At 63.2% G+C, this 112,650-nt stretch carries 110 protein-coding genes and 5 tRNA genes (2 of these 115 cut by a window edge); 60 read left to right on the forward strand and 55 right to left on the reverse strand.

The genetic code is table 11. From position 1 onward, the window contains the following. Positions 1–333 carry the start of a flagellar biosynthetic protein FliO gene (locus HTY61_RS03970; RefSeq protein WP_175275581.1) on the reverse strand. It extends 585 nt beyond the left edge of the window, so 333 of the gene's 918 nt are visible here — the first part of the coding sequence; its start codon is at positions 331–333; the stop codon falls past the left edge of the window. Positions 334–513: 180 nt separating this feature from the next. On the opposite strand from HTY61_RS03970, the gene cckA reads away from it, so the two are divergent. Next, a complete protein-coding gene (gene cckA / locus HTY61_RS03975; RefSeq protein WP_175275582.1) occupies positions 514–3,066 on the forward strand; it encodes a cell cycle histidine kinase CckA in 2,553 nt (850 codons plus the stop codon). A gap of 34 nt (positions 3,067–3,100) precedes the next feature. Here the strand turns inward: cckA and HTY61_RS03980 are convergent, their stop codons facing one another. From HTY61_RS03980 to HTY61_RS04000, 5 genes are all read right to left on the reverse strand, one after another. Beyond that, the gene (locus tag HTY61_RS03980; RefSeq protein WP_175275583.1) at positions 3,101–3,292 is read right to left on the reverse strand and encodes a hypothetical protein; all 192 of its coding nucleotides are present in this window, start codon (positions 3,290–3,292) and stop codon (positions 3,101–3,103) included. A gap of 103 nt (positions 3,293–3,395) precedes the next feature. Further along, positions 3,396–3,581 carry a hypothetical protein gene (locus HTY61_RS03985; RefSeq protein WP_175275584.1) on the reverse strand — a complete coding sequence of 62 codons (186 nt, stop codon included), beginning with the start codon at positions 3,579–3,581 and terminating at the stop codon, positions 3,396–3,398. A gap of 272 nt (positions 3,582–3,853) precedes the next feature. After that, on the reverse strand, positions 3,854–3,991 hold the full coding sequence (locus tag HTY61_RS03990) for a hypothetical protein (protein ID WP_175275585.1): 138 nt from the start codon (positions 3,989–3,991) through the stop codon (positions 3,854–3,856). 292 nt (positions 3,992–4,283) lie between these two features. Further along, positions 4,284–4,448 (reverse strand): DUF3563 family protein, encoded by a 165-nt coding sequence (locus tag HTY61_RS03995; RefSeq protein ID WP_175275586.1) that lies wholly within the window; start codon positions 4,446–4,448, stop codon positions 4,284–4,286. Between the two features lie 120 nt (positions 4,449–4,568). Next, the gene (locus HTY61_RS04000) at positions 4,569–5,324 is read right to left on the reverse strand and encodes a metallophosphoesterase (RefSeq protein ID WP_175275587.1); all 756 of its coding nucleotides are present in this window, start codon (positions 5,322–5,324) and stop codon (positions 4,569–4,571) included. Between the two features lie 113 nt (positions 5,325–5,437). Between HTY61_RS04000 and HTY61_RS04005 the strand changes: the two genes are divergently transcribed. Further along, entirely contained in the window at positions 5,438–6,235 is a 798-nt protein-coding gene (locus tag HTY61_RS04005) for a GNAT family N-acetyltransferase (protein ID WP_175275588.1), read from the forward strand. Between the two features lie 34 nt (positions 6,236–6,269). Here the strand turns inward: HTY61_RS04005 and HTY61_RS04010 are convergent, their stop codons facing one another. Further along, positions 6,270–7,223, reverse strand: coding sequence for a hypothetical protein (locus HTY61_RS04010; RefSeq protein ID WP_175275589.1), 954 nt, complete (start codon positions 7,221–7,223; stop codon positions 6,270–6,272). A 102-nt stretch (positions 7,224–7,325) separates the two neighbouring features. Next, a complete protein-coding gene (locus tag HTY61_RS04015; RefSeq protein WP_175275590.1) occupies positions 7,326–7,694 on the reverse strand; it encodes a VOC family protein in 369 nt (122 codons plus the stop codon). A gap of 122 nt (positions 7,695–7,816) precedes the next feature. On the opposite strand from HTY61_RS04015, the gene HTY61_RS04020 reads away from it, so the two are divergent. After that, positions 7,817–8,710 (forward strand): DMT family transporter, encoded by an 894-nt coding sequence (locus HTY61_RS04020; protein WP_246272918.1) that lies wholly within the window; start codon positions 7,817–7,819, stop codon positions 8,708–8,710. Positions 8,711–8,796: 86 nt separating this feature from the next. Continuing rightward, the gene (locus HTY61_RS04025; RefSeq protein WP_175275591.1) at positions 8,797–9,399 is read left to right on the forward strand and encodes a nitroreductase family protein; all 603 of its coding nucleotides are present in this window, start codon (positions 8,797–8,799) and stop codon (positions 9,397–9,399) included. Positions 9,400–9,422: 23 nt separating this feature from the next. Here HTY61_RS04025 and HTY61_RS04030 read toward each other — a convergent pair whose 3' ends face one another. Together HTY61_RS04030 and HTY61_RS04035 are read right to left on the reverse strand one after the other, a co-directional pair. Further along, positions 9,423–10,352, reverse strand: a complete 930-nt coding sequence (locus HTY61_RS04030; RefSeq protein ID WP_175275592.1) for a hypothetical protein — start codon at positions 10,350–10,352, stop codon at positions 9,423–9,425. 249 nt (positions 10,353–10,601) lie between these two features. Continuing rightward, positions 10,602–14,486, reverse strand: a complete 3,885-nt coding sequence (locus HTY61_RS04035) for a vitamin B12-dependent ribonucleotide reductase (RefSeq protein ID WP_428978275.1) — start codon at positions 14,484–14,486, stop codon at positions 10,602–10,604. A 701-nt stretch (positions 14,487–15,187) separates the two neighbouring features. Here HTY61_RS04035 and HTY61_RS04040 point away from each other — a divergent pair. Beyond that, positions 15,188–15,766, forward strand: coding sequence for a hypothetical protein (locus tag HTY61_RS04040; protein ID WP_175275594.1), 579 nt, complete (start codon positions 15,188–15,190; stop codon positions 15,764–15,766). 30 nt (positions 15,767–15,796) lie between these two features. On the opposite strand, the gene gpt is transcribed toward HTY61_RS04040, so the two are convergent. Together gpt and HTY61_RS04050 are read right to left on the reverse strand one after the other, a co-directional pair. Then, positions 15,797–16,294 (reverse strand): xanthine phosphoribosyltransferase, encoded by a 498-nt coding sequence (gene gpt / locus HTY61_RS04045; RefSeq protein ID WP_175275595.1) that lies wholly within the window; start codon positions 16,292–16,294, stop codon positions 15,797–15,799. A 119-nt stretch (positions 16,295–16,413) separates the two neighbouring features. Continuing rightward, a complete protein-coding gene (locus tag HTY61_RS04050; RefSeq protein WP_175275596.1) occupies positions 16,414–17,175 on the reverse strand; it encodes a competence/damage-inducible protein A in 762 nt (253 codons plus the stop codon). Between the two features lie 129 nt (positions 17,176–17,304). Here HTY61_RS04050 and HTY61_RS04055 point away from each other — a divergent pair. After that, positions 17,305–17,390, forward strand: a tRNA-Leu gene (locus tag HTY61_RS04055). 38 nt (positions 17,391–17,428) lie between these two features. On the opposite strand, the gene HTY61_RS04060 is transcribed toward HTY61_RS04055, so the two are convergent. Beyond that, positions 17,429–18,484, reverse strand: a complete 1,056-nt coding sequence (locus tag HTY61_RS04060) for a GntR family transcriptional regulator (RefSeq protein ID WP_175275597.1) — start codon at positions 18,482–18,484, stop codon at positions 17,429–17,431. Between the two features lie 7 nt (positions 18,485–18,491). Beyond that, the gene (locus HTY61_RS04065) at positions 18,492–19,307 is read right to left on the reverse strand and encodes an SDR family NAD(P)-dependent oxidoreductase (protein WP_175275598.1); all 816 of its coding nucleotides are present in this window, start codon (positions 19,305–19,307) and stop codon (positions 18,492–18,494) included. 86 nt (positions 19,308–19,393) lie between these two features. Here HTY61_RS04065 and HTY61_RS04070 point away from each other — a divergent pair, with 86 nt between their 5' ends. The 5 genes from HTY61_RS04070 to HTY61_RS04090 all read left to right on the forward strand — a co-directional run bounded on the left by HTY61_RS04070 (position 19,394) and on the right by HTY61_RS04090 (position 24,191). Next, entirely contained in the window at positions 19,394–20,137 is a 744-nt protein-coding gene (locus HTY61_RS04070; RefSeq protein ID WP_175275599.1) for an SDR family oxidoreductase, read from the forward strand. Position 20,138: 1 nt separating this feature from the next. Continuing rightward, positions 20,139–21,218 carry an Ldh family oxidoreductase gene (locus HTY61_RS04075; protein ID WP_175275600.1) on the forward strand — a complete coding sequence of 360 codons (1,080 nt, stop codon included), beginning with the start codon at positions 20,139–20,141 and terminating at the stop codon, positions 21,216–21,218. A 153-nt stretch (positions 21,219–21,371) separates the two neighbouring features. Beyond that, positions 21,372–22,355 (forward strand): C4-dicarboxylate TRAP transporter substrate-binding protein, encoded by a 984-nt coding sequence (locus HTY61_RS04080; protein ID WP_197945364.1) that lies wholly within the window; start codon positions 21,372–21,374, stop codon positions 22,353–22,355. 13 nt (positions 22,356–22,368) lie between these two features. After that, a complete protein-coding gene (locus HTY61_RS04085; RefSeq protein WP_175275601.1) occupies positions 22,369–22,914 on the forward strand; it encodes a TRAP transporter small permease in 546 nt (181 codons plus the stop codon). After that, on the forward strand, positions 22,911–24,191 hold the full coding sequence (locus HTY61_RS04090) for a TRAP transporter large permease (RefSeq protein WP_175275602.1): 1,281 nt from the start codon (positions 22,911–22,913) through the stop codon (positions 24,189–24,191). Before HTY61_RS04085 ends, HTY61_RS04090 begins: the two co-directional genes overlap by 4 nt. A gap of 16 nt (positions 24,192–24,207) precedes the next feature. Here HTY61_RS04090 and glpD read toward each other — a convergent pair whose 3' ends face one another. Beyond that, on the reverse strand, positions 24,208–25,797 hold the full coding sequence (gene glpD / locus HTY61_RS04095; RefSeq protein ID WP_246272919.1) for a glycerol-3-phosphate dehydrogenase: 1,590 nt from the start codon (positions 25,795–25,797) through the stop codon (positions 24,208–24,210). 143 nt (positions 25,798–25,940) lie between these two features. Here glpD and HTY61_RS04100 point away from each other — a divergent pair, with 143 nt between their 5' ends. The 4 genes from HTY61_RS04100 (at position 25,941) to HTY61_RS04115 (ending at position 29,945) form a co-directional block, all read left to right on the forward strand. Then, a complete protein-coding gene (locus HTY61_RS04100) occupies positions 25,941–26,711 on the forward strand; it encodes a DeoR/GlpR family DNA-binding transcription regulator (RefSeq protein WP_175275604.1) in 771 nt (256 codons plus the stop codon). Between the two features lie 98 nt (positions 26,712–26,809). Beyond that, a complete protein-coding gene (locus HTY61_RS04105) occupies positions 26,810–27,559 on the forward strand; it encodes a sulfite exporter TauE/SafE family protein (protein WP_175275605.1) in 750 nt (249 codons plus the stop codon). Positions 27,560–27,629: 70 nt separating this feature from the next. Further along, a complete protein-coding gene (ade, locus tag HTY61_RS04110; RefSeq protein ID WP_175275606.1) occupies positions 27,630–29,444 on the forward strand; it encodes an adenine deaminase in 1,815 nt (604 codons plus the stop codon). A gap of 27 nt (positions 29,445–29,471) precedes the next feature. After that, on the forward strand, positions 29,472–29,945 hold the full coding sequence (locus HTY61_RS04115) for a hypothetical protein (protein WP_175275607.1): 474 nt from the start codon (positions 29,472–29,474) through the stop codon (positions 29,943–29,945). A 192-nt stretch (positions 29,946–30,137) separates the two neighbouring features. Here HTY61_RS04115 and HTY61_RS04120 read toward each other — a convergent pair whose 3' ends face one another. Then, positions 30,138–30,578, reverse strand: coding sequence for a group III truncated hemoglobin (locus HTY61_RS04120; protein ID WP_175275608.1), 441 nt, complete (start codon positions 30,576–30,578; stop codon positions 30,138–30,140). A 203-nt stretch (positions 30,579–30,781) separates the two neighbouring features. Here HTY61_RS04120 and HTY61_RS04125 point away from each other — a divergent pair, with 203 nt between their 5' ends. Next, the gene (locus HTY61_RS04125) at positions 30,782–31,933 is read left to right on the forward strand and encodes a cytochrome-c peroxidase (protein ID WP_175275609.1); all 1,152 of its coding nucleotides are present in this window, start codon (positions 30,782–30,784) and stop codon (positions 31,931–31,933) included. A gap of 30 nt (positions 31,934–31,963) precedes the next feature. On the opposite strand, the gene HTY61_RS04130 is transcribed toward HTY61_RS04125, so the two are convergent. Next, positions 31,964–32,344 (reverse strand): winged helix-turn-helix transcriptional regulator, encoded by a 381-nt coding sequence (locus HTY61_RS04130; protein ID WP_343045213.1) that lies wholly within the window; start codon positions 32,342–32,344, stop codon positions 31,964–31,966. 261 nt (positions 32,345–32,605) lie between these two features. Here HTY61_RS04130 and HTY61_RS04135 point away from each other — a divergent pair, with 261 nt between their 5' ends. Beyond that, a complete protein-coding gene (locus tag HTY61_RS04135; protein ID WP_175275610.1) occupies positions 32,606–33,190 on the forward strand; it encodes an NADPH-dependent FMN reductase in 585 nt (194 codons plus the stop codon). Between the two features lie 73 nt (positions 33,191–33,263). Here HTY61_RS04135 and HTY61_RS04140 read toward each other — a convergent pair whose 3' ends face one another. After that, positions 33,264–33,665, reverse strand: coding sequence for a hypothetical protein (locus HTY61_RS04140; RefSeq protein WP_246272920.1), 402 nt, complete (start codon positions 33,663–33,665; stop codon positions 33,264–33,266). A 701-nt stretch (positions 33,666–34,366) separates the two neighbouring features. Beyond that, positions 34,367–35,821, reverse strand: a complete 1,455-nt coding sequence (locus HTY61_RS04145) for a TrkH family potassium uptake protein (RefSeq protein WP_175275611.1) — start codon at positions 35,819–35,821, stop codon at positions 34,367–34,369. Positions 35,822–35,954: 133 nt separating this feature from the next. Between HTY61_RS04145 and ilvA the strand changes: the two genes are divergently transcribed. Further along, positions 35,955–37,208, forward strand: coding sequence for a threonine ammonia-lyase IlvA (gene ilvA / locus HTY61_RS04150; RefSeq protein WP_175275612.1), 1,254 nt, complete (start codon positions 35,955–35,957; stop codon positions 37,206–37,208). A gap of 18 nt (positions 37,209–37,226) precedes the next feature. On the opposite strand, the gene HTY61_RS04155 is transcribed toward ilvA, so the two are convergent. From HTY61_RS04155 to HTY61_RS04165, 3 genes are all read right to left on the reverse strand, one after another. After that, positions 37,227–38,348 carry an AI-2E family transporter gene (locus HTY61_RS04155; protein ID WP_175275613.1) on the reverse strand — a complete coding sequence of 374 codons (1,122 nt, stop codon included), beginning with the start codon at positions 38,346–38,348 and terminating at the stop codon, positions 37,227–37,229. Between the two features lie 87 nt (positions 38,349–38,435). Continuing rightward, entirely contained in the window at positions 38,436–39,437 is a 1,002-nt protein-coding gene (locus HTY61_RS04160; RefSeq protein WP_175275614.1) for an alpha/beta hydrolase, read from the reverse strand. A 194-nt stretch (positions 39,438–39,631) separates the two neighbouring features. Next, complete coding sequence (locus HTY61_RS04165; protein ID WP_175275615.1) at positions 39,632–41,623, reverse strand: bifunctional 2',3'-cyclic-nucleotide 2'-phosphodiesterase/3'-nucleotidase; 1,992 nt, start codon at positions 41,621–41,623, stop codon at positions 39,632–39,634. Between the two features lie 143 nt (positions 41,624–41,766). On the opposite strand from HTY61_RS04165, the gene HTY61_RS04170 reads away from it, so the two are divergent. Beyond that, the gene (locus HTY61_RS04170; RefSeq protein WP_175275616.1) at positions 41,767–42,072 is read left to right on the forward strand and encodes an HlyU family transcriptional regulator; all 306 of its coding nucleotides are present in this window, start codon (positions 41,767–41,769) and stop codon (positions 42,070–42,072) included. An 81-nt stretch (positions 42,073–42,153) separates the two neighbouring features. Beyond that, a complete protein-coding gene (locus HTY61_RS04175; protein ID WP_175275617.1) occupies positions 42,154–43,437 on the forward strand; it encodes a 3-phosphoshikimate 1-carboxyvinyltransferase in 1,284 nt (427 codons plus the stop codon). Here the strand turns inward: HTY61_RS04175 and HTY61_RS04180 are convergent, their stop codons facing one another. From HTY61_RS04180 to HTY61_RS04190, 3 genes are all read right to left on the reverse strand, one after another. After that, positions 43,438–43,770 (reverse strand): c-type cytochrome, encoded by a 333-nt coding sequence (locus HTY61_RS04180; RefSeq protein WP_175275618.1) that lies wholly within the window; start codon positions 43,768–43,770, stop codon positions 43,438–43,440. A gap of 69 nt (positions 43,771–43,839) precedes the next feature. Then, positions 43,840–45,096, reverse strand: coding sequence for a PQQ-dependent sugar dehydrogenase (locus HTY61_RS04185; RefSeq protein WP_175275619.1), 1,257 nt, complete (start codon positions 45,094–45,096; stop codon positions 43,840–43,842). A 128-nt stretch (positions 45,097–45,224) separates the two neighbouring features. Beyond that, positions 45,225–45,698 (reverse strand): Lrp/AsnC family transcriptional regulator, encoded by a 474-nt coding sequence (locus tag HTY61_RS04190; protein ID WP_175275620.1) that lies wholly within the window; start codon positions 45,696–45,698, stop codon positions 45,225–45,227. Between the two features lie 146 nt (positions 45,699–45,844). On the opposite strand from HTY61_RS04190, the gene ald reads away from it, so the two are divergent. After that, complete coding sequence (gene ald / locus HTY61_RS04195) at positions 45,845–46,963, forward strand: alanine dehydrogenase (RefSeq protein ID WP_175275621.1); 1,119 nt, start codon at positions 45,845–45,847, stop codon at positions 46,961–46,963. A gap of 46 nt (positions 46,964–47,009) precedes the next feature. Here the strand turns inward: ald and HTY61_RS04200 are convergent, their stop codons facing one another. The 9 genes from HTY61_RS04200 to HTY61_RS04240 all read right to left on the reverse strand — a co-directional run bounded on the left by HTY61_RS04200 (position 47,010) and on the right by HTY61_RS04240 (position 55,152). Further along, positions 47,010–47,534 (reverse strand): OmpA family protein, encoded by a 525-nt coding sequence (locus HTY61_RS04200; protein ID WP_246272921.1) that lies wholly within the window; start codon positions 47,532–47,534, stop codon positions 47,010–47,012. Positions 47,535–47,670: 136 nt separating this feature from the next. Further along, entirely contained in the window at positions 47,671–48,258 is a 588-nt protein-coding gene (locus HTY61_RS04205) for a GNAT family N-acetyltransferase (RefSeq protein ID WP_175275623.1), read from the reverse strand. 4 nt (positions 48,259–48,262) lie between these two features. Continuing rightward, complete coding sequence (gene sseA / locus HTY61_RS04210; protein WP_175275624.1) at positions 48,263–49,123, reverse strand: 3-mercaptopyruvate sulfurtransferase; 861 nt, start codon at positions 49,121–49,123, stop codon at positions 48,263–48,265. Positions 49,124–49,212: 89 nt separating this feature from the next. Beyond that, positions 49,213–49,689: a GFA family protein gene (locus HTY61_RS04215; RefSeq protein WP_175275625.1), complete on the reverse strand. Its 477-nt coding sequence runs from the start codon at positions 49,687–49,689 to the stop codon at positions 49,213–49,215. 127 nt (positions 49,690–49,816) lie between these two features. After that, positions 49,817–50,167, reverse strand: a complete 351-nt coding sequence (locus HTY61_RS04220) for a hypothetical protein (protein WP_175275626.1) — start codon at positions 50,165–50,167, stop codon at positions 49,817–49,819. A 163-nt stretch (positions 50,168–50,330) separates the two neighbouring features. After that, complete coding sequence (locus HTY61_RS04225; RefSeq protein WP_175275627.1) at positions 50,331–51,074, reverse strand: alanyl-tRNA editing protein; 744 nt, start codon at positions 51,072–51,074, stop codon at positions 50,331–50,333. Continuing rightward, positions 51,074–52,108: a cysteine synthase A gene (locus tag HTY61_RS04230; RefSeq protein ID WP_175275628.1), complete on the reverse strand. Its 1,035-nt coding sequence runs from the start codon at positions 52,106–52,108 to the stop codon at positions 51,074–51,076. Before HTY61_RS04230 ends, HTY61_RS04225 begins: the two co-directional genes overlap by 1 nt. 177 nt (positions 52,109–52,285) lie before the next feature. Further along, complete coding sequence (locus HTY61_RS04235; protein WP_175275629.1) at positions 52,286–53,515, reverse strand: SAM-dependent methyltransferase; 1,230 nt, start codon at positions 53,513–53,515, stop codon at positions 52,286–52,288. Positions 53,516–53,673: 158 nt separating this feature from the next. Beyond that, a complete protein-coding gene (locus HTY61_RS04240; protein ID WP_175275630.1) occupies positions 53,674–55,152 on the reverse strand; it encodes a cryptochrome/photolyase family protein in 1,479 nt (492 codons plus the stop codon). A 233-nt stretch (positions 55,153–55,385) separates the two neighbouring features. Between HTY61_RS04240 and HTY61_RS04245 the strand changes: the two genes are divergently transcribed. Together HTY61_RS04245 and HTY61_RS04250 are read left to right on the forward strand one after the other, a co-directional pair. Beyond that, complete coding sequence (locus HTY61_RS04245; protein WP_175275631.1) at positions 55,386–55,670, forward strand: hypothetical protein; 285 nt, start codon at positions 55,386–55,388, stop codon at positions 55,668–55,670. A gap of 462 nt (positions 55,671–56,132) precedes the next feature. Continuing rightward, positions 56,133–56,690 carry a GGDEF domain-containing protein gene (locus HTY61_RS04250; RefSeq protein ID WP_175275632.1) on the forward strand — a complete coding sequence of 186 codons (558 nt, stop codon included), beginning with the start codon at positions 56,133–56,135 and terminating at the stop codon, positions 56,688–56,690. A 53-nt stretch (positions 56,691–56,743) separates the two neighbouring features. Here HTY61_RS04250 and HTY61_RS04255 read toward each other — a convergent pair. Further along, a tRNA-Asn gene (locus HTY61_RS04255) sits at positions 56,744–56,818 on the reverse strand. Positions 56,819–56,991: 173 nt separating this feature from the next. Here HTY61_RS04255 and HTY61_RS04260 point away from each other — a divergent pair. The 6 genes from HTY61_RS04260 to HTY61_RS04285 all read left to right on the forward strand — a co-directional run bounded on the left by HTY61_RS04260 (position 56,992) and on the right by HTY61_RS04285 (position 63,576). Beyond that, the gene (locus tag HTY61_RS04260; protein ID WP_175275633.1) at positions 56,992–57,273 is read left to right on the forward strand and encodes a hypothetical protein; all 282 of its coding nucleotides are present in this window, start codon (positions 56,992–56,994) and stop codon (positions 57,271–57,273) included. Between the two features lie 68 nt (positions 57,274–57,341). Beyond that, positions 57,342–57,415: transfer RNA gene (locus HTY61_RS04265), tRNA-Cys, on the forward strand. Between the two features lie 59 nt (positions 57,416–57,474). After that, a complete protein-coding gene (locus tag HTY61_RS04270) occupies positions 57,475–58,146 on the forward strand; it encodes a protein-L-isoaspartate O-methyltransferase family protein (protein ID WP_175275634.1) in 672 nt (223 codons plus the stop codon). A gap of 130 nt (positions 58,147–58,276) precedes the next feature. After that, on the forward strand, positions 58,277–59,638 hold the full coding sequence (locus HTY61_RS04275) for a TolC family outer membrane protein (protein ID WP_175275635.1): 1,362 nt from the start codon (positions 58,277–58,279) through the stop codon (positions 59,636–59,638). A 133-nt stretch (positions 59,639–59,771) separates the two neighbouring features. After that, positions 59,772–60,659 (forward strand): PopZ family protein, encoded by an 888-nt coding sequence (locus HTY61_RS04280; protein WP_246272922.1) that lies wholly within the window; start codon positions 59,772–59,774, stop codon positions 60,657–60,659. A gap of 103 nt (positions 60,660–60,762) precedes the next feature. Continuing rightward, entirely contained in the window at positions 60,763–63,576 is a 2,814-nt protein-coding gene (locus HTY61_RS04285) for a valine--tRNA ligase (RefSeq protein WP_175275636.1), read from the forward strand. Positions 63,577–63,593: 17 nt separating this feature from the next. On the opposite strand, the gene HTY61_RS04290 is transcribed toward HTY61_RS04285, so the two are convergent. Beyond that, a complete protein-coding gene (locus tag HTY61_RS04290) occupies positions 63,594–63,908 on the reverse strand; it encodes a hypothetical protein (protein ID WP_175275637.1) in 315 nt (104 codons plus the stop codon). Here HTY61_RS04290 and HTY61_RS04295 point away from each other — a divergent pair. After that, positions 63,901–65,043, forward strand: a complete 1,143-nt coding sequence (locus HTY61_RS04295; protein WP_175275638.1) for an outer membrane protein transport protein — start codon at positions 63,901–63,903, stop codon at positions 65,041–65,043. The genes HTY61_RS04290 and HTY61_RS04295 overlap by 8 nt on opposite strands. A 286-nt stretch (positions 65,044–65,329) precedes the next feature. Next, positions 65,330–66,133: a tetratricopeptide repeat protein gene (locus HTY61_RS04300; protein WP_175275639.1), complete on the forward strand. Its 804-nt coding sequence runs from the start codon at positions 65,330–65,332 to the stop codon at positions 66,131–66,133. Here the strand turns inward: HTY61_RS04300 and HTY61_RS04305 are convergent. Further along, positions 66,130–66,402 (reverse strand): hypothetical protein, encoded by a 273-nt coding sequence (locus tag HTY61_RS04305; RefSeq protein WP_175275640.1) that lies wholly within the window; start codon positions 66,400–66,402, stop codon positions 66,130–66,132. The genes HTY61_RS04300 and HTY61_RS04305 overlap by 4 nt on opposite strands. A gap of 56 nt (positions 66,403–66,458) precedes the next feature. Beyond that, positions 66,459–67,241, reverse strand: a complete 783-nt coding sequence (gene xth / locus HTY61_RS04310; RefSeq protein WP_175275641.1) for an exodeoxyribonuclease III — start codon at positions 67,239–67,241, stop codon at positions 66,459–66,461. 111 nt (positions 67,242–67,352) lie between these two features. Here xth and HTY61_RS04315 point away from each other — a divergent pair, with 111 nt between their 5' ends. Further along, positions 67,353–68,711, forward strand: coding sequence for a uracil-xanthine permease family protein (locus tag HTY61_RS04315; protein ID WP_175275642.1), 1,359 nt, complete (start codon positions 67,353–67,355; stop codon positions 68,709–68,711). 34 nt (positions 68,712–68,745) lie between these two features. On the opposite strand, the gene erpA is transcribed toward HTY61_RS04315, so the two are convergent. Continuing rightward, positions 68,746–69,078 (reverse strand): iron-sulfur cluster insertion protein ErpA, encoded by a 333-nt coding sequence (gene erpA, locus HTY61_RS04320; protein WP_175275643.1) that lies wholly within the window; start codon positions 69,076–69,078, stop codon positions 68,746–68,748. Positions 69,079–69,220: 142 nt separating this feature from the next. Between erpA and HTY61_RS04325 the strand changes: the two genes are divergently transcribed. From HTY61_RS04325 to HTY61_RS04390, 14 genes are all read left to right on the forward strand, one after another. After that, on the forward strand, positions 69,221–70,450 hold the full coding sequence (locus HTY61_RS04325) for a deoxyguanosinetriphosphate triphosphohydrolase (protein WP_175275644.1): 1,230 nt from the start codon (positions 69,221–69,223) through the stop codon (positions 70,448–70,450). A gap of 54 nt (positions 70,451–70,504) precedes the next feature. Further along, a complete protein-coding gene (gene argS / locus HTY61_RS04330; protein WP_175275645.1) occupies positions 70,505–72,253 on the forward strand; it encodes an arginine--tRNA ligase in 1,749 nt (582 codons plus the stop codon). An 85-nt stretch (positions 72,254–72,338) separates the two neighbouring features. Next, entirely contained in the window at positions 72,339–74,855 is a 2,517-nt protein-coding gene (locus HTY61_RS04335; RefSeq protein WP_175275646.1) for an SPOR domain-containing protein, read from the forward strand. 74 nt (positions 74,856–74,929) lie between these two features. Further along, a complete protein-coding gene (gene nagZ / locus HTY61_RS04340; protein WP_175275647.1) occupies positions 74,930–75,964 on the forward strand; it encodes a beta-N-acetylhexosaminidase in 1,035 nt (344 codons plus the stop codon). Between the two features lie 116 nt (positions 75,965–76,080). After that, positions 76,081–76,869, forward strand: coding sequence for a segregation and condensation protein A (locus tag HTY61_RS04345; protein ID WP_175278410.1), 789 nt, complete (start codon positions 76,081–76,083; stop codon positions 76,867–76,869). A gap of 116 nt (positions 76,870–76,985) precedes the next feature. Continuing rightward, positions 76,986–77,639, forward strand: coding sequence for an SMC-Scp complex subunit ScpB (gene scpB, locus HTY61_RS04350; RefSeq protein WP_197945399.1), 654 nt, complete (start codon positions 76,986–76,988; stop codon positions 77,637–77,639). 50 nt (positions 77,640–77,689) lie between these two features. Next, the gene (locus tag HTY61_RS04355; protein WP_175275648.1) at positions 77,690–78,790 is read left to right on the forward strand and encodes an ABC transporter ATP-binding protein; all 1,101 of its coding nucleotides are present in this window, start codon (positions 77,690–77,692) and stop codon (positions 78,788–78,790) included. A 38-nt stretch (positions 78,791–78,828) separates the two neighbouring features. Then, complete coding sequence (locus HTY61_RS04360; protein ID WP_175275649.1) at positions 78,829–79,059, forward strand: twin-arginine translocase TatA/TatE family subunit; 231 nt, start codon at positions 78,829–78,831, stop codon at positions 79,057–79,059. A 67-nt stretch (positions 79,060–79,126) separates the two neighbouring features. Then, positions 79,127–79,870, forward strand: coding sequence for a Sec-independent protein translocase protein TatB (tatB, locus tag HTY61_RS04365; protein ID WP_246272923.1), 744 nt, complete (start codon positions 79,127–79,129; stop codon positions 79,868–79,870). Between the two features lie 23 nt (positions 79,871–79,893). Further along, the gene (gene tatC, locus HTY61_RS04370; protein WP_175278413.1) at positions 79,894–80,712 is read left to right on the forward strand and encodes a twin-arginine translocase subunit TatC; all 819 of its coding nucleotides are present in this window, start codon (positions 79,894–79,896) and stop codon (positions 80,710–80,712) included. An 89-nt stretch (positions 80,713–80,801) separates the two neighbouring features. Next, positions 80,802–82,079, forward strand: a complete 1,278-nt coding sequence (gene serS, locus HTY61_RS04375) for a serine--tRNA ligase (RefSeq protein ID WP_175275650.1) — start codon at positions 80,802–80,804, stop codon at positions 82,077–82,079. Positions 82,080–82,103: 24 nt separating this feature from the next. Beyond that, positions 82,104–82,862 carry a 5'/3'-nucleotidase SurE gene (gene surE / locus HTY61_RS04380; protein ID WP_175275651.1) on the forward strand — a complete coding sequence of 253 codons (759 nt, stop codon included), beginning with the start codon at positions 82,104–82,106 and terminating at the stop codon, positions 82,860–82,862. Beyond that, complete coding sequence (locus HTY61_RS04385) at positions 82,859–83,536, forward strand: protein-L-isoaspartate(D-aspartate) O-methyltransferase (RefSeq protein ID WP_175275652.1); 678 nt, start codon at positions 82,859–82,861, stop codon at positions 83,534–83,536. Before surE ends, HTY61_RS04385 begins: the two co-directional genes overlap by 4 nt. A gap of 113 nt (positions 83,537–83,649) precedes the next feature. Then, the gene (locus tag HTY61_RS04390; protein WP_175275653.1) at positions 83,650–85,149 is read left to right on the forward strand and encodes a LysM peptidoglycan-binding domain-containing M23 family metallopeptidase; all 1,500 of its coding nucleotides are present in this window, start codon (positions 83,650–83,652) and stop codon (positions 85,147–85,149) included. On the opposite strand, the gene HTY61_RS04395 is transcribed toward HTY61_RS04390, so the two are convergent. Continuing rightward, positions 85,143–86,021 (reverse strand): ATP-binding protein, encoded by an 879-nt coding sequence (locus tag HTY61_RS04395; protein ID WP_175275654.1) that lies wholly within the window; start codon positions 86,019–86,021, stop codon positions 85,143–85,145. The genes HTY61_RS04390 and HTY61_RS04395 overlap by 7 nt on opposite strands. 136 nt (positions 86,022–86,157) lie before the next feature. Here HTY61_RS04395 and yajC point away from each other — a divergent pair, with 136 nt between their 5' ends. From yajC to HTY61_RS04425, 6 genes are all read left to right on the forward strand, one after another. Then, entirely contained in the window at positions 86,158–86,508 is a 351-nt protein-coding gene (gene yajC / locus HTY61_RS04400) for a preprotein translocase subunit YajC (RefSeq protein ID WP_175275655.1), read from the forward strand. Between the two features lie 125 nt (positions 86,509–86,633). Continuing rightward, on the forward strand, positions 86,634–89,201 hold the full coding sequence (gene secDF, locus HTY61_RS04405) for a protein translocase subunit SecDF (protein ID WP_175275656.1): 2,568 nt from the start codon (positions 86,634–86,636) through the stop codon (positions 89,199–89,201). Positions 89,202–89,212: 11 nt separating this feature from the next. Beyond that, positions 89,213–89,620: an Mth938-like domain-containing protein gene (locus tag HTY61_RS04410; RefSeq protein WP_175275657.1), complete on the forward strand. Its 408-nt coding sequence runs from the start codon at positions 89,213–89,215 to the stop codon at positions 89,618–89,620. Positions 89,621–89,626: 6 nt separating this feature from the next. Further along, the gene (locus tag HTY61_RS04415) at positions 89,627–90,487 is read left to right on the forward strand and encodes a phytoene/squalene synthase family protein (RefSeq protein ID WP_175278414.1); all 861 of its coding nucleotides are present in this window, start codon (positions 89,627–89,629) and stop codon (positions 90,485–90,487) included. A 148-nt stretch (positions 90,488–90,635) separates the two neighbouring features. Continuing rightward, a complete protein-coding gene (locus HTY61_RS04420) occupies positions 90,636–91,070 on the forward strand; it encodes a hypothetical protein (RefSeq protein WP_175275658.1) in 435 nt (144 codons plus the stop codon). Further along, positions 91,070–92,062 carry a sterol desaturase family protein gene (locus HTY61_RS04425; protein WP_175275659.1) on the forward strand — a complete coding sequence of 331 codons (993 nt, stop codon included), beginning with the start codon at positions 91,070–91,072 and terminating at the stop codon, positions 92,060–92,062. The genes HTY61_RS04420 and HTY61_RS04425 overlap by 1 nt, the downstream gene beginning before the upstream one ends. A gap of 3 nt (positions 92,063–92,065) precedes the next feature. On the opposite strand, the gene HTY61_RS04430 is transcribed toward HTY61_RS04425, so the two are convergent. From HTY61_RS04430 to HTY61_RS04455, 6 genes are all read right to left on the reverse strand, one after another. Continuing rightward, positions 92,066–92,770 carry an HAD family hydrolase gene (locus HTY61_RS04430; RefSeq protein ID WP_175275660.1) on the reverse strand — a complete coding sequence of 235 codons (705 nt, stop codon included), beginning with the start codon at positions 92,768–92,770 and terminating at the stop codon, positions 92,066–92,068. Positions 92,771–92,788: 18 nt separating this feature from the next. After that, positions 92,789–94,312: an inorganic phosphate transporter gene (locus HTY61_RS04435; protein WP_175275661.1), complete on the reverse strand. Its 1,524-nt coding sequence runs from the start codon at positions 94,310–94,312 to the stop codon at positions 92,789–92,791. A 113-nt stretch (positions 94,313–94,425) separates the two neighbouring features. Then, a complete protein-coding gene (locus HTY61_RS04440; protein ID WP_246272924.1) occupies positions 94,426–94,923 on the reverse strand; it encodes an NUDIX hydrolase in 498 nt (165 codons plus the stop codon). Positions 94,924–95,046: 123 nt separating this feature from the next. Continuing rightward, the gene (trmFO, locus tag HTY61_RS04445) at positions 95,047–96,468 is read right to left on the reverse strand and encodes a methylenetetrahydrofolate--tRNA-(uracil(54)-C(5))-methyltransferase (FADH(2)-oxidizing) TrmFO (protein WP_175278416.1); all 1,422 of its coding nucleotides are present in this window, start codon (positions 96,466–96,468) and stop codon (positions 95,047–95,049) included. A 180-nt stretch (positions 96,469–96,648) separates the two neighbouring features. Beyond that, entirely contained in the window at positions 96,649–96,795 is a 147-nt protein-coding gene (locus HTY61_RS04450) for a DUF1127 domain-containing protein (RefSeq protein WP_175275662.1), read from the reverse strand. Positions 96,796–97,112: 317 nt separating this feature from the next. Then, a complete protein-coding gene (locus HTY61_RS04455; protein ID WP_175275663.1) occupies positions 97,113–97,259 on the reverse strand; it encodes a DUF1127 domain-containing protein in 147 nt (48 codons plus the stop codon). A 475-nt stretch (positions 97,260–97,734) separates the two neighbouring features. Here HTY61_RS04455 and HTY61_RS04460 point away from each other — a divergent pair. Together HTY61_RS04460 and tig are read left to right on the forward strand one after the other, a co-directional pair. Further along, positions 97,735–97,819 (forward strand) — tRNA-Leu (locus HTY61_RS04460). A 75-nt stretch (positions 97,820–97,894) separates the two neighbouring features. Next, positions 97,895–99,373, forward strand: coding sequence for a trigger factor (gene tig / locus HTY61_RS04465; protein ID WP_175275664.1), 1,479 nt, complete (start codon positions 97,895–97,897; stop codon positions 99,371–99,373). Between the two features lie 57 nt (positions 99,374–99,430). Here the strand turns inward: tig and HTY61_RS04470 are convergent, their stop codons facing one another. Next, positions 99,431–100,558: an NAD(P)/FAD-dependent oxidoreductase gene (locus tag HTY61_RS04470; protein ID WP_175275665.1), complete on the reverse strand. Its 1,128-nt coding sequence runs from the start codon at positions 100,556–100,558 to the stop codon at positions 99,431–99,433. 8 nt (positions 100,559–100,566) lie between these two features. Between HTY61_RS04470 and mnmC2 the strand changes: the two genes are divergently transcribed. Beyond that, a complete protein-coding gene (mnmC2, locus tag HTY61_RS04475) occupies positions 100,567–101,265 on the forward strand; it encodes a tRNA (5-methylaminomethyl-2-thiouridine)(34)-methyltransferase MnmC2 (RefSeq protein WP_175275666.1) in 699 nt (232 codons plus the stop codon). Here mnmC2 and HTY61_RS04480 read toward each other — a convergent pair. Next, positions 101,262–102,113, reverse strand: a complete 852-nt coding sequence (locus HTY61_RS04480) for a class I SAM-dependent DNA methyltransferase (protein WP_175275667.1) — start codon at positions 102,111–102,113, stop codon at positions 101,262–101,264. The genes mnmC2 and HTY61_RS04480 overlap by 4 nt on opposite strands. Before the next feature lie 121 nt (positions 102,114–102,234). Between HTY61_RS04480 and HTY61_RS04485 the strand changes: the two genes are divergently transcribed. Next, entirely contained in the window at positions 102,235–103,236 is a 1,002-nt protein-coding gene (locus tag HTY61_RS04485; RefSeq protein WP_175275668.1) for a hypothetical protein, read from the forward strand. Between the two features lie 5 nt (positions 103,237–103,241). Here HTY61_RS04485 and HTY61_RS04490 read toward each other — a convergent pair whose 3' ends face one another. The 4 genes from HTY61_RS04490 to HTY61_RS04505 are packed head-to-tail and all read right to left on the reverse strand — an operon-like array spanning position 103,242 to position 106,151. Further along, entirely contained in the window at positions 103,242–103,628 is a 387-nt protein-coding gene (locus HTY61_RS04490) for a helix-turn-helix domain-containing protein (protein WP_175275669.1), read from the reverse strand. A 17-nt stretch (positions 103,629–103,645) separates the two neighbouring features. Further along, positions 103,646–104,482, reverse strand: a complete 837-nt coding sequence (gene fghA, locus HTY61_RS04495) for an S-formylglutathione hydrolase (RefSeq protein WP_175278417.1) — start codon at positions 104,480–104,482, stop codon at positions 103,646–103,648. A 24-nt stretch (positions 104,483–104,506) separates the two neighbouring features. Continuing rightward, positions 104,507–104,974, reverse strand: a complete 468-nt coding sequence (locus tag HTY61_RS04500) for a YaiI/YqxD family protein (protein WP_175275670.1) — start codon at positions 104,972–104,974, stop codon at positions 104,507–104,509. A 52-nt stretch (positions 104,975–105,026) separates the two neighbouring features. After that, complete coding sequence (locus HTY61_RS04505; RefSeq protein ID WP_175275671.1) at positions 105,027–106,151, reverse strand: S-(hydroxymethyl)glutathione dehydrogenase/class III alcohol dehydrogenase; 1,125 nt, start codon at positions 106,149–106,151, stop codon at positions 105,027–105,029. Positions 106,152–106,267: 116 nt separating this feature from the next. On the opposite strand from HTY61_RS04505, the gene HTY61_RS04510 reads away from it, so the two are divergent. Then, positions 106,268–107,200 (forward strand): DMT family transporter, encoded by a 933-nt coding sequence (locus tag HTY61_RS04510; RefSeq protein WP_175275672.1) that lies wholly within the window; start codon positions 106,268–106,270, stop codon positions 107,198–107,200. A 96-nt stretch (positions 107,201–107,296) separates the two neighbouring features. Then, on the forward strand, positions 107,297–108,541 hold the full coding sequence (locus HTY61_RS04515; protein WP_175275673.1) for a site-2 protease family protein: 1,245 nt from the start codon (positions 107,297–107,299) through the stop codon (positions 108,539–108,541). Here HTY61_RS04515 and lipB read toward each other — a convergent pair. Continuing rightward, positions 108,538–109,323 carry a lipoyl(octanoyl) transferase LipB gene (gene lipB, locus HTY61_RS04520; protein WP_246272925.1) on the reverse strand — a complete coding sequence of 262 codons (786 nt, stop codon included), beginning with the start codon at positions 109,321–109,323 and terminating at the stop codon, positions 108,538–108,540. The two genes, HTY61_RS04515 and lipB, sit on opposite strands and share 4 nt — an antisense overlap. 154 nt (positions 109,324–109,477) lie before the next feature. On the opposite strand from lipB, the gene HTY61_RS04525 reads away from it, so the two are divergent. After that, positions 109,478–109,562: transfer RNA gene (locus HTY61_RS04525), tRNA-Leu, on the forward strand. 48 nt (positions 109,563–109,610) lie between these two features. Here the strand turns inward: HTY61_RS04525 and HTY61_RS04530 are convergent. Both HTY61_RS04530 and otsB read right to left on the reverse strand, forming a co-directional pair. Next, a complete protein-coding gene (locus HTY61_RS04530) occupies positions 109,611–111,032 on the reverse strand; it encodes an alpha,alpha-trehalose-phosphate synthase (UDP-forming) (RefSeq protein WP_175275674.1) in 1,422 nt (473 codons plus the stop codon). Continuing rightward, on the reverse strand, positions 111,029–111,829 hold the full coding sequence (gene otsB / locus HTY61_RS04535; RefSeq protein ID WP_175275675.1) for a trehalose-phosphatase: 801 nt from the start codon (positions 111,827–111,829) through the stop codon (positions 111,029–111,031). The genes HTY61_RS04530 and otsB overlap by 4 nt, the downstream gene beginning before the upstream one ends. Positions 111,830–112,041: 212 nt before the next feature. On the opposite strand from otsB, the gene thrS reads away from it, so the two are divergent. Continuing rightward, positions 112,042–112,650: the start of a threonine--tRNA ligase gene (gene thrS / locus HTY61_RS04540; RefSeq protein WP_175275676.1), read on the forward strand. Its footprint extends 1,383 nt past the window's final position; only the first 609 of its 1,992 coding nucleotides appear in the window; its start codon is at positions 112,042–112,044; the stop codon falls past the right edge of the window.

The raw sequence follows: 112,650 nt of genomic DNA on the forward strand, positions 1-112,650 counted from the left end.
GGGCTGTCCGCCTTCATTTTCCCTGGAGGCAGCTTCCGGTCCGGAAATGCCGCTCTCGATGACAAGATCGTTGTGGCCGCCGATCATCACGAGGTGCTCGACGTCGTCGCGGCGTACGAGGACGATCCGACGGTGGCTGTCGATCGCGGCCGCGTCGACGACGGCAAGGCGCGGCTGACGTCCGCGGCCTCCATGCACGAACACGCCGCCCGACACCCGCCGGGTCCAGAACCAGAGAACCCATACGAGCAACAGGACGCCTATCGCTCCCGCGCCGTATGCGACGTACAGCGCGTTTCGATCGCCAAGTGTATCGGTCAACCAGGCAAACATTCAGTCTACTCCGTGATGCGGCCTCCGGCCGTGCAATTCATGTCGAAGGTGTTAGCAACGACGGTTCGGAATGACAAATTTTCCGGGCAGGGCTTTCGTCAGGCGGTGCTTTATGATTCAAACCAGTCAATCGCCGCGCCGCGGCATTGAAGATTCGGGGCGATAGCCGGGAAAACCGCGATGGCAGACGAATACAGGGCGCTTGGTCACAGCAGAAACCCTCCGAGCGCAGCTGTTCGTTTGCTGATACTCGGAGTTGCATCGCTGGGCGCCGCGGCGTTCCTGTTTTTCTACCGGGAAAACATCAACGAGACCTTCCTGCTGGTGATGCTCGGCCTGCTTGCGATGGTCGGCGTCTTCTACCTGTTCGCCTCGGCGATCGGTTTCGTGGAATTCGCCCAGGCCGGTCGCGCGGAAGATATCGGTCGCAGCTTCGTCGACCAGATGTCGGACGGGATCTGCATCCTCGACGAGAAGGGGGCGATCGTCTATTCGAACCGCACCTATGGCGACATGACGGGAATTTCCGGCGCGGAAGACCTCCAGACGCCGGAAGCCATCCTGTCGCGTCATGACGATGCCGCCAACGCCGTTTACCGTCTCGCGAACAACGTCATTCGGGGGATGGAGGCCGACGAGGAGTTCCGCCTGCCGACGGGACTGCGGCCGGACGACGACGGGCCGCACTGGTACCGCGTCTCGACGCGGATGATGAAGATGCCGGGCAAGGGCGAGCCGCTGCGGGTCTGGCGCCTTGCAGACATCACCGCGGAACGCGACGAGCAGGAACAGACCTTCCTCGAGTTGCAGAAGGCGATCGACTATCTCGACCAGGCGCCGGCCGGCTTCTTTTCCGCCGACGGCAACGGCCGCATCCAGTATGTCAATGCGACGCTTGCCGGCTGGCTGGGGATCGACCTGACAGCGTTCGTGCCCGGCTCGCTCAACATCTCCGATATCGTGACGGGTGACGGACTGGCGATCATCAACGCGGTCCGGGCGGATGCCGGAACCTCCCGCACCGCGACGATCGACGTAGAACTCGCCAAGGCGGACGGCGTCGGCCTGCCGGTCCAGATGATCCATCGGGTGCATGCAGACAAGGACGGGCTGGCGCATTCGACCCGCACCATCGTTCTCAACCGCTCGGAAACCGGCGAGACCGCCAGTGACCTTCGTCGCTCGGAGGTCCGGTTCACGCGCTTCTTCAATTCCACTCCCATGGCGATCGCCGCATTGGACCAGGACGGCCGCATACTTCGCACGAATGCGCCGTTCATCACCCTGTTCGGCGCAGTCGTCGATGCCGACGCGCTGGAGGGCCACATACGCTTCGAGGCCCTTTTCGAGGGCGACGCGAAGGAGCGTTTCAACAAGGCGTTCGCGGCCGCACGGGCGAACCAGGCCAAGATCGAGCCGTTCGACACGGTGCTCAAGCCCGGTCCGGACGAGCGCCACCTGCGGGTCTTCGTCAATGCCATCACCGGCCAGGGCGGCCCGGACAGCGCCGCCGAGGAAGCCGCTATCGTCTACGCGATGGACACGACCGAGCAGAAGGCGCTGGAAGCCCAGATGGCGCAGAGCCAGAAGATGCAGGCCGTCGGCCAGCTTGCCGGCGGTATCGCGCACGATTTCAATAATGTGCTGACTGCTATCATCATGGCCTCCGACCTGCTGCTCGCCAATCATCGGCCGTCGGATCCGTCATTTGCCGACATCATGAACATCAAGCAGAACGCCAACAGGGCAGCCTCGCTGGTGCGGCAGCTTCTCGCGTTCTCACGCAGGCAGACCCTGCGACCCGAAGTGCTGACCCTGACCGACGTGCTCGCGGATCTGCGGATGCTGCTGTCGCGCCTCGTCGGCAACTCGATCAACCTTCAGATCGAGCACGGGCGCGACCTGTGGCCGGTCAAGGCCGATCTCGGCCAGTTCGAGCAGGTGATCGTCAACCTGGCGGTCAATGCGCGCGACGCCATGCCCGAGGGCGGGGATCTGACAATCCGGACCAGCAACGTCTCCGAGGAGGAATGCAGCCGCTTCCGCTACCGTGGCTTCGAGGCCGGCGAATACGTGATGATCGAGGTCGAGGATACCGGGACGGGTATCGAGCCCGACGTGCTGGAAAAGATATTCGAGCCGTTCTTCACCACCAAGGAAGTAGGCAAGGGGACCGGACTCGGCCTGTCGATGGTCTACGGCATCGTCAAGCAGACGGGCGGCTTCATCTACGCGGATTCCGAAATCGGAAAGGGCACGATCTTCCGCATCTTCCTGCCGCGCCATATTGCAGCCGAGACCGATGCGCCGGTGGCGCGGCCGGAAGAGGCCGGGCCGGAGAAGAAGCGCGACCTGTCCGGAACGGCCACGGTGCTGCTGGTCGAGGACGAGGACGCAGTTCGGATGGGCGGCGTGCGCGCACTTACCTCGCGCGGCTACACGGTGCACGAGGCCTCGAGCGGCGTCGAGGCGCTCGAGATCATCGCGGAACTCGACGGCAAGGTGGATATCGTCGTTTCGGACGTGGTGATGCCGGAAATGGACGGGCCGACGCTGCTCGCGGAAATGCGCAACTCCTATCCGGACATCAAGTTCATCTTCGTTTCCGGCTATGCCGAGGATGCATTTGCGAAGAACCTGCCCGAAGGCGCCAAGTTCGGCTTCCTGCCGAAACCGTTCTCGCTCAAGCAGCTGGCGACCACGGTGAAGGAAATGCTGGAGGACGGCAACTGACCGGATGCCCCGCGGGCGCCGGTCAGTCCGGGGATCAGGCGGCGCGGTCGAAGGCGGTCTGACGCATCATCTTTCCCGCACCTCCGGCGGCAACGAAGCCGCGCAGCTCGTTCGCATGGCGCTCCATCTCGTCCGCCCGGGAAATGCGACCGGCGCTGCGCAGCAGTTCGGCCTGCTGGCTGATTGTCCGAGCTATGCTTTCCAGCTTGTCCGGTTCGACCATCATGTCGTCCATCCACCCCACTTCATCGAGTCGGATTTCAGCGTAGGGGGCCGGGGGTTGCGCGAAGCTTGTCGCGCCCAGCGGGAAGAACCGCCAGCCCGCCGATTCAGCGGTGGCGGGATTTCACCGGTATCGGTTGCAGGCGGGCGGCGGCATGGCCGGCATGGTCGAGCTCGATCGCGCGGCGCGCCATCGCCCGTGCCTCGGCCAGCAGGCCCTGTGCCTTGAGCAGCCTGGCCTGCTTGATCATCATGCGGGCAAGATCGAGCAGCAGGTTGGACCGGGTGGACATGACGGGTTCTCCTTTGCCTTGGTCCGGTACCGGGGCATCCGGCGGCGGGATTGCCGCGAATGCGTGATTGGCCCGGTGTTCCCCAAGGCTCCACATTTTCGTTTCTTCGCGCAAGCAACGCTTTTTCACGACTGCGTGACGCGGGGTTGCACCGCTTTCGTCCGGACCGGGATCGGCGGAACGGAAATCTCCGTTTCGTGCCCGGCGGGTGCAAACGCGAAAGGGGCGCCCGTTGCAGGGCGCCCCTTCCAATTGCCGATCTGCTGTTCGCGTCAGGCGCGGCGCAGCAGGCGTGCCACCTTGCCGCGTCCGGCCGGGGCCTTGGCGGTAGCCTTACCCGTCGGTGCATCGCGACGGGCAGCGACGTTCAGCATGCCGGTCCAGGTCGCGAGAAAGTTATGCGTCTTCATGGTCTCGTCCCGTCTCTTCACTGTTGTTCGGATTGCGCCCGGTACTGCCAAATGCAGGGGCGCACCAGCGCTATCGACGCATTGCTGACATGCGCTGAAAGCATGGGGTCGCAAAGGGAATGGTTCCCGGCGTTGCCGGCAAATCGGCGCACCCGTCAGGCACGGGCGGGCGGCATGGACGCCGGGTTGGCGACGTGGCGCGACAAGCCGGTCACGGGTGCCGGCGAGGAAATGACGAAGGCGCGCCATGGTTGCCCGGCGGCGCGCCTTGGAAACCCGAAGCGGGTGCGTATCAGAAGTTGCGGAACTTGCCGCGATCGATTTCCTGCATGCGACGCTCGAGATCGTAGATCGAGGTAGCCTTGTTCAGGTAGTCGTTCTCGATCTTCTCACGCGCCGGGCCACTGATTGCACTGGCGATCCGTCCGATGGTTCTTGCGAAGCGATTGCGGGCCATCTCGACCTCCTTTCCGTGTGTCCGCAATATAATATTGCGCTGCACAAAAATGCAGGGCCGAAGATGCAACCCAGCCATGCACCAGACGAATGGCGCGCCGGTCGTTTCGGCCGCGGCCCTTCAGTCGAGGCGGAGCGGGTCTATTTCCGAAACCTCCACGGCTGCCCCCCGGTCGTCGGTGGCGAGGAAGCGGGGCGGCGCATTGCCGTCGATGTCGAGAGCCGCGCAGGTGAGATGGCCGGAATGGAATGCGCCGGTATCGATGGCGATCCGGTTCGGGTGGATTTCCGGCAGCAGCGTCTCGGTGGGCGTGTGGCCGTGGACGACGATCTTCTCCAGCGGTTCCCGGTGTTCGAGGAACTCATCGCGGATCCAGCGCGTCGTTCCGGGGTCCTGCGCCGAAAGCGGCAGGGCGGGGTCGATACCGCCGTGGACGAGGCAGTAGCGGCCGGCGGCGACCATCCATTCGGCCTGCATCAGCGCCTCGACATGGCCCGGAAAATCGCGCAGGAAGCGGGCGGCGATGGTATCGATTCGGTCCTGCGCATCGAAGCCGTAGGATGCCAGCGTCGTCAGCCCGCCATTGGCGAACCAGTGCCGCGCGATTCTTGCGCGGTCTGCCGGATCGCCAAGAAAACGGAGCATGAACTCCTCGTGGTTTCCGAGGACCAGTGCCGAGCCTGGCCGAGCGCGGACAGTCTCCAGCACGAGGTCGAGTGCCTGCCGGCTTTCCGGGCCGCGGTCGATCACGTCGCCGAGAAAGACGATGCGCATGGCCGTGCCGCGCGCGGCGGCATCGGCGTCGATGGCTGCCAGGAGCGGTTCCAGAAGGTCGCGCCGGCCGTGGATGTCGCCGATGGCATAGAGGAGGGACATTCGTGTTCCTTTCCAGCTTTCGGAACCGGTCGGCATCGGAGCGGGGCAGGGGCCGAGGACGGGGATACCCCACAGGGCGGGAATGTACTAGTTTACGCTAGGGAAGAGAATTGATGAACACGATGCAGACACCAACCGGAACCGAACAGCAGGTCGCGCTCAGGCGCAGGCTCGACAGCAGTGCTGGCTGGCTGATCACCACGCCCGGTGCCTGCGACGGCGGCCAGTATTTCGCGGCCGACGATCCGGACCTGCTCGGCTGGGACACGGTCCTGCGGCGGCTGCACGAGGACGGCATCTTCGGCTTCCGGCTGGTCGATGTCGAAAGGCAGGCCGCGATCGAGGACCAGCTCGCCGGGAACGGCTGCCGGATCGAGTGGATGGACGTGTTCAGGGCGGGCGCCAACACCATTCGGGAGGCGCTGCGCGGGCTGGACCTGTCCCTGCCGGACGGCTACCGGCTGATCGACGCCGAGACGCTGACCTACCCGGACACGATCCGCGAGGTCCAGGCCTTCATGGCCGCCAACGGGCTGGCGCCGGTCTCCACGGCGTTGCTTTCGGGCAGGCGCGGCCCCTGTGTCCCGGTCGCGGTCACTGGGCCGGACGGGGCGATCGTGGCGACGTCGTTCTGCCATTTTCCGCACAATGTCCACAGCCCGCATGACGACACCGCATGGTGCGGACTGTCCGCCGTCGATCCCCATCACAGGGGGCGGGGGCTGGGTCTCGCCGCCAACGCGATGGCCATGCGCGGCATGATCGAGGAGAAGGGCGCGCGCGCGATCTACCAGCTCGCCGCCCATGGCGACGAGGCAGCGCGCAACATGGCCGAGCGCTGCGGCCTGGCGCTCGACCTGTCGCTGCTTGCAGGCGTGGCGATGCCGGCGCGGAACGCGCCCGGAAACTAGGCGGGACCGGTTCCGTGCGGCGCGGCTTGCATCGCTAGGGGTCTCCGTTCTCCGCCCAGAAGGCGATGCGGTGGCATTCCTTCAGTATCTCGTCGATGTCGTAGCGGTTTCGCCTGCGCCAGCCGGGCGGCAGGCCCGGACGCATAGGCGAGAAGCGCTTCGCGCGGCACAGGCCGTGGTGCTGCCGCACCCGCCAGCGGGCGAGGCGGCGGGCCTCGCGGTCGAGATCGTCCAGCGCGCGCTTCACCGACAGCAGGCGGCGCAGGAGCCGGCCCGCGGGAACGGGATCGTCCGGCATCGGCAGTTCCGGCTCCGGCACGGGCGGATGGCGCATGTAGACCGGCAGCGGGTTGTCGCCCAGCAGGCGGATGCGCGGGCGGGTGCGGGCGTGGCGGCGGCGCGGCCGGAAGCAGTCGAAGCGCTTCAGCGGATCGATCAGCGGAAAGGCCGGGATGGCCTGCCGGGCCGGGCATTCCTGCCGCTCCGGCTCGGGCAGGTAGCGGATATTGGCGAGGCCCAGGTTGACCGGCACGCGGACGCTGCCCGTGCGTGACGGTTTCGGCCGCTCCGGCGGACGCGGCGGTTGCGGGCGGATGGTGACGGTGACGGGGCCGGCAATTCCGGTTTCCCGCTCGTCTCTCGCGGGGGAGACCGGAGAGACAGGCGCGCGCGGCGTGCCGGGCGACGAGGAAACGGATTGCGGGGCCTTCACCGCCCGTGCCGGCGCATGGCGGACCTGTACCTCGATGTCCCGCGCGGCGACGACGACGAGGCGGCGCACGGCGGCCTCGGCGGAGCGCAGGACGCGGCGGACGCGGTTGCAGAGATGGCGCGGCAGGGTGGCATCGGGGCCGGGAATGGCGGGTTGCGTTCGGGAGCCGGTGCTCCGCGTGTCGAAGGCGAGGCCGACCAGCGCGAAAAGCTCGCGCAGGACGCGAAGGATGTTGCCTCGGTTCCTCCGGATTGCCAGTGCCCAGTCGAACTGCATCTTTCTCTCCCTGCCGCACCATGCGGCGGGACAAGGATAAGGGAGGCCGGAGGCGGTTGGATAAGTCAGGCAGGCTTTCGCCGGCCGGGGCGGGAGAGGCGGTCAGCCGCCGGCGGGCAGGTGGCAGACATTGACCCAGTTGCCGCTGATGTCGCGGAAATCGAAATGGCGCAGCGGGCCGGATGCCCGGATCTCCGTCGCCTCGACGCCCTCCGCAAGCAGGGCATCGCGCAGGGCTTCGGGATCGTCGGTGGAAAAGTTGAAGGCGTAGTGGGCGTCGCGGTCGATCCGCTCCGCCGGGTAGAGGGTTAGGGCGGTCTCCCCGCGGCCCTCGCCGTCGAAGCGCAGGCCGACATAGCCGGCGGACTCGAAGATCCGGCTCATGGAAAACATGCGGCAATACCAGTCCGCGGCCTGCGCGGTGTCGCGCGCGGGAACGAACACGGTGTCGATGCGGTTGACCAGCGTCATGGCCAAGGGGTGCCAAAGCCGGGCGGTTCCGTCAAGCGCCCGAGGGGTTGTGCGACGAAGCCGGTTTCGGTCTTATCCGGGGCCGAGACACGAGTCGGCAGCCGGCCGCAGGAGGAACCCCGATGACAGCCATGGAGACTGCTCCGCGGGAAGCGGAGCCAAGGCCGCTTGCGGGCATCGCGCTGATGTGCGCGGGCGTGGCCAGCCTGTGCATCAGCGACGCCATCGCCAAGGAGCTGACCGCCGGCTACGCGGTGATGCAGGTGCTGTTCATGCGCAACTTGCTGGCGCTGCCGGTCGCAGTGGCGATCGCCTGGAAGCTGGGCGGGCGGGCGGCCCTGCGCTCGCATAAGCCGATGGCGCACATGGTGCGTGGCTTCATCTGGATCGGGGCGGCGCTGCTGTTCCTGACCGGGCTGCGTTACCTCGAACTGGCCGAGGCGACGGCGCTGGCCTTCGCCGCGCCCGTCTTCATCACCGCGCTGTCGGCGCTGGTGCTGAAGGAGACGGTCGGCTGGCGGCGCTGGACGGCGGTGCTCGTCGGCTTCGCCGGCGTGCTGATCGTCGTGCGGCCGGGCAGCGCGGCCTTCCAGGCGGCGTCGCTTTTCCCGGTGGCGACCGCCTTCGTCTATGCCGTGCTGATGATCTCCGCGCGCTGGGTGGACAAGCGCGACAGCATGTGGACGCTGATGCTCTACCTCGTGATCTCGGGCACGCTGATCAGCGCGCTGGCCATGCCGTTTGCCTGGCGGCCGATCGCGGCGGAGCACTGGTGGCTGTTCCTCGGCATCGCGCTGTTCGGCACCATGGGCGTGACGATGATCACCCAGGCCTTCCGCATGGCGCCGGCCTCCGTGGTCGCGCCGCTGGACTACACGGCGCTGGTCTGGTCGACGCTGCTGGGCTGGATGTTCTGGGGCGAGATGCCCGATTTCCTGACCTATGCGGGCGCAGCCGTCATCATCGCCAGCGGCATCTACATCGTCTGGCGCGAGGGCAAGCTGCGCGGGCAGTGACAACGGCCGCGCCTATGCCGGGGCGGCTTGCGCCGGCCGCGCGGCGATAGCATGCTCGGGGTGCAACCGGGGAACGCACGCCAAGCATGGAGGGCTTTCTGCCGATGAACGACATGGTGGACCGCATCTGCGCCCGGCGCTCCGTCTCGCCGAAACGGCTCGGACCGCCGGGGCCTTCCGCCGAGGATCTGCGCGAGATCGCGCGGGCCGCCGCCGCCGCACCCGACCACGGGCGGCTGGGGCCGACGCGGCTCGTCCACGTGCCGGACGAAAGGCGCGAGGCGCTGGCCGAGGCCTTCGCCGCCGCCGCGCTGGAGGAGGATCCGCAATGCGACGCGGCGCGGCTGGAGGACGCCCGGCAGCGCGCGCGCAACGCGCCCTGCCTTCTCGCCGTGATCGCGACCATAACGGACGACAACCCGAGGGTGCCGCCGCACGAGCAGTGGATTTCCGTCGGCGCATCGCTGCAGAACGTGCTGCTGGCCGCCGAGGCGCTCGGCTACCGGGCCATGGCGGTCAGCGGCCGCCGGGTGGAAAGCCGGGCGCTGCGCGCCGCCTTCGGGCTGGGCGAGGGCGAGCATCTCGCCACCTTCGTGGCCGTCGGCAGCCACGACGGCGAGCCGAAGGCAACGCCGCGCCGGGCGCCGGAAACGGTGCTCGAGGAATGGAAGGGGGAGATGATGCCCTAAGTTTCACCGCTACGATGTGGCTGCTACTTTTCAAGTGACTTCAAAAGATCGTCCGTATCTTTCATCCATAAAGCAGCCTTAGAGAGAATGAGCCGACGAGCTAGGTTTTGAACATTGAACAACTCGTATGGCCCGAGGAATTTAGCTTCTGCACTAAGCCCATGAGCTGTCATGAAGTTCCTGATGTAACTACAGTAATGGAGCGCTTCGGGAATTGTGAGACTCTTATCGCGAACGATTTTGCCATCGTTATATGCGGCAGGCTCTCCAAGGGAGGGCTTCATTTCGTCCTCGATTTTAGACTTTTCGCCGCGCACTGCCCAAGAAATACGTTCCTCGGGTTCTATTCCCGCGACTCTGAGTCTTTTTATTATGTCTTCTAGTACCTCTGGATTCCAATTCCCGCTCTTGTTGTTAGTAAAACGCGGGTGTTCCCTGCTTGATCTAATCTCTAACTTGAGTTCTTCTATTGCAGAGAATGCAAGATTGATCGCTGCAGATGTGTTGACGTGATCAGAATACAAAGCTGAGTGTTTCTCAAAGACTTGTCCAAATCGTGGCTCAATAGACCAAGCAGTGACGCTTTCCATCTCAAGGCTCTTCGATAGTTTGTGTATTGCATATACAAGTGATTTGTCCGGCCACGCACCTACGGCGAGCGCCACAGCGAGTGGGAACTCCATGCTGCTTACGAACAGTTCGAAGATTCCAGAAGATTTAAAAATGTCTCCCAGTTTGCCTTTCGGATCGAGAGGGTCGTCGGGAAGCTCAAACGCAGTCCGTAGTCCGATTCTTTCAGTAGGATCTGCCACTATGAGGTTGTGAGCTGCGCAAATGAGCTCAACCTTGTTTTGCGCGTCGTCCTCTTCTCCGCAAACGACAAGGAGTTGGCCGGGTATCTGGTCGCTTTTTCTGATTCCAATACCAGACGACCTGACGGGGCGCGTGAGCACTATTTGTCCTCGCCCATCGCGGTTAAACCAAAACCGTTCGGATGGATCAGAAAGGAACTTAATCCTCCATCCAGCTTTCGCGCATATCGATTCAATCGAGCCGGCGTGGCTTGGATTGAATACAAGGTAACTGCAGTACGATTTCATACATAAGCGAGTGGCAAAATCCGTATACACCCATTTGTATCCTCGGAAGCCAGAATGGCTCCCGAGGCTCGGCATTGGATTCTATGAACTCGTTGAGTCGTATCAGCTACACCCGCTCGTCGAGCCGCAGGTGTCGCACTTCAGGCAGGTGCCGTTCCGCACCATGGTGAAGTTGGAGCATTCCGGGCACATGTCGCCGGTATAGCCCTGCATCATCGCCTTCATGCGGCGGTCGGCCTCAAGTGCCTTGAGGTCGGCCGCGGCCTCGCGCTCGGCGGCGGAGGACAGCCCCGTCGCCTGCGCCCTGGCCTTGGCCGCGTCGGCGGCGGCATCGGCCTCCGTCTCCGCCTGGAAATCGGCCTGGCGATCCGCGTAGTCGCGCTTGAAGGCCGACGCCTCCTCGATGATCTCGCCCGCCGGCTTCGCCGCCAGCGACGAGGCGCCCGACGCGCCGGCGACGGCCGTCACGGTGTTGGCATTCGACGCCTTGGGCGCGGCGGCGCGGGCAGGGGCGTTCGACGCGGAACCCGCCGGCTCGCCGCGGCCGGCCGCGTTGCCGGCAACGACCGAGAGCTTGTGGCCGCGCGTCCAGCCCGTGGAGACCGGGTCCGTCTTGCCGTCGGCGATGCCGCGGCCGAGCGGGGTGGAGGAGAACTCCGACTGGTCCACGTGGGCGAGGTCGTAGCGGCCGAGATAGGAGACCGCCAGCTCGCGGAAGACGTAGTCGAGGATCGAGGTCGCGCTCTTGATCGCGTCGTTGCCCTGGACCATGCCCGCCGGCTCGAACTTGGTGAAGACGAAGGCCTCCACATATTCCTCCAGCGGCACGCCGTATTGCAGGCCGAGCGACACCGAGATGGCGAAGTTGTTGATCAGCGCGCGCAGGGTCGAGCCTTCCTTGTTCATGTCGAGGAAGATCTCGCCGAGGCGGCCGTCGTCATACTCGCCGGTGCGCAGGAAGATGGTGTGGCCGCCGACCTTGGCCTTCTGGGTGTAGCCCTTGCGCCGCGTCGGCAGCTTCTCCTGCTCGCGAACCACCTTCTCGATGACGCGCTCGACGATGCGCTCGGTCACCTCGACGGCGCGCTGGGCAGCCGGCGCCTCGACGATCGCCTCGACGGCATCGTCCTCGTCGTCCGAATCCTCGATCAGCGAGGAATTGAGCGGCTGCGAGAGCTTGGAGCCGTCGCGGTAGAGGGCGTTGGCCTTGAGACCCAGCTTCCAGGACAGCATGTAGGCGTTCTTGCAGTCCTCCACCGTCGCGTCGTTGGGCATGTTGATCGTCTTGGAGATCGCGCCCGAGATGAAGGGCTGGGCCGCGGCCATCATGCGGATGTGGCTTTCCACCGAGAGATAGCGCTTGCCGATCTTGCCGCAGGGATTGGCGCAGTCGAAGACGGCGTAGTGCTCCTCCTTCAGGTGCGGCGCGCCTTCCAGCGTCATCGCACCGCAGATGTGGATGTTGGCCGCCTCGATCTCCTCCTTCGAGAAGCCCAGGTGGGTGAGCAGGTCGAAGGCCGGGTCGGAGAGCTTCTCCTCCGGCACCATCAGCGCCGCCATCTGCTCGTCGCCGATGGTCCAGCGGTTGAAGACGAACTTGATGTCGAAGGCCGACTTCAGCGACTTGTTGATCTTGTCGATCGTCTCCTCGGAGAAGCCCTTGGCGCGCAGGCTGCCCGGGTTGATGCCCGGCGCCTGGTCGAGCGTGCCGTGGCCGACCGCATAGGCCTCGATCTCGGCGATCTCGGCCTCCGAGTAGCCAAGCGTGCGCAGGGCCTCCGGAACGGCGCGGTTGATGATCTTGAAATAGCCGCCGCCGGCCAGCTTCTTGAACTTCACCAGGGCGAAGTCCGGCTCGATGCCGGTGGTGTCGCAGTCCATGACCAGGCCGATCGTGCCGGTCGGCGCGATGACGGTGGCCTGGGCGTTGCGGTAGCCGTTCTTCTCGCCCAGCTCGAGCGCCCTGTCCCATGCCGCGCGGGCATGGACGACCAGGTCCTGGTCGGGGCAGTCGGCGGCATTCAGCGGAACCGGGTTGACCGACAGGCCCTCGTAGCCCTGCAGCTCGCCATGGGCCGCGCGGCGATGGTTGCGGATGACGCGCAGCATGTTCTTCGCGTTCGGCTTGTAGCCGGGGAAGGGGCCGAGCTCGCCGGCCATCTCGGCCGAGGTGGCATAGGCCACGCCGGTCATGATGGCGGTCAGCGCGCCGCAGATGGCGCGGCCCTCGTCGGAGTCATAGGGAATGCCCGAGGTCATCAGCAGGCCGCCGATATTGGCGTAGCCGAGGCCCAGCGTACGGTACTTGTAGGACAGCTCCGCGATGCGCTTCGACGGGAACTGCGCCATCATGACGGAGATCTCGAGGACGACCGTCCACAGGCGAACCGTGTGCTCGTAGGCGGGGATGTCGAACTTGCCGGTCTCCACGTCGCGATAGGCGAGCAGGTTCATCGAGGCCAGGTTGCAGGCCGTGTCGTCGAGGAACATGTATTCCGAGCACGGGTTCGACGCGCGGATCGGGCCTTCCGCCGGGCAGGTGTGCCAGTCGTTCATGGTGGTGTTGTAGTGGATGCCCGGATCCGCCGACGCCCAGGCGGCGTAGCCGACGCGATCCCAGAGCTCCTTCGCCTTCACCGTCCTGGCGACCTTGCCGTCGATGCGGTTGACCAGGTTCCAGTCGCCGTCGGCCTCGACGGCGCGCAGGAACTCGTCCTTGACCGAGATGGAGTTGTTGGAGTTCTGGCCGGAAACCGTCAGGTAGGCCTCCGAATCCCAGTCGGTGTCGTAGGTCGGGAACTCGATCTCGGTGTAGCCCTGCCTCGCGAACTGGATCACCCGCTGGATGTAGTTCTCGGGCACCATCGACTTCTTGGCGGCCCTGATCTCGCGCTTGAGCGCCGGATTCTTGGCCGGGTCGAAGCAGTCGCCATCCTGGCCCTCGCAGTTGACGCAGGCCTTCATGATGGCGGTCAGGTGCTTCCTGACGATCTTGGAGCCGGTGACGAGGGCGGCGACCTTCTGCTCCTCCTTCACCTTCCAGTCGATGTAGTCCTCGATGTCCGGGTGGTCGATGTCGACCACGACCATCTTGGCGGCGCGGCGCGTGGTGCCGCCCGACTTGATGGCGCCGGCGGCGCGGTCGCCGATCTTCAGGAAGCTCATCAGGCCCGACGACTTGCCGCCGCCCGACAGCTTCTCGCCCTCGCCGCGAAGCTGGGAGAAGTTGGAGCCGGTGCCGGAGCCGTACTTGAACAGGCGCGCCTCGCGCACCCACAGGTCCATGATGCCGCCGTCATTGACGAGGTCGTCGCCGACCGACTGGATGAAGCAGGCGTGCGGCTGCGGATGCTCGTAGGCGGAATCCGACTTCTTCAGCTTGCCGGTGAAGGGATCGACGTAGAAATGGCCCTGGCCGGGGCCGTCGATGCCGTAGGCCCAGTGCAGGCCGGTGTTGAACCATTGCGGCGAATTCGGCGCGACGCGCTGCGTGGCGAGCATGTAGCAGAGCTCGTCGAAGAAGGCGCGGGCGTCCTCCTCGCCGTCGAAATAGCCGCCCTTCCAGCCCCAGTAGGTCCAGGTGCCGGCAAGACGGTCGAAGACCTGGCGGGCGTCGGTCTCGGAGCCGTAGCGCTCGTCCTCCGGCAGCTTCGCCAGCGCCTTCTCGTCGGGCACGGAGCGCCACAGCCAGGACGGGACGTCGTTTTCCTCGACCTTCTTCAGGCGCGCGGGCACGCCCGCCTTGCGGAAATATTTCTGCGCGAGGATGTCGGCCGCCACCTGGCTGAACTGCGACGGCACGTCGATGTCCTCGAGGCGAAAGACGATGGAACCGTTCGGGTTCCTGATTTCACTCGTCGCCTTGCGGAACGGGATGTCCGCATAGGGTGACTGACCTTCCTTGGTGAACCGGCGTTCAATCCGCATCGTCTCAGGACCTCTGTCTTTCAATATATAGTGTGCCGGCGCCCGCGCCAAAGCCGACATCTCGGCACACGTTTTTCCAATCGGCCCACCCGGGGGCGGTCCGTCCCACTCGGTTGATGCGAAATTCCGCCAGGCAAGACGAAAATCCGCGCCAAACACGTACTTAAAATGATTGCCACCCGGTTTTTCGGCGAACCGAATCCGTCTGGAGGGCTCACCTTATTTTGTGTCAGAATAGGACGCAAATACTAAATGTAGTATTAACGGCCTATTTACACACCCTTTGAACCGGCTGACCGAAACCCCTCACGCGCACACAATCCCACCCCTTCGCAGCGGACAGAACTGCCGGCCGCGAAGCCGAAAAAACAACAGAAATCGAAAAGCGCCGGCAGAAAGGATACATTCCGGCACCGTGACCCGTGTCACGTCGGGTTCATAAAAAGCGACTCGGCCCGACCGGTCAAGGGCTGGGATTCGATAAATGCACGAACGCAAGATGTTGTGTACGGACATGTGAAAGGCGGGGATAACACCACAATGCACCTTTGCCCTGAAAACGGGCTTGCGAGGTGCCGAAAAATGAGGCAAGGCGCCGCCCGGGAATGTTCGGCCGGGACAGAATTTCCTGTGGCCGGACGCGGCGCAGGCCGGCTGGCAGGCGGGACGGGCACCGGAGCGTGGCCGCATTCCCGGCGCATGGGGGCCGGGCTTTCCTTTTGGTCCGGAATCAGGGCAGGCTCGCCGCGGGAGAGTTCAAAATGCGATCATCCGTTCTCGGGCCGGCCCTCGCCGCCCTTCTGCTGGCCGCCAGTCCGGCTGCCGCCGGCGGGGAGCACGTTCCGGCCGTGACGGACTATGCCGATGCCGTCATCAGGCCGTGGATCGACGATCCGGCGATCGTGGCGGCCGTGAAGGCTCAGAACGAGGCGACCGGCCGGCTGACGCAGGAGGAAATCGAGGCGCTCGACATGCAGTGGCGCCTGGGCGTGGCCGGCGGCGACCGGTCGATGATCGACGAGGCGCTGTCCAGCGAACTGTCCGTCCTCCTGCGCCAAAGGCAGGCCGAGGCCCGCGGCGTCATCACGGAGATTTTCGTCACAGACGCAAAGGGACTCAATGTCGGCCAGAGCGTGGTGACATCGGATTACTGGCAGGGCGACGAGGCCAAGTGGCAGATGACCTACGGCACGGGCGACGCCGACGCGGTCTTCGTCGACAATGCGCGGAAGGACGAGTCGACCGGGATGCTCCAGGCACAGGTTTCCATGACGATCGCCGACGAGAAGGGCGAGCCGATCGGCGCGATCACCGTCGGCATCGATCTCGATGCGCTTTAGGGCCGCCGCAGAGCTGCGGGGGCAGGGGCGTCAGCCCTTGTGGCCCTCGGCGATCGGCTCCTGGTAGGTGAAGCCGAGATCCCACGGGAAATAGATCCAGGTATCCTGGCTGACCTCGGTGACGAAGGTGTCGACCAGCGGCCGGCCCTTGGGCTTGGCGTAGACGGTGGCGAAATGGGCCTTGGGCAGCATGGCGCGCACGAGGCCGGCCGTCTTGCCGGTATCTGTCAGGTCGTCGACGATCAGTATGCCCTCGCCGTCATCGGCGAGCAGCGCGGAATCGACTTCCTTGAGAACCTGAATGTCTCCCTGCGTCGTGTAGTCGTGGTAGCTGGCGACGCAGACCGTCTCGACGACACGGATGCCAAGCTCGCGGGAAATGATGGCGGCCGGCACGAGGCCGCCGCGGGTGATGCAGACAATCGCCTTCCAGCCATTGCCGACGCCGGCGATGCGCCATGCCAGCGCGCGGGCGTCGCGGTGGAACTGGTCCCAGGAAACGGGGAAGGCTTTTTCGGGTAGGGACATTGCGGAATTCCGGCTTCTCGCGTGGAAAGGAAAGGACGCACATAGCCGGAATGGCCCGGTCCAGCAAGGCAGGCCGGGCTTTCCGCCGGCCAGGAAGCTGTGGGTATCGCCGCGGCGTGTCAGGCGGCCAGAGAGGAAACCATGGCCGCGACCGCCGCCTCGGCCTCGCCGAGACGCCGTTCCTCGGCGCCGCGCAGCACGATCTCCGTCCAGAACCTTCCCGCATCGTATTTCGGGTAGGAACCGATGGCGATGTCGGGAAACGCGTCCTGGATCTTCGCCAGCGGCTCGCCGATCACGCCCTCGCCGAAGGGGCAGTCGACCGAGCGCGAAAGCAGCACGCGGCCGGTGCGCAGCGTCGGCACGACGTTGTCGAGCATGGCCTGGAACACCGCCGGCACGCCGGCCATGACATGGACATTGCCGATGAGGAAGCCCGGCGCCCTGGAGATCGGGTTGTCGATATGCGCCGCGCCCTCCGGCATCCGTGCCATGCGCTTGCGCGCCTCGGTGAACTCGAGGCCGCGGTCGGCGTAGTAGTCGCCGAGCAGCTTCAGTGCCTGTGGATCGTGGTCGCAGGGCAGGCCGAAGGCCTTGGCAATGGCGTCGGCGGTAATGTCGTCATGGGTGGGACCGATGCCGCCCGAGGTGAAGACATAGGTATATCGCGCGCGCAGGGCGTTGACGGCCTCGATGATCGCCGCCTCGTCGTCGCCGACAATGCGCACCTCGCGCAGGTCGATGCCGATGGCAGTCAGCACGGCGGCAAGATGGCCGGCATTCTTCTCGCGGATGCGGCCCGAGAGAATCTCGTCGCCAATGACCAGGGCGCCGGCGGTCACCACCTCGCTTTCGGTCGGGTCGGAATTCTTTTCCGGCATGCGTCCACGCTCCGTTACGTCGCCTATTCATATTCCGCCGGGCGGGGGATGTGAAGCGGTCCGGCGCCGCGCGTGCAGCGCGCGGGCGCTTGATCGCGCGCGGCCGTTCGGCTAGCGGTGGGCCGGGCAGCCCCCTTGGCGGAACTGGTAGACGCAAGGGACTTAAAATCCCTCGACCTTCGGTCGTGCCGGTTCGAGTCCGGCAGGGGGCACCAGTCGCCGGCGTCCGGCGTCCGGCAGGCCCCGGAGTGTCTCACGAAATCGGCTGCAAATAGGACAGGTGATCGGGCTCGAAGCCGGTTGCGACCGCCTCGACACGGGAAACGGCGCGGTCGAGAGACATGCGCAGGTGATTCTCCAGCGCATCCGCCGCGCCCGCGACATCCCCGGCCACCAGCCGGTCTAGAATGTCCGCGTGTTCGGGCAGGAACGGTTCGGGCAGGAACATGCGTTTCGTCCAGCGGTACAGGAACTTGTGCGCGATCAGCAGCGATTGGGGCAGGGTGATTGCCTGCATGAGCGCGCGGTTGCTGCAATGGCGCAGCAGGCGGATGTGGAGGTCCTCCTCCAGCATGTCGAGCACGGCCCCGTCCACGGCCGCGGGATCGTCCATCGCCTCGGTGAGGCGTCGCCGCATCTGTGCAAGCAGGGCCGGAGGGATGCGCGACGCGGCCTTGGTCAGGGCGAGCGGCTCCAGGGTCCATCGCAGTTCGTAGAGTTCCGCGACGTAGCCCGGCGTCAATTCCGGGGCGAACCAGTGCGACCGCTCGTCCTTCTGCACCACGCCGCGCTGCTGCAACCGGCCAAGCACATCGCGCGACACCGTGCGGCTGACGCCGTAGTGGCGGGCCAGATCGGCCTCCCTGATCCGCCAGCTGCCGAAGGGAATGCGGGCGACGATCTCGCTCTCGATCTCGCCATAGATCTGTTCCCAGCTCGGGGCGCTGGTGAGCGTCGTTTCGTCCAGCCGGGCGAGGTCGGCCGCGGCGACGGCGGCTTTTTCCACGGCATCGGCGCGCACCCTGTATCCGCGGCCGGCGAGCTTGGCGACGAGACCGTGTTTTTCCAGCAGCGCGAGCGCGTGGCGCGCCGGCGCACGGCTGATTCCGAACTGCGACGCGATCTGCGATTCCTGCAGGCGCGCCCCGGCGGCGATCTCTCCGCCCTGGATGCGGGCGGCGAGGATGCCGAAGGCCTTGCGATAGAGCGGAACGGCCCGCCCCGGTGCGCCGGACTGCGCGGCCTCGCTCGATTTCCGCGATGCCGCCGGATTTTCCACCGCTTTCCTGCCCTGTCCGGTCAGTTCCATCTCACCTTCATATGCCGGATGCCAAGTATCCGCCGTCCACATTCACAACCGAACCGGTCACGAAGCCCGAAGCGGGGGATGCGAGGAAAATAGCCGCGCCGACCAGTTCGTGCAATTCGCCCATTCTTTCCATCGCGGCACGCCGGCGGGCCTCCTCCTTGCGCTGCGGCGACATCCGCTCGCGGTTCAGGTCGGTCAGGAAGAAGCCCGGGGCGATCGCATTGACGCGCACATTCCTGGAACCCCACTCGGCGGCCAGGCTCTTCGTCACGCCGACGACGCCCCACTTGCTCGCGCTGTAGGCCGCGGCAAGCGCCCAGCCGTTATGGGCGGCAAGCGAAGCGATGTTGACGATGCTGCCGCCGCCCGCGGCAATCATGCCGGCACCGAAGACGGTGCAGGCGAAGAACGTGCTCTTCAGGTTGGTGTCGGCGATGGCATCGTATTCCGCCTCGGTCAGTTCGAGCGCCGGCTTGATCGCCGTGGTGCCCTGGCAATTGACGAGAATGTCCAACCGGCGGTGGTCGGCGAGAACCTCGTCGCGCAGACGCCGCAACTCCGCCGGCGACCGGGCGTCCACCTGGTAGCCGACCTTGTCGGGCGCGTCCGGGTAGAGGAACGTCGCGGTCTCGGCGAGCTTTTCGCGAGAGCGTCCCGCGACCAGTACATCCGCACCGGCGTCGCGAAAGCCGCGGGCCAGCTCGCGGCCGATCCCGCCGGTGCCCCCGATGACGAGCGCCGTCTTTCCTTCCAGTTCGTACATGCCGGTATCCCTCATCTCGGTCTCCCTGCGTTTCGCGGCGGCCGTTGCCGCCATTGCCATCTTGCCAATCATCCCATCTTTGGATAATGTACACAATAGACATTAAAATGATCGCATGCGGTTTGACCAAGGGAGGAGGTCGGGCTTTGGCTGGACGGTTGCAGGGAAAGCGCGCATTCGTAACCGGGGCGGGGCAGGGGATCGGCCGCGAAACGGCGCTGGCCTTCGCCGCGGAAGGGGCGGAGGTCGTCGCGGCAAGCCGGACACTCGAGAAGATGGCCGATCTGCCGCGCATGCATGGCTCGATCGCGCCTGTCGTGCTCGACGTTGCCGACCGCGATGCGCTGGCAGCGGCGCTCGCGGAGGCGGGCCGCATCGACATTCTCTTCAATTGCGCGGGCTGGGTGCATGACGGCACGATCACCGAATGCTCCGACGAGGACTGGCAGCGCGGGCTGGACGTGAACGTCACCGCCGCCTTCCGGGCCATTCGCGCGGTGCTGCCGCAGATGACCGAGCGCGGCAGCGGCTCCATCATCAACGTCGCCTCGGTCGCCTCCAGCATTACCGGCGTGGCGCGCCGGGCGGCATATGGCGCCAGCAAGGCCGCGTTGATAGGGCTGACCAAGGGCGTGGCGCGGGAAGTGATCGCCACCGGCGTACGCTGCAACGCGCTGTGCCCGGGCACGACCGAATCGCCCTCGCTGGTCGAGCGCATGAAGGCGACCGGCGACGAGGAGGCCGCGCGCCGCGAGTTCATCTCCCGCCAGCCGATGGGGCGCCTGGGGCGGGCCGAGGAAATGGCCGCGGCGGCGGTCTTTCTCGCCAGCGACGAATCCGCATTCATGACCGGCCAGCTGGTCATCATGGACGGAGGTCAGACGCTCTGACATGACGCAGCCGAGGAAAAGCCGTCCGACCCCGCCGCGTGCGCAGGTCCGCGCGCTCGAGGGCTTCTGCCACGCCGTGCTGCTGGCCGCCGGCGCCGACGAGGCAACGGCCGATGCGGCAGTCTCTGCCATGATGCACGGCTCGCGTCTCGGCGTCGACAGTCACGGGGTGCGCCTGCTCGACCACTACGTCCGCGCGCTGCGCGGCGGGCGGATAGCGGCGGCGCCGAAGCTTCGCCTGGTCTCGGAAACGGGCGCGACGGCATCGCTGGATGCCGGCCACGCCCACGGCGCGCTTGCCGCATACACGGCCATGGATCACGCGCTGCGGCTGGCCGACCAGTTCGGCATCGGTGCCGTGGCAATCCGCAACACGTCCCATTTCGGGCCGGCCGGCGCCTACGCGATCAGGGCCGCCGAACGCGGCTGCATGGGCCTTGCGGTCTGCAATTCGGACAGTTTCGTGCGGCTGCACGACGGCGCGGAGCGCTTTCACGGCACCAACCCGGTGGCCTTTGCCGTTCCCGTGGCGGGGGAGCGGCCCTGGCTGCTCGACATGGCAACCAGCGCCATTACCTACAACCGCGTCCAGCTGCACCGCAGCATCGGCGCGGACCTGCCGACCGGCGTCGCCTCGGCGGAAGACGGCACGGAAACCGTCGATCCGGACGGCGCGGCCATGCTCGCGCCACTGGGCGGCCTGTTCGGCTTCAAGGGCGCGGGACTGGCAGGGATGGTGGAGATTCTCAGCGCGGCCCTGGCGGGCATGCGGTTCAGCGCGGAAATCCTGCCGATGAGCGGCCCGGATTTTGCCACGCCCCGCGAAATGGGCGCCTTCGTGCTCGCAATCCGGCCAACGGCCTTCCTCGCGGAGGACACCTTCGCGCAGGGCGTGCACCGCTACCTGGCCGCGCTGCGCGGGTCGGCGGCGCGGCCGGGGGCGACGGTGATGGCTCCCGGCGACCGGGAATGGGCAGAGGAGAAACGGCGCCTTGCAGGGGGCGTGCCGATCGACCCGGAGACGGAGCGGGCGTTCCGGCGGCTCGGTCGGGAATACGGGGTCGAACCGCCGTTCGGATAGGGGGACCGGGATGGACGGGCCGCATGGCATCAAGGACGCCGGGAAGAAGCGTCCGGCAAGAAGAATTCGCCGCAGCGCGACGGGAGGCGCTCCGCAAGGCGCCGTCCCGGCTCGCTGCATGTCAGCCGATGGAAATGCGAGGAGGAGAGCAAGATGAAGCTGACCAAGATACTGATGACGGCCTGCGCCGCGACGGGGCTGGCATTTGCCGGACCGGCTGCCGCGCAGGACACGTTCACGCTGCGATTCAACCACGTGCTGGGACCGGGCGAACCGTTCCACGAGGGCTTCCTGAAATGGGCCGAGCGGGTCGGCGAACGCACCAATGGCGGCCTCAAGATGGAAGTGTTCCACAGTGCCCAGCTCGGCGTCGAGGAGGACATCATCGAGCAGATCCGCCAGGGCGCCAATATCGGCCAGAACACCGACAGCGCGCGGCTCGGCAACTACGTTCCGGGTATCGCCATCATCAACGGTCCCTATTTCGTCGACAGCATGGAACAGGCCTTCGAACTGGCGGAGCTGCCGACGATCCAGAAGTGGCAGCAGGAACTGGCCGACGAGCACGGGCTCAAGGTCGTCTGCTTCGACTGGGTGCAGGGCTTCCGCAATTTCTACACCAACAAGCCGATCCGCTCGCCCGAGGACCTGGCGGGACAGCGCATCAGGACGCCCCCGGCGCCGATCTGGCAGGAGTCGATCCGGGCGCTCGGCGCGGAACCGGTGGCAATGGCCTTCGGCGACGTCTATCCCGGCCTGCAGCAGAAGGCGATCGACGGCGCGGAGCTGGTCTATCCTAACATCACGGCGGGCAAGCTCTACGAGGTGCTTGACCATGCCAGCGAGACCAAGCACATCCTGCTGGTCAATTTCCAGGTGGTGAGCTCGCAATGGTTCAACGGCCTGCCGGAGGATTACCAGACAGCGCTGGTCGAGGAATGCCGCGCCGCCGGGCAGGAGACGTCGGCGGTGATCGCCGAGGCTACCGAGAAGGCCAAGCAGGAGGTCATTGCGAATGGCATGCAGGTTGTCGAGGACGTCGATCTCGACGCGTTCAGGGAGGCCGGCAACGCGGCCTACGAGAAGCTCGGCCTCACCGAGGCGGTCGAGCAGGTCCGCGCCGAGATGAACCGTTAGCCGGGGGGCGGCGATGACCGCGGTCGGGAAACAGCAGCATTCCGTTCTCGCCAGGGCCTACCGGTTCCTGACGCGCGCGGAGGCCGCCCTGGCCGCGGTCCTGCTCGTTCTCATGGTGGTGCTGATCTTCACCGGGGGCGTCGCGCGCATGGCGCGGCACCCGCTCAACTGGACCACCGACTTCGCCACCTGCTTCTTTGCCTGGGCGGCCTTCCTTGCCGCCGACGTGGCATGGCGCAACGACGCGCTGATGAGCGTGACCGTCCTGACAGACCGACTCGGCGAAAGGGTGCGCCACTGGCTCGTCTGTCTCAACTACCTGATAATCTGCGGCTTTCTGGTCCATGTCATCTACTCGGGAACGCGGCTCGCCATCCTGTCGAGTTCGCGCAGCTTCCAGGGCATCCCGTGGATCAGCTACTCGTGGGTGACGATGAGCCTTCCGGTCGGCGCGACGCTGCTGCTGGTGACGACCGTCATCAAGCTGCGCGCGGCGATGGCGCGCGCCGCGGTCGCGCCGGAGGCCCGGTCGACGAGCGAGCGGGGGGCGACGCCATGATCATCGTCGCGCTCGCTTTCGTCGTCCTTATGCTGATGGGCATGCCGCTGGCTTTCGCCATCGGCATATCGGGAACGCTGTTCTTCGTGCAGCATCCGGAATTGCCCTTCACCATTCCGGTGCAGGTCACCGTTTCGCAGACGCAGAACTTCGCGCTGCTCGCCATTCCGCTGTTCATCCTCGCCGGCAACCTGATGAACCGCGCCGGGGTATCCGAGAGGCTGCTCGACCTGGCCTCGGTCCTCACCGGCCGGCTGCGCGGCGGCCTCGCCCAGGTTTCGCTGGCCCTGTCGGCGCTGATGGGCGGCGTGTCGGGCTCGGCGATCGCCGATGCCGCCATGCAGTCGCGCATGCTCGGCGAGGAGATGGGACGGCGCGGCCTGCCCAAGCCCTTCGCGGCGGCTGTGCTTTCCTTCGGCGCCATCCTGACCCCGATCATCCCGCCGGGCATCGGCATGATCCTCTACGGCACGATCGGACAGGTCTCGATCGGGCGGCTGTTCGCGGCCGGTTTCGTGCCGGCATTCCTGCTCTGGCTCGGCCTAGCCGTCTCGGTCTGGCTGACGGCGCGGCGTCGCGACTACCCGCCGGAGCGGACCCGGCCGCTGACCTGGAGGGAGCGCGGCACGGCGCTGCGTGGCGGCATCTGGGCGCTGCTGTTTCCCGTCTTCCTGTTGCTCGGTCTGCGCATGGGCGTCTTCACGCCCTCGGAGATCGGCGCCTTTGCCGTCATCTATGCGCTGCTGCTGGGGGTGGCGGTCTATCGATGCCTGTCGCGCGACGGCTTCGTCGAGGCCATGCATGGCGGCCTGATCGACATCGGCTCCGTGATCTTCCTGATCGCCCTGTCCGCGATCTTCAGCTACGGCATCGTCTTCGAGCGCGTTCCCGAGATGATCGCGCAGGGCATCACCGGCATGACCGACAATCTCCAGCTCGTGATGATCCTGATCGTGGCGGTCGTGATCGTGACCGGCTTCTTCATCGACGCCACCGTGCTCATCATCATGCTGACGCCGATCTTCCTGCCGCTGGTGCGCCAGCTCGGCGGCGACCCGGTGCATTTCGGCATGGTCTTCATCGTCGCGGCGACCATCGGCAACTTCACGCCGCCGGTCGGGGCGGCGATGTACGCGGTCTGCTCGATCATGAAGGTGCCGATCGGGGCCTATTCGCGCGAGGCGGTGCCGCTGCTCGCGGCGGTCGCGCTCGTCACGCTGGCGCTGATCTTCCTGCCGGAGGTGGTCCTGTTCCTGCCGAACCTGATCTTCGGCTGAGGAAACATTCCGGACCCTACGCGGTCGGCCCTGCCGCCGCGCGCTCGCGCATCCAGGCATCCAGTGCGGCGATCGATTCCGCGGACATGCGCAGGCCGAGCTTGGTGCGGCGCCAGACGACATCCTCGGCGGAGCGGGCGAACTCTCTCTCCATCAGCCAGGCCACCTCGCGCTCCGTGAGCGAAGCGCCGAAATCGCGGCCGAGATCGCCGGCATCCTTCGCGTCGCCCAGCATCGCGAAGGCCTCGGTGCCGTAAGCACGCACGAGGCGGTTGAGGGCAAAAGCATCGAGGAACGGATAGGCTGCGGCCAGGCGCTCGCGCATGGCGGCGGCGCCGTCAACCGGGAAATCGCCGCCGGGGAGCGGCGCGCCCGCCGTCCATGCCGCACCCATGACGGGGAAGAAGGGCGCCAGCTTTTCCATGGCGTGCTCGGCAAGCCGCCGGTAGGTGGTGATCTTGCCGCCGAAGACGTTGAGGATCGGTGCACCCCCGTCGTTCTCGACCTTCAGCACGTAATCGCGGGTCGCCGCCGTCGCGGAGCCGGCTCCGTCGTCGTAGAGCGGGCGGACGCCGGAATAGGTCCAGACGATGTCGTCGCGGGTCACCGGCTTGCGGAAATAGGACGAGGCGAAGGCGCAGAGATAGTCCTGCTCCTCCGGCGTGCATTCGGGCTTCACCGACGGGTCGGGGTGGTCGCAGTCGGTGGTGCCGATCAGGGTGAAATCGGTCTCGTAGGGAATGGCGAAGATGATCCGCCCGTCCGTGCCCTGGAGGAAGTAGCACTTGTCGTGGTCATACAGCCTCGGCACCACGATGTGGCTGCCGCGCACGAGACGGATGCCGTCCCGGGAATCGAGCCCGACCTTGCCCTGGATCACGTCGCCGACCCAGGGGCCGGCCGCGTTGACGAGGGCGCGGGCGCGGACCGTCGCGGGCGTGCCGCGGTCATCCTCCAGCGTCACGGTCCAGTGGTCGCCGGTCCGCCGCGCCGCGGTGACGCGGGTGCGGACCCGGATACGCGCCCCGCGAGCCTCGGCGTCGCGGGCGTTGAGGACGACGAGCCGCGCGTCGTCGATCCAGCAGTCGGAATATTCGAAGGCCTTGCGGAAGCGATCCTGCAGCGGCGCGCCCTCGGGGGCGGCCGAAAGGTCGAGCGTCCGGGTGCCGGGAAGGATCTTCCGGCCGCCGAGATGATCGTAGAGGAAAAGACCGAAGCGAATCATCCAGGCCGGACGGCGCCCCTTCATCCACGGCATGACCGCGTTCAGAAGGCGCGATGCCGGAGTCTGGGTGTCGAAGCGCATGTCGGAGGCATAGGGCAGGACGAAGCGCATGGGCCAGCTGATATGCGGCATGGCACCCAGCAGCACCTCACGCTCGATCAGCGCCTCGCGCACGAGGCGAACCTCGAAATATTCCAGGTAGCGCAACCCGCCGTGGAACAGCTTGGTCGAGGCCGAGGAGGTGGCCGACGCGAGGTCGTTCATCTCGGCAAGCATGACCGAAAGGCCGCGACCCGCGGCGTCGCGGGCGATGCCGCAGCCATTCACGCCACCGCCTATGACAAGGAGATCGAGGATGGGGGTGTCGTTCGGTTGGGACACTGGGGACTCCCGGTTGCGAGACTTCGATGGATATCTAGGCGATGCGAACATAAATGAAAAGAAAATGTTTTCGTTTATGTTCGATATTCGGTAGGAGCAGGGAAGGCGGGGCGTTTCGGCCCGCGCAAGAGGAGGTCGCCGGCATGAACCAGAGTTTCAGGCACAACGCGATCCTCGAAATCGCGCGGCGCGAGGGCCGCGTGACGGTCGAGGGCCTTGCGGAGCACTTCTCCGTCACGCAACAGACGATCCGGCGCGATCTCGGCGAACTTGCAGAGGCCGGGCGGCTGGAGCGGGTCCATGGCGGCGCAATGCTGCCCTCCGGAACGGCCAATATCGGCTACGAGGAGCGCCGCGCGCTGCACGGGACGGAAAAGGCGCGCATGGCGAGGGCCTGCGCGGCGCGCATTCCCGAGGGCGTCTCGATCTTTCTCAACATCGGGACGAGCACCGAGGCCGTGGCCCGGCAACTCGTGCACCACCGCGGGCTGCTGGTCGTCACCAACAACATCAACGTGGCCAACATCCTGGCATCGAACCCGGACTGCCAGGTCATCGTCACGGGCGGGACGCTGCGGCGCTCGGACGGCGGGCTGGTCGGGGATCTTGCCACGCAGACCATTCTCCAGTTCAAGTTCGACATGGCCGTGATCGGCTGTTCGGCCATCGACCGGGACGGCGACCTGCTGGATTTCGACATCCAGGAGGTCAATGTCAGCAAGTCCATCATCCGCCAGGCGCGCCGGACCTTTCTCGTCGCCGACCATTCCAAGTTCCAGCGTTCCGCACCTGCGCGCATCGCCTCGCTGGCCGAGATCGACACCTTCTTCACCGACCGCCCGCCCGCCGCCGAGCTCGCGACGCGATGCAAGGATTGGGAAACGGAGGTCGTGGTGGCACCGGGGGGCGACTGACCTTGCCCGCCCGCGACCGCATTGCGGTTTTCCTCCGAATGCTGTTCACATCGGCTGCCAGCTCACCGCCGCCAGGCCAACGATCCGGATAACACGCCTTGCCGAATTTCATCACCGCCGCCCTCGACGGGCTTTCCTTCTGGCAATACGGCTTTGCATGGGCCGCGATCGCCTCGGCGACGATCGTCCAGTACCGGACCGGCATCGGGTTCGGCCTGCTGGCCGCGCCGCTGCTGGCGCTGATCGCGCCCGAGCTGGTGCCGGTGCCGATCATCATGCTGACGCTGCTGACGGCGGGAACCGCGATGCTCTCGGTGCGCGGCGGGGTCGACTGGCGCGAGGTGTCGTGGTCCGTCTCGGGGCGGCTGCTCGGATCGCTCGCCGGCGCCGCGATCCTGGTGCGGCTGACGGACGAGGGGCATTTCATGCTGGTGTTCGGCCTGCTGATCGCGCTGGCCGTGGCCATGTCGCTCGCCGGGCTGCGATTCCGCTTCTCCAACCGGCTGCTCCTCGTCATGGGGGCGATTTCCGGCCTGACGGCCACGATCACCTCGGTCGGCGGACCGCCGATGGCCATCGCCTACCAGGACCAGCCGCCGGAACGCGCGCGCCCGAACATGAGCGCCTTCTTCGCCATCGGCTGCGTGGTCATACTGGCGGTGCTGCAGGCCAACGGCCTGATTCGCATTGCCGATATCGTTCATGCCGCGATCCTGACGCCGGGACTGCTGGCCGGCATGGCGCTGGCGCCGGCATTCGGCGGACTGATCGACCGCAATTTCCGCCGCATTTTGCTGGGCATCTCGGGCGCCGCCGCGGTCCTGCTGATCGTCCGCGGACTCGCCTGATTCAAGGATTTGAAGTCTGGCGTTTTTCCGGAACAAGGGGCATGGTTCGGGCAGACAACCGGAGAAGACCATGCCTGTGACAAAGCCGACCTTTGCCCCGCCGAAACCCTGGACCGAATGCGCCCGCGACCTCGTCAATGTCGCCATGGGACGCAAGCCGGCCGACCTCGTGGTGCGCAACGGCAAGTGGGTCAACGTCCATTCCGGCGAGGTGATCCCGGCAACGGATCTTGCCATCGCCGACGGCCGCTTCGCCTATTGCGGGCCGGATGCGAGCCACTGCATCGGCGAGGGCACCAAGGTGCTCGACGCGCGCGGCCGCTACCTGGTGCCGGGCCTGTGCGACGCGCACATGCATGTCGAGAGCGGCATGGTGACGGTGACGGAGTTCACCCGCGCGGTGATCCCGCACGGCACGACATCGATGTTCATCGACCCGCACGAGATCGCCAACGTGCTCGGCCTCGCCGGTGTCAGGATGATGCATGACGAGGCGGAGGCCATGCCGGTCAACGTGTTCGTGCAGATGCCGTCCTGCGTGCCGTCGGCGCCGGGGCTGGAGCATGCCGGCGCGTCGCTGGGGCCGCAGGAGATCGAGGAGGCGATGGGCTGGCCGAACATCGTCGGGCTGGGCGAGGTGATGAACTTCCCCGGCGTGGCGGCCAACGACCAGACCATGACCGGCGCGATCGCGGCCACGGTGAAGGCCGGAAAGACGGTCGGCGGGCACTATGCCTCGCCCGATCTCGGCCTGCCGTTCCACGGCTATGTCGCCGGCGGGCCCGAGGACGACCACGAGGGCACGCGCGCCGAGGACGCCATCGCGCGCGTGCGACAGGGCATGAAGGCGATGCTGCGGCTGGGTTCCGCCTGGTACGACGTCGCCGAGCAGGTCAAGGCGATCACCGAGCAGGGACTCGACAGCCGCAACTTCATCCTGTGCACCGACGACAGCCATTCGGGCACGCTGGTGCGCGACGGCCACATGGACCGGGTGGTGCGCCACGCGATCAGCCAGGGCCTGCCGCCGGTCACCGCGATCCAGATGGCGACGATCAATACCGCGCAGCATTTCAAGATGGAGCGCGAGCTGGGCTCGATCACGCCGGGCCGGAGGGCCGACTTCCTGATCGTCTCCAACCTGGCCGAGCTGGCCATCGACGAGGTCTACGGGCGCGGCGTGCAACTGGCCAAGGACAGCAAGCTGACGGTGGATATTCCGGCCTACAACTATCCGCCGGAGGCGATGAACACGGTCAGGCTCGGCAAGGAGCTGCTGGCCGACGATTTCGTCATTCCCGCGCCGAAGGGCAAGGCCGAGGTCGACGTGCGGGTGATCGGCGTGATCGAGAACCAGGCGCCGACGCGGGCGCTGGAGGCGCGGCTGCCGGTGCGCGAGGGCATCGTCGAGATGGACCGGGTCAACGATGTCTGCCAGATCGCGCTGGTCGAGCGACACCGCGGCACCGGCGCGGTGACCAACGCCTTCGTCTCCGGCTTCGGCTACACGCAGGACTGCGCCATGGCCTCGACCGTGGCGCATGACAGCCATCACATGATCGTCGTCGGCACCAACCGCGAGGACATGGCGATCGCCGCCAACCGCCTCGGCCAGGTGGGCGGCGGCGTGGTGATGGTCTCGAAGGGCGAGGAACTGGCGCTGGTCGAAATGCCCATCGCGGGGCTGATGTCGGACGAGCGCGCCGAGATCGTCGCCGCCAAGGCCGACATCCTCGGCGCGGCGATGCGCGAGATGGGCTGCACGCTCAACAACGCCTACATGCAGCACTCGCTGCTGGCACTGGTGGTGATCCCGGAACTGCGGATTTCCGACGTGGGCCTGGTGGACGTGCGCACATTCGAGAAGGTGGACGTGTTCGTGTGAGGGCCGGACGACGGGAGTGGCTTCCGGATGGCGAGAAAACCTTCCGCTGGTGACATTGATGGCTGGCTGAAACGCTTTCGGAAGTACCAGGCGCTCGAAACCGCCGCGCAACGCCGGCGCGACATCCCGGTCGCCAACCGGCATGTCGAAAAGGTCACGGAGGCGCTCAACGCGCTGGCGGCTTCCGGCCCGGAAGGCCGGGAAGTGCTGGAAAGGCTGATGGACGATCCCGATCCCTCGACGCGCGGCAGGGCCGCACGGCGCGTCCTGGCCTGGGATCCCGACCGGGCGATCCCGGTGCTCGTCCGGTTGCTTGACGTGGAGTGCGCCCCCCCGATGGTTTCCGTCGAAGCCATCGTCATCGAAAGGGAAGCGCAGTTTGCTCTCCTGGACCATTTCGGCCTCGACATCCTCGACCCGACGGAACTGCCCGGTCGGCTGGCCGCGATGGGGATCGAACTGCCCGAGAAAATCGCGCGGAAAATGCGGTGGGAGGACTAACCGGCCAGCGGTTCGGGCCTTCCGCCCGATACGGGCCGAGCCGCGTGGCCATACCGGTTCGATTGCCTGATGCAAAAGCCAGCAAAGGAAGTGCGGCCAGCCTGGCCGTATGCGCCGGCCGAGGACCTGTTCTCTGGCTCCAGCTCTTCGGTCAACCGGCTCCGGGTTGCGCCTTCGACGAGGGCGCGCGCCTCAGCGGCTCCAGTCAGGCACCTGCGTGAAGGGGGAGCCGAAGCGCGCCAGCCACAGGCTGGCGGCGATGCGCCGCGCGGCCGCCACCACGTGCGGCGCGGCCTCCGGCTCAAAGACCGAATTGGCCGTGGTCTCGAAGGTTTCCAGCCAGATGCGGAAATCGTCCTCGCGCAGATCGGGTATGCCCATGTGGGCGGGCACGGGCCGGCCGGAATACTCGGCCGTCTTCAGCAGCACGGACCGCCAGAACTGCTTCATGCGCGCCAGGTGCGCCGGCCAGTTGTCGCCGATCACGCCGTCGAACACGGGTCCGAGGCGCGGATCCTTGCGGATCTCGCCGTAGAAATCGTCCACCAGCCGGGAGACCTGCTCCCTGGTGACGGTCGCGAAATGCGGCTCGGGCACGCGCGGCGGCCGGGCCGCCAGGTCGGTATCGGTCATGCGTCTCACCCTCGAATTCCGGCATGTGTCCGCCCGGGGCGGGCGACTGCCGTTTGTGGGGGAGCCTATTCCGGTCGTGCCCGCGCGGCAATGCGGCGGCGGTGCGGCATGTTGGCCGGGTGGAAATGCTTGATCGGGATCAATCCGCGCGGCTATACCGGCACGATAACTTGACGCAAAAAGTCAGGAAAGGAAACGCCGCCATGGCGCGTCTTGCGCTTGCCCTCGGCCTGCCGGCCACCGCGCTGTCCATCTTCGCGTTTGCCGTCGCGTCGGCGGAACAACCCGCCGCGCCGCCGGCATCGCTGGAGGCGCTGGGCGAGGCGCTGTTCTTCGACACCAACCTGTCGGCCAACCGAACGCAGGCCTGCGCTTCCTGCCACGACCCGGACTACGCCTTTGCCGACCCGCGCGGCATGGCGTCGATCGGCGACGACGGCGAGTCGCTGGGCGACCGCAACGTGCCGACGGCGGCCTATGCGGCGCTGTCGCCGGAATTCCATCGTCGCGAGGACGGCGAGTGGGTCGGCGGGCAGTTCCTCGACGGCCGCGCCGCGACGCTGGAGGAACAGGCCGGCGGGCCGCCGCTCAATCCCATCGAGATGGGCATGCCGGACGAGGCCTCGGTGGTCGAGCGGCTGAAGGAGAATCCCGGCTATGTCGCGGCCTTCGACGCGCTGTTCGGCCCGGGTACGCTGGACGACGCGGAAACGGGCTATGACGCGATGACGCGGGCGATCGCCGCCTTCGAGCGAACCGAAACCTTCATGCCGTTCGATTCCAAGTACGACCGCTTCCTGCGCGGCGAGGCGAAGCTGACGGACGAGGAGGAACTTGGTCGGCTGCTGTTCTTCTCCCAGCAGTTCACCAACTGCAACCAGTGCCACCAGCTGGCGAAAAGCGCCATCGATCCGCGCGAGACCTTCACCGACTACCGCTTCCACAATATCGGCGTGCCGGAAAACCGGGCGCTTCGCGAGATGAACGGTTCCGCACCCGACACGGTGGACGAGGGGCTTCTGGCCAATGACGCCATCGACGATCCGGCCCAGCGCGGCAAGTTCCGCACGCCGACGCTGCGCAACGTCGCGGTGACCGCGCCCTACATGCACAACGGCATTTTCGGGGATTTGCGGACCGTGATCCTGTTCTACAACAAGTACAACACGAAGAACCCGGAACGGCTGGTGAACCCGGAAACGGGCGAGCCGTTCGGCGAGCCGGAGGTGCCGGAGAACCTGTCGACCGAAGAGCTGACCCACGGGCCGGCGCTGGACGACAAGCGCATCGACGCGCTGGTGGCCTTCCTGAAGACGCTGACCGACGCCCGCTACGAGCACCTGCTGGAAGACTGAGCCGGGCAGGGAGGCCCCGACCGGCACCGGTTACGCCGTCTCCGCCCTTTTTTCGTAGCGCGCCTGCGCCTCGGCGACCCTGCCTTCGTTCTCGACGGCCCAGCGGCCGAGCGCCTGGATCGGCTCGAGCAGGGATTCGCCCAGATCCGTCAGCCGGTAATCGACGCGGGGCGGAATCGAGGGCGTCACCGTGCGGTCGACGATGCCGTTTCGTTCAAGATCCCTCAACACACCGGTCAACACTTTCTGGCTTATCGTGCCGATTTCGCGCTTCAGCTCGGAAAATCGCTTGGGCCGCTCCGACAGCCGGATCAGCACCAGAACCACCCATTTCGAGCCGATTTGCTGCAAAAGCTGGCCCACCGGGCGGCAGACCTCTCCGATCTCGTTGATATTTTCGGGTTTCTTCATGGTAATCCGGTTTCCTCCGGGTGACCCGGTTGCAAATAAGTGCCGTCTTGTGCGGTGCGACATCCTCATTATTTAGGGTGTCGGTATCAAAAAGCGACGGCGGTTTCAAATCAACACCGCGGTTTCTTTTTCCTACCGGGTGGCCATCCCGGCCCGACGAAAACCGAAACACGAAACGATCACCCCGGTACGCGCGTTCCGGGAAGGAAGGTTTTGCCCGCAGGGCAGCCGATAACAACCGTTCGATCAAGGAGAACAGCCATGTCCCTCAAGCTCAATGTCATCGTCACCTCGGTACGGCCCGGCCGCAACGGCATCAAGGTCGGCAAGTGGTTCGCCGATTTCGCGAAAAAGAACTCGGAATTCGAGGTCGAACTGGTCGATCTCGCCGACTACGACCTGCCGCTGCTGGACGAGCCGAACCACCCGATGGCCCAGCAATATGAGCACGAGCACACCAAGCGGTGGAGCGCCGTCAACGACAAGGCCGACGCCTTCGTCTTCGTCTCGCCGGAATACAACTACTTCCCCGCCGCCTCGACCGTGAACGCGATCCAGGTGCTGCACCGGGAATGGCACAAGAAGCCGGCCGGCCTCGTGGGCTACGGCGGCGTCTCGGGCGGCACGCGCGCTATGCAGTCCACCAAGATCCTGATGACGACCGTTTCGATGATGCCGCTGCCGCAGGAAGTGCCGATCCCGTTCGTCTTCAACTTCCTGAACGAGGATGGCTACACGCCGGCGCCGGAAGTGGAGCAGGGCGCCAAGGCCATGCTCGCGGAACTGTACGCCTGGGCCGAGCAGCTCAAGCCGCTGCGCGAGCAGGAACAGCAGAAGGCGGCCTGACGCCGGGCCTCACGCAACACGCTTGCGCCCCGCCGCCCGGAAACGGGGGCGGGGCTTTTCTTGTCAGCGGGTGTCAGCCGCAGTTCTTCATGATCATGGCCTTGCGCACCGCTTCCTGCTGACCTTTCAGGTTGGCAATCTGCGGCGCGATGTTGTCGCCCGACATGGAGGAAACCGGCAGGCCAAGCAGGATGACGCCGGCAATGTCGTTGCTGCGTGCTTTCTTCTGTTGCGCTTCCGCGACGGCATAGGCGTCGTTCAGCCTCTGCTGCTCCTGAACGAGCTGCTGGCACGTGAAATTCTGGTACGTCATTTCACTGACATAGGCCGGAGCGATTGATTCCGGGTTCTTGGCGCATGCTGCAACGGACACGGCCAGAACTGCCGCGACTCCCATCCTGATTTTCATGGTTGCCCCTCGAGAAGTTAAGAAAGTAAATCGCCGCTTCTTTGCTGCGGCTTTCGGCAATTGCAAGATTTCTCAATGGTCGCAATCATCGCTCGCTGCTGAACAGGATTTCTTCACAAGATTGCGCCGACCCAAGAATGCATTGGATATGAACTATATTGAGGACTTCGGTCGGAATGAGCCCTCTTCTGGTGCAGCCCCCAGTTGGATAACTTTCACGCCGCTTTCCCGGGACTCCGGCATTTCTGCGAAAACTTGTCCACCGCCCTTCGGCCTCCCTTACCCTTCCTCCTGCCCCCTCGCGGAAGCCTGAGTGCGCACCGGCATTTCGGGGAGGGGGACGGTACCCGGTGTCCGCGTGCAGGTGGCGCGGGCAGGAGCCGGCTTGACGGAAGTCGCCCAACAGCTCCGAAACCGGGGAGGCATATCGGTCCCGCGCGTGACCGCCGTGCCGCCGGCTCCCCCGGGCGGTAGCAGCAGCGGCGGGCGAGCGGCGCCGGAACGCGAGCGCATCCGCCACGGGGAGGGCGGGTCACAGATGCGTGCCGTATCCGGCCTGCGAGCTGCCCACGGGCAAGGCGGCGGGATGACTGATGTCGTGAGAATGCCGAGCGGGCGGTCGGGGGACCGCGCAAAAATCCAGATGAGCGGCCTCCGACCGCCCGTCTTCCACTTTCAATGGCCAGACCGGTTGGTTCCGGGGCGTGGCGAGGATAGGGCATGGCCTGATGCGGGCACCATTTTGCAACGGCGATTCCGGTTGTCCCTCACTCCCGCCAGAAGGCCGGGGACAGAAGGACCAGCACGGTGAATATCTCCAGCCGGCCGAGCAGCATGGCGAAGGAAAGAAGCCATTTCGCCGCGTCGGTCAGGGGGGCGAAATTCCCGGCGGGGCCGATCACCGGGCCGAGGCCGGGGCCGACATTGGCGAGCGCCGTCAGCGCGCCCGAAAGGGCGGTCAGGAAATCGGTGCCGGCCAGCGTCAGGGCGACGGTCAGCAGGCTCCAGACGAGGATGAAGGCGGTGAAGAACAGCAGCACGATGTCCAGCGTTTCCTCGTCCACCGTATCGCGGCCGGAACGCACGCTGGCCACGGCGTTGGGATAGACGAAGCGGTCGAGCGCCCGGCGCATGATCCCGTAGAGCGCGATCCAGCGGTAGGTCTTCACGCCGCCGGCGGTGGAGCCGGAACAGCCGCCCATGAAAGTGGCCATGAAGACCAGCGCAATGGCGAAGGGCCCCCATTGCAGGTAGTCGTAGTTGGCGAAGCCGGTGGTGGTGATCAGCGAGACGATGTTGAAGACGGCATGTTCGAGGCCGGGCGCCAGATCCTCGGTGCGGGTCACGTCCAGGTAGACGGCGACCAGCGCCGACAGGCCGAGCGAATAGGCGAGCATCACCACGACCTGGTTGTCGCGGAAGAGATCGACGCGGCCGCGCAGCGTCAGCACGACCAGCGCGGTGAAGGGCGTGGCGCCGATCAGCATGAAGACGATGGCCACCCATTGCGTGGCAAGTCCGGGGAAGTGGGCAAACGAGTCGTCGTGCGTGGAAAAGCCGCCGGTCGAGACAGTCGTCATGGCGTGGTTGACCGCGTCGAAGCCGGTCATGCCGGTCATGGCATAGAGCAAGGCGCAGATCAGGGTGGAGGCGAGATAGATGCCGAGGATCGAGGCGGCGAAGGTCGACAGGCGCGAGAAGGGACGCTCGTAGCGGTCCGAGGACTCCAGGCGGATGACGCTGGAACCCCCGATCTTCAGATAGGGCAGGACAAACAGGCCGAGCGCGATCACGCCGAGACCGCCCACCCATTGCAGGATCGAGCGCCACAGCAGCAGGCCGGGCGGCAGGTCGTCGAGGCCCTGGATCACGGTCGATCCCGTCGTGGTGATGCCCGACATGGACTCGAAGAAGGCGTCGGCGACGCTCAACTGCAGCGAGGACTCGACGAAGGGCACCGCGCCGGCGACGGCGAATGTCAGCCACAACAGGTTGACGAGCATGAAGGCGAAGCGGGTGGAATAGGCCGGGCGGATGCCGCGCGTCGCGGCGGCGACGATGACGGCCAGCGCGGCGATGGCGGCCGAGGAAACGGCGAAGACGATCCAGTCGGGGCTGCCGTAGTAGAGATCGGCCAGCGCCGGCACCAGCATCAGCGCGGCAAGCCAGGTCGCGAAAACGGCGCAGACGTGGATCGCCGCACGAAGGTTCCTGCCCTTCATATCGCCTCCCAACCCTCGGTCGTCATTGCGGCATCGCCTCCCGGTCTGGTCAAACCGGCAACGGGCCTATAGACCCGAAACGGCCGAAAAGCCACAGGATCGTGACAGAGCAAGCGCCCAACGGATGCCGTACATGAGTGATTTTCCCGACGCCGTCGCCGAAGCCACCGCCGCCATGCGCGGCCTGTTTCCCGAAACGCCGCTGCAGGAGAACGTGTTCCTGGGCCGCAAGTATGGCATGCGCGTATTCCTCAAGCGCGAGGACCTGTCGCCCGTGCGCTCCTACAAGATCCGCGGCGCATTCAACTTCATCCGCAAGCGGCTTGCCGAGGGCGCGGAAGGGCCTTTCGTCTGCGCATCGGCCGGCAACCACGCCCAGGGGCTCGCCTATGTGTGCCGGCATTTCGACCGGCAGGGCGTCATCTTCATGCCGGTGACCACGCCGCAGCAGAAGATCGACAAGACCCGCGCCTTCGGCGGGGACAATGTCGAGATCCGGCTGATCGGAGACTATTTCGACGACTGCAACCGCGCGGCGCTGGACTATGCCGAGGCTGAGGGCGCGGTGATGGTGCCGCCCTTCGACGACGAGGACATCATCGAGGGGCAGGCATCCGTGGCACTGGAGGCGCTGGAACAGGCGCCGGCCGGGGTGCAGTTCGACCGCGTGATCGCCGCAGTCGGCGGCGGCGGGCTGGCGAGCGGGCTGACGCGCTACTTCTCGGCGAAGGGCGAGGCGGCTGCCTTCACGCTGGTCGAGCCGGCAGGCGCGCCGAGCCTCCGGCAGAGCCTCGAGAAGGGCGAAAGGGTACGCCTGCAGGGCTTCGACAATTTCGTCGACGGGGCGGCGGTCGGCCAGATCGGCGAGAAGACGTGGGAGGTGCTTCGCCGCTACGCGCCTGGCGACGTCGATCTCGTTGCCGAGGACCGACTCTGCACCACCATGATCGAGATGCTGAACGTGGAGGGTGTGGTGCTGGAGCCGGCGGGGGCGCTGGCCATCGATGCGCTGAAGGATATCGCGCCGCGGGAGCGCGACGGCAAGACGGTGCTGTGCATCGTCTCTGGCGGGAACTTCGACTTCGAGCGGCTGGCCGAGGTCAAGGAGCGGGCCCTGCGCTCGGAAGGGCTGAAGAAATATTTCGTGCTGCGGATGCCGCAGCGGCCCGGTGCACTGAAGGACTTTCTTACCCTGCTCGGCCCCGACGACGACATCACCCGCTTCGAGTACCTCAAGAAATCCGCCCGCAATTTCGGGTCGGTGCTGATCGGCATCGAGACGAAGGATCCGGCGAATTTCGCCGGGCTGATGGCGCGGATGAACGACAAGGGACTGGCCTGGCAGGATCTCACCGACAACGAGCTGGTGGGTGGCCTGCTGGTCTAGGAACGGTCGGCTGCGCGCTCAGACGTCCTCGTCCTCGTCCACGGCGAGGAGGGCCGGGGAAGCCTTCGTCGGGTGGCGCTGGGGCGGCACCTTGCCGGAGCGCGACAGCAGGATCGCGATCGGGCGCGTGCCCTGGAACTCCGAGAACACGATCACGAGGATGGCCGTGATCGGAACCGAGAGCAGTGCCCCGGGAATGCCCCACATGGTGCCCCATGCGGTCAGCGAGACGAGGATGACGAAGGGGCTCAGGTTGAGCGAGCGGCCCATGAGGCTCGGCTCGAGGAAGGAGCCGACGAAGACCTGGCATAGCGTCAGGCCGAAGAAGCAGGTCGCGATCATGGACCAGTCGCCCTCGAACTGCACGATGGCGATCGCCGTCGGCGCAAGGACGCCGGCCATCGAGCCGATATAGGGGATGTAGTTCAGGATCGCGATCAACACGCTCCAGAAGGCCGCGAAATCCAGCCCGATGGCGATCATGACGACATAGGAGATCAGGCCGAGAACGAGATTCACGAAGGTCTTTGCGGCGAGATAGTCGCCGATGCGGTCGTTGATGGTGTCGACGATCTGCCCGATCAGCGCGCTGTCGGCGGGGTCGGTTGCCATGCGCGAAAGCTTGCGGGCGAAGATGCGCCGCTCCGCCAGCGCGAAGGCTGTATAGACCGTGACGACAAAGACCCAGCCGACCAGCACCGAGATGGAGGTGACGGTCGAGCCGATCAGCGATTGCAGCCGGATCTCGCCGAACACGTCGCGGCGGATGGTCGCCCAGGTCGGTTCCGTCTCGAAGCCGAACTGCACGGCCAAGCCCTGTATGATGCGCAGGAGCGACGCCTGGTATTGGGGAACCAGCGCGATGACCTGGTTGATGTTCTGGATGATCAGAAGAACGAAGCCGGTGATGATGAAAGCGATGACCAGGATCGAGATCAGGAAGCGAACCGGACCGGGAAGCAGCGGACCGATAACCGGGAGGAGCTGCATGCGCCGCGCCAGTGCCGCAACGATGTAGGCAACGATGATGCTCGCGATCACGGGGACGAAGACGTTCTGGCCGATATAGAGTATCCAGCCGATCATCAGCGCCAGCGCCATGCCGTAGACGAGGTTCCTGAAACGATCGTGCGAGTACATGATGTCCGCTTTTCGGTTAGCCGCAGGCCATTGTGATGATTGCCCGTCGTTTTTCAACTGCATCGCGTTGCAACATTATTCGCGCCATCACAGTCCGCGCACGAAGGCGGCGATCGCATTGGCGACGGTTTCGTTGTTCGACGGCGAGAGGATGTCGCCCGCTATGACGTGACTGGACGGATCGTCAGATGCCGTCACCAGCAGCGTCTCGACCGGGCCGCCCCAGCGCTCGGCAACCGTCGCCGTGATCGACTGGTCCACCACCTTGTCGTCGGGGCTATAGATGAAAAGAACCGGGGTTCGTATCTGCTCGAAGGGCAGGTTTGCCGCCTTCTTCACCAGGGCGGCCATCGGCAACAGCGCAACGGACGGGTAACGCCATGTCCAATTGCCGGCGTGTTCTTCGTTGCGGGGTTCGAAGGCCCGTTCCGCGCCGACGATCAGCGGCACGACTGATTCGGCGAAAGGCATGGTCAGGAGGGACGAGCCGCGGGCCCGTATGCCGAAATTCGGAGAGACGAGCACAATGCCGTCGATGCGGTCGCGAAGCTCCGGCAGGGTGGCGGCCAGGGTCGCGAGCGTGCCGCCGGTGGAGGTCGCGACCAGAACCACCTTCTCGCCGATGCGTTCGGCCACCGCGACGGCCTCCGCCACGTCCTGCACCCAGTCGTTCACGGTCGGTTCGGCCATCGCTTCGCCGTTGCGGCCGTGGCCGGCAAGGCGAGTGTAGAAAAGGTTTGCTCCGAGTTCCCGCGCGACCATGTCCGGCACCGGCCGGATCTCGGCGCTGGCCGCTGAGAAGCCGTGCAGATAGGCAATGGCGACAGGCGTCCGGGCGCGCGAGGCCGGCCATGCCCAGACGACCTCCTTCACGGCGTTGGGACGGATGTCGTCGAATTTCGCCTCGTTGTCGGCCAGCCACCGGTCGATGTCGGTACCAATCTTTGAGGGTTCGAAGCGTACGGTCAGGTCGACCGGTTCGCGCGGGCCGAGCAGCCAGGCAATCCCGCCGGCGACAACGACGATTATGAGCAGATAGAACACGATCCTGACCCGCGTACGGCCCTTCTTCGGTGCGTTGTCTGTCATTCCCGCCAGCCGATACTCCGCATCGAGACATGCGCCCGCAGTCGCGGCGCGATAACGGCCAATTCGTACAGGTGGTCGACGGTGTTGGCAATCGGGGACGCGGCGGGTTGGCCGATGCAGCCGGCCGGAGGCGGGACACGCTCGGAGATAGGCCGCCACCGGACATCGCCGGCGGCGGCCACATCACGCGATGCCTAAAGCGTGATGCGGTACTTGGCGAAACCGTCGGCGCCTTCGCCGGCCGGCTCGATCTTCACGGCCTTGACGTCGTCTATGTACTCGGCTGCCTTCGGCCCGGTCTCGAAAGTCACGGTGGTGCCACCGAGAGGCGCGAACTTCCAGTTGGCATCGGCTGACGGATTGATCGTGCCCTGTTCGACGATATAGCGCACGATCACGTCCCGGTTGGTGTCCGGTGCCTCGAGGATGATCTTGTCTGCCGAGACGCCGGGGAAATTGCCGCCGCCGCCAGCCCGGTAATTGTTGGTTGCGATGACGAATTTCTGTTCCGGGTCAATCGGTTCGCCGTTGAAGCTGAGATTCCGAATCCGGTTCGAGTCCGGATTCTCGAGCTCGCCCTTGGGGCTATACCTGCGCGGCTGCGACAGGTCGATCTCGTAGGTCACACCGTCGATCACGTCGAAGTTGTAGGACGGGAAGTCGTCGGCGATCAGGGGCTGGTCGGTCGATCCCGGCTCAACCTGGTTGAATATGCCGGCGGACATTTCCAGCCACTCCTTCACGTCGGCACCCGAGATCACCATGGCGCGCACCGTGTTGGGATAGAGATAGAGATCGGCGACGTTCTTGATGGCGATCGAACCGGCCGGGACGTCGGTGTAGTATTCCGGGCCACCCCGTCCGCCGGCCTTGAAGGGCGCGGCGGCTGAAAGCACGGGCAGGTCGCCATATTCGCCGTCCTTGAGCAGATCGGAGACATACCAGATCTGGGCCTGGCTGACGATCTGCACCGACGGATCGTCGGCAACCAGGGCAAAATAGGAGTAAAGGGGCGCGGTGGTTTCGCCGACCGGCGTGCGGACATAGGTCAGGGTGCTCTCGTGCTCGTCGGCCACGGCCTCTTCCACCGCGGGGAAGTTCCCGACCAGCGCGGTGATCGAGCGGTCCTCATTGCGGTTGTAGATAGGCCGGGTTTCCGAGGTGGAGTCGATGACCTTCCAGCTATTGCCGTCGCGCTCGATCAGCAGGTCGATCAGGCCCATGTGAGATCCCCAGAAACCGGCCTGTACCGCGGGCTTGCCCATCAGCTTGCCATTGGCGTTGTCGACGCCGGCCAGGCCGTCGAAATCACCGGGGAAAACGAGATGCTGGTGGCCGGTGCATATCGCGTCGATGCCCTCGACGCCGGCCAGGAACAGGGAGGCGTTCTCCATCATGTCCGTCCGGTTCGCGTCGATGCCGGAGTGTGAAAGCGCGACAACGATGTCGGCGCCTTCCTCCTTCATCTGCGGCACCCAGGCCGTTGCGGCCTCGACGATATCGCGCGTCATGACGTTGCCGACGAGATGACGCGAATCCCACGTCATGATCTGCGGCGGCACGAAACCGATGAAGCCGACGCGCACCGTGTGTTCGGCGCCGGAGCCGTCGGTGACGGTCTTGTCCATGATGACATAGGGCTTCATGTAGAGCTTGTCGTCGCGCGGATTGGCGGCGAGTTCCGTGCCCCGGACAAGGTTGGCGCAGACAATGGGGAAATTCGCGCCCGCATTGACCTTGTCCATGAAGGACAGGCCATAGTTGAATTCGTGGTTGCCGAGCGTCCCGCAATCATAACCGAGCACGTTCATCGCCTCGATCACGGGATGCACATCGCCGTCGTTCATGCCGCGCTCATAGGCGACCCAGTCGCCCATCGGATTGCCCTGCAGGTAATCGCCGTTGTCGACCAGCATCGTGTTCGTGGCCTCCTTGCGGAAGCCGTCGATGATCGAGGCGGTGCGGGCAAGGCCCATGGTGTCGTTCGGGCGGTCGGCGTAGTAATCATAGGGAAGGACCGCAACGTGAATGTCGGTCGTTTCCATGATGCGCAAATGCGCCTGGTTCGCTTGGGCGCGGGCCGAGAAGGGGTGCAGCGCGACCAACGCGCCGGTCGCGGCAATGCCCGACAGCAGCGAACGCCTTGTTATGGGATGAAGGGGCAGACTGGAACTCGTTTGTGGCATAATCGAATCTCCCAACAGTTTCCGGGGGGCACCCAAGCCGCAACGGATTGCAGGCTCATTGCAGTTTCGTGTCAAGTTGTTGAAAGCGGTATCCATTGACAGGGCGGCGGCCGCTTCTCATGGTGGGCGGACAGGAGGAATGCATGACCGGATTCTTCAAACGCCTGTTCGGATCGGCAGCGAACCAGAACGAGCCGCAATCAGACGGGCCGGACGAGGTATACAAGGACGTCGAGATATTCGCCCGACCCGTTCGCGAAGGCTCGCAATGGCGAATTGCGGGGCTGCTGAGAAAGCAGGTCGACGGCGAGCCTGTCGAACGTCGCTTCATGCGCGCCGACCTGCTTCCCGATGAGGGCACCGCAACGTCCGCGACGCTGGGCAAGGCCAGGCTGATTATCGATCAGAACGGGCCAAGTCTGTGGGCAGGAGAGGACCGCCCGATCTGATGGCATTGCGGCGTGGTGCTTGACGCGGACGGGACCGCGGCCTAGGCAGCTGCGGCCTATCCACCGAGACCAGGGACGACCATGCAGGCGAACGATTATCTCGCGGCTCCGGCGCTGGCGATCACGCCGGTGGACGGTCCGCTCATGGGCCGGGTGCAGCCGCCGGGATCGAAATCCATCACCAACCGGGTCCTGTTGCTGGCAGCGCTGGCAAAGGGGCGCAGCCATGTCACGGGCGCGTTGAAGAGCGTTGATACCCAACTGATGGCGGACGCCCTGCGGGCAATGGGCGTGACAATCGACGAACCGGATGCGACCAGCTTTACCGTGGACAGTCCCGGTCGGCTCGCGCTCCCTGCTGGACCGCTGTTCCTGGGCAATGCCGGGACGGCGACTCGCTTCCTCACGGCCGCCGTTGCGACCGTCTACGGCGACATCGTCATCGACGGCGACGAGCACATGCGCAAGCGGCCGATCGGTCCGCTGGTCGAGGCGCTGCGTTCCATGGGCATCGGGGCGGACGCGCCGAGTGGCTGTCCGCCGGTCACCGTGCATGGCAGGGGCGGCTTCGATGGCGGGCGCGTGGAAATCGACGGTTCACTGTCGAGCCAGTATGTCTCCGCCGTACTGATGGCTGCGCCGTTGGCCTCGGGCCCGGTGGAGATCGCGCTTACCGGGACGGAGATCGGCGCGCGTGGCTATGTCGATCTTACTCTAGCCGCGATGCGTGCCTTTGGCGCATCGGTGGAGCAGGGAAGTCCGACCGAATGGCGGGTCGAGCCGGGAGCCTACCGTGCTACCGGCATCCATGTCGAACCGGATGCCTCGGCGGCGACCTATCTGTGGGCCGCGGAAAAACTGACCGGAGGCGAAATCGACATCGGCGTTCCGGCTGGCGCGTTCACCCAACCGGATGCCAGGGCCCACGAGCTTATTGCGGCGTTCCCGGACATGCCCGGGACGATCGAAGGATCGCAGATGCAGGATGCGGTGCCGACGCTGGCCGTGCTTGCCGCCTTCAACCGGAACCCGGTTCGCTTTACCGGCATCGCCAATCTCCGGGTCAAGGAGTGCGACCGCATCCAGGCGCTCTGGGACGGCCTCAATCGCATCCGCGAGGGCCTTGCCGAACAGGAAGGTGACGATCTGGTCGTGCGCGGCGATCCGGCACTGGCCGGAACGCGAGTCAAGGCGACGATCGACAGCCATGCCGATCACCGGATCGCCATGAGTTTTGCCCTAGCGGGCCTGATGACCAGGGGCATCACCGTTCTTGACCCGGGATGCGTCGCCAAGACCTATCCCGGCTATTGGGACGCGCTTGCCTCGCTCGGGGTCGGCCTCTCCGCCGTGCAGGCGGCCTGACTATTCCGGCAATTCGACGCTGATCCTGATCGAGGCGTACCATGCTGCCAGATCGGCGATGTCCTCGTCGGACAGGTCTTTCGCGATCACACTCATGATCTCGTGTTCCCGCTTGCCAGAGCGGAACGCCTTCAACTGGGTTTGAAGATATATCTCGCTCTCGCCGGCGATATGCGGCGCTATCGGGATTTTCGCGATGCCGTCGATGCCGTGGCAGGTGCGGCAGGCCGCGGCCTTGATTCTTCCGGCCGCTGCGTCCGCCGCGTGAGCGAGATGCGGAGGGGCGACCGCGACAAGGCCTGCGAGGCAGGCGATGGAGAGTGGAGTTTTCATCGATGCAGCTCCGTATCCGGGCAATGGCCCCCGCACTCTCGCGTACGGGGGCGACAGGCTTTCGGACCGTCACTCCATGGCGGAATAGCTGATGCGGTAGACGGCGCCTGCCAGGTCATCGGAAACCAGCAGGGAACCGTCACGCAACTGCGCCACGTCGACGGGGCGGCCGAGATATTCCCCGTTCTCGTCGATCCAGCCCTCGGCAAAGGGCTCCATGGTCGCGTTGCCCTCCTCGTCGATGAAGGTGACCATGACGCGCGCACCGACCGGCGTGGTGCGGTTCCAGGATCCGTGCTGGGCGGAGAATATCGCGTTGCGGTATTTCTCCGGGAACATGTTGCCCGTGTAGAAGGTCATGCCGAGGTCGGCGGCGTGGGCGACGGTTTCGACTGCCGGGAATACGACATCGGCTGGCGGTTCGCTGTCCTGGTACTCATTGGTGCGGACGCTGCCGCCGCCATACCACGGGAAGCCGAAATGCTGTCCCGGCGCGGTCTGGCGGTTCAACTCGCCCGGGGGGATGTCGTCGCCCATCCCGTCAACCTGGTTGTCGGTGAACCAAAGCTCGCCGGTCTCCGGGTGAAAATCGTGGCCGACTGAGTTGCGTATGCCGTAGGTGTAGACCTCGCGCCCGGTGCCGTCTGTGTTGATGCGTATGATACCGCCGATGCCCCATTCCCGGTAGAGATCCAGCTTCTCCTGTGCCGGCACGTTGAAGGGCTGCCCGAGCGAGACGTAGAGCTTGCCGTCCGGTCCGACCCTGCAGACGCGCGCGGTGTGGTTGTAGCTTTCCTCCTCCGGCGGGATTAGTTCGCCCTGCTTGACGACCGCGAATGCCGCGACGTCGGGACTCTCGTAGAAAAACTCGGCTGCCGGATACCAGACGACGCGGTTCTGTTCGGCGATATAAAGATGGCCGTCGGGTGAGAAGCACGGACCGTTCGGGATCGCCTTGGCAAGAGACGGCGCGAAGTTCTTTACCTCGTCGGCGACCCGATCCTTGTCCCTGTCGGTGACGGACCAGACCTCCGTTTTTCGGGTGCCGACAAAGGTCACGATCCCTTGCGGGCCAACCGCCATGTGGCGGGCATCGGGGACGATGGCATACAGATCGATGCTGAAGCCTTCCGGCAGCGTGATGCGTTCAAGAGTCCGCTTGATCGCCTCGGCCTTCGGCCCGCCTTGCTCGATATAGGTGAAGTCGGCCGTGCCCGTGCTCTGGAACGCGCTGAGCTTCTCGAGATCCGATTGAGCCAGTGACGGTGTTCCCGCGATTGCAAGCAGGAACGCCGACGCAAGTCCGGTCCTTCCGTAGCGATGCATGATCTCCTCCCGAGTTTTCGTAAATGCCCTCCAGCCCGGGAGACGCAGCATAACAAAGTGAAACAGTTCGTGGCTCACATTTGATATTGCTGCGCTGGCGAAATGTGTGTCGCGTTGCGGAAGCGATGTCAGAGCCGGTCGGTGGCGATACCGATATTCGGGCGATCGATCACTTCCCGTAGCGCGAAGGAGGAGTTGATCCTGACCACGTGCGGCAGGGATGACAGCCAGTCGCGATGGATGCGCTCGTAGTCTGCCAGGTCCCTTGCAGCGATGCGCAGGATGTAATCGTATTCGCCGCTTGTGAGATAACAGGCGAGCACGTTCGGACACCGCGTGATCGCCTCTTCGAACTCGCGCAGGGTTTTCCTGAATTGCCCGGACAGCGAGATGTGGACTATCGCCGTCAGGGCGTAGCCGAGCGCCTTGTTGGAGACGCGGGTGTGGTACCCGCGAATGGTTCCGGACTTTTCCAGGTTGTCGAGCCGCCGCGAGCACGCCGACGGCGACAGGCCGACCTTTTCGGCGAGCGCGGTATTTGAGATGCGGCCGTTCGACTGGAGTGTCGAGAGTATCGCGAGATCGATCGAGTCCAGCTGCATGTGTGCAAGGATCCCCCGTTTTTCGGGTTGGGAATGCAATAATACACGAAATGACACATTGTCGCATCTCAAATTTGCAAGGACATTCCCCGCGCTATCATGAATCATCATGCTGCGGATGAAGCCAGAGGCAGAGGGAGATTCAAATGCGCGTCGGGTGCCCCAGGGAAATCAAGAACCATGAATATCGAGTCGGGCTCACGCCGGGCTCGGTTCGCGAATATGTGGCCAACGGCCACGAGGTGATTGTCGAGAGCCAGGCCGGCGCCGGCATCGGCGCCGACGATGCGGTCTATGCCGCCGCCGGCGCAAAGATCGTGCAGAGCGCGAAAGAGGTATTTGATCAGGCCGACATGATCGTGAAGGTCAAGGAGCCGCAGCAGCAGGAATGGAAGATGCTGCGCCAGGACCAGATCCTCTACACCTACCTGCATCTTGCACCCGACCCGGAACAGGCCAAGGGACTGATCGAAAGCGGTTGCACGGCCATAGCTTACGAAACGGTCACCGATGAACGTGGCGGCCTGCCGCTGCTCGCGCCAATGTCCGAGGTGGCCGGGCGGCTGGCCATCCAGGCATCGGCGACCGCGCTACAGAAGGCCAATGGCGGGCGCGGTATCCTGCTTGGCGGCGTGCCGGGCACCCAGCCGGGCCGGGTCGCCATCATCGGCGGCGGTGTCGTCGGGCTGAATGCGGCGAGAATGGCCGTGGGCCTGGGTGCGGATGTCACGATCATCGACAAGTCCTTGCCGCGGCTGCGCGAGCTGGACAACCTCTTCGACGGCCGAATTCGCACCCGGTACTCGACCGTCGAGGCGCTGGAAGAGGAAGTCTTTGCCGCCGATGCCGTTATCGGTGCGGTGTTGATTCCGGGGGCCGCGGCACCGAAACTGGTGACGCGCGAGATGCTCGGCGGCATGAAGAAGGGTGCGGTGCTGTGCGACGTCGCCATCGATCAGGGGGGGTGCTTCGAGACATCGAAGCCGACCACCTATTCGGATCCAACCTACGAGATCGATGGCGTCATCCACTATTGCGTCGCCAACATGCCGGGCGCGGTACCGATCACTTCCGCCAGGGCCCTGAACCACGCGACGCTGCACTACGGTCTCATGCTCGCCAACAAGGGGCTGAGAGCGCTGGTCGACGAGCCGCATCTGCGCAACGGCCTCAACGTCCATCGCGGCCGCATCACCAACAAGGCGGTCGCCGAAGCGCTCGGCTACGAACTGGCAGCGCCGCAGGAGGTGCTGCAGGTCGCCTGACCGGCCTGAGATGCCGGGCGGCCCGTTTCCGAGCTGCCGCCCGGTGTCAGTACCGTGTCACGAAATCGGTCGCACGACGCAGCGTCACGCGACGGTTGCGCCAGTTTGCGTGAGGCGTGGGCACGAGAAGGTAATCCTCGCCATAGCCGATCGTCTCGATCACGCGGGGCGGCACGCCGAAATGGTTCACGAGAATGCTGGCGACGGTGGCCGCGCGCGCCTCCGAGAGTGCCTGGTTGGCGGTTCGCGAACCGACCGCGTCGGTGTGGCCCTCGATCAGGAACAGCTCGTCGCGATTGCGGCGTATGATGCGGTTGATGGCCTGGGCGATCTGGCCGACCTTCCAGCGCTCGGCCGGCGGAATGGCAGCCGAGCCAAAGGCAAAATTGATTGACTGGATGTCGATGGACGGCGCGATGCGCCGCAGTCGCGGCGAACGCTTGAACTGCTCGATGGTGACACGGGCTTCCGGCGCGATCGGCCTGCGCGGGCGCTGTTCCAGCTTGCGGATGATGGTTTCCGCGCTCGGCATCGACTGGGCCGAGGCCTCTGTGGCCAGTGCCGGGATCATGGCTGCGGCTCCCGCGGCAACGGCGGTTCTCAAAAAGTATCGGCGATTCATGGCTCGCTCCCCTGAAAGCTTGCGATGATGCGGGATTAGCGCTGCGCGGATGAACCGTCACTGAACGGATCGTTCAGGAAACCGGCTATCCCTTCGGCGCGGTCGCGCCCACGACACCCTGTTCGGCGAGGCGGTGAATATCCGCCTTGGTCAGCGGGCGAACCTTGCCGGGCGTCTGGTTGTACGGACGGAAGCCGAGTTTCTGATAGAGGGGCAGGGCGGCAGGATGGTCGAGCGTGCAGGTGTTCACGGTGACGCGCTGCGGTTTGTTCGCCCAGCAGGCTTCAACTGCCTGACCGAGGAACCAGCGGCCCAGTCCGCGGCCGGCCGCATGCGGCATCAGGCCGAAATAGGCGAGGTCCGTGACCGCCGGATCGGCGCGGTTCACCTCGAAGAAGCCGGCCGGCGCGCCGTCGAGATAGAGCACGTAGATTTCGGTCGTCTCGGCATGGATCACGTTGGAAAGCTTGTCGTCGTCCATGCGCAGGCGGCTTTCCCAGTGCCAGGGGTGGCCGACCTGGAACTGCAGGAACCGGTAGAAGGATAATTGCGGTCTAACCGCGTGCAGGATGGCGGCGTTGACGCCGAGCGGCAGGGGATGATGCCGTGTCGGCGGTGCCGTCATTTCCAGCCAGGTGATCATGGTATCGAGCGTTCGCGGGCGTACGGCCATGCGTTCAGCTCCTCGTCGCTGGGCCGTTCTCGACGGGCGTATCGTCGCGCGCGCCCCATTCCGACCACGAGCCGTCATAGAGCTTGTTGTCCTGATGGCCGAGTGAATGCAGCGCCAGCGATATGGCCGCCGCGGTGACGCCGGAACCGCAGGTGGTGACGACCGGCTTTCCCAAGTCGATGCCTGCATCGGCCAGCGTTTGCCGCAGTCCGGCAATGTCCTTGAGGTAGCCGTTTTCCGACAGCGAGGTGACCGGCACGTTGCGTGCGCCAGGCATGTGGCCCGATCGCATGCCGGGCCGCGGTTCCGGTTCCTCGCCGGTAAAGCGTCCGGCGGGCCTGGCGTCGGCAATCTGGCAGGAGCGGTCCTCCACGATCTTCAGCATCTCATCGAAGGAGGCGACCCTGGACGCGTCGAATTTCGGGAGGAACGCGGTCGAGGCAATCTTGGTCGGTCTGTCGGTGACGATGTGACCATCCTTCTTCCAGTTGTCGAAACCGCCATCGAGCAGGAAGGCCTTGTCGGCGCCCATCACGCGGAACAGCCACCATACCCTCGGCGCGGAAAACATGCCGGGCCCGTCATAGACGACGATGGTGTCGTCGCGCGAAATGCCCATGGCGCTGACGTGCTGCTCGAAGACTCGCGGCGAGGGCATGGCATGGGGCAGTTCGCTGTCCGGATCGACGACCGCGTCCTGATCGAAGAAGACCGCGCCCGGTATGTGGGCCGCGTCATATTCCGCGCGGGCATCGCGGTTGTGCGCCGGCAGGTACCAGGAGCCGTCGACAATCGACAGGCCCGGATCCTTCAGATGCTTCACCAGCCATTCCGGCGAAACGACAAATGGACTCTTCTCGCTCACGGGCGCTCACCTCCGATAAAGTAGCAGCGGAATTCCGCCATACTCGTCTAAAGGACAGGAGTCATCGCTCCCGTGCAAGGGCGCGGACATTATTCGCGCACATTGCCGGTGCGTTCATGCCATTCCGCAATGGATTCATCGGGATAGCGACGAAATGTCCTGTCGGTCGGCCCGATGTGCGGTTCGACCCAGTTCGCCTTGAAATCGAGCATCAGGTGCGTGTGTTCGCTCGGTGCGGGTAGTTCCGTGTCGATGGCGGATGCAAAGGGATGGACAAGCTCCGGCCATCTGTCGTCGTAAACCCAGAGGGCACTGCCGCACTTGTTGCAGAAGCGCCGTTCGCCGGTGGAATGATGCCCGGCGTCCATGCGGGCGTGGAACACCGTAATGTTCTTCTCCCCCTCGACCTCGAGAGTGTCCGCCCGTCCCATGATGTTGATGGCATATCCTCCACCGCCAGCCGTCTTGCGGCAGATCGAGCAGTAGCACCGCTGATATGGTACCGGGTGCGGGCTCTCGCAGCGGAAGCGCACCGCCCCGCAATGGCATGATCCCTCGAGTTTCATCGTGGCGATTCTCCGGTTCGGGTAGCGAGCCGAATGCTAGGCAATCACGGCGGGGCGGGGCAATGCCTGGGAGGGGCGTTGGGAAATTGCGTTCGGCTGGCGCCGATCATCCGGACATCTTGCCCGATCAGCCAGCCCAGGCCGGTCGGTAGGTGCCCGCATCATCGAACAGGATCCGGCTATGTCTGGAGCCGGGGTTCGCGGAATCCGGCAGGTGCGAGACGATTGTATCGCCATCGCCAGGGGCCGCCGACATGTTGCCGTCGGGCCCGGCGGCGTCTGGAAACGGCAATGCGGATGCCGGCGTGCCGATTGCTGACCGGATGTCACGGGGGATTGCCCGATCTTCGTGGCTCGCATGCGCCTCTGCCGAAGGAGTGGCCTGGCCGAAGCCGGCATCGCTGCCTTTCATTCCAACCGACGGCTGGTTTGAAACCGTCGCGGTGACGCCTTGGGAACTGCCCTGCATCCAAGTCATGAATGAACCCTGGATCCTCCTTTTCGTCCGGGCAGTTCGCGCCGGGTTCAGGCACCCGGTCAATGCCAAGCGGACATGTCTGTGCAATGGCCGGGGACGCCTAAACGCGAGATTTTAACGGGGAACAAACCTGCGGTTGAGGATTTTTCTCAATTTGCGAGGATCAGGCTGCCGGCAGCGGACCGAAGCGTATCCGGAAACGGCGGTTTTCTCGCCCCTTCTTCTCGATCTTGCCTATGTGGATGTCGCCGACTTCCTTCGTTTCGGTGACATGGGTGCCGCCGCAGGGCTGGCTGTCGACCGTTCCGTCTTCGCCGATGCATACGAGACGGATCTGGCCGGTGCCCGATGGCGGTCTCACGTTCTTCGATTTCACGAGGCCGGGATTCGCGGCGAGCTCGGCCTCGGAGATCGTCCTGACGAAGACCGGATGGTTGGCCTCCACAAGTCGCATCAGTTCCTCCGTGACCGAAGCCTTGTCGCCGTCGAAATCCGGGACGTCGAAATCGATACGGCTTTCCTCCTCGCCGACGGATGCGCCGGTGATCGGGTAGGGGCAGACGACAGTGAGAAGATGGCAGGCGGTGTGCATGCGCATCAGCTTGTAGCGACGGTCCCAGTCGATGTGCAGCGTCAGCTGTTCGCCGATTTCCGGAAGCTGCTGGTTGGCCGCGGGAACGTGAATGATTTCGTCCTTTGTTTCGCCGCAGATCGTTGCGGCGATTTCGATCTTCGAGCCGTCCTGCCGTTCGAAAAAGCCGATGTCGCCGGGCTGGCCGCCAGAAGTCGCATAGAAGCACGTCTGGTCGAGGATGATGCCGCCGCGCTCGTTGATCGCAACTACCGTCCCCTCGGCGACGGACAGATAGGCATCTTCGCGAAACAGTGCCTTGACCGTGTGCGCCATCAGTCGACCTCCTCGAACGGCACGTCGATTTCGGTCTTCGTCTCCAGCCAGTCTGGCGTCGGCAGGCCCTTTTCCCGCAGGAATTCCGGGTTGAACAGCTTGGACTGGTAACGGTTGCCGTAGTCGCAGAGTACCGTCACGATGGTGTGTCCGGGGCCGAGTTCCTTCGCCATCCGGATCGCGCCGGCGATATTGATGCCAGACGAACCGCCGACCACCATGCCTTCTTCCTGCGCCAGGCCGAAAATGATCCGCAATGCTTCGTCATCGGGTACCTGGTAGGAAAAATCGGGCTTGAAGCCTTCGAGATTGGCAGTGATGCGGCCCTGGCCTATGCCTTCGGTAATCGAGGAGCCCTCGGACTTGAACTCGCCCGTCGTATAGAAGGAATGGAGGGCGGCGCCCATCGGATCGGCAAGGCCGATCTTGATGTCCGGATTTCGTGCCCGCAGGCCTTCCGCGACGCCGGCAAGCGTACCACCCGAGCCGACGGCACAGATGAAGCCATCCACCTTGCCACCCGTTTCGCTCAGGATTTCCGGCGCAGTCGTCTCGACATGAGACTGGCGGTTGACGGTATTGTCGAACTGGTTGGCCCAGATCGCGCCATTCGGCTCGGTTTTTGCCATCTGCTCGGCCAGCCGACCTGACAGGCGGGCATAATTGTTCGGGTTTCGGTAGGGAACTGCCGGAACCTCGACCAGTTGGGCGCCGAAGAGACGCAGCGCATCCTTCTTTTCCTGGGACTGGGTTTCGGGAATCACGATCACTGTGCGGTAGCCGAGTGCGCTGGCTACCATGGACAGGCCGATGCCGGTGTTGCCTGCGGTGCCCTCGACAATGACGCCGCCGGGCTTGAGCAGGCCCTTCTTTTCCGCATCCCGGATGATGAAGAGGGCTGCGCGATCCTTTACCGACTGGCCGGGATTCAGGAACTCGGCCTTGCCCAGGATCGTGCAGCCGGTTTCCTCCGAGGCGCGCCTGAGCTTGATGAGCGGTGTGTTGCCGATGGCGTCTATGACCGAGAGGTGCATGGTCCTGTCCCTTGCTGGTTTTTCGCGGACAGTATGGTCTCGATTTCCCTGCTTCAAGGCACCAGCGATGCCAAATGCGTCGGCAGGCAGGATAATGTTGTCCCAAACGGGGTCATTCGGAAATGCTTTTACGGAGATGAAGTCCGTGCTGTACGGCGCCGGGGCGGAGAGAAGGCGCTAGGCCCGGTTGTAGACGATCTGGCGGACATCAATGAATTCCTCGCGGAACCCGGCCTCGCAGTAGTGCAGATAGAATTCCCACATGCGCCGGAAACGATCGTCGAAACCCTGTGCCGCGATCTGGTCCCAAGCGCTCAGGAAGCGTTTCCGCCAAAGTTCGAGCGTCCGTGCGTAGTCTTGCGGAAAGATGCGCTCGTCGCATTTGCGCAGGCCGTGTTCAGCTGTCAGTTCGTCCAGTATCCGCGGCGTGGGCAGCATTCCGCCGGGGAAGATGTAACGCTGGATGAAATCCGGGTTGGCGCGATACTCGGGGAAGCCGCGTTCGTTGATCGTGATCACTTGCAGGCCGGCGCGACCGCCCGGCCTGAGCACGTCATGAATTTTCGAGAAATATGCGGGCCAGTATTGCTCGCCCACAGCCTCGAACATTTCGATGGAAACGACACGGTCGTAGCTCGCCTGCTCGTCGCGGTAGTCCTGGAACTTCAGTGTTACGCGGTCCTCGAGACCGGCGCGATGTATGCGTTCACGAGCATATTCGAGCTGCTCACGGCTGATCGTCAGCCCGGTGACCTTGCAGCCGATTTCCCGTGCCGCGAATTCGGCGAAACCGCCCCAGCCGCAGCCGATTTCCAGGACTTGATCGTTCGGGCCGATGTCGGCGGCGCGGGCGAGGGCGCGATACTTCGCGTTCTGAGCCGACTCCAGATCATTGGCGCCTTCGACAAAAAGTGCCGAGGAATATGTCATGCCCGGATCGAGCCATAGAGAGTAGAACCTGTTTCCCAGGTCGTAGTGGGCGGAAATGTTTTTTCTCGCCCTGATCCTGGTGTTCCGGTTGAGCCAGTGGCGAATGTTGTTCACGATCCGGAACAGGTGGTTGGCACGCACGACTTGATAGCCGAGCGTCTCGTTCGCGACGAATAGCTCCAGAAGTGTCGTGACGTCCGGGCTTTCCCAGTCCCCGTCCATGTAGCTTTCGCCGACACCGATGGTCGACTCGGAAATCGCGCGCATCGGCAAATTCCAGTTGTGCAGAATCAACATGGCCTCGGGGCCGGGATTGTTGCCGCCGACCTTGACGACACGCTTGTCGGGCAATCGAATGGTGAGTGAGCCGTGGGGAAGCTGCGTTGCCGCGCGCAACACCAACTTGGCCTTCATGGGTATGCCGCGCAAGGTTTGGCGGATGTTTTGCGGCGTCAGACGCACCGCCTTCGAGATCATCTCATCGGCGATTTTCCCGGCAGATCCGGATCCGTCAGCGAACTCGAAGCCTGCATTCATCCGCAAAGGGTAACCGGTTTATTCTGCGGGTTCCAGCGCAAACTGCCTTTTGGAAGGGGCGTCAAGGGCGAGAATTCCCGATCGAAGTGCAACGACAGTTATTGCGCGGCGGCGATTTCCTTCATGGTTTTATATGCGGCGAGGGCCCGCTTGCGTGCGGCGCCGTGCTCGACGATCGGCAGCGGATAGGACCGTCCAAGCTCGATGCCCGCTTCGGCGAGAACCGGTTCGGGTGCGGTCCAGGGCGTGTGGAGGAACTTGTCCGGGATGGCCGCGAGTTCCGGAACGAAGCGGCGGACATAGGCACCGTCCGGATCGAATTTCCTGCCTTGAAGGATCGGGCTGAATATCCGGAAGTACGGTGCGGCATCCGCGCCCGATCCGGCAATCCACTGCCAGCTCGCCGCATTGGATGCCGGGTCGGCGTCCACCAAGGTGTCGCGAAACCAGGCCTCGCCCAAGCGCCAGTCTATCAGCAAGTGCTTTACGAGGAAGGATCCAACGATCATGCGCACGCGATTGTGCATCCATCCGGTCTGCCATAGCTCTCGCATGCCGGCGTCGACGATCGGATAGCCCGTTTCGCCACGTTGCCAGCGGGCCAACCGATCGCCGGCACCGAGCCATGGAAAGGCATCGAAATCGCTGTTGAAGTTGTCGTTCCCGAGAGACGGGAAATTGACCAGCAGGTGGTAGGAGAACTCCCGCCAGAGGAGTTCCTTGCGAAACACGGTCAGGTCGGGGTGGGAGACTTCGTTCCGGACATTCTCCACTTCCTGCCATATCCGGAAAGGTGAAATCTCGCCGAATGCAATGTGCGGCGAGAGCCTGGATGTTCCGGGTACTCCGGGACGGTCCCGCATCGAGCCATAGCTGCCCAGCCCTTCGGCGAGGAAGCGTTCGAGACGCGTCTTCGCTCCTTCCTCACCGGGCTCCCATTCCTCCGACAGGCCGGTCGACCAATCCGGTCCGGCCGGCAGAAGCGTCCAGTCCGCCAGTTGGTCGGAGACGAGACTGCCGTGAAACGGGACCAGAGCGCGCGGGGCATCGGACGGCGGGCGAGGGGGCGGGCGTTCGCAGAAGGCGCGCCAGAACGGCGTGTAGACGCGGTATGGGCCGCCCGAGCCTGTCCGCAACTGCGTCGGCTCGTGCAACAATTGCCCGTGGAAGCTTTCCACTGTCATCGCTCGGTCGCGCAGGGAAGACTTGATGGCCGTGTCTCGCTCAATCAGGCCCGGCAGGTATCGGCGGTTCCAGAACACCCTATCGGCTCCGCTAGACCTGATGATCTCGTCAAGAACCTCTTCCGGATCGCCTCGTCTCAACACAAGGGCGGCGCCCAATGTGTCAAGCTTCGCCGACAGCGAGAGCAGCGACTGGTGCAGCCACCACCGCTGCGCACCGCCCAATGGAAGTGTGTCATGTGCGTCCTCAAGAACGAAAAGCGGGATGACGGGACAACCGGATTCGGCAGCGTGCAGCAGCGCGCGATTGTCATCCACGCGCAGGTCGTTTCGGAACCAGACGATCGCTGGCGCGACCGTATTTTCAGCGGGAGAGGTCGCATTCATGGGCATTCGCGTGTCCGTTTTCGCTTCCGGCCGGCAGAGAAATTCGGGTCAGGTCACGCCACGGCAAGAATTTACAGTCCGGCGCAAGGCGAAGCGTTCATTGTCATTCTGCAGGCGATCGGCAGGCGTGGTTTCTTGTGATTCGTACGTATATGTGTGATTAGATGCGCAATTTGCCTCAACGGAAAGTTGTTTTCGCGAGCAATATAAAGTTGCGTAAACGGGAAGAGGGCCGACAGGTGCTGTCCGGAAACGGGTTCAGTTCCGTTCGGCAAGTATTCGAGGGTAGTGACATGGTTTTTCGTTCCTTTCGTTCCGCCAACGACGGAACCGATCGGGATCTGGCGTGCGAAGCGTATCTCGAACCCGGGTTCGAGGCGTTGATCAATCGTGCGCTGGCGGATGGCTGGAGCGAGGACGAGATCGCCAACGCATTGCTTTCCCTCGCACAAACCCGGATTGAAGCGATGCGCTCGAACGCGATCGTCGGTGCCGATGGTCCCGGCCGCCGCCTTTCGCACTGAACCATCCGGCTTCGGCGACCGGCCAGGCGACCATCAACAGACAACGAGATTGCCTCGGGAGCGGCGGGTAGCCGGCCCACGCCGCAGCGTTATCGTCCGCACACCGCCTGTTCCGTTGGAGAGGGATTCGCTGCGATGGCCGTTTTCCACAGCCTGACAGCAACCTCTTCCAATTCTACACGTTTGCGAAACCGCTTATAGACGCCATTCCGTCAAGCTCGCGGCAGTAATGCCGGATGCGACAGGGGAGATTTCTATTTGGCGGGCGCAAAAATTCCATCATGGCGGCAGTTTTCTTTCATCGCGACCGGTCTCGTTGCGAGCTTCGCCGTCTCCGGCCTGGCAAACTACCTCATGGCCCTCGTCCCCGGCGTGACGCCCTTCGGATACGGGGTTGTCAATGTTGTGGTGGTGCCTTTGGCAATAGCCCTCCCCCTGCTTGCGGCCATATGCTTGCAGAGGGTGGAACTTGCGCGGCGCCGACTTGCGTTGAATCGTTTGGCCTCGCACGACCCGGTGACCGATCTGTACCGACCCGGCGCATTCTCGACGATAGTTGATCGCCGAAGGAAGATCGTCGATGTGGACAATCCCGCGGGCGCATTCCTTGTGGTGCATGCCGATCATCTGAGCGAGGTCAACAGGCGCTATGGTCTCGAAGCGGGTGACGAGGCGCTTGCGCTGATAGCATTGGCGATCCGCTCATCGGTGCGTACGGGCGATGTCGTGGGCCGAATCGGCGCAACGATGTTTGGCGTGTTTTTGCCCGGAGCCGAGGAAGGGGATGCTCGCGACATCGCCGATCGGATTTCCGCGAGCGTGACCGGAGTATATTTTTCGCCGGACGGGGCCCCTGATGCCGTTTCGGTGCGAATCGGTGGAGTTGTTTTTGCGGAACAAATCGGATTCAACGACATGTTTCGCGAAGCGGTTGAGCGGCTCTATTCCGAAGATCCCACCGAGGATTCGCTTGCCATCGCGTTGGGCGCGTTGCGCCTGGACACGGCTTATCGGCACTAGATTGCCTGCAATGAAAAAAGGGGCCGGCGAAATGGGCCGACCCCTTTTGAAACTGGCTCCCCGGGCCGGATTCGAACCAGCGACCAACCGGTTAACAGCCGGTTGCTCTACCGCTGAGCTACCGGGGAATAGCTCTCAAGCTGAGCCGGGCGTATATCAAAGTTCTTTCCGATTTGCCAAGGCGGAAATGAAACTTTTTTGTGAGGGCGCGTAACACTGGTCCGAAACGCCGCAATTCCGGCTAATTTGCCGGCGATCGGGCGTCGCGCGCCCAACTGACCGGGGTATGGCCGGGGGATGAATGAGCGAGGAAACCGAGCAAGCGACCAAGCGCTTTCCGACCCGAAGCACCATAAGGGTGTTAAATCGAACCATGCCCGTTCCCAATTCCCGGCGCGGGCGCATCGCGCTTGGCCTGTTGCTGGTGGCAGGCGGAATTGTCGGTTTCCTCCCGGTTTTCGGTTTCTGGATGCTGCCGCTCGGCATTCTCGTTCTGGCGCATGATCTGCGGCGGGTGAGGCGGTGGAGGCGCAAGGCGATCCTGCGCTGGTCGCGGCGCGGACAAGAAAAACACCGGGGTTGAAACGATCGTGCTTGCCGGAGCAAAAACCCTCTGTTAACAGGACGCGCCATAGACAGCGAACCCGTTACGGCCTCGTGGCGGAGTGGTTACGCAGAGGACTGCAAATCCTTGTACCCCGGTTCGATTCCGGGCGAGGCCTCCATCTGTTCCGGGTTCGTTGTCGGCGCCTGAAACGGATGCAACGGAAACGGATCGAGAGCGATGGGCCATAATTTCGATGAGTTGCGCCAGGCAATGGTCGATAGCCAGGTTCGCACAACGGACGTGACCGACCTGCGTCTGCTCGATGCCCTGTTGTCAGTTCCGCGAGAGGCTTTCGTTCCAGAGCAGAAGAAGCCGTTTGCCTATATTGACGACGATATCGAGATTGGCAGCGCGGATTCCGGCGTGAAAAGATACATCATGGAGCCGTCGCCTTTCGCGCGCCTTGTGCAGCTCGCGAATGTGAAGGCTAGCGACCTCGTTCTCGATATCGGTTGTGGTACCGGCTATTCGTCAGCTGTGCTCTCGAGGTTGGGCAGTGCGGTTATCGCGCTGGAGGCCGATGAGGAGCTTGCCGGAAGGGCAACGGAAATCCTTGTCGAAAACGGCTTCGACAATGTCGCCGTCGTGACAGGGCCGTTTGCTGCCGGATATCCCTCCGAAGGGCCGTATGACGTGATCTTCGTGGGCGGCTCCGTCGATGAGATTCCTGCTGCCCTGTTCGAGCAGCTGAAGGAGGGCGGTCGTCTCGTGGTCGTCGAGGGGCATGGGTTGAGCGGTTTTGCCGCAGTCCATGTCAAGGTGGATGGAGTGGTCTCCGGACGGAGAGCGTTCAATCTTTCCGCCAAAGAATTGCCGGGATTCCGGAAGGAAGCCGAGTTCTCCCTCTAGGCGATGTGATGGTTGCCGGCGGGCAACACCCGTCAATTAGTTCGTATCGGGTATTGCCCGTTGAGGCCGCGACACATAAAAGTCGTGTCTCAGAATACCCCTTTGGTCGTCGAATTTCAGGACTTTACGGATGCGCAAGCCGATTCTCGCACTAGCTCTAGCGGTGACCGTTTCCCTTTCGTCACAGGTCGCGAACGCGGAAAACATCTTCGGTGCGCTCGCCAAGGCCTACGAGAACAATTCCGAGTTGAACGCGGCGCGAGCAGGTGTTCGCATTCAGGATGAGAGTGTGGCCCTTGCGAAATCGGGCTATCGTCCGCGTGTGCAGGGAACAGCCGGAATCACCAATTCCTGGAGTGACAGTTCGGGGCGCGGAATCACGAGCTCGAGCTTCGGGATTGAAATAAACCAGTCCATTTTCGACGGTTTCCAGACGCGCAATAACGTGCGCGCCGCTCGTTCGGGTGTGCTGGCCGAGCGGGAGAATTTGCGCAACACGGAACAGAATGTCCTGTTCGACACGGCGCAGGCCTATATGGATGTCGTCCAGAATCGGCGAATTGCCGAGTTCAGGCAGCGCAACCTGGCATTTCTCGAGGAGCAGGTACGTGCCGCCCAGGCTCGTTTCGAGGTCGGCGAGGGTACACGAACCGATGTCGAGCAAGCCAAGGCCAGCCGCGCGGCTGCGGTGGCGCAGTTGCAGGCGGCGCGCGCGGCCGCGCTTTCGAGCGCCGCGGTCTACCGCCAGCTTACCGGCTCGGAGCCTGGCAATCTGGAGCCGGCAAGCGCGTTGACGCGTGGTATGCCGCGGTCACTTGAAGAGGCGCAGAAGATCGCGTTCGCCGAGCATCCGGCAATTCGACTTCGCAATCACCTCGTCGATTCGGGTCTATTCAGCGTGAAAGCGGCTGAGGGCGCCTTCATGCCGCAGGTCGGATTGTCGGCGTCGGTTTCCCGTTCCCATTCTAGCTATTCTTCTAGCGTGGGGGGCGAATTCACGAACGATAGTGCCAGCATCGGCGCTCAGGTCACCGTGCCCATCTACCAGGGCGGGCAGTATAGCGCCACAGTGCGCCAGAAGAAGGAACAGCTAGGCCAGGCGCGCATCAACATGGATGTCGCTCGCGATCAGGTGCGCGCCGCCGTGGCATCGGCATGGACACAGCTTCAGGCTTCCCAGGCTGCCGTGGCTGCGAACCGCGAAACGCTGGCTGCCGCGCGCCTCGCGCTCGACGGTGTGATTCAGGAGCGCGATGTCGGACAGCGCACGACGCTCGATGTACTCAACGCCCAGGCGGATGTTCTCAGCGCGCAGATCGCGCTTGTCCAGGCAGAACGTGACGTGGTTGTGTCCAGCTATGCGCTGCGCTCGGCAATGGGGCGCCTGACGGCGGAGCGTCTGGGCCTCAAGGTTGCGCTGCACGATCCCAAGGAACATTACGAGGCCGTCGCGGACAAGTGGTATGGACTGCGCACACCGGACGGCCGTTAACCAAAACGATGGCTTAATGTTGTGGGTCATCGTTGTTGCCGCCGGGTGACGGGATTCTCATTAGCCGCATCATTCGCTAGTCTCTGAGTCGTGATTCGCCGGGAAGGCCGGCGACGTTGATGGCGGACGGGACATGGCACAGAGCAGCGCACTTCGCGACCAACCCTCCATGGACGAGATCCTGGCCTCGATTCGCCGGATCATCGACGCCGGAGAAAGCCACACTGCGGAGCCGGTTCGGCGCAAGGTCGAAGACCAGGCTCCCTCCGAAGCCGTGGCCACGGTTCCGCCGCCGCCGGCGAATGACGAGGGCGAAGACAGGTCTCGCGTGCCGCAGGCCGTGTTGCCAAATACGCCGCGGACACCGCGTGGCGCCGAGAAGGCGGATTCGGGCGAGATTGAAACTGCCGTGAGCGACTATCTTGATCGCGAACACTCCACCAAGACTTCCGGCATCAATCAAGCTGCGGGCGGGGAAACCGCCCCGATGCTGAAACCGCAAACTGCGGTCGCGGAAGATCTGCCGGAGCCGGATATTTCCGAGGTCGAGGCCGCGCTTCGTGCGGAGTTCAATCCCGTGGACCGGGATGTATTGACGCCCCGCGATCGTCAGGCGAAGTACGATGCCCGTTTCACCGAAGCCGATGACGGTGCGTTTCGCCAACTGGGCAGCATGCTTCGGGGAAAAGTTGCCGATCTGTCATCCGAGGGGCTGGCCGTTGCAGAGGGTGGAGATCCGTCAGGTTCGGAAACGTCTTTGACGACCTCGTCACCCAAGACGGAAGAGCCGCGCGGTGCACTGGTTTCCGATGCGGTTTCGCAGCAGGTTTCTCACGCATTCTCCGATCTTTCCGCGATCATGGCGGCCAAACAGGGGCGCGATCTCGACGCCATTGCCGAGGACATGCTGCGCCCGATGTTGCAGGATTGGCTGGACAACAACTTGCCGTCTCTCGTGGAGCGGCTCGTGCGCAGCGAAATCGAACGCATTGCCCGTGGGGAGCCGCGTACGGCTTGTTAAACGGTCTTCATGCCGTGGAGCCACCGCCCATTTGTTGACAGGCGGACGGGCTTCGGATTTACACGTGCGCTGAACCACCGACTTCGTTCGCGGACGTTTCCTTATGCTCGACAAGAACTTTGACGCTGCCAGCGTCGAACCGAGAATTGCCAAAATCTGGGATGATGCCAACGCCTTTGCCGCCGGTGCCGGTGCGAAGGAAGGCGCCGATCCCTACTGCATCGTCATTCCTCCGCCCAATGTCACCGGCTCGTTGCATATGGGCCATGCGCTCAACAACACGCTGCAGGACGTCATGATCCGCTACCAGCGCATGAACGGCAGGAACGTGCTCTGGCAGCCCGGAATGGACCATGCGGGAATCGCCACGCAGATGGTGGTCGAGCGCCAGATGGCCGAGAACGGGGAGAATGTGACCCGCCGGGATCTCGGGCGGGAGAAATTCGTTGAGCGTATCTGGCAGTGGAAAAACGAATCCGGAGGCCGGATTTTCAATCAGCTGAAGCGGCTCGGCGCCTCCTGTGACTGGTCGCGGGAACGCTTCACCATGGACGAGGGCCTGTCGAAGGCGGTGCTCGAGGTTTTCGTCCGGCTATACAGGGAAGGGCTCATCTACAAGGACAAGCGCCTTGTGAACTGGGATCCCAAGCTTCATACGGCAATTTCCGATCTCGAGGTGGAGCAGAGGGAAGTCGACGGTCACCTTTGGCATTTCCGCTATCCGCTCGCGGACGGCGAAACGTATGAGCATCCCTACAACCTGGATGACGAAGGCAACCGGACCGGGTGGAAGCCGTCCGACGGCGAACCTGCGGGCTACGAGACGCGCGACTATCTCGTCGTCGCCACGACACGCCCGGAAACAATGCTCGGCGATACAGGTGTGGCCGTGCATCCGGACGATCCGCGCTACAAGAAGCTGGTCGGCAAGCACGTGATCCTGCCTATTGTTGGCAGGCGCATTCCCATTGTTGCCGACGAGTACCCCGACCCGGAAGCGGGCACGGGTGCGGTGAAGATGACGCCGGCGCACGATTTCAACGATTTTGAAGTCGGCAAACGGCAGAATCTGCCCGCAATCAACGTGCTTGACGAGGAAGCCTGCATAAGCCTCAAGGGCAATGCGGACTTCCATGATGGCCTGGAACAGACGGCGGAACTGGCCGATGCGACGAGCGCGCTCGATGGCCTGGATCGCTTCGTGGCGCGAGAGAAGATCGTCGAGATGATGGACAATCTCGGCCTTCTGGACCGTATAGAGCCGCACAGGCACCAAGTTCCGCATGGCGATCGTGGCGGCGTGCCGATCGAGCCCTATCTGACCGATCAATGGTATGTCGATGCCGCGACGCTGGCCAAGCCGGCCATAGCGTCGGTCCGGGAGGGGCGAACCCAGTTCGTCCCGAAAAACTGGGAGAATACCTATTTCAACTGGATGGAGAACATCCAGCCGTGGTGCATATCGCGGCAGTTGTGGTGGGGTCACCAGATACCGGCCTGGTACGGTCCGGACGGAAAGGTGTTCGTCGAGAAATCCGAGGAAGAGGCGGCCGCGGCCGCGAAGGCTCACTACGGCAAGGAAGTGGAGCTGACGCGCGACGAGGACGTGCTCGACACATGGTTTTCGTCGGCGCTGTGGCCGTTCTCTACGCTCGGATGGCCGGACCAGACCGAAGCGCTGAAAACATGGTATCCGACCAATGTCCTGGTCACCGGCTTCGACATCATATTCTTCTGGGTAGCCCGCATGATGATGATGGGCCTGCACTTCATGAAGGACGAGAACGGCATGCCAGTCGAGCCGTTCCATACCGTCTATGTGCATGCCCTGGTTCGCGACAAGTTCGGGCAGAAGATGTCGAAGTCGAAGGGCAACGTCATCGACCCGCTGGAGCTGATCGACGAATACGGGGCGGATGCGCTTCGTTTCACGCTGGCGATCATGGCGGCCCAAGGGCGTGACGTTAAGCTCGATCCGGCACGCATCGCCGGCTACCGCAATTTCGGTACGAAGCTCTGGAACGCGACACGCTTTGCGCAGATGAACGGCGTCCGTATCGACCCGTCGTTCCGCCCGGAACACGCCAAGCTGCAGATCAACCGCTGGATCCTGACGGAATTCACCAAGGCTGCCCGCGAGGTGGCTGCCGGCATCGACCAGTACCGCTTCAACGAGGCGGCAAACGCCGTGTACCGCTTCGTGTGGAACACCTTCTGCGACTGGTACCTCGAATTGCTCAAGCCGCTGTTCAACGGCGAGGATGAGGAAGCCAAGGCGGAAGCGCAGGCTTGCGCGGCGCATGTGCTCGACGGCATCTACAAGCTGTTGCATCCATTCATGCCATTCATGACGGAAGAACTGTGGGCGCTGACTGCCGACCAGCGCGACACTTTGCTTTGCCATGCGGAATGGCCGCGTCCGGAATTCGAGGACGCCGAGGCCGCCGGTGAGATCAACTGGTTGATCGAACTTGTCAGCGGCATACGTTCCACGCGGGCCGAGATGAACGTGCCGGCTTCCGCGAATGTCCCGCTGGTGGTTGTCGGTGCCGGCGACGCGACACGCCAGCGTCTGCTGCGTCACGATCCGGCCATCAAGCGGCTTGCGCGCGTCGAAGATATCCTTGTCGAGAGCGATGTTCCGAAGGGATCCGCCCAGATCATCGTCGGCGAGGCGACGGCCTGCCTTCCACTCGGCGGCCTGATCGACGTCGAAGCCGAGCGGGCAAGACTCGCCAAGGCCTCGGGAAAGATCGAAGCCGAGATCAGGAAATTGGAGAGCAAGCTCGGAAACGAGAAGTTCCTTGCGAATGCCAAACCCGAAGTGGTCGCAAAGGAAAAGGAAAAGCTCCAGGACGCGCTGTCTGAACGCGATTCGCTGCAGACCGCCATGCAACGCCTGGAGCAGATCGGCTAGGCCCGATCTGTGCAGCTTCAGCCCGCCGAATTCTCGTCGGCGGGCTGAATAGATTGATTTATCGGCATTTGTGTCAGATTTGCAACAGGGCGGCGATTTGTCCGATTTTTGTCCGGTTGTCGACGAAAAACGGCCGTTTTCGCGCATTTTTGCGCGTTGTGTTGCGTCGCCGGCCGTTGACGTAAACGTAATTCAGGCAAATCGCGACCGGCGCCCGGCCTCCGTTCGATCCCGTTAGGAATTTGTGGCGATTTCTCGGCGAGAATGCGCTTGAAATTCACGCGCCGTTGCCGGAATTTTTCGACAAACGGGTTGGAGGAACGAATGCTCAAAAGCACCAAATCAGTTGTTCTCGGTCTCGTCTGCGCGACTGCCCTGTCGGGAGGGGCGATGGCCGGCGGTTTCAACCGCGGCACCGCGGATACGGATATCCTGTTCGAGGATGGCAATTTCAACATTCATGCCGCGGCCGCCTACGTGAATCCCACACGTACGTATACTGCTACCGGACCTGCTCTCGGCGGTCTTGTGCCTGCGAATTCGAACGTGGGGACGGATTACGCGGATTCCTATGTAATCCCGTCTTTCGCGATGTCGCTCAAGGTGACCGAAGAGCTCCGTTGCGCCGCGACGATGACCGATGCGTTCGGCGCTTCCGCGACGACGACCATTCCCACCGGGGCCACCGGCAAGGTGCACGAGGCGTTCACGGTCAATGAAAAGGGACTGACCTGCGGATACTTCATGCCGGTGTCGAAAGGCCGTATCGCTTTCATCGGCGGCATATTCCAGGAAACGTTCGATTACGAGCTTTCCGTCCTTGGCGGCGGATTGGCCGTGGATCTCAACAGCGAGGAAATCGGCTATCGCGTGGGCCTGGCCTACGAAATCCCGGAAATCGCGTTGCGGGCACAAGTCATGTATCGTTCCGGCCAGCGTCACGATGCAACCGGCACGACCACGCGTCTCGCGAATACGGGTACCGCGTATGATGCATTGCCACTCAATGCCGCCATGCCGATCGCCAGCGGCTACGGCTATCTTCCGCAGATGGTCGATGCGAAATTCCAGACCGGCATCGCTCCCGGTTGGCTGGCGTTCGGCAGTGTCCGCTGGACCAACTGGTCCGTAAATGAACAGCTTTTCCTCAACCCTGGCGGTGGCTATTCGACGAACGACTACTTCTGGAAGGACGGCTGGACCTATACCGCCGGTATCGGCCACGCCTTCAACGACCAGATTTCGGGCGCCGCGTTCGTGTCCTACGACTCCAGCGTCGGAACCGGCTACGACCTGTCCGCCCGCACCATCTCTGTCGGTGGCGCGGTGACGGCCAAGGGCGAGTTCGGTGAACTCTCGTTTGGTGGCGCTGTATCCTTCCTCGGCTCTGCGTCGGACGTCGACGGGAATGCCGTCGGAGATGACACTGCCTTTGCGATTTCAGCAAATTACAAGGTTCGCTGGTAGCCGCCGGGCGAAAGTCTTGACTGGTCCTGCCGCGACAGCGGCGGGACTTTCACCGCGATGCAGATCAGACAATTCGGTTGATGGTCCTTGATGGGTGCAGGCTGGAATCGCCGTTCTTGTGACGATTTCGCAACACTTTTGGGCAAAGAGTCGGTTTAGAACCGGAGCGCTTCTGTGTGCCCATTTGCCGCCATAAACCGGGCGCATCGGATGGATGCCGAACAGGCGTCCGGCATCAAGCAACGGTTAGAAGTGTCACGCCGACATCCAGGACTTCGCTTTTGAGATGACCATTTACGGGTCCAAGAACAACAATCGCAGCAAGGCATTGAACACGCTGACGGTCGCCGCATGTTCGCTTTCGTTGGTGCTTTCGGCGTTCGCAACGGTACCGTCATTCGCTCAAACCGCGGAACCGGAGAAGAAGGGGCCGTGGGTCCTGTTCCGGTTCGGTTTCTCTGCATACAAGAACGGTCGCAAGGACGAGGCGCTCAGGGCATATCGCGACGCCGCCGAACAGGGGCATGCCGGCGCACGCTGGAAACTGGCCACCATGTATGCGTCGGGAGACGGCGTACAGGAAGATGACTACGAAGCCTTTCGCATATACGAAGGGCTCGTGAACGAGGGCGCGGAGCCTGGAACGCGTGACGAGACTTTCGTGGCGCACGCGTTGATGTCCCTCGCCAACTATCTGCGTCGCGGTATCCCGAATTCACCGATTTCCGCAGATCCCTCTCGCGCACGCCAGCTTTACTTGCAGGCCGCCAGCCAGTTCGGCGATCCCGATGCGCAGTTCGAGCTTGGCCGCATGTATCTGAACGGAGAAGGTGGCCCGGTCGATCAGGTAACCGCAGCGCGCTGGTTCAATCTGGCTGCGCGCAAGGGGCATGTGGGCTCGGAGGCAATGCTCGGCAAGATACTGTTTGATTCCGGACGTACCGTGCGTGGTCTTTCGATGCTGACGCGGGCGCTCAACAAGGCCCAGGAGCCGGAAATCCACTGGATCCGCGCGTTGCAGGAAGAGGCATTCGCGGTTTCCACGGAGGCGGACCGGCGCACGGCGATCGCGCTTGCCAGCCAGAACTAGGAAAATCCTTGACCATTTTCCAGGGCATCGACTGAACGCGGCGGGAGCGTTGCCGTCGGGCAGTCGGCATCAAGGAGCTTCCAGGACGTGTTGTTCAAAACCCTTTCGCAGCGGGCAAGCTTGTGGCCTGATGCGGTCTTGAGACACACGGTCTGGCCCTCCGGGATATCCTGCCCGTTGCCGCGGCAGGTGCAACCTTCTCCGGAGAGGGCCGGTCCGCAAAGCGCGAAAACCACGATCGTCGCGTAACGTGCCGGTTTGCTTCGCATGACAGTCTCCCGGCGGGCAGAGTAACACGACCTGAGATCCGGGCAAACATGGGTGGTCAGGCGGCGTATTCAATCACGACGGGCACGTGGTCGGATGGCTTTTCCCAGGCGCGGACATGTTTGTCGATATGAACCGCGCGCAGCTTGTTGGCGGCCTCCGGCGACAAGAGCAGATGGTCTATGCGAATGCCGTTGTTCTTCTGCCATGCGCCGGCCTGGTAGTCCCAGAACGTATACGTGCCGGTCTTGTCGGTAACCGATCGTACCGCTTCCGTGAGGCCGAGATTGAGGAGGCGACGGAAGGCTGCGCGGGATTCCGGACGAAACAGCGCGTCCCCCTCCCATGCCTTCGGGTCGTGACAATCACCCTGCTGCGGTATGACGTTGTAGTCGCCGGCCAGAACCAGAGGCTCTTCCAGCGCCAGGCGTTCCCTCGTCCAGTCGTGCAGCCGCCGCATCCAGGCCAGCTTGTAGGGAAATTTCTCGCTGTCGACGGGATTGCCATTCGGCAGGTAGAGCGAAACCACGCGAACGACTCCTCCGTCGACCGAAAACACGCCCTCGATGAAGCGCGCCTGTTCATCGCCGTCGTTTCCCGGCAGGCCGCGATTGACCTCGTCAAATGGCAGCCTTGAAAGGATCGCGACACCGTTGAAACCCTTCTGACCGTGTGTTTCGACGTGATAGCCAAGAGCCTCGAAAGGCTCGCGAGGGAAGTTTTCGTCGACTGACTTGATCTCCTGGAGACAGGCAATATCCGGCGAGGCTTGTTCCAGCCAGCTGATGACCGTGTCTATGCGTGCCTTGACGCCATTGATGTTCCAGGTGGCGATTTTCATCAATTTTCTGCCCATAAGGGGGAATCATTCCCGGTTTTACTTGCCAGAGTGTCATGTTCGCGTAGCCTTTTTCAATCGCCATCGGAAGGCGATCAAGAGGAGGAGGGGGTTATGACGAATTCTTCTGGCCTGGGAACCGCCGAACAACTGCGCGATCCCGATTACACTCCAGCGTTGGCTCACGCGGTGCCGCTTGGCATCCAGCACGTGCTGGCAATGTTCGTGTCGAACGTGACGCCGGCGATCATCGTCGCCGGTGCGGCCGGTTTCGGTTTCGGGTCGAACTCGCCCGATTTCCCGAACCTTGTCTACATGATCCAGATGTCCGTCCTGTTCGCCGGCGTGGCGACGCTGTTCCAGACGATCGGCTTCGGACCGGTCGGGGCAAGACTCCCTATCGTCCAGGGAACCAGCTTCGCATTTCTTCCGGTCATGATCCCGGCCGTTGCGGGGCAGGGGGTTGCGGGCATGGCGGGCCTGATGACTGGTGTCATCATAGGCGGCTGTTTTCATTTCCTTCTTGGCACCATTATCGGGCGCCTGCGCTTCGCGCTTCCTCCGCTGGTCACAGGGCTCATCGTGCTGATGATCGGCCTCGCGCTCATCCGTGTCGGCATCCAGTATGCGGCCGGCGGCGTGCCGTTGATCGGCAAACCGGAATACGGCTCGTTTGCCATGTGGTTTCCTGCAACCGTTGTCGTCGTGGTGACGCTCGGCCTGAAGTTCTTCGCGAAGGGGCTCCTTTCGGTCGCGGCGGTTCTGAGCGGCTTGATCGCCGGATATGTCGTGGCGTTCTTGATGGGGCAGGTGAGCTTCGGCAATGTTGCCAACGCGGCCATTTTCGCGCTGCCGACGCCGTTCAAATGGGGTATCGAGTTCAACGGCGCGATTATCATCGGCATGTGCTTCATGGCAGTCATCTCCGCCATCGAGACGGTCGGCGACACCTCGGGCATATGCAAGGGCGGGGCCGGGCGCGAGGCATCCGACAAGGAGATCGCCGGGGCCACCTATGCCGACGGGCTGGGCACTGCGATAGCGGGCGTGTTCGGCGGCCTGCCCAATACATCGTTCAGCCAGAATGTCGGACTGATCTCCATGACCGGCGTGATGAGCCGCCATGTTGTCACCTTGGGGGCGATCTTCCTTGTCCTCTGCGGTCTGATCCCGAAGTTCGGCGCCATCGTTGCAACCGTTCCGATCAACGTACTGGGCGGAGGTGTCATCGTGATGTTCGGCATGGTAACCGCCGCAGGCGTGAAGATGCTCGCGGATGTCGATTGGAACAGGCGAAACATGGTGATCTTCGCGGTATCGCTTTCGGTAGGGCTCGGGCTGCAGCTCGAACCGGGTGCCCTTCAGCATTTGCCGAGGACGCTACAGGTCCTTCTGACCTCCGGTCTTCTGCCGGCGGCGCTGATTTCCATCGTGCTCAATCTGGCGCTCCCGCAGGAGCTGGGCGAAGACTAGGACTGATGCGGCCCGGGAATCTCCGGGCCGTTCTTCATATCGAGAATGAAGTGCCGCAACCGCAGCTTGCAACGGCGTTGGGGTTGCGGATCTGGAAGGACTGGCCGATCAGGTCGTCGACGAAGTCGATCTCGGAGCCGGCCATGTAGACCATGGAAAGCTGGTCGATCAGGATGGTCGCACCGTTCTTCTCAATGACGATGTCGTCCTCGGCGGGGCCGGGAACCAAGTCGAACTTGTAGGAGAAGCCCGAGCATCCGCCGCCTTCAACGGATATGCGCAATGCACGGTTCTCCGGTTCGTCCTCGAGGATTTTCGAGACGCGCGCGGCACATGCATCGGTAACCTTAACGCTCTTGTCTGCCATTTTCGGATGCGCCGTCATCGTTTCAAATTCCCGAGCGGTTGCCGTTCATATGGTGTTCAACACACTGCATCATAGGTATGAAGCGGCTGCGGCCGCGTCAACAAGGAAGCGGTCGGGTAAATTGCAAGGAGACGGCACAAGCATGCAGCGGGTTTCGGACGAGACGTTGCAGGGCATCGGTTTCGGCCTTGGCGAACGGGCGGCGTACGCGACTTGTCCCGAGAAGAGCCGCGGGCGCTTCGTGGACGAGCCGCGCAGCCGTACGCGTACCGAATTTCAACGTGATCGCGATCGCATCGTGCATTCGACCGCATTTCGGCGACTCAAGCACAAGACGCAGGTCTTCTTCAGTCACGAGGGCGATCATTACCGAACAAGGTTGACGCATACGATCGAGGTTTCGCAAATCGCGCGCGCGCTGGCACGGGCATTCCGGCTGGATGAAGACCTCGCCGAAGCCGTGGCGCTGGTACACGATTTCGGCCACACTCCGTTCGGTCACACGGGCGAGGATGTGCTGAACGAGTTGATGGCCGATTACGGCGGATTTGATCACAACGCGCAAGCCTTGCGCGTCGTCACGAAACTGGAACGGCGCTATGCCGAGTTTGACGGCCTGAACCTGACCTGGGAAACTCTGGAAGGGCTCGTAAAGCACAATGGGCCACTGGAAGACCCGGAAACGGGAAGAGGCACTCGCGGGCCGGTCCCGCCGACGATCCTGAACTATTGTGCGCTGCATGACCTGGAGATCGACCGGCATGCGGGACTTGAAGCGCAGCTTGCGGCGATCTCTGACGACATCGCCTACAACACTCACGACATTGACGACGGGCTTCGTGCAGGATTGTTGAATTTCGACATGTTGCGCGAGGTGACGCTTGCGCGGGAGATACTCGACGAGGTGGATCGGCTCTATCCCGGTCTCGATGACAGTCGGCGGGGCCACGAGACGACGCGGCGCCTGATCACCCGCATGGTCGAGGACGTGATCGCCCGTACAACGCAGAATCTCTCGGAGCTGGAGCCGACAAGCGTGGAAGACATCTACCGCGCCGGCAGGACGATGGCGGAGTTCTCGCCGGAAATGGCATCGCTGGAAAGGGAGCTGAAGGACTTCATGTTTGCCAACATGTACCGCCATCCGGACGTCATGCGGGTGCGGGCGCAGGCAGAGGAGATCGTGCGCGGGCTTTTTGCCGCATTCATGGCGCAACCCGAGAAGATGGGCGGGCACTGGTCGGAGCAGCTTTCGCAGGTCGACGAACCTGCGCTCGCACGGCGGGTCGCGGACTACCTTGCCGGAATGACCGACACCTTTGCACTGTCGGAACATCGTCGCCTGTTTGACCATACTCCCGATTTGCGATAGCCACGCCCGAATTCTCCGGTAGCCGGATCTCCGTTTCCATCCAGGACAGCAAAAATGAACATTTTCACCGAGTTTCGTCATCGGGTCATCGAGGCCGTCGCGTCGCTTGGTATCAAGGGCGCCAATGGCGGTGAGCTCAATCTCGAAAAACTGGGAATCGAGCCGCCCCGCGATGCGTCGCACGGCGATATCGCCACCAACGCTGCACTGGTCCTGGCAAAACAGGCGGGAATGGCGCCGCGCGAACTTGGCGAGAAACTGGCTGCCAAGCTTTCGGAGGATCCCGATGTCATGGAAGCCGGTATCGCCGGCCCCGGTTTCGTGAATCTGAAGCTTTCCGACGGCTTTTGGCGCAAGCAGCTTGCGACGATACTGGAAAAGGAGACCGATTTCGGCCGGTGCGACCTTGGCGGCGGCCTGAAGGTGAACGTGGAATATGTGTCGGCCAACCCGACCGGGCCGATGCATGTCGGTCATTGCCGCGGCGCCGTTGTCGGTGACGCGCTTGCCAACCTCCTGGCCTTTGCCGGGTATGATGTCACCAAGGAATACTACATCAATGACGCGGGCGTACAGATCGACGTGCTGGGGCGCTCGGTCATGCTGCGCTACCGAGAGGCGCTCGGCGAAGAGATCGGCGAGATACCGGAAGGCCTCTATCCCGGCGATTACCTGGTTCCGCTCGGCAAGTCGCTGGCCGAGGAATATGGCCGCAAGCTTCTAGACATGCCGGAGGACGAGGCGCTGGCCATCGTCAAGGACAGGGCGATCGATGCGATGATGGCCATGATCCGGGATGATCTCGACGCACTTAACGTACATCACGACGTATTTTTCTCCGAGCGTGACCTGCATGCCGATGGCGAGAAGCGCATACGCACCGCGATAAACGAGCTCACGATGAACGGGCATGTCTACAAGGGCACCCTGCCGCCGCCGAAGGGACAACTGCCTGATGACTGGGAGGATCGCGAACAGACGCTTTTCCGCTCGACCGCGGTCGGTGATGACGTAGACCGTCCGCTGGTCAAGTCCGACGGCAGTTATACCTATTTTGCCGCCGATGTTGCCTATTTCCTGGACAAGTACAGGCGCGGCTTCAAGGAGATGATCTATGTCCTCGGCGCCGACCATGGCGGCTATGTGAAGCGCATGGAGGCGCTCGCTCGCGCGGTTGCAGGAGACGATGCAAAGCTAACGGTGCTGCTGTGCCAGCTCGTGAAGCTCTACCGCAATGGCGAGCCGGTGCGCATGTCGAAACGGGCCGGCCAGTTCGTCACGCTGCGCGAGGTGGTCGATGAGGTAGGGCGCGATTCCGTGCGGTTCATGATGCTCTATCGCAAGAACATGGAGCCGCTGGATTTCGATTTCGCCAAGGTGACGGAGCAGTCCAAGGACAATCCCGTATTTTACGTCCAATATGCCAGCGCGCGCTGTCATTCGGTATTCCGGCAGGCGGCCGAGCAGTTCGGCGGGGAGGTCGTTGTCGATCCCGACGATCTTGAACTGCTTACGGACGAGAGCGAGATGGCCCTTATCCGGAAGCTGGCGGAGTATCCGCGGGTGATCGAGGCAGCGGCGCAGGCGCATGAACCGCACCGCGTCGCGTTCTATCTTTACGATCTTGCCAGTGCCTTCCATGGCCAATGGAACAAGGGCACAGACAACGAGGCCTTACGCTTTGTTAAGGTTAACAATCCACAATTGACACGTGCCAGACTGGGGCTGGTGCAGGGCGTACTCAATGTGCTGCGGTCCGGGCTTGCCATCGTCGGGGCCGATTCTCCGGCCGAAATGCGGTAGAACCCTGTCACCTTTTGCCCATAATGCGCTGGCATTTAGCGTAAAGCGGGATCTTTCCCTGCAGTAAGGCGTATGGGGTACTGGCATGACGGACGCGACCAACCGCAAATTGGACGTCGGCAATACCGGAGAAGACCGGATCTCTCGCGATGATCCGCTGTTCGAGCTCTCGCAGATCATCGGCTATTCCGAGCCAGAAGCTGCTGCAGATGCTGACCCTGACGCCGATGACGGCCAGATGGACCTTGAGGATGCCTTGCTTCGCGAACTGGGTGATTTTTCAGCTTCCATAGAGGGCGAATCGGTTGGGGAGGTGGAGGCGGCTGTCGCCGAGGTCGAAGAGGCCGTAAATGCCGCACACGGCATTCCCGAGACTCCTGCATCCGCCTATCCGGAAGCGCCCGTGGCCGGATATTCCGAGGCGCCCGAAACAGAGCATTCCGAGCCGCCGGCAGCCGAATATGCCGAGACGCCCGAAGCAGAACATCCCGGGGAACCCGCCTATCCCGACGAGGTGGAGCCGCAGTATGCCGAAGCGCCGGCCCCGGCATATTCCGGAGCGCCAGAGACGGACTACCCCGACGCGCCTTCATCCGCCTATCCCCGCATGCCGGAAGCGCCGGTTGCCGAAGATCCCCGGCCCGCGGCCGAGGCGGAATCGCATTCCGCCGATGCGGGTAGCCCCGGTACGCTGGAGGCCGAACTGATCGACCTTCTCGGCAATCTCGGCGACGATGCAGGGGTCGAATGGTCCAATTCGCCGGCGCCGGCCCAATCCCCGTCGCAAACGGAGACCTTCGCGCAAGTGCCGGCATCCGCTCCTGTCTGGTACGACCAGGACGAGCCTGCCGCGCCTGCCCGTGACGAACCGGCGGGTCCTGTTGACGAGGATGCGGAGATACTCGATGCATTCGAGAGCGCTCTGAACGAGGGCCTTGCGATTTCCTTCGACGAGGGCGGTGCCGAGGCTCCGGCCGCCGCGCACGAGGTCGCGGAAGGAGACGGCGCGGCCCCGGCCTCCGCATCGGCCGAAACCGACGTCGAGAGCACCTATGTCAGCGACATAGAGGCGGCGGTCGAGGAGATCGCGTCGCAGGCCGCGCCGCCGGTTGTCGAAACCGCCGAGCTGCCCGCTGCAGATATCGAGCCCATGCAGCCGCTGGACCTGCCCGAATTGCCGGATGTCGAGGACAAGGCTTCGATGGCAGTCGATATCGAGCGTGAACTCGATGCCGCGCTGAGCGGCTACGACCAGTTCGATTCCATGCGCGATGCTGCCGAAACCGCGGAAGCGAAGCCCGAAGCCGAAAAGCAGGACAGCGGGCTCGATCTCGACATGGGATCTTTCGAGACCGCGCTCGCACGCGACCTCGAATTCGTCGACCATGACATGTCGGCGCGCGATGACACGCCGGCGGCCGCGCCGGTGGCCGGTGCGGCAGTCGCCGATGCCATTCATGGCGAAGAACCGAGATCCAAACGGGGCATGATGATCGCCGCCGCTGTCGGCGGCGTTGCCATACTTGGCGCCATCGCCGCATTTGGCCTGTCTTCGGACAACGGTGTCGATTCAGGCGCGCCGGTTCTGGTCAAGGCCGATCCGGAGCCGGTCAAGATCGTGCCGGAGGACCCGGGCGGCAAGCAGGTGCCAAACCAGGATCGCGCCGTCTACAGCGAAGTCGACGGAAATGGCGAGACGGTGCCGACGCAGGAAACGCTCGTCTCGACCTCCGAGGAGCCGATCGACCTGAATGCTGCCGGTGCCCCGATCTTGCCAAACGCGGTCGCAGAGACGGCCAAGATCGAGGATCGCCTGACGCCCGATGCCGCGGACGATATCGCCGAGAGCGCCACACCCGTTCTCGCGCCTCGCCGCGTGCGCACGGTCATCGTGAAACCCGACGGAACGCTGGTCGAGAACCAGCCGGCACCTGAACAGCCGGTTGTTGCGGCGGCACCTGAGCCCGCGCCGACGATACCGACGCCCGATGCGCCGGTGCGCCCGATCGAGACCACGACCGTTCCGGCCGCGCCGGATGTTGCGTCGTCTCCCGCACCGGTCGGGACATCGGAGGCGATTGCCGACAGTTCGACGACGGAAGCCGCCACGGCAGAGCAGCTTGCCGCAATTGCCGAACCGGAAGTGAGTGAACCGCTTGCGACGCAAGCCGGGGAAGCAACGGCTCCTGCGGCGAGCGAGCCGGTGCGCGCACCTGTCGCAATTCCCGAAAGGCCTTCCGACCAGCCGGTTACCATCGTGGGTGGCGTGCAACAGCCGACCCGCCAGGTCGCCTCTGCCCCGGCGGCGCAGGCGCCCAGCCCCGCACCGGCAGCGGCAGCTCCGAGTCAGGTCGCGCCCGGCAGCTATATGGTGCAGATCGCCTCGCAGCCCTCAGCGGAACTGGCGCAACAGTCCGCCGCGGACCTTGCGCGCCGATTTGCCAATGTCATCGGCAACCGCCAGGTGACGATCCAGCAGGCTGAGATCGAGGGTCGCGGCACCTATCACCGGGTTCGCATCGTGGCAAATGGCCGGCAGGATGCAGTGGCTGTCTGCGAACGGTTGAAGCAGGAAGGCGGAAGCTGCTTTGTGGCGCGATAGGAAAACCACGTTATCGGAGACAAGGCGGCGCAAGCCGCCTTTTTCGTTTGTATCGTTTGCAGATAGGATCTCGCATGACCGAATCAAAAGCGATGATTACCGGCTGTGCCGGCACCAGCTTCACCGATGAAGAGATCGAGTTCCTGGAACGCGAAAGGCCGTGGGGACTGATCCTGTTCGCCCGCAATATCGGCTCTCCCGCGGAAATCCGGGCGTTGACGGCACATTTTCGTGCATTGGTCGGGCGCGACGATGCACCGGTGTTCATCGACCAGGAAGGCGGCCGCGTTCAGCGCATCCGCGAGCCGATCACCCGGTCCTATCCGTCCGGCGCGGCAATCGGGGACCTCTATCGCGGCGACCGGGGTGCGGGAAGGCGGGCTGCGCGGACGATGTCGCGGCTCCATGCGGCCGATCTCCTGCCGCTCGGCATCAACGCCGACTGCCTGCCGGTACTCGACGTTCCCGTGGAGGGTGCCCACGACGTGATCGGCGACCGTGCCTATGGCAAGGATCCGGAAACGGTCTCCATACTTGGCCGTGAAGCGGCGGAAGGGCTGATGGAAGGTGGTGTGCTGCCGGTCATCAAGCACATCCCCGGGCACGGTCGGGCTTTTGCCGACAGTCACAAGGATCTGCCGATCGTCGATGCATCGCTGGAGGAATTGCGGGCGCATGATTTCCCGCCCTTCAAGGCGCTTGCCGACATGCCGATGGCGATGACTGCCCACGTGGTCTATTCGGCAATCGATCCGGAACAGCCAGCCACGACGTCACCAAGGGTTGTGGCCGAGATCATTCGCGGCGAAATCGGTTTTGGCGGGCTGCTGATGAGCGACGACGTGTCGATGCACGCACTTTCTGGGGATTTCGCCGCTCGCACCGAAAGCATCTTTGGCGCGGGTTGCGATGTTGTCCTACATTGCAACGGCGTCATGGCGGAGATGCTGGCCGTTGCCGCGGCGACGCCGGTCCTGGAGGGCAGGGCAGAGGAACGCGCTCGGGCGGCACTGGCGATGCTGGCGCAACATGACAACAGGCTTGGCGATGCGGTTCATGTGGCTGCGTTGCGCGACGAACTGGACGGATATTTCAAGACGACCGCATAACCGCCCGGCATGGCGCTGTTGGCGGTGAAACCGGTACAACAGGAGCTGTGCGCTTGAACGCTACGGACAACCAGGCTGCCACCAACAGTGGCGCCGCCAGGGAAAAGGCGGTGCCGATGGATGCCGTCTGGCAGGACAACGCGGATCGGCGTGCTGCGTCGGAGCCGGCGCTCGTGGTCGATGTCGAGGGCTTCGAGGGGCCGCTCGACCTGTTGCTGCACCTTGCGCGCAACCAGAAGGTCGACCTGACGCAGATCTCAGTTCTGGAACTGGCGCGACAGTACCTGATCTTTATCGAGAAGGCCCGGGCATTGCGTCTTGAACTGGCCGCCGACTATCTCGTCATGGCGGCATGGCTCGCATTTCTCAAGTCGAAGCTGCTGATACCGCAGCCCAAGGACGATGACGAACAGTCGGGCGAGGAAATGGCGGCGCTCCTGCAATTCCGGCTGAAGCGGCTGGAAGCGATGCGCGATGCCGCCGCCCGGCTGATCAATCGGAACCGGTTGGGGCGCGACGTGTTCGCACGCGGCATGCCGGAAACGGTCGTGGTGGAAAAGACCAACGAATACCACGCCTCGCTTTTCGATCTTCTCACCGCCTATGCGCAACAGCGCCAGCGCGAGATCAACAACCACGTGGAGATCGCCAAGCGCGCGGTCTGGTCGCTCACGGAAGCACGTGAAATCCTGCGGCGTCTGGTGGGCGAGATACCGGAATGGACGGCGCTCGACAGCTATATCGTCGCCTATGTCAGTACGCCGGAACAACGCCGCACGGCGATCGCGAGTGCCTTTGCGGCGAGCCTGGAACTGGTTCGCGAGCGGGTGGTGGAGATCCGCCAGGACACGCATTTCTCCACGTTGTACATGCGGGACGTAACCCGTGCGGGGGCTGAACAATGACCGACAGCATGGATGATACCGGAAACGGCATGGAGGCGGTGGAGGAATTCCATCATGGCTCGGGGGACGACGGAGACAATGTCGTGCCGATCGAGAGCGAGAATCCTGCCCGCCGAATGGTTGAGGCCGAGGCGATGCGCATGGCCGAGGCGCTGGTCTTCGCGTCCGCCGAACCGGTAAGCGAAAAGGCTCTCGCCGACCGGCTGCCCGAAGGCGTCGATATCCGCGCGCTGATGACCGAGTTGCAGCAATTCTATGAAAAGCGCGGGGTGAACCTTGTACGCATAGAAAATTGCTGGGCATTTCGCACGGCGGGCGATCTCGGTTTCCTGATGCAGCGCGAGGAAGTCCAGCAGCGAAAGCTTTCGCGCGCGGCCCTCGAAGTCCTGGCCATCATCGCGTATCATCAACCGGTGACGCGTGCGGAGATGGAGGAAATCCGGGGCGTTGAAACCTCCAAGGGCACGCTGGACGTCCTCCTGGAAACCGGCTGGGTCAAGATGCGCGGACGACGCAAGACACCGGGCCGCCCGGTCACATACGGTACGACGTTGGAATTTCTCGATCATTTCGGCCTGTCTGAAATACGCGACCTGCCGGGACTTGAAGAGCTCAAGGGGGCCGGCCTGCTGTCCACGCGCATGCCCTCGAATTTCTCCATGCCGATGCCGAATCTCGATCCGGACGAATTGACCGAGGACGAGGAGGAGCTGACGGATATCGACCTGGAAGAGCTCGGTCTGTTGACACCCAAGGGCGGCGATGATTGAGACGGTACGGGCGCTTCGGCGCCCGCCAACCCGTTTCGATCGCGTACCCGATGGTTCAAAGCCAAGATTCCTCCCTTCAGCGCACAGGCGTAACCTTCGCCGCCGAACTGGCGTTCGAGGATATTCACCTGCATTACGGCGACGTCCATACGCTGAAGGGGATTTCCCTCGTTGCCAAGCCGGGAGAGATCCTGTGCCTGCTCGGGCCGTCCGGCTCCGGGAAGACTTCGCTGCTTCGGCTGGCCGCCGGGCTGGAGGAACAGAGCTCGGGTCGGGTGAGGATGAATGGCCGGGTCATCGCCGGCGACAATGTTTTCACCCCGCCGGAAAAGCGGTCCGTCGGGCTGATGTTCCAGGACTTCGCGCTGTTCCCGCACATGACAATTCTCGACAATGTGCGCTTCGGTCTGCGCAGCATGAGCGCCGCAGACACGAACCGCGAGGCCCTGGCCGCCATCCGTCGTGTCGGCCTAGAGCATCACCTGAACAGCTATCCGCACGTCCTGTCCGGCGGCGAACAGCAGCGCGTGGCGCTGGCCCGTGCGCTGGCACCGCGACCGTCCGTCATCCTGATGGACGAGCCGTTTTCGGGCCTGGATACCCGGCTGAAGGACAGCGTGCGTGCAGAGACGCTGGCGATCCTGCGCGAGACGCGGGCCACCGCGATCGTCGTCACGCATGACGCGGAGGAGGCCATGCGCATGGGCGACCGTATCGCATTGCTCGATCATGGCGAGATAATCCAGGCCGGCACGGCGCACGAGATCTATCATGCGCCGCGAAACCTGTTCGTGGCCGGGTTCTTCTCGGAGCTGAACGTGTTTTCGTCCACGTGCCGCGGCGGCGTCACGGAAACGCCGCTCGGGACATTCGACTGCGCGGGCAGGCCGGATGGTACTCCGGTGAGTGTTGCGGTTCGCACGGTCGGACTGGATGTGCGTGCGCCGGGCGAGGGCGGCATTCCCGGCCGGGTCGTCAGCAGACGGTTCCTCGGCGTGACGGAAAATCTGGTGCTGGCTGTTCCGGGCACGGATCAGCCGGTGCGCGCGCGAATTCGGGCCGACGAACTGCCCGCCGGGATACGAGATGTGACTATTTATGTACGTCCCGGCGACATAATGCTGTTTGAATCTGACGCGGAAAACGCCTAAGTGTCGCGAGACAAACGAGGCTTGAGGAGATCGTTCTCATGGGAATTACTGGCTGGTGGCAATGGGTCATCGTGCTCGTTATCGTGTTGCTGCTGTTCGGACGCGGCAAGATTCCGGAGCTGATGGGCGACGTCGCCAAGGGCATCAAGAACTTCCGCAAGGGGCTCGCCGACGAAGGAGAGCAGGGCGCGGAGGACGTGGCGAAAACGGTTGAACACAAGGCCGACGAACCGGTCGAAACCACGACTGCCGCCAAGAAGAAAAGCTGAACCGCTTTTAGCGTCTTGTGCCCGGTCGGCCGAGCCGATCGAGCCATGACGCGGATGGATATCTTTCATGTTGCCGGATTTTGGCTGGAGTGAACTTCTCGTCGTAGCCATCGTGCTGATCGTCATCGTCGGCCCGAAGGACCTGCCGAAGATGCTTCGGACATTTGCCAAGACCACCAGCGGCTTGCGCAAGATGGCAGGTGATTTCCGCAGGCAGTTCGACGATGCGCTGAAGGAAGCCGAACTGGACGACGTTCGCCAGCTTGCGCAGGACGTGAAGAGCCTCGACCCCCGCAACGAGATCAAGCAGGCGCTCAATCCGCTCGGCAAGATCGGCGAGGATCTCAGCGCCGACCTGAAACGCGCGGCCAGGGACGTGGACGATGCCACGAAGCCGCCAAGTCCGGCCGACGACGCGCTCGCCTCCGCGGGAGAGAAAATGCGGGCAGCGCAGCCGAAGACCGGCAAGGCCAAGACGGCGGGCGAAGCGAAGGGCACGAAATCCAAGACGGCCGCTGCAAAGGCAAAAGCTCCGTCCCATTCCGCAGCCGGCAGCAGGTTGGCCGGAACCAAGGGCGCGAAAGCCTCCGCGCAGGATAGGAATGCAGCCGGCGGAAAGACGGCGGGTTCCACTTCCCGCGCCAAGTCCGCCGGCAAGTCGTCCGCTGCAAGACCGGCGGCCGGCAAAGCTTCCGGCCGTTCCGCGACTGCCAAGCCTGCGGCGGCCACCGCAAAGCCGAAATCCAAAACCGCGACGAGGGCGGCATCTCGCAAGGCGACATCCGCAAAATCCGCGGGGGATAAATCTTGAGCAAGGTGAACGAAGAAGAACTTATGGAAGCGACGGCGGCTCCGCTTATGTCGCACCTGATCGAGTTGCGTCAGCGCCTGATCTGGAGCGTTGCCGCGTTTTTCGTTGCCTTCGTCATTTCCTACACCTTCGCAACGGAAATCTTCAATCTGCTGGTCGTGCCGTTCCAGTGGGCAGTGAACTGGCTGGATCTGTCGAGCGACGACGTCCGGTTCATTTACACCGCGCCGCAGGAGTTCTTCTTCACCAAGATCAAGATCGGTGCGTTCGGTGGTCTCGTGCTCGCGTTCCCCGTCATCGCGTCCCAGCTATACCTCTTCGTGGCGCCCGGCCTGTACCGCAACGAGCGCCAGGCGTTCCTGCCCTATCTCGTTGCCACGCCGATCCTCTTTCTCCTTGGTGCGGCGCTCGTCTATTTCCTGATCATCCCGATGGCGATGTGGTTCTTCCTGTCGATGGAGCAGACGGGCGGGGAGGGGCTGGCATCCATCCAGCACCTTCCGAAGGTCTCGGAATATCTGAGCCTGATCATGACGCTGATCTTTGCCTTCGGCATTGTCTTCCAGTTGCCGGTGGCGATCACGCTGCTCGCCCGTGCCGGCCTCGTGACCACCGAGTCGCTGGCCAGCAAGCGGAAATACGCCATCGTCATCGCCTTCGTGGCAGCGGCCATTCTCACGCCGCCCGATCCGCTGACGCAGATCGGGCTCGCTGTACCGACGTTGCTGCTCTACGAGTTCTCCATCCTTTCCGCCCGCTATGTCGAAAGGAAGCGCAGGGAACGGGAGGCGGACGCGGCTGCTTCGGACGAGGATTCCGGCGAGGAAACGCGGTCGTCCTGAGGGCGCGACACAGGCTGCCCTTGACCCTTGCCGTCTTTCGCGCGACACCCCACACCTATTCCAGATTCATACATGACAGGACCTGAGTCATGCTCGATATCCGTTGGATCCGCGACAATCCGGACAAGCTCGACGAGGCGCTTCGGAAGCGCGGCGCGGCGCCGGAAAGCGCGACCCTGATCGAACTCGACGAGAAGCGCCGCGCGCATATCGCCAGGCTGCAGGAGGCGCAGACGCGCCGCAACGCGGCCTCGAAGGAGATCGGCAAGGCCATGGCGGCCAAGGACACGGAGCGGGCGGAGGCGCTGAAGACCGAGGTCGCCGAGATCAAGTCCTTCATCCAGTCCGGCGAGGAAACGGAGCGCGAGCTGACGACGCAGCTGAACGACGCGCTGTCGCGCATTCCCAATGTGCCGCTCGACGACGTGCCGGTGGGCGCAGACGAGAACGACAACGTGGAAGTGCGCGTCACCGGCGAAAGACCGGCCTTCGATTTCGAGCCGAAGGAACATTTCGAGCTGGGCGAGGCGCTCGGCCAGATGGATTTCGAGACGGCGGCGAAACTGTCGGGATCGCGCTTCACCGTGGTGCAGGGCGGGCTGGCGCGGCTGGAGCGCGCGCTTGGCCAGTTCATGCTTGACGTGCACACGCGGGAGCACGGCTATACCGAGGTCAATCCGCCGCTGCTGGTGCGCGACGACGCCATGTACGGCACCGGTCAGTTGCCGAAATTCAGCGAGGACCTTTTCCAGACGCGCGAGGGTTTCTGGCTGATCCCCACCGCGGAGGTGTCGCTCACCAACCTGGTGCGCGAGGAAATCCTCGACGCCGCGACGCTGCCGCGCCGCTATACCGCGCTGACGCCGTGCTTCCGTTCGGAGGCCGGGTCGGCCGGGCGCGACACGCGCGGCTATCTGCGCCAGCACCAGTTCTACAAGGTCGAGCTGGTCTCGATCACCGACGCGGAGACCTCGATCGAGGAACACGAGCGCATGACGAAATGCGCCGAGACGATCCTCGAGCGGCTGGGGCTGCATTTCCGCACCGTGGTTCTGTGCACCGGCGACATGGGATTCGGCGCGCGGAAGACCTACGACATCGAGGTCTGGCTGCCGGGGCAGAACATGTACCGGGAGATCTCCTCGTGCTCGGTGTGCGGCGATTTCCAGGCACGGCGCATGAATGCGCGCTACCGCGCGGAGGGCGAGAAGGAGACGCGTTTCGTCCACACGCTGAACGGATCGGGCGTGGCGGTCGGGCGCGCCCTCATTGCCGTCATGGAAAACTACCAGAATGCCGACGGGTCGATTCGCGTCCCCGATGCGCTGAAGCCCTACATGGGCGGAATCGAGGTGATCGGGGCATGAGGCAGGGCGAGAAACGGGGCAGCCATGCGCATCCTGATCACCAATGACGACGGCATACACGCCGAGGGGCTCGCGGTGCTGGAACGCATCGCCGCGACGCTCTCCGACGACATCTGGGTCGTCGCCCCGGAGACCGACCAGAGCGGGCTTGCCCATTCGCTGACGATCAACGATCCGCTGCGGCTGCGCGAGATCTCCGAGAGGCGGTTCGCGCTGCGCGGAACGCCGACGGACTGCGTGATCATGGCGGTGACGCACATCATGCCGGAAAAGCCCGATCTCGTGCTGTCCGGCGTCAATTCCGGCCAGAACCTCGCGGACGACGTGACCTATTCGGGCACCGTGGCCGGCGCCATGGAGGGCACGCTTCTCGGCGTCCGCTCGATCGCGATCTCGCAGGCCTACAATTTCGAGAACCAGCGGCGCATCGTGCCGTGGGAGGTGGTCGAGACGCTGGCGCCGGACCTGTTGCGCAAGCTCATCGGCATCGAGATGGACCCGGGCACGTTCCTCAACGTGAACTTTCCGAATTGCGCGGTCGACGCGGTCGAGGGCGTGGAGGTCACCCGGCAGGGCAAGCTTCTGCACGGGCTCTACATGGAGGAGCGCACCGACGGACGCGGTTTCCCCTATTTCTGGATTCGCTTCGGCCGCGGAGACGCGGAAGCGCCCGGCGACAGCGACATCGGCGCCTTGCAACGCAACCGGATTTCCGTGACGCCGCTGAAGCTCGACCTGACAGCCCATGAAATGGCGCAGCGACTCGAGGAAGGGCTTGCATGAAGGAAGGCGACCGACCGGAGCTGCGTGCGGTTCACCAGGGAGATCGCGAGGGCTTTGCTGCGTTTCTCCTGCGGATGCGTGCGATCGGCCTGGACGACAAGGCCTTGATGAGCGCATTCGAGACCGTTCCCCGCCGCGACTTCATCGAGGCCCAGTACCGCCACCTTGTCATGGGACCGCGCACCGTCCCCATCGCCTGCGGCGAGACGCTGGAGGGGCTCGACCTTCAGGCTCGCATTCTCCATGCCCTCGGCATTGATGACAGCCATCGCGTGCTCGAGATCGGTACGGGTACCGGTTACACCGCCGCGGTCATGGGGAAGATCGCCAAGAGGGTCTATACCGTCGAGCGTTTTCGGACGCTTCACCAGGAGGCGGTACAGCGCATCCGGCAACTCGGCATAAGCAATGTCATCGCCAATCGGGCCGACGGATCGACCGGCAGCGAGGACGGCCCGTTCGATCGCATCGTTTGCTGGGCGGCCTTCGACTCCATTCCGCGCCAGTTTGTCGATCAGCTCGTTTCGGGCGGCGTGATGGTTTGCGCGATAGGCGGTGCCGAGCAGCCGCAGGCTCTTGCCCGGTTGACCAAGACGGGCAGCCGTTTCGAGCGCGAGGACATCGGTACGGTCCGCTTTCAGCCGATTGCCAGCGGATTGCCCGAGGTGCTCTAGGTTGGGCGCGGATGGGAGCGAACGGATTTCCCGATTGGTAACACCCGTTTAACCACACAGTAACATTAACACGCTTTAATCATGTCACTATCCGAAGGGATTTGAGTGACGTGATGCGTAACAAAATCACAAGCCAGGGGATCTTGCGTCTGGCGAGGGCTGCAACGATTCTCTCGATCGGCGGTCTCGCAGCCGGCTGCAGTTCGGATGTGATCCGCTTTTCCGATGGATTCTATACCGGCGCGATCCCGCAGCCGAACGAGGTTTCCCAGCCGGCGGTTACCGACTACGGCCAGCCGAATTACGACCCGACGGTCGTTACGGGATCGGTCGTGGCGCAGCCGGTCGAACGCACCATGTTGCCCAAGCCGTCGGAGAACCATCTGGATGTCCCGCAGCCGGCCACCCCCGTGGCGACAGGCAGCTCGCCGGCCCCCTTCGGGTCGACCAATGTTTCGCCGGTGACGACCGCGTCCATTCCCGCGTCCGATCCGGCGCCCGTGCGTTTCGGCGAGCCGACTGCACAGCAGCAGGCATCGACGCCGTCGACGACGAAGGGGGGCTGGACCAATGTCGGAGCGACGCAGGTGGCGCTGCGTCAGGGCGAGACGATCTATACCCTGGCCAGGCGCTACGGAGTGCCGGCCAACGCGATCATGGAAGCCAACGGCATAAAGGATCCGAAGACCGTTTCTGCCGGGCAGAAAATCCTTATACCGACCTACGTCTATTCGCATAACGCGAGCGTTTCGGCGCCGGACAGCGATCCGGCAACGCAGGCTGCAAGCGCGGCTGTCGGAAATCGCAGTTCGCTGCCTCGGGACGTCGCACCAGCGCCCCGTCCCCGGCCGGCCGTCGCCAAGGCTTCGGCGGCGCCGCAACGTGCAGAAGTGACCGCGGGCGGCGGACGCTATACGGTGGTCGCCGGCGACACCCTGTCCGCGATTTCGCGCAAGACCGGCGCGAGCATCGAAGCCATCAAGCGGGTCAACTCGATGTCGACGGATACCGTTCGCATCGGCCAGACCCTCGTCATCCCGGGATTGAGCGCGCCGGAGACGCAGCAGGTTGCAGCCGCTCCGAAGATCGATCCGGTGACGACCAGCAAGACCCGTCCGGTGGAAGATCCCAAGCCGGTCAACGGCTACACTCCGCCGCGCGTGGTCAGCAAGTCCACCGAGGGCTCCATCACGACGATCGAGACGAATGACACCGCCAGGGCGCCGGAAGCGACAGGCGTCAACACGATGCGTTGGCCGGTTCAGGGGCGCATCGTCGGCGCATTCGGTTCGAACGCCGGCGGAAAGCCCAATGACGGCATCGACATTTCGGTGCCTGCCGGAACCCCGGTCAAGGCGGCGGAGAACGGCGTCGTCATCTACGCGGGCGACGGCTTGAAGGAGCTCGGCAAGACAGTCCTTGTCCGTCACAGCGACGGCGTGGTGACGGTCTATGGCCATGTTTCCGAGATCGCCGTGAAGCGCGGCGATACCGTCAAGCGGGGCCAGCAGATCGCGTCTTCCGGCATGTCCGGTTCGGCCAAGCAGCCCCAGCTGCACTTTGAGGTGCGCAAGAACTCCAAGCCGGTCAACCCGCTGACATTCCTTCAGTAGGGCGATGGCGTCTCGAGCTTCTTTCCGAGGCGACCGGCAAGATCGTTGACATATTGCCAGGCGACCCGTCCGGACCTTGCTCCGCGGGTCGTCGCCCATTCCAGGCTGTCGCGCCGCAACTCCTCCGGTTCGATGTCGAGGCCGAAGTGGCGTACATATGCCTCGATCATTTCGAGGTAGTCATCCTGGCTGCACTTGTGGAAGCCGAGCCACAGGCCAAAGCGGTCCGACAGTGACACCTTCTCCTCGACTGCCTCGGAGGGGTTGATGGCAGTAGAGCGTTCGTTCTCGATCATGTCGCGCGGGAGAAGGTGACGGCGGTTCGACGTGGCGTAGAAAATCACGTTGTCTGGGCGGCCTTCGACGCCGCCATCGAGCACCGCCTTGAGGGATTTGTAGGACGTATCGTCGTGATCGAATGACAAGTCGTCGCAGAACACGATGAAGCGCGCCGGCGCCGGCCTGAGCAACTGCATGAGGCGGGGCAGGGCGTCGATGTCCTCACGATGGATCTCGATCAGCTTCAGCGCGGTGCCGGTTTCCGCAGCTATGGCCGCGTGGGATGCCTTTACCAGCGATGACTTGCCCATTCCGCGCGCGCCCCACAACAAAACATTGTTCGCGGGCAGCCCGGTGGCAAAGCGCCTCGTGTTGTCCAGCAAGATGTCGCGCACCCGGTCGACGCCCCGGATAAGGCCGATGTCTATGCGGTTGACGTCGGTGACGGGTGACAGCGCTCCGGCGGCATTGTCCCATACGAAACAATCGGCTGCGGAGAAGTCCGGTGTCGGTGGCGGCGGCGGAGCCAGCCGTTCCAGCGCTGCGACCAGGCGGTCGAGTTTCTCGTTCAGGGCGTCGATGGCTTGCTGCATTCCGGATCACTCCCGGGGGCGTCGCCCCGTGGCGGGGTGGGGACGGTTCCCGCTTTTGGTTGCATTGGGCTTTTTGCTGACTATATTCGCGACAAATTTTCAAGGCGTGCCGCGGCACGCGTCCACGGAGTATTTCATGTTCGTATCACCCGCCTACGCACAGGCAGCCGGCGGTTCCGCCGGCGGTGCAGATGTCTTCATGTCGGTTCTGCCGTTCATCCTCATCTTTGTCGTGATGTATTTCCTCATCATCCGGCCCCAGCGCACGCAGATGAAAAAGCGCGAGGAAATGCTGAAGGCAATTCGCCGCAACGACACCGTCGTGACCGGTGGCGGTATCATCGGCAAGGTGACCAAGGTCGTCGACGACAACGAACTCGAGGTCGAGATCGCCCAGAACGTGAAGATCCGCGTGGCGCGTGCGATGATTGCCGACGTGCGGGTGAAGGGCGAGCCTGTGGCCGCCAACGACGCGGCAAAGAAATAGACCGGACCGTCTTTTGCGCCCTTAAACGGGCGCAATCGACGCATTATTTGCGTCCGGCGGGGCCTCGGGGGTAACCGCCACGAGAACAATCCCACCGGGAATCGATTGAGGCGGACAGAAGCGACATGCTTTACTTTTCACCCTGGAAAACGGTGCTCATCTGGTTGACGGTGCTCGTCGGCATCCTGTTTGCCATTCCGAACCTGTTCTCCGGAGCCACGGTTCAGTCCTTCCCCGGTTTTCTGCCGCAAAGCAAGCTTGCGCTCGGTCTCGACCTTCAGGGCGGGGTGCATCTGCAACTGAAGCTCGATCGCGAAGAGCTCGTCGGGCACCGGCTCGAGTCGGTTCGCGACGAGGTGCGCCGATCCCTTCGCGAGGGCGGGATCGGCTATACCGGCCTGAGCGGCAGCGGCCAGACCGTCTCGGTGCGGATTCGCGACACGGCCCAGGTCGAACGTGCGAGGGAACTCCTCGAACCCTTGACGGAAGCCGTTTCTGCCGGACTTCTCAGTGGCGGTATCGTCCAGGAAGTCACGCTGGAAGAGCCCGAACCGGCCCTGTTCCGTTTGAACCTGACCGATCAGGGCATTGAATACAGGATGGCCCAGGCGGTCTCGCAGACCGTGGAAGTGCTGCGCGGACGAATCGACGAACTCGGGACGACCGAGCCGATCATTCAGCGCCAGGGCACCGATCGCATCATCGTGCAGGTGCCGGGTCTCGACGATCCTCAGCGCCTGAAGGACATAATCGGCACGACAGCGCGTCTGACGTTCCAGATGGTGGATACCTCGGTGTCTGCACAGGACGCGCTGCAGACCCGTCCTCCGGCCGGTACCGAGGTGCTCTATTCGGCCGACGATCCGCCGGTTCCCTACGTGGTGGAAACCCGTGAGATCGTGACTGGCGAGAACTTGGAGGATGCACAGGCCGGATTCGACCAGCGCACCAACGAGCCGATCGTTTCTTTCCGTTTTGACGGAACCGGCGCCCAGCGCTTCGGGCGTGCCACGCAGGAAAATGTCGGCAAGCCGTTTGCCATCGTCCTCGACAATCAGGTGATATCGGCCCCGGTGATCCGCGAACCCATTCTCGGCGGATCGGGCCAGATATCGGGCAATTTCACGGTCGAGGGCGCGAATGATCTCGCGATCCTGCTGCGCGCCGGTGCACTGCCGTTGACGCCGACCTTCGTGGAAGAGCGTACGGTGGGTCCGAGCCTCGGCGCCGACTCGATTGCCGCCGGTGAAACCGCAGGCATCATCGGCGCGGCGCTGGTCGTCGCGTTCATGTTCCTGGCCTATGGCTTTCTCGGTATCGTCGCCAATATCGCGCTCGTCATCAACGTTGTCCTGATCATCGCGGCGCTGTCCGGTCTTGGTGCGACCCTGACCCTGCCCGGAATTGCCGGTATCGTGCTGACGGTCGGCATGGCGGTGGATTCCAACGTGCTGATCTTCGAACGCATACGCGAGGAACGCGCGGCGGGGCGATCGGTCATCCAGGCAATAGACACCGGTTTTCAGCGTGCGCTGGCAACCATCGTCGATGCCAACCTGACGACGTTGATCGCGGCCGTCATCCTGTTCTATCTCGGTTCGGGGCCGATCCGCGGCTTTGCGGTGACACTGGCCATCGGTATCGTGACGACCGTGTTCACCGCCTTCGTGCTGACACGGTGGATGATGGCGTTCTGGGTTCGCCGCAACCGCCCCAAGGAACTGCCGAAGGCGCCGGTCAGGCTGGTGCCGGACGGGACGAAGATTTCGTTCATGTGGCTGCGCCGGATGACGTTTACCGGTTCGGCGATCGCGGTGATCGCGTCCATGGTCCTGTTTGCGTCCGTGAACATGAACCTCGGCATCGACTTCAAGGGCGGTTCGCTGATTGAGGTGCAGGCCAAGGGCGACCAGGCGGATATCGGTGATATTCGCTCGCGCCTTTCTGCGCTCAATCTGGGCGATGTCCAGGTGCAGGGCTTCGGTACCGAAAAGGACGTGCTCATTCGGGTCGAGGAACAGGGCGGCGGCGAAAATGCCGAGCAGACGGTTGTAACGAAGGTCCGCAGCGAGCTTGAGGCCGATTACGACTTCCGGCGGGTCGAGGTGGTCGGACCGACAGTCTCTGGCGAGCTTGCGCGCGCAGGCACTTTCGCCGTTCTGGCCGCGCTGTTCGCCATTCTCGTCTATATCTGGCTTCGCTTCGAGTGGCAGTTCGCGGTGGGCGCGATCATCGCGACAACGCATGACGTGCTTCTGACGATCGGCATGTATGTCGTGACCGGCCTGGAGTTCAACCTGTCCAGTATCGCGGCGATCCTGACCATCGTCGGCTACTCGCTGAACGACACGGTGGTCGTCTATGACCGCGTGCGCGAGAACCTGCGCCGCTACAAGAAGATGCCGTTGCCGGACCTGCTCGACATGTCGATGAACCAGACGCTGCCGCGCACGATCCTGACCTCGCTGACAACGCTCCTGGCTCTGCTCGGGCTGTTCTTCTTCGGCGGGGAGGTGTTGCGCTCCTTTGTCGCCGCCATGATCTTCGGCGTGGTCGTCGGAACCTATTCCTCCGTGCTCATCGCGGCGCCGCTGCTCATCCTGTTCAAGCTGCGGCCCGGTGCGTTCGATCGTGACCAGGGCGAGAAGGAAGCGACCTCGAAGACCATGCCGGTCGACATCGAGACTCCCTGAGGTCTGTGGCCATGGCGAAGGGAATTGAAATCCGGGAAGCGCATTTTCCCGGCCGTGCGCCGATCGACAGCTATGGCGCGGGTGGATTTCGCTTTGCCGACATGTCGCATCGCGGCTCGATCCTTTGCCTTCCCTCCGGGGTTCATGGCTGGGACGTGAGCAGCCCCGGCGAGATCAGCGAACAGTCGCTCGCGCGGGTCTTCGACGAGGCCGGCGATATCGAGGTCCTGCTGGTGGGGATGGGTGACGAGTTCCGGCGTGTGCCGAAGGAATTGCAGCAGGCCCTTCGGGAGCAGGGCATAATCACCGATGCCATGAGTACCGGCTCCGCGGTGCGCACCTACAATGTGCTTCTTGCGGAGGACCGGGCCGTCGCGGCCGCGCTTATTGCGGTGGAAGATGCCGGAAAGCGGCCCTGAGTGCGCATGGCTTCCGGGGTGAGTGACGCCTTCCGCCATTGCATGGACGAACTGCGTGCGGGCGACCGGGAGCGCTATCTCTCCGTGCTGTTCGCGCCGGCGGAGAGACGTCCCGCCCTTGCCGCCCTCTACGCCTACAACCTGGAGCTGGCGCGGGTTCGCGACCGGGTGTCGGAGCCGATGCCCGGGGAAATACGCCTGCAATGGTGGCAGGAGGTCGTGTCCGGCGAACGCGAAGGCGAGGGGCGGCAGCATCCTGTCGCAGCCCTGCTGCTGGATGCGGTGGATGCCTGCGGGCTGTCGCGTCCGGCGCTCGCCAACATGGCGGAGGCGCGGATATTCGATCTCTATGACGATCCGATGCCGGACCGCACGGCGCTGGAGGGATATCTCGGCGAGACCGTGTCGGCCCTGTTCCAGATGTCGGCGCAGATCCTTGATCCTTCTGCCGCTGCCGGAGCGGCGGATGCGGCCGGGCATGCCGGTGTCGCCTACGGGATTGCCGGCCTGATGGGACATGCACCCCTGCACCGCGCGCGAAACCAGGTCTACGTGCCGGGCGATGTTCTCGCTGCGGCGGGGACGGATGCGGCCGCATGGCTCGCGGGCGAGGACAGGGATGCCATGGCGCGGGTCACGACAATCCTCGTGTCGCTGGTGCATGAGCATTTGTCGAGGGCAGAGACAGGGCTCGGCGGCCTGCCGGCTTCGCTGAAGCCCGCCTTCCTGCCCCTTGCCGTTGTGAAGCCGCTGGCAGCGCGGCTGGAGAAAGCCGGCGCGGCGCATGCCCGCGAGCCCGTGACGCTGTCGCCCCTGCGGTTGCACTGGCTCTACCTGCGGCGCGTCCTTGCCGGAGCAGGGGGATAGCGCGCTGGACTGCGTGCAGTTGACTTTGACGTGAAGGTCAAAGCGGGTAGTATTCCGCCCGGATCCGGGAGGAGGAAACCGCGCCCTTGCGCGGGGAAGAGCATGATTTCATGATTCAGCCCGTATCCGGGAGGAGGAAGCCGTGCCCTTGCCGGTGCTGATCGCGATCGTGGCTGTCGGGATTGTTGTGGTGGTGCTTGTGGTGCACCTCACCGGCGGCTCCCACACCGCAAAAATCGCCAATGAGGACGCGGCTGTCGAGCGCTTTCTGATCGACTACCCGGATGTGGAGGTCAGGCAATGCTTCCTGTCTTGGGACCGGCGCGATGCCGTGCTCGAACTCGAGGACGGGCAAGTCGGTCTAGTTCACGCCGTTGGAGTTAATTTCCTGACACGCTTGGTCAAACGCGGCGAGATGACCGCGCGTGCGGGCGTATCGGATGAATCGGCGGTGGATCTTGAGACCGGCGATGTGGCTTGGCCACGCGCACGAATGCATTTTGCCGACAGTGCGATGGCGCGGACCGTGGTTGCCTTGTTCGACAAAAAGGTCGACACCACAGACAACAAGCGAGCAGCGTAATGGATCTCGGCCAGATTATTCCGCAACTCCCGGATGTGACGCAATACGCGATTCCGTTCTTCATTATCGCGATGCTGGCGGAACTGGCATGGCTGAAGCTGACCCATGCGACTGACAAGGCCGGTTTCGAAACCCGGGATACATTGACGTCGCTGTTGATGGGGACAGGCAATGTTGTAACCGGTATGATTTTCGGCGTGGTGTCCTACTCTGTGCTGCTTTCGCTATGGCAGTTTCGTTTGTTTGATCTCGGGCTGCACTGGTGGGTTTTCCTCGCGGCGTTTCTGCTGGATGACCTTCGGTACTACTGGTATCACCGTATCGCTCATCGTGTGCGCTGGGTCTGGGCGGAGCACGTGAACCACCACTCCAGTCAGCACTACAACCTGTCGACGGCACTCAGACAGTCATGGACAGGGCTCTTCACCGGGATGTTCATCCTGCAAACCCCCTTAGTGCTTCTCGGCCTGCATCCGGCGGTGATCGCTTTTACCTTCGGGTTCAACCTCGTTTACCAGTTCTGGATCCATACGGAGGCCATCGGCAAGATGCCGCGCTGGTTCGAATTCGTCTTCAATACGCCGTCGCATCACCGGGTCCACCACGCGACCAACCCGCGCTATCTTGATGCCAACTATGCCGGAGTCCTGATCATCTGGGACCGCATGTTCGGCACTTTCGTCGAGGAATTGGAAGAAGACATGCCGCGCTACGGCATCGTCAAGAACATCGGGACGTTCAATCCGTTCAAGGTAGCGTTCCATGAATGGATCTCGATGTTCCGGGATGCGTCTCAACAGGGGCTGACAATTGGTCAGCGGCTCGGATACCTGTTCATGCCACCGGGCTGGAGCCATGACGGAAGCCGCAAGAGATCGGAAGAGTTGAAGGTCGATTTCGTACGCCGACATCCGGATCAGGCCGGCATGCCGGGATTGCCGGTCGCCGTCGGGCCGGATGAGGGCAAGCGAAGTCTCGTACCTGGCGAGTAGGCCCTAGCCGTCCTTCATTTCCGCAAGCAGGGTTGGCAAGGCGCGAACAGTTTCCGCGCGACGATAGCGCGGATGGCCCGCTGGTTCTTCCGCATGTTCCAGGGCCCAGGACAGTTCATGCGGAACATGAACGGCCCAGCTTCCGGCCTCCAATGCCGGCAGAATGTCCGACTTCAACGAGTTGCCGACCATGGCCGCGCGGGTCGTCCCGTGGCCGTGGCGATCGAAGATACGGCGGTACGTGTCTGCCGTCTTGTCGGAAACGATTTCCACGTGGTTGAAGTGATCGGCCAGTCCGGACTGGATGAGCTTTCGTTCCTGGTCGAACAGGTCGCCCTTGGTGATGACGACAAGCGTGAAGTTGTCCTTCAGCGTCTCCAGCGTATCGATAACGCCGGGAAGGATCTCGATCGGGTATTCGAGCATAGACTTGCCGAGTGACAATATCTCGCGCACCGTCGAAGGCGGCAGGTCGTCGCCGGCAAGTGTCGACGCAGTCTCCAGCATGGAAAGGGTGAAGCCTTTTACGCCAAATCCGTAGAACCCGATATTCCTTCGTTCCGTCGCAATGAGGGCCTGTTGAACCATTTCGGCACTTGCGAAGGCATCAAGAAGTTCGGCGAACCGCCGTTGGCTGTCGTGAAAGAAACGTTCGTTGTGCCAGAGCGTATCATCGGCGTCGAATGCAATAGTGGTGATGGAGCGCATGAGGGCGGTATATCCCTCCTAGAAGATCGCATCCAGTAGCAGGAAGATGACAGCGGACAATATGGCAGCGGCGGGAACGGTGATAACCCAGGCAGCCACGATGGTGGTGAAATGGGCTCGACGCACCAAGAGCCGGCGGCGTAGTTCCTCCGGGGGTGCCGGTGGTGTCGGGAGATCCATAACGGTTTCGGGTGTTGTGCGGGTTCTGTTGTACTTGCGAGCCATGTAGTCGCGGCGACGCTTCGATTTCGCGGTATACCATTCGCGGAAGAAACCTACGCCGAACACGGCACCGACCGCGATATGGGTAGATGAGACGGGCAGGCCGAGCCAGGAGGCGATGATGACCGTCACGGAAGCGGACAGGGCAACGCAATAGGCGCGCATCGGATTGAGCTTGGTGATTTGCTCGCCGACCATTCGGATCAGCCTCGGTCCGAACAGCAGGAGGCCGAAGGATATGCCCGCAGCGCCGATCAGCATGACCCATAGTGGAATCGTCACTTTGGCGAGAACTTCGCCGGCTTCGGCTGCATGGACAACGGCTGCGAGAGGTCCGACTGCATTCGCCACGTCATTGGCCCCATGCGCGAAGGACAACAGCGCGGCCGAACAGATGAGCGGTATGTTGAACAGCTTTCGAACCGACTGGTTCCTGTTTTCCATGCCCATTGATTGGCGACGGATGATGGGCTTAGTGACCAGGTAGGTCGCAACCCCAACCGCTGCAGAGAGCGCCAGAATGGCTGCGCCATCCAGCCGGACGATTTTCTTCAGCCCCTTCAGGGCTAGGTAGCCCGAGAAGGCGGCCGCCATAATGCCGAGAAGCACAGGCACCCAACGGCGTGCGGCCGCGATCTTGTCATCCTGGTAGATGATGTTGATCTTTATGACAGCCAGAAATGCGGCGCCGATTATGCCACCTAGCACGGGCGAAATTACCCAGCTTGCCGCGATGGCCCCCATAGTAGCCCAATTCACTGCAGAAAAGCCTGCCGCCGCGATGCCTGCGCCCATGACACCACCGACAACCGAATGGGTAGTGGAGACGGGTGCACCGAGGACCGTTGCAAGATTGACCCACAATGCGGATGAGATAAGTGCCGCGAGCATCGCCCAGACAAACACGCCGGAATTCGCGACTGTCGCGGGGTCGATAATGCCCTTGGAGATGGTGCTGACGACATCCCCACCCGCGACAAGCGCCCCGGCGCTTTCAAATACTGCTGCGATGATCAGGGCGCCAAGCATCGACAGGGCTTTCGACCCAACGGCCGGGCCGACATTGTTTGCGACGTCATTCGCGCCGATATTGAGTGCCATGTAGCCGCCCAGCATCGCGGCAACGATGATGAGCGCGCCGTTGTTCTCCCCGGCAACATAGACGGCCGCAAAGATTGCTGCTGCCGCAATGAACAGGATCCCGAATCCCGTCGCGGCTACGCCACGCGACAAATAACCGGCCGCTTCCTCAATGCGGACGATCTTGTCGAGGTCTTTGTCTAGCGTGGATTTCTTGCGGGGGATGGGAGTGTCATTCATCGGAAGGCCCTTCGGGAGCCCGGGATGTAGCAGCGTGATACCGGCTATCACAATCGGCGTTGTGAAAAAGCACCGGCGGATTGCCGTTCATACCCAGATTTTCGCCGAATGCACTATGAATAGGATTGCAGCGGCTGGAAGGCGAGGATCAGGTCACGCAATTCCGGTTCCGATACCGCCTCTGCGGCGGCGTTCCGCGGGAACCATTTCTGCTGCCGTTGGTCCTTCTCCGGCCAGTCATCGAGGTGCTGGGCCACTTCCATCGCATGCACGTAAACCACGCAGTCCACTGTGGCACCTTCATCACGCACTTTTTGGTAGCGATAGGAGCCGATGGGTTCGCTAGTGATCGGTCCCCTTATTCCGGCTTCCTCATAGGCTTCCTGAGCTGCGGAATGCGCCGACGAAAAATTGTCATGAGGCCATCCCTTGGGGATGATCCAGCGGCCGGTGCCGCGGCTCGTGAGCAGCAAAATTTCGAGAGTCCCGTCCCGCATACGCCATGGCAGGGCGCCATACTGGACACGTGGCGGAATGGCCATCAGGGCCGGGAAGTTGAGGACTTCCGTAGCGCGCCTGAGGATCGAGTTTTTCTTCTTTCCTGCCGACATGGGTTTCCATATGCCGCGATTCGTCGGAAATGACGATGTATCATTGATGACTCTACAGATTTGTGTCGCGCTATGCGACTGCAGCATCTTCTGCCAGTTGATGCCTGCACCGAGCCGGTGCGGCTATTCCGCTACCTGTTTCGAGAGGGAGGTTTCGAGCCATGCGGCGGCATCCACCTTGGCTCGCTCCGTCAGTGCGCGTTTTTTGGCAATTGACTTCTCCTTGCCACGCCAACGGCCTTCATGGCCTTCCGGTTTTCTCAGTGCACCATCCGGCAATGGCGGGAATAGGCCGAAATTGATGTTCATCGGCTGGAATGACCTTTTTTTCTCATCATTTGCAACGATATGGCCACCGGTTATGTGGTTGAGCAACGCGCCAAAGGCCGTGGTGTCGGGCGGTAGCAACACCGGTTCGCCCAATCGCTCGGCTGCCGCGAAACGACCGGCCAGAAGGCCGATGGCAGCCGATTCCACGTACCCCTCGCAGCCCGTGATTTGGCCGGCAAAGCGCAGGCCCGACCGACCTTTCAATTGGAGATCCCTGGCAAGCAGGACAGGAGAGTTGAGGTAGGTGTTGCGATGCAGGCCGCCGAGGCGGGCGAATTCGGCATTTTCCAGCCCCGGTATCATTCGAAAGATTTCCACCTGGGCGCCGTAGCGAAGCTTCGTCTGGAAACCGACCATGTTGTACAGCGTGCCGAGTGCATTGTCCTGACGGAGCTGAACCACGGCATAGGGCTTCTCGTCGGGTTTGTGGGCATTGGTGAGGCCCATGGGCTTCATCGGGCCGTGGCGTAGCGTCTCACGTCCGCGTTCGGCCATTACCTCTATCGGCAGGCAACCATCGAAATAGGGTGTTCCTTCCCACTCCTTGAACTCGGTCTTGTCTCCTGCCAGCAGGGCGTCGATGAACGCTTCATACCGTTCCCGGTCCAACGGGCAGTTGATGTAATCCTTGCCGGTGCCGCCGGGGCCTGGCTTGTCATAACGTGACTGGAACCAGGCGATGTCCATGTCGATAGAGTCGAAATGGACAATCGGCGCTATTGCGTCGAAAAACGCGAGGGCATCAGATCCGGTATGGGCTGCGATCGCCTCGGCGAGCGACGGTGCGGTGAGCGGACCGGTGGCGATGATTACCTGATCCCAGTCTTCCGGCGGAAGCCCGGTGATTTCCTCGCGGATCACACTGATCAGCGGATGGCCTTCTATCGCCTCTGTTACCGCCTGCGAGAATCCGTCCCGGTCAACGGCCAAGGCGCCTCCGGCGGGCACCTGGTTGGCATCGGCGGCGCGCATGATCAGTGAGTCGGCCATGCGCATTTCGGCATGGATCAACCCGACTGCATTCTGCTCGGAATCGTCCGAACGGAAGGAGTTCGAGCAAACCAACTCGGCAAGACCGTCGGTCTTGTGGGCCTCGGTACCGCGGACGCCGCGCATTTCGTGCAAAATGACGGGCACGCCATGCCTTGCGGCTTGCCAAGCGGCTTCGGAACCGGCCAGCCCGCCTCCGACGATGTGAATGGGGCGTAATTTCATGCTTGAGGGGATAGCGCTTCGCGGGAGACGCTTCAAGAAATGAAAACGCCCGCTGCGGGAGGAGGAAGCAGCGGGCGTCTCATTGTCCGGAAAGAAGCCTGGGAGGAGGATAGGCTCCGTTCCATTTTCCGGCGGATCCGGGAGGAGGATGGACCCGTACGGAAACCGTATTCCCGTGGCTTAGCCGCGGGCGGCCTGGCGGGCGACATGAGGAATGTCGGCGCGATTGAAACCGATATCCTCCAGCTCGCGACCGGTAAGCCGGCTTAATTCCTGGCGCGTTTCACGGTAACGACGCCATTCGGTAAGGGTGCGCATGATACCCATTGTATGTTCCACTTCGTTTCGCTCGGTTGGCAGGTCGTTGTTCTTGTTCTGACCTTAAGATAGCGAGTCAAATCGATTTGATAAGTGCCCATGCTGCAATGCAGCCATGCGGTTTGTGCAATGCACACCGACTGCCGACCCAGATCGCGTGACGAATGCTTCGTAGAGCTCATAAGCATCGCTATGAAAACACCCGCTGCCGGGAGGAAGCAGCGGGTGTCTTGTTCAGGAAGCCGCGGCCGGGAGGAGAAACCGCGCTCCACTATCCGTCCGGTTTCGGGAGGAGGAGGAACGAGCCGGACGGAATTCTTCGAAAATCAGCCGCGGGTCGCGCGACGAGCAACGTAGGGAATGTCTCCGCGGTTGATGCCGAGATCATTGAGTTCACGCGAGGTCAGGCGGCTCAATTCATTGCAGGTTGCCCGGTAGCGGCGCCACTCGTTGAAAGAGCGTACGATGTTCATTGCATTTGTCCCGTCGAAGATTTTTGTGTCTTGCTTGTTTGCGAAGCGCACATATGCGCGAAGCCCCGATTTTTGAAGTGATGAAATTGCATGGCTCCCATGCGGATTGTGCATTGCACAATCCTGCCGTGAATGTGCCTGATTGTGGGCGGGCGAAATTGCGCGAAATGCCTCAAATTGCTGCCTGCTATCTTCGTTGCCCAAAAGCAAGGCAGGCGCAGTGGCATTGATTTCGACGCGCGGAAGGGGGCTTCTTCCCGCCTGCAGCACTATGTCATTGAGCCTGGACAGGCGTTGGGCGTCTGCAAGTCAAGCTGCTGAAGCGATGAATGGTAGCAATCCGTCAGGAACTGCCGTCCCAGCCGATTCTACCGCTTGTGAGCGCGCAATACCGGCATTTTTTCATTGATCGCTGCGCCTGCGGTGGTATAGACGCGCGTTCAAGCGGCATGCTCTGTCATGTCCTCGGACAAATGCGGATATGGCGGAACTGGTAGACGCACTGGATTTAGGTTCCAGCGCCGCAAGGCGTGGGGGTTCGACTCCCTCTATCCGCACCACCATCCCGCCGGGCAAGGCAATCGCGCCGTCAGGCCACGCTTGTGGATGGCGGCATACAGAATGAAGGTTGAACAATGCAGGTAAGCGAAACCCTCAACGAAGGGCTGAAACGGGAAATCAAGGTCGTCGTTCCGAAGGCGGACCTCCAGTCCAGGCTCGGCGCCCGTCTGGAAGACGCGAAGGGCAAGGTACAGCTCAAGGGTTTTCGTCCGGGCAAGGTTCCGGTAGCGCACCTGCGCAAAATGTACGGCAAGTCCTTCATGGCGGAGATCGTCAACGAGATTCTCAGCGAGACTCCGCGCTCGATCCTCGCGGACCGCGGTGAGAAGTCTGCGACGCAGCCGGAAATCGACATGACCGAGGACGAGAAGGAAGCAGAGAAGGTGCTTTCCGGCGATGCCGATTTCGAATTCTCCATGAAGTACGAAGTCATCCCGCCGATCGAGATCAAGGATTTCTCTTCGATCAAGATTACCCGCGAGGTCGTCGAAATTCCCGATGAGGAAGTCGAAGAGCAGGTCAAGCGCATTGCCCAGTCGGCGGCGACCTACGAACCGAAGGACGGCAAGGCGGAGAACGGTGACCGTGTCACCATGGACTACGTCGGCAAGATCGATGGCGAGGCCTTTGAAGGTGGCACCGATACTGACGCCAAGCTTGTGCTCGGTTCCGGCCAGTTCATTCCCGGTTTCGAGGACCAGCTTGTCGGCGTGAAGGCCGGCGATGAAAAACAGGTGAAGGTGACCTTCCCTGAGGACTACGGCGCAGCGCAGCTGGCCGGGAAGGAAGCCACGTTTGACGTTACGGTCAAGGAAGTGGCGAGCGCCGGCGAAATCGTGATCGACGACGAACTGGCCTCTAAGCTGGGGCTTGAAAGCGCCGAACGTCTGCGCGAAGTCGTCCGTGAGCAGATCGAGAGCCAGTACGGCTCGATCACGCGTCAGAAGGTGAAGCGCCAGCTTCTTGATGCGCTGGACGAGGATTACAAGATTGAAACCCCGTCCAAGCTGGTCGATGCCGAATTCAACAATATCTGGAACCAGATCACGAGTGAGCTCGAGCAGGCAGGCAAGACCTTCGAGGACGAGGATACGACCGAGGACGAAGCCCGCGAGGAATACATGCGGCTTGCGGAGCGCCGCGTCCGGCTCGGTCTCGTTCTCTCGGAGATCGGCGAGCAAGCCGGTATCCAGGTCAGCGAGCAGGAATTGCAGCAGGCCGTGATGAACCACGTCCGCCAGTATCCTGGCCAGGAACAGCAGGTCTTCGATTTCTTCAAGAACAATCCCGATGCGGTCGCCAATCTGCGCGCGCCGATCTTTGAAGAAAAGACCGTCGACTACCTCCTCGAAAAGGTGTCCGTCACCGACAAGACTGTTGGGAAGGATGAGCTGATGGCGGACGAAGAGGACGAAAAGTCGGCGAAACCGGCGAAAAAGAAGGCTGCTCCGAAGAAGAAGGCCGCCGCCAAGAAGGATGATGCGGCGGAGAAGGCCGAGCCTGCCAAAAAGGCCGCGCCGAAGAAGAAAAAGGCCGAGGAAGCGGGCGAATAGGCACCGGTTTCAAGACGCTAGCGGATCCGCCGGAGGCAGGCGCCTTCGGCGGATTTTTCATGCGCGCAGGCGGTTTTCCGGCAGGAACCGGCCCGGCAGGAAACCGGGACGCTCTCCGCCGGCCAGGGTAATCACGGCCTCTGCCATGAGATGTGCAATGCCGAAACCGATCTTGAAGCCGCCGGTGGCGATCGAGACGTTGGCGAAGCCGGGCAGCGGACCGACGAGCGGCTCGCGGCCGGCGGCCCTGGGGCGGATACCTGCCCATCGTTCAAGCACCTGCGCGTTCTCCAGGAGCGGGCAGAGCCGCCGCGCCGCGGCGATCACGTCCTCAAGCGCCGCGTCCGTGCCATGCGGGTCGCCGAATTCGTTCTCGGATGTCGAACCGACCGCGACATCGCCGGTCTCGTGAACGATGACATAGGTGCCGCTGTCGAAGAGTATGGGCGATGCCGGGTCGATTGGCGCCGCCGGCCGGAGCAGGGCCGCCTGACCCTTCACGCCCTGGCCAATCTGCGAGACGAAGTGGCCGGAGAGCAGGGAAAAACTCTCCCAGCCGGCGCAGAGAACCGCGTGTCCGGCGGAAATCTTTTCCCCGCTCTCAAGGGCGAGCGTTCCGTCCCGGCCGATGGCGGCGATTCCGGTGCCCTGCCGAAACTCGACGCCGAGCCGACCGAGCGCCCCGGTCAGGGCGGCCGCAAGGCGACGCGGATCCACGCGGGCCGAAAGGTTGTCCGAGTTGGCGCCAAACGGCATTTCCCCCTGCGGCAGGTATGCCGGGTTCGGCATTGCGTCGACGATGCTCCAGGAATAGGGAAAGGGCCAGTTGGTCCGGGACGCCTCGACCCATTGCGCGCTTTGGCGGCGTTTCTCGAGATTGCGGATTGGCATGACGCGTCCGCAGCGGCGATATCCGGCCGGCAGTTCCGAGAATGCCTCGACTTCCCGAATTTCTTCCTCGAGAGAAACCAGCGCGTCCAGCTGGAACTGCTTCTTCTCGTTCCAGCCGGTCGGCTGGTGCGGCATCAGTGCCCCCATGACGCCACCGCTTGCACCGGCGCCGATCCTGCGTTTTTCGAACAGAAGAACTGACAGGCCTTGCCGTGCGGCGCGGTATGCGGTCCATAGACCGACAATACCACCGCCTACCACGGCAATGTCAGGCGAGGGGACTGAAACAGGCATGGCGTGCAATGGCTGATCTTGAACGGGATGAACTGAGCTGGCTCGATGGCGATATGCCGTATTCGACGCGATTTGGCGACCATTTCTATTCCCGCGCGGACGGGCGTGCGGAATGCGGCCACGTGTTCATGGGAGGAAACGGGTTGCCGGAACGGTGGGCCGGAGCAGACCGCTTCACCATCGGCGAACTCGGGTTCGGCACGGGACTCAATTTCCTCGAGACCTGGCGGGCATGGCGCGAGTGCCGCGTGCCCGGACAGGTGCTGGATTTCGTTTCCTTCGAGGCTTTTCCCATGGAGGAAAAAGCCATCGAGCGGGCACTGGTGCATTGGCCTCAACTCACGGGCCTCAAGGAGAGCCTGTTGCGTCATTGGCCCGGACTCGGGATTCCGCCGACCCGCTGGAAGATGGACGAACAAACCGGCCTGACCGTGATCGTGGGTGATGCGCTGAATGGCGTTTCCGGTTGGTCCGGTGCCGCGGATGCCTGGTATCTCGACGGTTTTGCCCCGGCGAGGAATCCGGAGATGTGGTCTGCGGAACTCATGCAGGCGGTTGCGGACCGGACGCGGCCCGGCGGGACATTCGCCAGCTATACTGCCGCCGGCTGGGTGCGACGGAATCTGGAAGCCGCCGGCTTCACCGTCACGAAGCGTCCCGGTCATGCCGGGAAACGAGAAATGATTTGCGGGGTCTTGGCCCCCTAGTTCTTCCGGGCAACGACAAGCCAGCCGGGAATCGGCACGTCCTTTTCCATGCGTACGGTAATTTTCTCGAAGGCAGTGATGTTTCCGAAACCGGATTCCTCCAGAGTCTTTTCCAAGTATGTAGCGGAATGGGCAAAACGTTGGTTCGGCGTTACATTCCAAGGCCTCCCGGCGAATTCTTCTTCTGACATGGTTTCCGACGAGAATGCAAAATACGCACCGGACATGGTGTTGGCGGCAATGCCGGCGAAAAGTGGCTCGAGGGCGCCGAGATAAGGCAAGACATCCGTGGCCACGACGAGATCGAACTCCGCGTAATCGCCGTCCGACCCGGCCTGCTCCCGTGCCCTGCGCCATTCCTCCAGGAAATGCACCGCCTCGTTGACGTAAAGCTCGTCATAGACAGCGCGTTCGTCGGCCTGATCGACCATCTTCTCGGAGATGTCGACGCCGGTCGTGTGTTCGCATAGCGGACCAAGTGTCATGCCGGAAAGGCCCGTGCCGCAGCCAAGGTCGAGCATGCGCGCGAAACGCGCGTTCGGGTCTGCGGAAATGATCTCCGCGAGCTGCATGGGCACGGCGTAGCCGAGCTGCCCGGTCAGAATGTCGTCGAAAACCTCGGCGTGCTGGTCGAACAAGGTCGCCACATAGGCGTCAGGTGCCTTCGCCGGTGCTTCGCCCAGTCGCATCGATGCCAGCCGTACCGATGCCCCGCAGCGGTCTTCCGGGTCGATTTCCAGGCAGGCTCGATAGAGGCTCGCCGCTTCCTCGCCTTTGCCGGCCTTCTCCAGATCAAGGGCCCGATTGTAGGCATCGGCGAGCCGGTCGATATCGCTTTCGGAAAGCATGAAGCGTGTCTGTCCCGAATTGTTACACAAAGAATTGCTTAACCATGGCGCTTAGACAAATGTCAAAACGGCACATGTATCGTTTCGTACATGGGGTCTGAATCGAGAACGGGGGCTGACCATGTTCGACTATGAGCATTCATTGCCGATAAGGCAGCTGATAGACAAGGGGCACGTCACTGATGAAGACGTGCTGAATCTGCGTCGCGAAGTCTATCGCAACGGCGTGGTCAATCGCGAGGAAGCGAGCGGTCTCTTTGCATTCGACCAGCATGCAACCAAGAAACCGGACAGTTGGCGCGAGTTCTTTGTCGAGGCCATTGCGGACTACATCGTCGTCCAGGAGGCGCCACGCGGCTACATTTCCGAAGCCAATGCGGAATGGCTGATCGAGAACATCTCCAAGGATGGCGTTGTCGACCACCGGACCGAGCTGGAATTGCTGATCAAGTCCATGGAACTTGCCAACAGCGTTCCGCCGAAACTTGCCGCATTCGCATTGCAGCAGGTGGCCAATGCCGTCCTGGAAGGCAAGGGTGTGATCGCCCGCGATCGGGAACTGAAGCCAGGCGTGATCGGTGAAACCGAAGTGGAGCTGCTGCGCAGGATTCTCTATGCCTCCGGAAGCGACGGAAGCGTCGCGGTTACCCGAAACGAGGCAGAGGTGCTGTTCGATCTCAACGACCGGACCAGTGAAGCGGAAAACCATCCGTCCTGGAGCGAGCTGTTCATCAAGGCGATCGCCTGTTCGGTGATGGCCGCATCCGGTTACGAAGTGCCGGACCGGGAGGAAGCATTGCGTCGAGAAGAGTGGCTGAACGACACCTCCGTCAATCTCGGCGGCTTCTTTTCGAGAATGTTCTCCGGCAGCCTCTCGGCCCATATGGACGCGGTCCGGGCGGAAACCGGATCGGAAGCCTATTACGCGCGGCGAAACGCCCAGATGGCGGGAAATATTCGTTCAGCGGAAAAGGTGGACAAGTCGGAGGCCGCCTGGCTCGCAGAGCGGATTGGTCGCGACGGGAAGCTGCACGAGAACGAGAAGGAGTTGCTGGCCTTCCTGAAGAAGGAATCGCCGGAGATTCACCCGATCCTGCAACCGCTTCTCGACAAGGTGGCCTGAGCGCCTCAGACTTCCCTGCCGCGCTGCAGACGCGTCAGCTCGTCCTCGATGCGGGCAAGAACCGCGCCGGTTTCCTCATGCAGCTGGCGCGCCTTCCTGAATTGCCCGCGCAGCACGGTGATCGCATCGTTGCGCGGATCATCTTGCGGAGCATCGCCGACACCGTAGAGCAGCCAGGGCAGGCTGACATTCAGGATGCCCGCGATCATCGACAGCCGGTTCGCACGCGGCTCGGAGCGATCGCTTTCCCAAGCCTGGACCGTTGCCGTTTTCACGCCGAGCCGGCGGGCGAACTGCGCCGTCGTCATGCCGCTTGCATCGCGTGCGCGCGACAGGCGTCCGCCGAGGGTGTCGGAATCCGGCGTTTCAGTAAAAATCGTATCTTCGGTCATGATTCCATCCTGTCCGTTTATGCGCCGAGCCGGGCGGCATGCCAGCGCAGGTGGTCCTCCATGAATGTGGAGATGAAGTTATAGGAATGATCGTAGCCTGGCTGCATGCGAAGCGTCAGCGGGATGCCTGATTTGCGGCATGCTTCCTCAAAGAGCCAAGGCCGCAGCCCGTCATCGAGAAACTGGTCGGCGTCTCCCTGATCGATCAGGAACTCGTGGAAGCGCTTGCCGTCCTCGACCAGAAGACAGGCATCATGGGCGCGCCAGCGGCTCTCGTCATCGCCCAAATAGGTTGCAAATGCATTGCGCGCCCAGTCCGCGGTGGACGGGTTTACGATAGGGGCGAATGCCGAGCACGAGCGAAAGCGCTCGGGATCGTTTAGTGCAATCGTCAGAGCACCGTGGCCGCCCATCGAATGACCGAATATCGCCTGGCGGCTCATGTCGACGGGAAACCGCTCGGCAATCAGTTCGGGCAATTCCCCGGTGACATAGGAATACATCCTGTAGTTTCGTGACCAAGGTTCCTGCGTCGCGTCGACATAGAAGCCGGCACCCGTGCCAATCTGCCAATTGTCCTTCTCGTCATGAACATGGTCACCGCGCGGACTGGTGTCCGGGCAGACGATGACGAGGCCGAGCTCGGCGGCGACGCGGCGATATTCACCCTTGTCCATGACATTCTGGTGGGTGCAGGTCAGGCCCGAAAGATACCAGAGGACGGGGCAGGGGGCCTGTGCCGCCTGCGGCGGCACGAAAACGGCGAAAGTCATTTCGCAATCCGTCGTTGCCGCCGGATGCGAGTAGACACCCTGTGTGCCTTCGAAGGCTTTCGATTCCGATACCGTTTTCATCATCATACGATCCCGTTTCCCGTTCTATGTCGGTTTCGTTGCTCGCCGGCAGAAGCCGTCCAGCGCCTGCAGGAACGTGGAGCGGTCGGCGCGCGAGAAGGCGCGATTGAAACCTCGGTCCTCGCCCGTTTCCCGCAAATGCTGCTTGAAGTCACGCATCGCGACCGCCATGCCGATGGATTCAGGGGTGTGTACGCGACCGGTGTTACCGATGACATGCACCCCCTTCTCCACGCAGCGGGCGGCCAGCGGAATATCCTGCGTCACGACAATGTCCCCGGCCTCGGCATGTTCCGCGATCCAGTCGTCGGCGGCGTCGGCCGACTTGGGGACGACGACATTGCGGACCATCGGATCGCGCGACGGACGAAGCCCGCCATTGGACACGAATGTCACGACAAGCCCGTGGCGCTCGGCGACCCGGACGATCTCGTCCTTGACGGGGCAGGCGTCTGCATCGACGAAGATGATGGGGCGTTGCGTCACCGTCATGGTTCGGTTCGTGCCCGCATCATCCTTTCCGTCCTGCCCGGCGCGACACCCATCAGAACTCGACGACCGCCCGGATCGACTTGCCCTCGTGCATCAGGTCGAAGCCCTTGTTGATCTCGTCCAGTGTCAGCTTGTGGGTGATCATCGGGTCGATCTCGATCTTGCCATCGACATACCAGTCGACAATTTTCGGTACGTCGGTTCGACCGCGCGCGCCGCCGAAGGCCGTGCCCTTCCAGACACGTCCGGTCACGAGTTGGAACGGTCGGGTGGAAATTTCCTGGCCGGCGCCGGCGACGCCGATGATGATCGACTCGCCCCATCCGCGATGGCAGCTTTCCAGCGCCTGACGCATGACCGTGACATTGCCCGTGCAATCGAAGGTATAGTCCGCACCGCCGATCTGGTCGGCGCCGCGTTTGGTCATGTTGACGATTTCGGCGACGACGTCATCAACCTCCGTCGGGTTGATGAAATGGGTCATGCCGAAGCGTTCGCCCCATTCCTTCTTGTCGTTGTTGATGTCGACGCCAATGATCATGTCCGCGCCGGCCAGCCGCAGGCCCTGGATGACATTCAGCCCGATTCCGCCAAGGCCGAACACCGCGGCCGTCGATCCGATCTCGACCTTCGCGGTGTTGATGACGGCACCAATGCCCGTCGTCACGCCGCAGCCGATGTAGCAGATCTTGTCGAAGGGTGCGTCGGGATTGACCTTGGCGACGGCGATCTCGGGCAGGACGGTAAAGTTCGAGAAGGTCGAGCAGCCCATGTAGTGATGGATCGGCTTGCCATCGAGCGAGAAGCGGGAGGTGCCGTCCGGCATCACCCCCTGGCCCTGTGTGGCGCGAATCGCCGTGCACAGGTTGGTCTTGCGCGAGAGGCAGGACGGGCATTCGCGGCATTCGGGCGTGTAGAGCGGGATGACGTGATCGCCCTTTTTCACGGTGGTCACGCCGGGGCCGACATCAACGACCACGCCGGCTCCCTCGTGGCCGAGAATGGCCGGAAACAGGCCTTCCGGATCGGCTCCCGACAGCGTGAACTCGTCGGTGTGACAGATGCCCGTGGCCTTGATTTCGACCAGGACCTCGCCCGCTTTCGGGCCTTCGAGATCGACTTCCACGATTTCCAGCGGCTTGCCGGCTTCGAATGCGACAGCGGCGCGTGTCTTCATGCCTTATCTCCCGTGTTGACGAGGTGACACTTTCAGGATTTCCCTGTCGTTTCAACCCGCCGCCGCGCGAGCCCGACCCAGCGCTTGCCGATGGCGCGCATATGACAGGACACAGCATGAGCCACGTTCCGCAAACGGCGGGAAATTCGCACGCAGACAGTCACCTGCGCGGCATGGCGGTCTGCTCGGCCGGCATGCTCATCATCCCGCTGATGGATGCCGTTGCGAAGTGGCTGTCGATCAACGAGGGCGTGTCTCCCGGCCAGGTGACGCTGGCACGATTCGCGACCCAGGCGCTGCTGGCGCTGCCATTCGCCATCGCGGCTGTCGGCGTTTTCGGCCTGTGGCCGAAGCGCCCGCTGCTCAATATCGTACGCGGCGCGATGCTGGCGGTTTCCAGCCTGATGTTCTTCCTTTCGGTGAAATACATGCCGCTGGCGGACGCCATCGCGGTGTTCTTCGTCGAGCCGCTGATCCTGACGTTGCTTTCGGTCGTCTTCCTGCGCGAGACCGTCGGTTGGCGCCGCATTGCCGCGGTTCTCTTCGGCTTCGCCGGTGCGCTGATCGTCATCCAGCCGAGCTTCGCATTGCTGGGGCCGGTATCGCTCCTGCCGCTAGGCACGGCAACACTGTTCGCAAGCTATCTCGTGCTGAACCGGGCCGCCGGCACAGAGGACGACGCCATGGTGATGCAGGTGACGGCCGGAATCGGCGGGTCCCTGGTGATACTCGCGGCGGTCGGAGTGGGAACGGCGGCCGGAATCGAGAACATGCGATTCAGCTTCGACTTTCCGCCTGCTACCTGGGGCCTGCTGCTGCTGATGGGGGCCTTCGGCATGGTCGGCCACCACCTGATCCTGCTCGGTTTCCGCATGGCGCCGGCGTCGCTGCTCGCACCATTCCAGTATCTGGAAATCATCAGCGCCGCGATCGCGGGGCTGGTGCTGTTCGGGGACTTTCCGAGCCTGTCGAAATGGATCGGAATCGCCATGATCATCGGCGCGGGACTCTACGTGTTCTGGCGCGAAAGGCGGGTCGCGGGCGGCTGAGTTTACCGTCCCGAAACGCTGTTCGGCGATTTTCGCCAGTGGAAACCCGTTGTCGACGGCCGCAGCCTATATTGCCGCGTATTGAACGGAGCCTCCATGTCGCCGGTATTCGCACTGCTTGTCGGAATCTGCCTCGTGCTGTGGCTTGTCATGTCCGCCCCTGTGGGGCGGCGGACCGTGGGGCGCAGCGTGACGGTCCGGTCGACTCCCGAACGGCTGTGGGCGGCGCTGCATCCCTTCGGGGCGCATTTCTCGTGGAACGGCGCGGTCACGGAGGTGATCCGTACCGGGCCGACCACCGGACACATGGTGACGTCGCATGCCGGGCGCGACGGGCAGCCGATCCGGCGCGATTTCGAGATCGTGGACGAGGTGCCGGGCGAAAGCTTCACCATGCGTTTCACCAACGATACATCGCTGGCGCAAAGCTTCTGGGAAAACCATGAAATGCGCTTTCGCGTCGAGGATGCGGGCGACGGACAGGCGGTCGCGCGGCTGGCCGAAACCGACCGCTATCGGGGCGTCGCCTTTCTCGTGTTCCGCTTCTTCGCCCTGCGGCGCCAGGCAAGAAAACTGAAGCGTTGGGCCGAGACCGGCGAGTTCCGGCCAGGCGGCGTGTTCGAGCATCCGCTTACCCAGTTTGGCATGGCGGGTGTGTCGGCAATGCTCATCTGGCCGTTTTTCGGCCTCGACGGCAGGGGACTGTTTCTCGCCGTCACGCTGACGGTGGTCGTAGCGGCCCACGAGTTCGGGCACATGGTGGCATTCCGGCTGATGGGGCATCGCAGCGCGAGGATGATCTTCCTGCCGCTGCTCGGCGGAATCGCGATGGGCGGGCGGCCCTATGACAGGCATTTCGAGATCGGTTTCTCGGCTCTCATGGGAGCGGGCTTTTCGGCCTTTCCCGTCGCCTTGCTGACATGTACCGCAGTGTCCGCGCCGGAACTGGCGGCACCCGTGCCCTTCGCGGCCGTCACGACGATCGTGCTCGTGGCGTCCATGTTCAATCTCGGCAACCTCATGCCGGTATGGAAATTCGACGGCGGACAGGTGCTGCGGCAGCTGTTCCGCTCGAATGCAGGCATGGCGGGGGGCGCGTTTGCCATGCTTGCGCTGATGGCCGCAGCCTGCGGCGCGGCCGGCCTGTCGTGGCGCGTGATCCTGGTTGCCAGCGCGGTGCTGACATTGCTGAGCGTGATGACCGCCAAGACGGGCGTGAAACCGAAGACCGCGCTGACGCCGATGAACGATGTCGAACGCATCGCTCTCGGACTCGGCCTTGTTGCCACGCTGGCAATCCACGCATTCGCGATGGTGTGGAGCTTCCGGGCCCTGTTCTAAGCCGGATTCCTTTTTTCCCCTTCGACGGGGCCGAAGACTTCCCTGAACGCTGCAAGCAGGGCAAGGTCGAGATCGCCCATCGTGACCGGTAGCCCGAGATCGACGAGGCTGGTAACGCCGTGTTCCGCTATTCCACAGGGCACGATGCCCTCGTAGTGCGACAAATCGGGTTCGTGATTGATGGCTATGCCGTGGAACGAGACCCACTTGCGCAACCGAATGCCGATGGCGGCGATCTTGTCTTCTGCCGGCATGCCGGGAACGCTCGAGGGCTTCTCGGGGCGAACGACCCAGACACCGACGCGATCCTCGCGCCGCTCGCCTTTCACGTTGAACCGGTCCAGGGTGCGGATAATCCATTCCTCCAGGGCGGCGATGAAGGCGCGGACATCTTCCTTTCTCCGCTTCAGGTCGAGCATGACATAGGCTACCCGCTGGCCCGGGCCATGATAGGTGAACTCCCCGCCGCGCCCCGTCTCGAATACCGGGAAACGATCCGGCATAACGAGATCTTTCGGGTCCGCGCTGGTGCCGGCCGTGTAAAGGGGAGGATGCTCGACCAGCCAGACAAGTTCCCTTGCCGTGCCCTCGCGTATCGCCGCGGCGCGTGCCTCCATTTCGGCCACCGCCGCTTCGTAACCGGTCAGCCCCTCGGAGATTCGCCATTCCACCGGGGGCGAACCGTCTGCGGGGTGAAAAAGGTTCCTGTCCGCGATGCAATCGCGCGTGACTATCTCGGGCCGATTTTGCGCTGTTTCTGCCATGGCGAAGATTTGGGCCATTGCGGAGGGTGTTGCAAGGCCCGCCCGTCGCTGACATATTTTCCTGCGAAAAGACCGTGTCCGACGCTTCAAAAATGCGTCACACAGTCTTGTGCATGGTCAGGCGATTTGCTAAGTGCGCCGGGCCGGTCGATCCGGCTTTCGCTTTTGGCTTGCGGTCGTGGCGGAATTGGTAGACGCGCAGCGTTGAGGTCGCTGTGGGGCAACCCGTGGAAGTTCGAGTCTTCTCGACCGCACCATTCCCTTTTTTACAGGAATTCTGATCGTGGCAGCGGCGCTGATGCAAGTCATGCGTTGGCGACCTGCGCCAGCCGGGCCTCGGTCTGCGAATGGGCTGATGGGGCTTCCAGCCGTGCAAGAAACGCGTCGAACCAGCTTGCGATGTCAGTTTCCCTGACAGCCTCGATCAGGGCCTCATGTCGTTCCCTGCGCTCGTCCAGCGGCATGACCAGCGCGTCATGTAGCTTCCGGGCCATGTCGTCGAGATCGTAAGGATTGACAATCACGGCCGCGGTCAGGTCCTCGGCTGCGCCGGCGAAGCGGGAAAGAACAAGGACACCCGGGTCATCCGGGTCCTGCGCTGCCACGAACTCCTTGGCGACGAGATTCATCCCGTCGCGCAGGGGGGTGACGAAGCCGACATCGCTGACGCGAATCATGGAAGCCAACCTGTCGCGCGGAACTGTCCGGTGAATGTAGCGGATCGGTGTCCAGTTGAAATCGGACCAGCGGCCATTTACGGCACCCGTCAATCGCTCGAGTTCGGTCCGGATCTGGTCATATGCCTTTACGCCGCAGCGGGTCGGCGGCGAGATCTGGAGAAGGCTGAAACGGCCTTCCATCTCCGGATGCTGCTGCAACAGCCGGTCGATCGCCTGGACGCGCTGTGGCAGGCCTTTCGAATAGTCGAGGCGGTCAATCCCGATGATCTGTTTCCGGTTCAGTACCTGGTGCCGTATCTGGTCGAATGCGACGTCTCCCGGTGTGTCTGCTGCCAGTTTTCGAAAAGCATCGACGTCGATACCGATCGGGAAGTTTCCGATGAATGTCCGGCGGCCCGCGCTTTCAACGAATCCATTGGCGTCGGGCACGAGGCCCATTCGATGATGCAGGTAGTCGTGCATGTTGTTGACGTCTGCCCGTGTCTGGAAACCGGCGACGTCATAGGCGAGGAGCGTTTCCACCAATTCCGCGTGTTCCGGCGATGCCTCGAGAAGATCAGCGGGGGGAAAAGGTATGTGAAGAAAGAATCCCAGCCGCTGCCTGCATCCGAGTTGCCGGAGATAGTGTCCGACGGGGATGAGGTGATAATCCTGGACCCAGACAAGATCGTCTTCCCGCAAATGGGGCGCCAAAGCTCTTGCGAAGCGCCGGTTGATCGCATGGTAGGCCTCGGGAAATGCGGGATTGTAGTGGATCAGGTCGAGGCGGTAGTGGAAGAGCGGCCAAAGAACGCTGTTGGCATAGCCGGAATAGTAGTCGTCGAATTCCTGTTCGGGCAATGGCAGCGCGAGGACGCGGACTTTGCCGATATCCTCGACATGCGGACTGGCATCGTCGGGAAGTGCGCGAACGGTTTTCCCGCTCCAGCCCATCCACATGCCGCCGCGCTTGCGCATTGCATCGGCGAGCGCGACGGCGAGGCCACCGGATTGGGTTGTGCTGTGAAGATCCGCGATGCGGTTGGATACTATGACGAGCCTGCTCATTTGTAGCCCTCCGCTGGTTGTGCGGAGGATCCGCTCCACCGTTCTGCGGTAGAGGCAAGCCAGGCGCGAAATTCCGATGGCGATGCCAGTCTGCAAGTCGCCGATGTTGGTCCGTCACCGACCTTGACGGAAATGCCGCCAAGCGCGTTGACAGCGCGAAATGCATCCTCATCGGTCACGTCGTCACCGAATACGACCGGCTTTCGCCGAAAAAAGGGTTTTTCGCGCAAGAACTCCGTGACGGCGTCGGCCTTGTTGCGGTTGGCGAGCTTCATTTCAACAACCATCTTGCCGTGTACGATCCTGGAATCGTCGAATCCGGGTTTCAGGCTTTCCACAAAACGGAGGCATTCATCCGCCAAATCCGGCCGGCTGCGAAAATGCAGTGCGACCGAGCCGAATTTCAATTCAGCGAACAGGCCTTTGCGGCCTGCCGCGAACTCCCGCACCGCATGCCGCAGCCTGGAATAGGCGTCCGCGTTCACTTCCTGCCGAAAAAGGCGCCCGGCGGTGTCTCTCCGTTCCGCGCCGTGGACGCCGGCGGAGGGCAGGCGGAGCGGTGAAAGGAAACTGTCGAGTTGCGAAATCTCGCGTCCCGATACGATGGCGAGGGCGTTTCCGAGCGCGAGACTCAGCCGGCCCAGGTTTTCAATGACATCTTTCTCGACAGCAACTTCGGAGGGATGGTCAGCGATCTCGGCTATGACGCCATCAAAGTCGAGGAAAAGTGCCGTATTGGCATGATCGAGTTGAAAAATCGGATTCGGCTCCGGCCGCTTTTCGAACGCCGACCGCATGGTTCTCAATTCTCCCTTCGAAGCATTGGGCGTCTTCGGTCGATTGGAAGCACGAATGTAATTTAGGCAGCGCCCGGATCGACTTCAACGCCGGGGCGTATCCGGTGCCCGTGACCCTGACCCCTTGTCCCAGGGGGCGCTTCCGACTATGTGAGCAGCGCATCGTACACCCACCCGCGTTCGTTGGCGGGACTGGAAAAGGAGAACTGAACATGGCTGCGGCCGTTTCCCTTACATTTCCCGATGGTTCCGTGAAGAAGTATGACGCCGGTACGACCGGGCGCGACGTCGCGGAATCGATTTCGAAATCTCTTGCCAAGAAGGCCGTGGCCATTGTTCTCGACGGGGAACTGCGCGACCTCGCCGATCCCGTAACCGACGGTGCGATCGAAATCGTGACGCGAGACGACCCGCGGGCGCTCGAACTGATCCGTCACGATGCTGCACACGTGTTGGCGGAGGCAGTGCAGGAACTGTGGCCCGGTACGCAGGTCACAATAGGACCGGTGATCGAGAACGGGTTCTACTACGACTTCAAACGCGTCCATCCTGACACACGCGAGGATTGGCCATTCACGCCGGAAGACCTGCCGCTTATCGAAAAGAAGATGCGGGAGATAATCCAGCGTAACGAACCGTTCACAAAGGAAATCTGGGATCGCGAGAAAGCGAAGGATACCTTCGCCAACATGGGTGAAGCCTACAAGGTGGAACTGGTCGACGCGATTCCGGAAGACCAGGAAATCCGGATTTACCGGCAAGGCAGATGGTTCGACCTTTGCCGCGGCCCTCACATGGATTCAACCGGGCGTATCGGTTCG

It is taken from the genome of Oricola thermophila (assembly GCF_013358405.1).
Lineage (GTDB): Bacteria > Pseudomonadota > Alphaproteobacteria > Rhizobiales > Rhizobiaceae > Oricola > Oricola thermophila.

Coding starts and splice junctions, on each gene's coding strand:
- secDF (WP_175275656.1), top strand. CDS start 86,634: ATGCTTTACTTTTCACCCTGGAAAACGGTGCTCATCTGGTTGACGGTG.
- HTY61_RS04035 (WP_428978275.1), bottom strand. CDS start 14,486: ATGTCGGCTTTGGCGCGGGCGCCGGCACACTATATATTGAAAGACAGA.
- HTY61_RS04480 (WP_175275667.1), bottom strand. CDS start 102,113: ATGCTTTCCGAAAGCGATATCGACCGGCTCGCCGATGCCTACAATCGG.
- HTY61_RS04300 (WP_175275639.1), top strand. CDS start 65,330: ATGACCATTTACGGGTCCAAGAACAACAATCGCAGCAAGGCATTGAAC.
- HTY61_RS04090 (WP_175275602.1), top strand. CDS start 22,911: ATGATCATCGTCGCGCTCGCTTTCGTCGTCCTTATGCTGATGGGCATG.
- HTY61_RS04220 (WP_175275626.1), bottom strand. CDS start 50,167: ATGACTTGGATGCAGGGCAGTTCCCAAGGCGTCACCGCGACGGTTTCA.
- HTY61_RS04530 (WP_175275674.1), bottom strand. CDS start 111,032: ATGAGCAGGCTCGTCATAGTATCCAACCGCATCGCGGATCTTCACAGC.
- HTY61_RS04415 (WP_175278414.1), top strand. CDS start 89,627: ATGGCTTCCGGGGTGAGTGACGCCTTCCGCCATTGCATGGACGAACTG.
- HTY61_RS04430 (WP_175275660.1), bottom strand. CDS start 92,770: ATGCGCTCCATCACCACTATTGCATTCGACGCCGATGATACGCTCTGG.
- HTY61_RS04295 (WP_175275638.1), top strand. CDS start 63,901: ATGCTCAAAAGCACCAAATCAGTTGTTCTCGGTCTCGTCTGCGCGACT.
- HTY61_RS04020 (WP_246272918.1), top strand. CDS start 7,817: ATGACAGCCATGGAGACTGCTCCGCGGGAAGCGGAGCCAAGGCCGCTT.
- HTY61_RS04305 (WP_175275640.1), bottom strand. CDS start 66,402: ATGCGAAGCAAACCGGCACGTTACGCGACGATCGTGGTTTTCGCGCTT.
- HTY61_RS04200 (WP_246272921.1), bottom strand. CDS start 47,534: ATGATCCCGGCACTGGCCACAGAGGCCTCGGCCCAGTCGATGCCGAGC.
- HTY61_RS04005 (WP_175275588.1), top strand. CDS start 5,438: ATGAACACGATGCAGACACCAACCGGAACCGAACAGCAGGTCGCGCTC.
- scpB (WP_197945399.1), top strand. CDS start 76,986: ATGGTTGAGGCCGAGGCGATGCGCATGGCCGAGGCGCTGGTCTTCGCG.
- lipB (WP_246272925.1), bottom strand. CDS start 109,323: ATGGCCCAAATCTTCGCCATGGCAGAAACAGCGCAAAATCGGCCCGAG.
- ade (WP_175275606.1), top strand. CDS start 27,630: ATGCCTGTGACAAAGCCGACCTTTGCCCCGCCGAAACCCTGGACCGAA.
- HTY61_RS04435 (WP_175275661.1), bottom strand. CDS start 94,312: ATGAATGACACTCCCATCCCCCGCAAGAAATCCACGCTAGACAAAGAC.
- otsB (WP_175275675.1), bottom strand. CDS start 111,829: ATGCGGTCGGCGTTCGAAAAGCGGCCGGAGCCGAATCCGATTTTTCAA.
- xth (WP_175275641.1), bottom strand. CDS start 67,241: ATGAAAATCGCCACCTGGAACATCAATGGCGTCAAGGCACGCATAGAC.
- HTY61_RS04275 (WP_175275635.1), top strand. CDS start 58,277: ATGCGCAAGCCGATTCTCGCACTAGCTCTAGCGGTGACCGTTTCCCTT.
- HTY61_RS04355 (WP_175275648.1), top strand. CDS start 77,690: ATGGTTCAAAGCCAAGATTCCTCCCTTCAGCGCACAGGCGTAACCTTC.
- tatC (WP_175278413.1), top strand. CDS start 79,894: ATGGAAGCGACGGCGGCTCCGCTTATGTCGCACCTGATCGAGTTGCGT.
- HTY61_RS04390 (WP_175275653.1), top strand. CDS start 83,650: ATGCGTAACAAAATCACAAGCCAGGGGATCTTGCGTCTGGCGAGGGCT.
- HTY61_RS04385 (WP_175275652.1), top strand. CDS start 82,859: ATGAAGGAAGGCGACCGACCGGAGCTGCGTGCGGTTCACCAGGGAGAT.
- HTY61_RS04135 (WP_175275610.1), top strand. CDS start 32,606: ATGTCCCTCAAGCTCAATGTCATCGTCACCTCGGTACGGCCCGGCCGC.
- HTY61_RS04185 (WP_175275619.1), bottom strand. CDS start 45,096: ATGCATCGCTACGGAAGGACCGGACTTGCGTCGGCGTTCCTGCTTGCA.
- HTY61_RS04240 (WP_175275630.1), bottom strand. CDS start 55,152: ATGCCCATGAATGCGACCTCTCCCGCTGAAAATACGGTCGCGCCAGCG.
- fghA (WP_175278417.1), bottom strand. CDS start 104,482: ATGAAAACGGTATCGGAATCGAAAGCCTTCGAAGGCACACAGGGTGTC.
- HTY61_RS04065 (WP_175275598.1), bottom strand. CDS start 19,307: ATGGCAATGGCGGCAACGGCCGCCGCGAAACGCAGGGAGACCGAGATG.
- HTY61_RS04175 (WP_175275617.1), top strand. CDS start 42,154: ATGCAGGCGAACGATTATCTCGCGGCTCCGGCGCTGGCGATCACGCCG.
- HTY61_RS04160 (WP_175275614.1), bottom strand. CDS start 39,437: ATGACAGACAACGCACCGAAGAAGGGCCGTACGCGGGTCAGGATCGTG.
- HTY61_RS04410 (WP_175275657.1), top strand. CDS start 89,213: ATGGCGAAGGGAATTGAAATCCGGGAAGCGCATTTTCCCGGCCGTGCG.
- serS (WP_175275650.1), top strand. CDS start 80,802: ATGCTCGATATCCGTTGGATCCGCGACAATCCGGACAAGCTCGACGAG.
- HTY61_RS04235 (WP_175275629.1), bottom strand. CDS start 53,515: ATGATCTCGAAGGCGGTGCGTCTGACGCCGCAAAACATCCGCCAAACC.
- HTY61_RS03995 (WP_175275586.1), bottom strand. CDS start 4,448: ATGGCCCGCAATCGCTTCGCAAGAACCATCGGACGGATCGCCAGTGCA.
- HTY61_RS04215 (WP_175275625.1), bottom strand. CDS start 49,689: ATGAAACTCGAGGGATCATGCCATTGCGGGGCGGTGCGCTTCCGCTGC.
- ald (WP_175275621.1), top strand. CDS start 45,845: ATGCGCGTCGGGTGCCCCAGGGAAATCAAGAACCATGAATATCGAGTC.
- HTY61_RS04145 (WP_175275611.1), bottom strand. CDS start 35,821: ATGAAGGGCAGGAACCTTCGTGCGGCGATCCACGTCTGCGCCGTTTTC.
- HTY61_RS04325 (WP_175275644.1), top strand. CDS start 69,221: ATGCAGCGGGTTTCGGACGAGACGTTGCAGGGCATCGGTTTCGGCCTT.
- gpt (WP_175275595.1), bottom strand. CDS start 16,294: ATGTCCCTACCCGAAAAAGCCTTCCCCGTTTCCTGGGACCAGTTCCAC.
- HTY61_RS03990 (WP_175275585.1), bottom strand. CDS start 3,991: ATGAAGACGCATAACTTTCTCGCGACCTGGACCGGCATGCTGAACGTC.
- HTY61_RS04085 (WP_175275601.1), top strand. CDS start 22,369: ATGACCGCGGTCGGGAAACAGCAGCATTCCGTTCTCGCCAGGGCCTAC.
- HTY61_RS04170 (WP_175275616.1), top strand. CDS start 41,767: ATGACCGGATTCTTCAAACGCCTGTTCGGATCGGCAGCGAACCAGAAC.
- HTY61_RS04260 (WP_175275633.1), top strand. CDS start 56,992: ATGAGCGAGGAAACCGAGCAAGCGACCAAGCGCTTTCCGACCCGAAGC.
- HTY61_RS04165 (WP_175275615.1), bottom strand. CDS start 41,623: ATGCCACAAACGAGTTCCAGTCTGCCCCTTCATCCCATAACAAGGCGT.
- HTY61_RS03985 (WP_175275584.1), bottom strand. CDS start 3,581: ATGTCCACCCGGTCCAACCTGCTGCTCGATCTTGCCCGCATGATGATC.
- HTY61_RS04500 (WP_175275670.1), bottom strand. CDS start 104,974: ATGACGGTGACGCAACGCCCCATCATCTTCGTCGATGCAGACGCCTGC.
- cckA (WP_175275582.1), top strand. CDS start 514: ATGGCAGACGAATACAGGGCGCTTGGTCACAGCAGAAACCCTCCGAGC.
- HTY61_RS04100 (WP_175275604.1), top strand. CDS start 25,941: ATGAACCAGAGTTTCAGGCACAACGCGATCCTCGAAATCGCGCGGCGC.
- HTY61_RS04205 (WP_175275623.1), bottom strand. CDS start 48,258: ATGGCCGTACGCCCGCGAACGCTCGATACCATGATCACCTGGCTGGAA.
- HTY61_RS04125 (WP_175275609.1), top strand. CDS start 30,782: ATGGCGCGTCTTGCGCTTGCCCTCGGCCTGCCGGCCACCGCGCTGTCC.
- HTY61_RS04485 (WP_175275668.1), top strand. CDS start 102,235: ATGTTCGACTATGAGCATTCATTGCCGATAAGGCAGCTGATAGACAAG.
- HTY61_RS04130 (WP_343045213.1), bottom strand. CDS start 32,344: ATGAAGAAACCCGAAAATATCAACGAGATCGGAGAGGTCTGCCGCCCG.
- HTY61_RS04345 (WP_175278410.1), top strand. CDS start 76,081: ATGGATGCCGTCTGGCAGGACAACGCGGATCGGCGTGCTGCGTCGGAG.
- HTY61_RS04075 (WP_175275600.1), top strand. CDS start 20,139: ATGACGCAGCCGAGGAAAAGCCGTCCGACCCCGCCGCGTGCGCAGGTC.
- HTY61_RS04315 (WP_175275642.1), top strand. CDS start 67,353: ATGACGAATTCTTCTGGCCTGGGAACCGCCGAACAACTGCGCGATCCC.
- HTY61_RS04505 (WP_175275671.1), bottom strand. CDS start 106,151: ATGAAGACACGCGCCGCTGTCGCATTCGAAGCCGGCAAGCCGCTGGAA.
- HTY61_RS04010 (WP_175275589.1), bottom strand. CDS start 7,223: ATGCAGTTCGACTGGGCACTGGCAATCCGGAGGAACCGAGGCAACATC.
- HTY61_RS04025 (WP_175275591.1), top strand. CDS start 8,797: ATGGAGGGCTTTCTGCCGATGAACGACATGGTGGACCGCATCTGCGCC.
- ilvA (WP_175275612.1), top strand. CDS start 35,955: ATGAGTGATTTTCCCGACGCCGTCGCCGAAGCCACCGCCGCCATGCGC.
- HTY61_RS04190 (WP_175275620.1), bottom strand. CDS start 45,698: ATGCAGCTGGACTCGATCGATCTCGCGATACTCTCGACACTCCAGTCG.
- HTY61_RS04510 (WP_175275672.1), top strand. CDS start 106,268: ATGAGCCACGTTCCGCAAACGGCGGGAAATTCGCACGCAGACAGTCAC.
- yajC (WP_175275655.1), top strand. CDS start 86,158: ATGTTCGTATCACCCGCCTACGCACAGGCAGCCGGCGGTTCCGCCGGC.
- HTY61_RS04015 (WP_175275590.1), bottom strand. CDS start 7,694: ATGACGCTGGTCAACCGCATCGACACCGTGTTCGTTCCCGCGCGCGAC.
- HTY61_RS04180 (WP_175275618.1), bottom strand. CDS start 43,770: ATGAAAACTCCACTCTCCATCGCCTGCCTCGCAGGCCTTGTCGCGGTC.
- HTY61_RS04285 (WP_175275636.1), top strand. CDS start 60,763: ATGCTCGACAAGAACTTTGACGCTGCCAGCGTCGAACCGAGAATTGCC.
- HTY61_RS04060 (WP_175275597.1), bottom strand. CDS start 18,484: ATGGAACTGACCGGACAGGGCAGGAAAGCGGTGGAAAATCCGGCGGCA.
- HTY61_RS04425 (WP_175275659.1), top strand. CDS start 91,070: ATGGATCTCGGCCAGATTATTCCGCAACTCCCGGATGTGACGCAATAC.
- HTY61_RS04450 (WP_175275662.1), bottom strand. CDS start 96,795: ATGGGTATCATGCGCACCCTTACCGAATGGCGTCGTTACCGTGAAACG.
- HTY61_RS04455 (WP_175275663.1), bottom strand. CDS start 97,259: ATGAACATCGTACGCTCTTTCAACGAGTGGCGCCGCTACCGGGCAACC.
- HTY61_RS04000 (WP_175275587.1), bottom strand. CDS start 5,324: ATGTCCCTCCTCTATGCCATCGGCGACATCCACGGCCGGCGCGACCTT.
- HTY61_RS04115 (WP_175275607.1), top strand. CDS start 29,472: ATGGCGAGAAAACCTTCCGCTGGTGACATTGATGGCTGGCTGAAACGC.
- HTY61_RS04225 (WP_175275627.1), bottom strand. CDS start 51,074: ATGGCGCACACGGTCAAGGCACTGTTTCGCGAAGATGCCTATCTGTCC.
- HTY61_RS04490 (WP_175275669.1), bottom strand. CDS start 103,628: ATGACCGAAGATACGATTTTTACTGAAACGCCGGATTCCGACACCCTC.
- argS (WP_175275645.1), top strand. CDS start 70,505: ATGAACATTTTCACCGAGTTTCGTCATCGGGTCATCGAGGCCGTCGCG.
- HTY61_RS04515 (WP_175275673.1), top strand. CDS start 107,297: ATGTCGCCGGTATTCGCACTGCTTGTCGGAATCTGCCTCGTGCTGTGG.
- HTY61_RS04395 (WP_175275654.1), bottom strand. CDS start 86,021: ATGCAGCAAGCCATCGACGCCCTGAACGAGAAACTCGACCGCCTGGTC.
- HTY61_RS04270 (WP_175275634.1), top strand. CDS start 57,475: ATGGGCCATAATTTCGATGAGTTGCGCCAGGCAATGGTCGATAGCCAG.
- trmFO (WP_175278416.1), bottom strand. CDS start 96,468: ATGAAATTACGCCCCATTCACATCGTCGGAGGCGGGCTGGCCGGTTCC.
- tig (WP_175275664.1), top strand. CDS start 97,895: ATGCAGGTAAGCGAAACCCTCAACGAAGGGCTGAAACGGGAAATCAAG.
- HTY61_RS04050 (WP_175275596.1), bottom strand. CDS start 17,175: ATGCCGGAAAAGAATTCCGACCCGACCGAAAGCGAGGTGGTGACCGCC.
- HTY61_RS04040 (WP_175275594.1), top strand. CDS start 15,188: ATGCGATCATCCGTTCTCGGGCCGGCCCTCGCCGCCCTTCTGCTGGCC.
- nagZ (WP_175275647.1), top strand. CDS start 74,930: ATGACCGAATCAAAAGCGATGATTACCGGCTGTGCCGGCACCAGCTTC.
- HTY61_RS04335 (WP_175275646.1), top strand. CDS start 72,339: ATGACGGACGCGACCAACCGCAAATTGGACGTCGGCAATACCGGAGAA.
- surE (WP_175275651.1), top strand. CDS start 82,104: ATGCGCATCCTGATCACCAATGACGACGGCATACACGCCGAGGGGCTC.
- HTY61_RS04155 (WP_175275613.1), bottom strand. CDS start 38,348: ATGTACTCGCACGATCGTTTCAGGAACCTCGTCTACGGCATGGCGCTG.
- HTY61_RS04280 (WP_246272922.1), top strand. CDS start 59,772: ATGGCACAGAGCAGCGCACTTCGCGACCAACCCTCCATGGACGAGATC.
- HTY61_RS04360 (WP_175275649.1), top strand. CDS start 78,829: ATGGGAATTACTGGCTGGTGGCAATGGGTCATCGTGCTCGTTATCGTG.
- HTY61_RS04080 (WP_197945364.1), top strand. CDS start 21,372: ATGAAGCTGACCAAGATACTGATGACGGCCTGCGCCGCGACGGGGCTG.
- HTY61_RS04120 (WP_175275608.1), bottom strand. CDS start 30,578: ATGACCGATACCGACCTGGCGGCCCGGCCGCCGCGCGTGCCCGAGCCG.
- erpA (WP_175275643.1), bottom strand. CDS start 69,078: ATGGCAGACAAGAGCGTTAAGGTTACCGATGCATGTGCCGCGCGCGTC.
- HTY61_RS03980 (WP_175275583.1), bottom strand. CDS start 3,292: ATGATGGTCGAACCGGACAAGCTGGAAAGCATAGCTCGGACAATCAGC.
- HTY61_RS04230 (WP_175275628.1), bottom strand. CDS start 52,108: ATGCACCTCTCGGTCATAGACGCCATCGGCAACACACCGCTCATCAAG.
- HTY61_RS04470 (WP_175275665.1), bottom strand. CDS start 100,558: ATGCCTGTTTCAGTCCCCTCGCCTGACATTGCCGTGGTAGGCGGTGGT.
- tatB (WP_246272923.1), top strand. CDS start 79,127: ATGTTGCCGGATTTTGGCTGGAGTGAACTTCTCGTCGTAGCCATCGTG.
- mnmC2 (WP_175275666.1), top strand. CDS start 100,567: ATGGCTGATCTTGAACGGGATGAACTGAGCTGGCTCGATGGCGATATG.
- HTY61_RS04440 (WP_246272924.1), bottom strand. CDS start 94,923: ATGTCGGCAGGAAAGAAGAAAAACTCGATCCTCAGGCGCGCTACGGAA.